Origin of the sequence: Epilithonimonas sp., from assembly GCF_032055105.1 — a bacterium.
Classification (GTDB): domain Bacteria; phylum Bacteroidota; class Bacteroidia; order Flavobacteriales; family Weeksellaceae; genus Epilithonimonas.
The window spans coordinates 1-115,343 of the sequence record NZ_DAMBRK010000008.1 but is presented as its reverse complement, the minus strand read 5'-3'; the positions used below and the strand labels follow the sequence as shown (position 1 = coordinate 115,343).

The 115,343-nt window shown below is 35.2% G+C and carries 95 protein-coding genes and 1 pseudogene (1 of these 96 running past the window's edge); 46 read left to right on the top strand and 50 right to left on the bottom strand.

Annotation, left to right across the window (positions count from 1 at the left end):
* On the top strand, nt 1–860 hold the 3' portion of the coding sequence (locus RTY06_RS08835) for a hypothetical protein (protein WP_312824312.1). 196 nt of this gene lie to the left of the window's left edge; only the last 860 of its 1,056 coding nucleotides appear in the window; its start codon lies beyond the left edge, outside the window; its stop codon occupies nt 858–860.
* Between the two features lie 19 nt (nt 861–879).
* Here the strand turns inward: RTY06_RS08835 and RTY06_RS08830 are convergent, their stop codons facing one another.
* Both RTY06_RS08830 and RTY06_RS08825 read right to left on the bottom strand, forming a co-directional pair.
* The gene (locus RTY06_RS08830) at nt 880–1,572 is read right to left on the bottom strand and encodes a CoA transferase subunit A (protein WP_312824310.1); all 693 of its coding nucleotides are present in this window, start codon (nt 1,570–1,572) and stop codon (nt 880–882) included.
* Between the two features lie 188 nt (nt 1,573–1,760).
* Nucleotides 1,761–2,156 carry a hypothetical protein gene (locus RTY06_RS08825; RefSeq protein WP_312824308.1) on the bottom strand — a complete coding sequence of 132 codons (396 nt, stop codon included), beginning with the start codon at nt 2,154–2,156 and terminating at the stop codon, nt 1,761–1,763.
* Nucleotides 2,157–2,702: 546 nt separating this feature from the next.
* Between RTY06_RS08825 and RTY06_RS08820 the strand changes: the two genes are divergently transcribed.
* Genes RTY06_RS08820 through RTY06_RS08810 form a run of 3 tightly spaced genes read left to right on the top strand, consistent with a single transcriptional unit; the run spans nt 2,703 to nt 4,995 of the window.
* Entirely contained in the window at nt 2,703–3,263 is a 561-nt protein-coding gene (locus RTY06_RS08820; protein WP_312824307.1) for a sigma-70 family RNA polymerase sigma factor, read from the top strand.
* Nucleotides 3,244–3,906 carry a hypothetical protein gene (locus RTY06_RS08815; protein WP_312824306.1) on the top strand — a complete coding sequence of 221 codons (663 nt, stop codon included), beginning with the start codon at nt 3,244–3,246 and terminating at the stop codon, nt 3,904–3,906. The genes RTY06_RS08820 and RTY06_RS08815 overlap by 20 nt, the downstream gene beginning before the upstream one ends.
* A 6-nt stretch (nt 3,907–3,912) precedes the next feature.
* Nucleotides 3,913–4,995, top strand: coding sequence for a hypothetical protein (locus tag RTY06_RS08810; protein WP_312824305.1), 1,083 nt, complete (start codon nt 3,913–3,915; stop codon nt 4,993–4,995).
* Nucleotides 4,996–5,071: 76 nt separating this feature from the next.
* On the opposite strand, the gene RTY06_RS08805 is transcribed toward RTY06_RS08810, so the two are convergent.
* The gene (locus tag RTY06_RS08805) at nt 5,072–5,368 is read right to left on the bottom strand and encodes a type II toxin-antitoxin system RelE/ParE family toxin (protein WP_312824304.1); all 297 of its coding nucleotides are present in this window, start codon (nt 5,366–5,368) and stop codon (nt 5,072–5,074) included.
* Nucleotides 5,353–5,586, bottom strand: coding sequence for a hypothetical protein (locus RTY06_RS08800; protein ID WP_312824303.1), 234 nt, complete (start codon nt 5,584–5,586; stop codon nt 5,353–5,355). Before RTY06_RS08800 ends, RTY06_RS08805 begins: the two co-directional genes overlap by 16 nt.
* 127 nt (nt 5,587–5,713) lie before the next feature.
* Between RTY06_RS08800 and RTY06_RS08795 the strand changes: the two genes are divergently transcribed.
* The 5 genes from RTY06_RS08795 to RTY06_RS08775 all read left to right on the top strand — a co-directional run bounded on the left by RTY06_RS08795 (nt 5,714) and on the right by RTY06_RS08775 (nt 11,073).
* On the top strand, nt 5,714–6,127 hold the full coding sequence (locus RTY06_RS08795) for a hypothetical protein (protein ID WP_312824302.1): 414 nt from the start codon (nt 5,714–5,716) through the stop codon (nt 6,125–6,127).
* A gap of 95 nt (nt 6,128–6,222) precedes the next feature.
* Nucleotides 6,223–7,404 (top strand): acetyl-CoA C-acyltransferase, encoded by a 1,182-nt coding sequence (locus RTY06_RS08790; RefSeq protein ID WP_312824301.1) that lies wholly within the window; start codon nt 6,223–6,225, stop codon nt 7,402–7,404.
* Nucleotides 7,405–7,500: 96 nt separating this feature from the next.
* Complete coding sequence (locus RTY06_RS08785) at nt 7,501–8,982, top strand: MFS transporter (protein ID WP_312824300.1); 1,482 nt, start codon at nt 7,501–7,503, stop codon at nt 8,980–8,982.
* A gap of 85 nt (nt 8,983–9,067) precedes the next feature.
* On the top strand, nt 9,068–9,994 hold the full coding sequence (locus RTY06_RS08780; protein ID WP_312824299.1) for a mevalonate kinase: 927 nt from the start codon (nt 9,068–9,070) through the stop codon (nt 9,992–9,994).
* A gap of 161 nt (nt 9,995–10,155) precedes the next feature.
* On the top strand, nt 10,156–11,073 hold the full coding sequence (locus tag RTY06_RS08775) for a UbiA family prenyltransferase (RefSeq protein ID WP_312824298.1): 918 nt from the start codon (nt 10,156–10,158) through the stop codon (nt 11,071–11,073).
* A gap of 314 nt (nt 11,074–11,387) precedes the next feature.
* Here the strand turns inward: RTY06_RS08775 and RTY06_RS08770 are convergent, their stop codons facing one another.
* Complete coding sequence (locus tag RTY06_RS08770; protein WP_312824297.1) at nt 11,388–12,182, bottom strand: S1/P1 nuclease; 795 nt, start codon at nt 12,180–12,182, stop codon at nt 11,388–11,390.
* Nucleotides 12,183–12,433: 251 nt separating this feature from the next.
* Here RTY06_RS08770 and uvrA point away from each other — a divergent pair, with 251 nt between their 5' ends.
* The 6 genes from uvrA to RTY06_RS08740 all read left to right on the top strand — a co-directional run bounded on the left by uvrA (nt 12,434) and on the right by RTY06_RS08740 (nt 18,049).
* The gene (gene uvrA / locus RTY06_RS08765; protein WP_312824296.1) at nt 12,434–15,262 is read left to right on the top strand and encodes an excinuclease ABC subunit UvrA; all 2,829 of its coding nucleotides are present in this window, start codon (nt 12,434–12,436) and stop codon (nt 15,260–15,262) included.
* 37 nt (nt 15,263–15,299) lie between these two features.
* Nucleotides 15,300–15,479 (top strand): hypothetical protein, encoded by a 180-nt coding sequence (locus tag RTY06_RS08760; protein WP_312824295.1) that lies wholly within the window; start codon nt 15,300–15,302, stop codon nt 15,477–15,479.
* Nucleotides 15,480–15,774: 295 nt separating this feature from the next.
* Complete coding sequence (locus RTY06_RS08755; protein WP_312824293.1) at nt 15,775–16,026, top strand: hypothetical protein; 252 nt, start codon at nt 15,775–15,777, stop codon at nt 16,024–16,026.
* A gap of 336 nt (nt 16,027–16,362) precedes the next feature.
* Nucleotides 16,363–17,475, top strand: a complete 1,113-nt coding sequence (gene prfB, locus RTY06_RS08750; protein ID WP_312824291.1) for a peptide chain release factor 2 — start codon at nt 16,363–16,365, stop codon at nt 17,473–17,475.
* Between the two features lie 57 nt (nt 17,476–17,532).
* Entirely contained in the window at nt 17,533–17,766 is a 234-nt protein-coding gene (locus tag RTY06_RS08745) for a hypothetical protein (RefSeq protein ID WP_312824289.1), read from the top strand.
* The gene (locus RTY06_RS08740; protein WP_312824288.1) at nt 17,750–18,049 is read left to right on the top strand and encodes a type II toxin-antitoxin system RelE/ParE family toxin; all 300 of its coding nucleotides are present in this window, start codon (nt 17,750–17,752) and stop codon (nt 18,047–18,049) included. The genes RTY06_RS08745 and RTY06_RS08740 overlap by 17 nt, the downstream gene beginning before the upstream one ends.
* Before the next feature lie 31 nt (nt 18,050–18,080).
* Here RTY06_RS08740 and RTY06_RS08735 read toward each other — a convergent pair whose 3' ends face one another.
* Complete coding sequence (locus tag RTY06_RS08735) at nt 18,081–19,412, bottom strand: dihydrolipoamide acetyltransferase family protein (RefSeq protein ID WP_312824287.1); 1,332 nt, start codon at nt 19,410–19,412, stop codon at nt 18,081–18,083.
* Between the two features lie 124 nt (nt 19,413–19,536).
* On the opposite strand from RTY06_RS08735, the gene RTY06_RS08730 reads away from it, so the two are divergent.
* The 3 genes from RTY06_RS08730 (at nt 19,537) to RTY06_RS08720 (ending at nt 23,349) form a co-directional block, all read left to right on the top strand.
* Nucleotides 19,537–19,827, top strand: a complete 291-nt coding sequence (locus RTY06_RS08730) for a putative quinol monooxygenase (RefSeq protein ID WP_116032067.1) — start codon at nt 19,537–19,539, stop codon at nt 19,825–19,827.
* A 144-nt stretch (nt 19,828–19,971) separates the two neighbouring features.
* Nucleotides 19,972–22,563 (top strand): T9SS-dependent M36 family metallopeptidase, encoded by a 2,592-nt coding sequence (locus RTY06_RS08725; RefSeq protein WP_312824285.1) that lies wholly within the window; start codon nt 19,972–19,974, stop codon nt 22,561–22,563.
* A 153-nt stretch (nt 22,564–22,716) separates the two neighbouring features.
* On the top strand, nt 22,717–23,349 hold the full coding sequence (locus RTY06_RS08720; RefSeq protein ID WP_312824284.1) for an outer membrane lipoprotein carrier protein LolA: 633 nt from the start codon (nt 22,717–22,719) through the stop codon (nt 23,347–23,349).
* Nucleotides 23,350–23,402: 53 nt separating this feature from the next.
* On the opposite strand, the gene RTY06_RS08715 is transcribed toward RTY06_RS08720, so the two are convergent.
* Nucleotides 23,403–24,122 carry a DUF4294 domain-containing protein gene (locus RTY06_RS08715; RefSeq protein WP_409450836.1) on the bottom strand — a complete coding sequence of 240 codons (720 nt, stop codon included), beginning with the start codon at nt 24,120–24,122 and terminating at the stop codon, nt 23,403–23,405.
* A 43-nt stretch (nt 24,123–24,165) separates the two neighbouring features.
* Between RTY06_RS08715 and RTY06_RS08710 the strand changes: the two genes are divergently transcribed.
* Complete coding sequence (locus RTY06_RS08710) at nt 24,166–25,242, top strand: M42 family metallopeptidase (protein WP_312824283.1); 1,077 nt, start codon at nt 24,166–24,168, stop codon at nt 25,240–25,242.
* A 27-nt stretch (nt 25,243–25,269) separates the two neighbouring features.
* Nucleotides 25,270–25,920 carry a ribulose-phosphate 3-epimerase gene (rpe, locus tag RTY06_RS08705; RefSeq protein ID WP_312824282.1) on the top strand — a complete coding sequence of 217 codons (651 nt, stop codon included), beginning with the start codon at nt 25,270–25,272 and terminating at the stop codon, nt 25,918–25,920.
* Nucleotides 25,921–26,097: 177 nt separating this feature from the next.
* Here rpe and RTY06_RS08700 read toward each other — a convergent pair whose 3' ends face one another.
* The 5 genes from RTY06_RS08700 to RTY06_RS08680 form a co-directional block, all read right to left on the bottom strand.
* Nucleotides 26,098–26,517, bottom strand: a complete 420-nt coding sequence (locus tag RTY06_RS08700) for a nucleoside-diphosphate kinase (RefSeq protein ID WP_034965572.1) — start codon at nt 26,515–26,517, stop codon at nt 26,098–26,100.
* A 303-nt stretch (nt 26,518–26,820) separates the two neighbouring features.
* Nucleotides 26,821–28,332, bottom strand: coding sequence for an amidophosphoribosyltransferase (purF, locus tag RTY06_RS08695; RefSeq protein ID WP_312824280.1), 1,512 nt, complete (start codon nt 28,330–28,332; stop codon nt 26,821–26,823).
* Nucleotides 28,333–28,351: 19 nt separating this feature from the next.
* The gene (purC, locus tag RTY06_RS08690; protein WP_312824279.1) at nt 28,352–29,074 is read right to left on the bottom strand and encodes a phosphoribosylaminoimidazolesuccinocarboxamide synthase; all 723 of its coding nucleotides are present in this window, start codon (nt 29,072–29,074) and stop codon (nt 28,352–28,354) included.
* Nucleotides 29,075–29,374: 300 nt separating this feature from the next.
* Entirely contained in the window at nt 29,375–31,228 is a 1,854-nt protein-coding gene (locus tag RTY06_RS08685; protein ID WP_312824277.1) for an endonuclease, read from the bottom strand.
* Nucleotides 31,229–31,394: 166 nt separating this feature from the next.
* A complete protein-coding gene (locus RTY06_RS08680) occupies nt 31,395–33,257 on the bottom strand; it encodes a DUF349 domain-containing protein (RefSeq protein ID WP_312824275.1) in 1,863 nt (620 codons plus the stop codon).
* A gap of 220 nt (nt 33,258–33,477) precedes the next feature.
* On the opposite strand from RTY06_RS08680, the gene queA reads away from it, so the two are divergent.
* The 3 genes from queA (at nt 33,478) to RTY06_RS08665 (ending at nt 35,968) form a co-directional block, all read left to right on the top strand.
* Complete coding sequence (queA, locus tag RTY06_RS08675) at nt 33,478–34,527, top strand: tRNA preQ1(34) S-adenosylmethionine ribosyltransferase-isomerase QueA (RefSeq protein ID WP_312824273.1); 1,050 nt, start codon at nt 33,478–33,480, stop codon at nt 34,525–34,527.
* A gap of 83 nt (nt 34,528–34,610) precedes the next feature.
* On the top strand, nt 34,611–35,471 hold the full coding sequence (locus tag RTY06_RS08670) for a hypothetical protein (RefSeq protein WP_312824271.1): 861 nt from the start codon (nt 34,611–34,613) through the stop codon (nt 35,469–35,471).
* 14 nt (nt 35,472–35,485) lie between these two features.
* On the top strand, nt 35,486–35,968 hold the full coding sequence (locus tag RTY06_RS08665) for a hypothetical protein (RefSeq protein ID WP_312824269.1): 483 nt from the start codon (nt 35,486–35,488) through the stop codon (nt 35,966–35,968).
* Here the strand turns inward: RTY06_RS08665 and RTY06_RS08660 are convergent.
* Together RTY06_RS08660 and RTY06_RS08655 are read right to left on the bottom strand one after the other, a co-directional pair.
* Nucleotides 35,958–36,488 carry a GNAT family N-acetyltransferase gene (locus tag RTY06_RS08660; RefSeq protein ID WP_312824267.1) on the bottom strand — a complete coding sequence of 177 codons (531 nt, stop codon included), beginning with the start codon at nt 36,486–36,488 and terminating at the stop codon, nt 35,958–35,960. The genes RTY06_RS08665 and RTY06_RS08660 overlap by 11 nt on opposite strands.
* A gap of 9 nt (nt 36,489–36,497) precedes the next feature.
* Complete coding sequence (locus RTY06_RS08655) at nt 36,498–40,166, bottom strand: metallophosphoesterase (RefSeq protein WP_312824265.1); 3,669 nt, start codon at nt 40,164–40,166, stop codon at nt 36,498–36,500.
* Between the two features lie 368 nt (nt 40,167–40,534).
* On the opposite strand from RTY06_RS08655, the gene RTY06_RS08650 reads away from it, so the two are divergent.
* Together RTY06_RS08650 and RTY06_RS08645 are read left to right on the top strand one after the other, a co-directional pair.
* The gene (locus RTY06_RS08650) at nt 40,535–41,737 is read left to right on the top strand and encodes a Pycsar system effector family protein (RefSeq protein WP_312824263.1); all 1,203 of its coding nucleotides are present in this window, start codon (nt 40,535–40,537) and stop codon (nt 41,735–41,737) included.
* Nucleotides 41,738–41,751: 14 nt separating this feature from the next.
* Complete coding sequence (locus RTY06_RS08645; protein ID WP_312824261.1) at nt 41,752–42,135, top strand: hypothetical protein; 384 nt, start codon at nt 41,752–41,754, stop codon at nt 42,133–42,135.
* Nucleotides 42,136–42,143: 8 nt separating this feature from the next.
* Here the strand turns inward: RTY06_RS08645 and RTY06_RS08640 are convergent, their stop codons facing one another.
* Complete coding sequence (locus RTY06_RS08640; RefSeq protein WP_312824259.1) at nt 42,144–44,477, bottom strand: GAF domain-containing protein; 2,334 nt, start codon at nt 44,475–44,477, stop codon at nt 42,144–42,146.
* 251 nt (nt 44,478–44,728) lie between these two features.
* Between RTY06_RS08640 and rlmN the strand changes: the two genes are divergently transcribed.
* The 7 genes from rlmN to RTY06_RS08605 all read left to right on the top strand — a co-directional run bounded on the left by rlmN (nt 44,729) and on the right by RTY06_RS08605 (nt 51,573).
* A complete protein-coding gene (gene rlmN, locus RTY06_RS08635; protein WP_312824257.1) occupies nt 44,729–45,763 on the top strand; it encodes a 23S rRNA (adenine(2503)-C(2))-methyltransferase RlmN in 1,035 nt (344 codons plus the stop codon).
* 66 nt (nt 45,764–45,829) lie between these two features.
* Nucleotides 45,830–46,708, top strand: coding sequence for a hypothetical protein (locus RTY06_RS08630; protein WP_312824256.1), 879 nt, complete (start codon nt 45,830–45,832; stop codon nt 46,706–46,708).
* A 47-nt stretch (nt 46,709–46,755) separates the two neighbouring features.
* Nucleotides 46,756–47,733 (top strand): polyprenyl synthetase family protein, encoded by a 978-nt coding sequence (locus tag RTY06_RS08625; protein ID WP_312824255.1) that lies wholly within the window; start codon nt 46,756–46,758, stop codon nt 47,731–47,733.
* 128 nt (nt 47,734–47,861) lie between these two features.
* Nucleotides 47,862–49,139 carry a replication-associated recombination protein A gene (locus tag RTY06_RS08620; RefSeq protein WP_312824254.1) on the top strand — a complete coding sequence of 426 codons (1,278 nt, stop codon included), beginning with the start codon at nt 47,862–47,864 and terminating at the stop codon, nt 49,137–49,139.
* An 87-nt stretch (nt 49,140–49,226) separates the two neighbouring features.
* Complete coding sequence (locus RTY06_RS08615; RefSeq protein WP_312824253.1) at nt 49,227–49,907, top strand: VTT domain-containing protein; 681 nt, start codon at nt 49,227–49,229, stop codon at nt 49,905–49,907.
* Between the two features lie 331 nt (nt 49,908–50,238).
* Entirely contained in the window at nt 50,239–51,210 is a 972-nt protein-coding gene (locus RTY06_RS08610) for a D-glycerate dehydrogenase (protein WP_312824252.1), read from the top strand.
* 63 nt (nt 51,211–51,273) lie between these two features.
* Entirely contained in the window at nt 51,274–51,573 is a 300-nt protein-coding gene (locus RTY06_RS08605; RefSeq protein WP_312824251.1) for a hypothetical protein, read from the top strand.
* Nucleotides 51,574–51,612: 39 nt separating this feature from the next.
* On the opposite strand, the gene RTY06_RS08600 is transcribed toward RTY06_RS08605, so the two are convergent.
* On the bottom strand, nt 51,613–52,002 hold the full coding sequence (locus tag RTY06_RS08600) for an acyl-CoA thioesterase (protein WP_312824250.1): 390 nt from the start codon (nt 52,000–52,002) through the stop codon (nt 51,613–51,615).
* Nucleotides 52,003–52,177: 175 nt separating this feature from the next.
* On the opposite strand from RTY06_RS08600, the gene RTY06_RS08595 reads away from it, so the two are divergent.
* The 7 genes from RTY06_RS08595 (at nt 52,178) to RTY06_RS08565 (ending at nt 59,969) form a co-directional block, all read left to right on the top strand.
* The gene (locus RTY06_RS08595) at nt 52,178–54,163 is read left to right on the top strand and encodes a urocanate hydratase (protein ID WP_312824249.1); all 1,986 of its coding nucleotides are present in this window, start codon (nt 52,178–52,180) and stop codon (nt 54,161–54,163) included.
* Nucleotides 54,164–54,622, top strand: coding sequence for a hypothetical protein (locus RTY06_RS08590; RefSeq protein ID WP_312824248.1), 459 nt, complete (start codon nt 54,164–54,166; stop codon nt 54,620–54,622).
* Between the two features lie 144 nt (nt 54,623–54,766).
* Complete coding sequence (locus RTY06_RS08585; protein ID WP_312824247.1) at nt 54,767–55,522, top strand: hypothetical protein; 756 nt, start codon at nt 54,767–54,769, stop codon at nt 55,520–55,522.
* A 52-nt stretch (nt 55,523–55,574) separates the two neighbouring features.
* The gene (locus RTY06_RS08580; protein WP_312824245.1) at nt 55,575–55,958 is read left to right on the top strand and encodes a hypothetical protein; all 384 of its coding nucleotides are present in this window, start codon (nt 55,575–55,577) and stop codon (nt 55,956–55,958) included.
* A 145-nt stretch (nt 55,959–56,103) separates the two neighbouring features.
* The gene (locus RTY06_RS08575; protein WP_312824244.1) at nt 56,104–57,720 is read left to right on the top strand and encodes an NADP-dependent glyceraldehyde-3-phosphate dehydrogenase; all 1,617 of its coding nucleotides are present in this window, start codon (nt 56,104–56,106) and stop codon (nt 57,718–57,720) included.
* A 188-nt stretch (nt 57,721–57,908) separates the two neighbouring features.
* The gene (locus RTY06_RS08570; protein WP_312824242.1) at nt 57,909–59,363 is read left to right on the top strand and encodes an LptF/LptG family permease; all 1,455 of its coding nucleotides are present in this window, start codon (nt 57,909–57,911) and stop codon (nt 59,361–59,363) included.
* A 60-nt stretch (nt 59,364–59,423) separates the two neighbouring features.
* Nucleotides 59,424–59,969, top strand: coding sequence for a hypothetical protein (locus tag RTY06_RS08565; RefSeq protein ID WP_312824240.1), 546 nt, complete (start codon nt 59,424–59,426; stop codon nt 59,967–59,969).
* 158 nt (nt 59,970–60,127) lie between these two features.
* On the opposite strand, the gene RTY06_RS08560 is transcribed toward RTY06_RS08565, so the two are convergent.
* Nucleotides 60,128–60,712, bottom strand: coding sequence for a DUF6261 family protein (locus tag RTY06_RS08560; RefSeq protein WP_312824238.1), 585 nt, complete (start codon nt 60,710–60,712; stop codon nt 60,128–60,130).
* A gap of 335 nt (nt 60,713–61,047) precedes the next feature.
* On the opposite strand from RTY06_RS08560, the gene RTY06_RS08555 reads away from it, so the two are divergent.
* The 3 genes from RTY06_RS08555 to RTY06_RS08545 are packed head-to-tail and all read left to right on the top strand — an operon-like array spanning nt 61,048 to nt 63,053.
* Entirely contained in the window at nt 61,048–61,890 is an 843-nt protein-coding gene (locus tag RTY06_RS08555; RefSeq protein WP_312824236.1) for a ParA family protein, read from the top strand.
* Nucleotides 61,883–62,362: a hypothetical protein gene (locus RTY06_RS08550; RefSeq protein ID WP_312824234.1), complete on the top strand. Its 480-nt coding sequence runs from the start codon at nt 61,883–61,885 to the stop codon at nt 62,360–62,362. The genes RTY06_RS08555 and RTY06_RS08550 overlap by 8 nt, the downstream gene beginning before the upstream one ends.
* 1 nt (nt 62,363) lies before the next feature.
* On the top strand, nt 62,364–63,053 hold the full coding sequence (locus RTY06_RS08545) for a hypothetical protein (RefSeq protein ID WP_312824233.1): 690 nt from the start codon (nt 62,364–62,366) through the stop codon (nt 63,051–63,053).
* Nucleotides 63,054–63,103: 50 nt separating this feature from the next.
* Here the strand turns inward: RTY06_RS08545 and RTY06_RS08540 are convergent, their stop codons facing one another.
* The 9 genes from RTY06_RS08540 to RTY06_RS08500 all read right to left on the bottom strand — a co-directional run bounded on the left by RTY06_RS08540 (nt 63,104) and on the right by RTY06_RS08500 (nt 77,153).
* The gene (locus RTY06_RS08540) at nt 63,104–64,525 is read right to left on the bottom strand and encodes a sugar MFS transporter (protein WP_312824232.1); all 1,422 of its coding nucleotides are present in this window, start codon (nt 64,523–64,525) and stop codon (nt 63,104–63,106) included.
* A 194-nt stretch (nt 64,526–64,719) separates the two neighbouring features.
* Nucleotides 64,720–67,176 carry a glycoside hydrolase family 3 N-terminal domain-containing protein gene (locus RTY06_RS08535; protein WP_312824231.1) on the bottom strand — a complete coding sequence of 819 codons (2,457 nt, stop codon included), beginning with the start codon at nt 67,174–67,176 and terminating at the stop codon, nt 64,720–64,722.
* A gap of 12 nt (nt 67,177–67,188) precedes the next feature.
* The gene (locus RTY06_RS08530) at nt 67,189–67,740 is read right to left on the bottom strand and encodes a hypothetical protein (RefSeq protein ID WP_312824229.1); all 552 of its coding nucleotides are present in this window, start codon (nt 67,738–67,740) and stop codon (nt 67,189–67,191) included.
* A gap of 23 nt (nt 67,741–67,763) precedes the next feature.
* The gene (locus RTY06_RS08525; RefSeq protein WP_312824228.1) at nt 67,764–68,213 is read right to left on the bottom strand and encodes a hypothetical protein; all 450 of its coding nucleotides are present in this window, start codon (nt 68,211–68,213) and stop codon (nt 67,764–67,766) included.
* Nucleotides 68,214–68,227: 14 nt separating this feature from the next.
* Nucleotides 68,228–69,106, bottom strand: coding sequence for an alpha/beta hydrolase (locus RTY06_RS08520; RefSeq protein ID WP_312824226.1), 879 nt, complete (start codon nt 69,104–69,106; stop codon nt 68,228–68,230).
* Nucleotides 69,107–69,473: 367 nt separating this feature from the next.
* Complete coding sequence (locus tag RTY06_RS08515) at nt 69,474–70,640, bottom strand: esterase (RefSeq protein ID WP_312824224.1); 1,167 nt, start codon at nt 70,638–70,640, stop codon at nt 69,474–69,476.
* A 285-nt stretch (nt 70,641–70,925) separates the two neighbouring features.
* Nucleotides 70,926–72,524 (bottom strand): DUF1593 domain-containing protein, encoded by a 1,599-nt coding sequence (locus tag RTY06_RS08510; RefSeq protein WP_312824223.1) that lies wholly within the window; start codon nt 72,522–72,524, stop codon nt 70,926–70,928.
* Between the two features lie 65 nt (nt 72,525–72,589).
* Entirely contained in the window at nt 72,590–74,881 is a 2,292-nt protein-coding gene (locus RTY06_RS08505; protein ID WP_312824221.1) for a glycoside hydrolase family 3 N-terminal domain-containing protein, read from the bottom strand.
* Nucleotides 74,882–74,891: 10 nt separating this feature from the next.
* On the bottom strand, nt 74,892–77,153 hold the full coding sequence (locus tag RTY06_RS08500) for a TonB-dependent receptor (protein WP_312824220.1): 2,262 nt from the start codon (nt 77,151–77,153) through the stop codon (nt 74,892–74,894).
* A gap of 454 nt (nt 77,154–77,607) precedes the next feature.
* Between RTY06_RS08500 and RTY06_RS08495 the strand changes: the two genes are divergently transcribed.
* Nucleotides 77,608–78,357, top strand: a complete 750-nt coding sequence (locus RTY06_RS08495; RefSeq protein WP_312824219.1) for an NrtR DNA-binding winged helix domain-containing protein — start codon at nt 77,608–77,610, stop codon at nt 78,355–78,357.
* Between the two features lie 89 nt (nt 78,358–78,446).
* Here RTY06_RS08495 and RTY06_RS08490 read toward each other — a convergent pair whose 3' ends face one another.
* The 4 genes from RTY06_RS08490 to RTY06_RS08475 form a co-directional block, all read right to left on the bottom strand.
* Nucleotides 78,447–79,400, bottom strand: a complete 954-nt coding sequence (locus RTY06_RS08490; RefSeq protein WP_312824218.1) for a transketolase C-terminal domain-containing protein — start codon at nt 79,398–79,400, stop codon at nt 78,447–78,449.
* Nucleotides 79,401–79,411: 11 nt separating this feature from the next.
* Complete coding sequence (locus RTY06_RS08485; RefSeq protein ID WP_312824217.1) at nt 79,412–80,260, bottom strand: transketolase; 849 nt, start codon at nt 80,258–80,260, stop codon at nt 79,412–79,414.
* Nucleotides 80,261–80,266: 6 nt separating this feature from the next.
* Complete coding sequence (gene fsa / locus RTY06_RS08480; RefSeq protein WP_312824216.1) at nt 80,267–80,920, bottom strand: fructose-6-phosphate aldolase; 654 nt, start codon at nt 80,918–80,920, stop codon at nt 80,267–80,269.
* Nucleotides 80,921–81,020: 100 nt separating this feature from the next.
* Nucleotides 81,021–83,402 (bottom strand): glycoside hydrolase family 127 protein, encoded by a 2,382-nt coding sequence (locus tag RTY06_RS08475; protein ID WP_312824215.1) that lies wholly within the window; start codon nt 83,400–83,402, stop codon nt 81,021–81,023.
* 159 nt (nt 83,403–83,561) lie between these two features.
* Between RTY06_RS08475 and RTY06_RS08470 the strand changes: the two genes are divergently transcribed.
* Nucleotides 83,562–84,248 carry an NrtR DNA-binding winged helix domain-containing protein gene (locus RTY06_RS08470; RefSeq protein WP_312824214.1) on the top strand — a complete coding sequence of 229 codons (687 nt, stop codon included), beginning with the start codon at nt 83,562–83,564 and terminating at the stop codon, nt 84,246–84,248.
* A 166-nt stretch (nt 84,249–84,414) separates the two neighbouring features.
* On the opposite strand, the gene RTY06_RS08465 is transcribed toward RTY06_RS08470, so the two are convergent.
* The 13 genes from RTY06_RS08465 to RTY06_RS08405 form a co-directional block, all read right to left on the bottom strand.
* Nucleotides 84,415–86,160, bottom strand: a complete 1,746-nt coding sequence (locus tag RTY06_RS08465; protein WP_312824213.1) for a sodium:solute symporter — start codon at nt 86,158–86,160, stop codon at nt 84,415–84,417.
* Between the two features lie 2 nt (nt 86,161–86,162).
* Nucleotides 86,163–87,314 (bottom strand): aldose epimerase family protein, encoded by a 1,152-nt coding sequence (locus RTY06_RS08460; protein WP_312824212.1) that lies wholly within the window; start codon nt 87,312–87,314, stop codon nt 86,163–86,165.
* A gap of 25 nt (nt 87,315–87,339) precedes the next feature.
* A complete protein-coding gene (gene araA / locus RTY06_RS08455) occupies nt 87,340–88,836 on the bottom strand; it encodes an L-arabinose isomerase (RefSeq protein ID WP_312824211.1) in 1,497 nt (498 codons plus the stop codon).
* Between the two features lie 31 nt (nt 88,837–88,867).
* Complete coding sequence (locus RTY06_RS08450; RefSeq protein WP_312824210.1) at nt 88,868–89,569, bottom strand: L-ribulose-5-phosphate 4-epimerase; 702 nt, start codon at nt 89,567–89,569, stop codon at nt 88,868–88,870.
* Complete coding sequence (locus RTY06_RS08445; protein ID WP_312824209.1) at nt 89,553–91,244, bottom strand: ribulokinase; 1,692 nt, start codon at nt 91,242–91,244, stop codon at nt 89,553–89,555. The genes RTY06_RS08450 and RTY06_RS08445 overlap by 17 nt, the downstream gene beginning before the upstream one ends.
* Before the next feature lie 51 nt (nt 91,245–91,295).
* A complete protein-coding gene (locus tag RTY06_RS08440; protein ID WP_312824208.1) occupies nt 91,296–93,242 on the bottom strand; it encodes a glycoside hydrolase family 97 catalytic domain-containing protein in 1,947 nt (648 codons plus the stop codon).
* Nucleotides 93,243–93,376: 134 nt separating this feature from the next.
* Nucleotides 93,377–95,356, bottom strand: a complete 1,980-nt coding sequence (locus RTY06_RS08435) for an alpha-L-arabinofuranosidase C-terminal domain-containing protein (RefSeq protein ID WP_312824207.1) — start codon at nt 95,354–95,356, stop codon at nt 93,377–93,379.
* Nucleotides 95,357–95,440: 84 nt separating this feature from the next.
* Entirely contained in the window at nt 95,441–96,433 is a 993-nt protein-coding gene (locus RTY06_RS08430; protein WP_312824206.1) for an arabinan endo-1,5-alpha-L-arabinosidase, read from the bottom strand.
* Between the two features lie 9 nt (nt 96,434–96,442).
* Nucleotides 96,443–97,399, bottom strand: a complete 957-nt coding sequence (locus tag RTY06_RS08425; protein ID WP_312824205.1) for a glycoside hydrolase family 43 protein — start codon at nt 97,397–97,399, stop codon at nt 96,443–96,445.
* Nucleotides 97,399–98,892: an arabinan endo-1,5-alpha-L-arabinosidase gene (locus RTY06_RS08420; RefSeq protein WP_312824204.1), complete on the bottom strand. Its 1,494-nt coding sequence runs from the start codon at nt 98,890–98,892 to the stop codon at nt 97,399–97,401. Before RTY06_RS08420 ends, RTY06_RS08425 begins: the two co-directional genes overlap by 1 nt.
* 5 nt (nt 98,893–98,897) lie before the next feature.
* A complete protein-coding gene (locus RTY06_RS08415) occupies nt 98,898–100,442 on the bottom strand; it encodes an alpha-N-arabinofuranosidase (RefSeq protein ID WP_409450834.1) in 1,545 nt (514 codons plus the stop codon).
* 77 nt (nt 100,443–100,519) lie between these two features.
* A complete protein-coding gene (locus RTY06_RS08410; protein WP_312824203.1) occupies nt 100,520–102,070 on the bottom strand; it encodes a RagB/SusD family nutrient uptake outer membrane protein in 1,551 nt (516 codons plus the stop codon).
* An 18-nt stretch (nt 102,071–102,088) separates the two neighbouring features.
* A complete protein-coding gene (locus RTY06_RS08405) occupies nt 102,089–105,127 on the bottom strand; it encodes a TonB-dependent receptor (protein ID WP_312824202.1) in 3,039 nt (1,012 codons plus the stop codon).
* 575 nt (nt 105,128–105,702) lie between these two features.
* Between RTY06_RS08405 and RTY06_RS08400 the strand changes: the two genes are divergently transcribed.
* Together RTY06_RS08400 and RTY06_RS08395 are read left to right on the top strand one after the other, a co-directional pair.
* Nucleotides 105,703–105,954, top strand: coding sequence for a helix-turn-helix domain-containing protein (locus RTY06_RS08400; protein ID WP_312824201.1), 252 nt, complete (start codon nt 105,703–105,705; stop codon nt 105,952–105,954).
* A gap of 540 nt (nt 105,955–106,494) precedes the next feature.
* Nucleotides 106,495–107,226 (top strand): metallophosphoesterase, encoded by a 732-nt coding sequence (locus RTY06_RS08395; RefSeq protein WP_312824200.1) that lies wholly within the window; start codon nt 106,495–106,497, stop codon nt 107,224–107,226.
* Nucleotides 107,227–107,312: 86 nt separating this feature from the next.
* Here RTY06_RS08395 and RTY06_RS16190 read toward each other — a convergent pair whose 3' ends face one another.
* The 7 genes and pseudogenes from RTY06_RS16190 to RTY06_RS08365 all read right to left on the bottom strand — a co-directional run.
* A complete protein-coding gene (locus tag RTY06_RS16190; RefSeq protein ID WP_409450833.1) occupies nt 107,313–107,465 on the bottom strand; it encodes a helix-turn-helix domain-containing protein in 153 nt (50 codons plus the stop codon).
* 14 nt (nt 107,466–107,479) lie between these two features.
* Nucleotides 107,480–107,854, bottom strand: coding sequence for a helix-turn-helix domain-containing protein (locus RTY06_RS08390; RefSeq protein ID WP_312824199.1), 375 nt, complete (start codon nt 107,852–107,854; stop codon nt 107,480–107,482).
* A gap of 130 nt (nt 107,855–107,984) precedes the next feature.
* Nucleotides 107,985–108,419, bottom strand: a complete 435-nt coding sequence (locus RTY06_RS08385; protein WP_312824198.1) for a hypothetical protein — start codon at nt 108,417–108,419, stop codon at nt 107,985–107,987.
* Nucleotides 108,420–108,424: 5 nt separating this feature from the next.
* The gene (locus RTY06_RS08380; RefSeq protein ID WP_312824197.1) at nt 108,425–109,558 is read right to left on the bottom strand and encodes an efflux RND transporter periplasmic adaptor subunit; all 1,134 of its coding nucleotides are present in this window, start codon (nt 109,556–109,558) and stop codon (nt 108,425–108,427) included.
* 4 nt (nt 109,559–109,562) lie between these two features.
* Nucleotides 109,563–112,718 (bottom strand): annotated as a pseudogene (locus RTY06_RS08375) (efflux RND transporter permease subunit).
* A 16-nt stretch (nt 112,719–112,734) separates the two neighbouring features.
* Nucleotides 112,735–114,123: a TolC family protein gene (locus tag RTY06_RS08370; RefSeq protein ID WP_312824196.1), complete on the bottom strand. Its 1,389-nt coding sequence runs from the start codon at nt 114,121–114,123 to the stop codon at nt 112,735–112,737.
* 824 nt (nt 114,124–114,947) lie between these two features.
* Nucleotides 114,948–115,343, bottom strand: a 396-nt coding sequence (locus tag RTY06_RS08365; protein WP_312824195.1) for an AraC family transcriptional regulator, incomplete at its 5' end; no start/stop codon positions are given.

Sequence of the window (115,343 nt, the reverse complement as noted above, 5' to 3'; positions counted from 1 at the left end):
AAACACAGATTAAAGTATTTGATGATAATATAACATTATGTTCGAAAAAAACAGAAGTGACACTTTGTATTATTGGACCGGAATTTATATTCAACACTTATAATAATGAGGATATAGATATAAAACTATCCAATGAACATTCTTATTTTTTTGACAAATCCCTTGAGCATTTAAATGCTATTATAATTGCTTATTCAATTCATTTTCAAGATGAATATGTTTATCAAATCACAAAATTCGACCTACAACCTTTCTGTAGCTACGAACTTATTGATATTAAGAAATGGTCTGTTGAAAAAATTTTATTTTTATTACACAGCAAAATTGATATTGAAATGGAAGAAATAACGAGTAATCAATGTATTGCTCTCCAAAATTTCAGCAACCATATAATCAAAAATGATTATATGTTTTTGCTTCCCGAAAATTATTTTTTGTTAGCAAAATATAGACTAAATAGAGGGTTGTTTTCAGAAGCCGTTACTTTTTGCCAAACTGCGGTGGAAGTTAAAGTAAAGAGATTATTTTATTATTTTCTTGAGATAGAAGGCCTAAAAGAAAGTGAAATTATTGAAAAAATGGAAAACACACCATTTATGTCTATGATTAAAAAAGAAATGTCTAAAAGAATAGGTGGAATATGGGATATTAAAAATGAAAACTCTGACATAAAAAATTGGTATGACAGCTGTTATTCATTAAGAAATCGTGTTGTACATATTGGTTATAAACCTAATTTATTTGAAACTGAACGAGCTCTAAATGATGCTAAAAAATTCGTATTTTACATAGTTGAACTAATTAAAAAAAAGAAAAAAAATTATCCAGAACTTTATAAAAATATTATAATTGAACTTTGAAAATTACTAACTAGCTCTTTTATTTCACAGTCCTCTGCTCTATCCTTTTCTCATAATTCTCACCTTGGAAAATCCTTTGAACCATAATTCCGGGAATATGGATTTCATTTGGGTCAAGCTGTCCGGGTTCAACCAATTCTTCTACTTCAGCAATGGTTATTTTTCCGGCACCGGCCATTGGAAAATTAAAATTACGAGCCGAACCTTTGAAAATCAAATTTCCTGCGTGGTCACCTTTCCAAGCTTTTACGATTGAGAATTCAGCGTTGTAAGCATATTCTAATATGTGAGGTTTTCCGTTGAAATCTTTCACTTCTTTACCTTCCGCAACTTCGGTTCCGAATCCAGCTGGTGTGTAAAATGCAGGAATTCCTGCTTGCGCCGCTCTGCATTTTTCAGCCAAAGTTCCTTGAGGCGTTAATTCTACTTCCAATTCTCCGGATAACATTTGACGTTCGAATTCTGCGTTTTCTCCAACATAAGAAGAAATCATTTTTTTGATTTGTTTTTTCTGCAAAAGCAATCCCAAACCGAAATCATCAACACCTGCATTATTGGAAATACAAGTCAGATTATCTACGTTTTTCTTTACCAATTCTGAAATACAATTCTCAGGAATCCCACAAAGCCCGAATCCGCCAAGCATTATCGTCATTCCGTTTTGGATATCTTTTACCGCTTCTTCAGCGTTTTTCACTCTTTTATCAATCATAAAATTGAGATTTCTTTGGTTCAATTTGTTTGTTTATAAATATAGAAAAATCCCTGTATTGGAAGAAAGAAAATAGAGAAAAGATGAAAGACTGATATTCTTTGAAGTAAAAACCACAAAAAGTCACAAAAAAAGCCATACACCAAAAATGTACGACTTTTCCCTAACAATTTTAAACATTTAAACCTTTATCGGTTGTCTATTGTAACGCTCACTGGCATTACATAAGATGATGCGACCATTTTTTGGCTTAGTTTGTCCATATTCACTTTATAAAGCAAATGCGTCAAAACGTTTTCTAATTCTTTGCTCACATTTTTGCAGTCGCCATTGGCGCTTACATTGGTGATTTTTCCATTTTCAGAAAGACTGAATCTCACGTTGGAATTCACAACTCCTTCTTTATAATCTTGGTTGGTGAAATCGAAATTATCTTTCAACAATTTCCTTAATTCCCCGAAACCATCACCTGAATTAATAATGACTTCTTGTATTTTGTTGTCTGTAGTTTGAGCTTTTGCTAAGTTGAGCGTTCCTAAAATTCCAAATAAAAATATTGATAACGCTAACATTTTCTTGTTCATAATCAATTGATTTTAAGTTATTACTTATCTAATATTACGTCAAAGTTAATAAATATTCGCATTAAGTTAATATTAAATTAATATTAAAATTGAAAATTTAACATTGAGAAAAAAAAAAGGATTCTGAAATTTCAAAATCCTATAAATAAAAACATTTGTTATTCCGCATGATTTCAATCGTTTAATAATACTATGATTTAATGTGTGATCTTATTGAAAATTTCAATTATGACCAATCCCGCATAAGAGACAGTAATGGAAATCCTATTTTTGTAGTTTGGAAATCTTCTATTCAAAAGGGAAAACATCTTCCACAAAAAAGGTTGTAGTGGATAGCGCTACCTAAGCTGTGGCCCTCCAAGACTCTCAGGTTGACAAGCGCTGGCGACGGAATTGCCCAAATATTGTAAAATGTATGATGCGAAATGTAAAAAGTTTTTAAATTTATTTTACTGATAATCAATATTTTAAAGTTTTATTTTAATTAATTTTGAATATTGAGGCAACCATTTCGGATTTTTGTCGTCTTATAGTCAGAAAGAAAAAATGAACAGAGATTTGCAACATATCTTTTCCAAAGCGAAGAAAAATGACCGATTGGCTCAGAAGAGTTTGTTCGAGATATTTTCGGGGAAAATGTTGTCGGTCGCCAATTCTTACATTAATAATCGGGACGATGCTGAAGATGTGCTGATGAATGCTTTCTATAAAGCTTTTACAAAGCTTGAAGATTGTAAGAATTATGAATCATTTCCTTTCTGGCTGAGAAAAATCGTAGTGAATGATGCCATCAGTTTTATCAGAAAAAACAAACATATTCTGTATGCGGAAACCGAGTTTACAGATTCGATGGCAGAAAAAGTAGAAGATATTTCGGAGTTTTCTCAGGAAATTGATTTAGAAGTGATTTTCAAAGAAATGCCGATTGGTTACAAACTTGTTTTTAATCTCGCTGTTTTTGAGGAAAAGAAACATCAGGAAATTGCAGAAATCCTTAATATATCTGAAGGAACAAGCAAAAGTCAGCTTAGCAAAGCTAAAAAATGGTTACAAGATTATTTTAATCAACAGCAAAACATTAAACAAAATGCAGAATCTGAAATCTAAATACGAACAAAAGGAAATGAAAGTTTCCGACAGTCTTTGGGACAGATTGGAAGAAAAACTCGACCAAGCTCCTGCGAAAACTAAGAAACCGAAAGTGATTTGGTGGAGATTTGTTGCTGTGATTATTCTAATCGTAAGTTTCAATGGAGTTTCTTGGATGATGGATATTGAAAATAAAGTAAAGGAAACTCCTGAGTTTAAATTTCAAAAAGAGAATCAAATTGCAACCGTAAATCCGCAATCTGAAAGTATTAATGAAAATAAAAAATCGCTTCCAATTATCACTTCTGAAACGGATAATCAAAAATTAGCGATTAAAAATGCAAAGCCTTCGGCTTCAGAACCAACCAAAGAAATAATTCCTGAAAAAGAAAATTTTATAAAAAAAGAAGAGCCACAAACTATTTCTCAATCAGAAGAAAGATTGGCTCAAAATGAAATACAGAAACCAAAGGTAAAATACGTGTCTTCATCGGATTTACTTTTCGGAGTAGAAATTGATAAAGCCAAAACAGAAACTCCAAAATCTGCAATGGGAATCAATACCATAAAACCTAAAAATGATTCTGATTTTCCCAATCCAAAACGTATCAAACTCTTCGGAATTACGCTCTACGACAAAGATTCTATAACAACTAAATAAACTAAAATGAAATTCAAAATTCTACTTTTAGCAATGCTTTCCGGCTTTGCTACAGCTCAAACTACGCTTGATAATCAGATGAAATCTTACACTGAAAAAGTTAATTCAATCGTATCCACAGAAAAAGCAAATATGAAAGCTGAAACCGACAAAATCGATGAAGCTTTTACTTCAGGAAAAATCACAAAAGCAGAGCAAATTTCTCAAAAAGAAAGAGTTTCTAAAAAATACGAAACGATTATTAATTATAAAATTGAGAGCGAGCGTCAGCAACTGGAAGATATTACAAAAACTGCAGTTACAAATTCGGTTTACAATACAAAACCAGACACATTGAAAAATAAAAATGTAATGGTTTTTGGAACTTCAGGATTGTTAATTAAAATTAAAAAGAAAGACAAGTCACCAAAAGAATATATCAATACGAGCGCTGTTAGTGTAGGTTATGCGTTCGCAAATTTGACTAAAGACAAAGGTAGTTTCAATCCATTTGAAAATGATTCTGAAATGAGAATCGGAAATTCTCACAGCGTTGAGGTTCAGTTCAGAAAAGATAAACAATTGGGAAGTTTCACGAGTCCTTGGGTTTTGAGATACGGATTGGCTTACAGAACCGATACTTATATGCCAAAACGTCCGCAGGTTTTTGTTCAGGATAATTCACAGTTATTTCTTGAAGATTTTCAACAAGGAAGTTTGAAACGTTCAAAATTGAGAAATGTTTATTTGACTTCACCAATTGAATTTCAGCTCTATCTTAATCCAAAATATACCGAATATGACGGAAAACAATATCTGGATGTGAGAAAAAAAATGTGGAAAGTTGGATTGGGAGCTTATGCAGGAATCAATACAAGAAGCATCGTAAAAGTGAAATATCATAATGAAAATGATAAATTCAAAAAGTACGATTATACTTTAGATGACGGCGTGAATGCTTTCTTATTTGGAGGAAAATTCAGTCTGGGATATGGAGGTGTTAATTTATTCATCAAAAAAGATTTCACACCTATTTTCAATAACAAAGCCAACTTACCAAACAAAAACGGAATCCAAATCGGAATCGAAATTGCCAACATTGATTTTTAATTGATAACATTTTCATAGAACATTCTTATACACTATTTTCTTATTAAAACTCATATCTGAAAAAGATGTGAGTTTTTTATTTTAATTCTACATTTTCGAGATTTTGACTTCCGTGTCTGATGGTTAAGATGTAAAGAGTGCCATTTACAAATTCATAATAGAGAAGATATTTATGAATAATTTTGATGTAAACATTGGGGATGTCGGTTTTTCTACCAATTTTTGGTTGCTCCAGAATTAGATTTAACTGAGCTTCAATAAGTGAATTTAATTTTAGACTAAAAACATTAGACTTGTTTCTATTAATCCAATATTGCAAAATTTCCACAAGCTCATTTTTAGCTTTGAGAGTCCAGACTATTTTTTCAGCCATTCTTTGATTTCTTCTTGAACACTATTGTTAGAAAGAACGTCTCCATTGTCAATCTGATATCTTGCTTCGGAAATTGCTTTCTTTTCTTCTTCGGAAGTTATATAAATAGATTCGTCAGCTTGAAATTTCAATTGCTGTAATATTTCTTTTAGCCTTGCTTTGTCAGTAATGCTTGTAATATGGTTGATTAAGTCTAGCTTTAATTCCGCAGTATTCATAATTCACAAATCTTGATATAAAATTATAAAATTAATTTGACTTTTTTTCTGAATAAATTAAAAACATCATCATACAATTGTTGTGCTTATCTGATTTTTTATTTACATTGCCAAACAGGATTTAGAAATGAAAAATTTACAGTTAATCGGATTATTTTTGGTTGTTGCAGGCAGTTTTCTGCCATTGGTTCATATTCCCATCATTGGAAACTGGAACTATCGGAAAGTTGATAATACACTTGCTGTTGCAGTTTGGGGATTTTCCTTATTAATGCTTGTTTTCATCTTAATTGACAAAACTAAATTCGTGAGAATAATAGCGTTTTTAATGATATTGCTTTTTGTTTTCACAATCGTTGCTATTAAGTTAAAATCTTTAGATTATTTCAGTTTTTTACCATTCAAATCTTGGCAATCGACATTCGCGGGAATCGTAAAATTATCTTGGGGATGGTTCATAGAATTTTTAGGGATTGCTCTAATTTTAATCTCATCAATCAAAAATATTGAATCACGAAGACACAAGGATTTACACAATTAATTTCAGAATATTTACAATAAATCTTGTGAGCCTAGTGAAAAGACTTTGTGACCTTTGTGTTTAAAAAATAATTAAAATCAAAAATTAAAAATATTATGAAAGAAGTATTCATTGTATCAGCAGTCAGAACCCCAATGGGAAGTTTTATGGGAAGCCTGTCTGGCGTTCCTGCAACACAATTGGGAACTGCAGCGGTAAAAGGAGCTTTAGACAAAATTAATCTTGACCCAGCTTTGGTTCAGGAAATTTATATGGGAAATGTTTTGCAGGCTGGTGAAGGTCAGGCTCCAGCTAGACAAGTCGCTTTGGGCGCAGGTTTATCTAACCATACACCTTCCACAACAATTAATAAAGTTTGTGCTTCAGGAATGAAAGCCGTAACAATGGCAGCTCAGGCAATCAAGGCTGGTGATGTTGACATTATCGTTGCCGGCGGAATGGAAAATATGTCAAGCGTTCCTCATTATCTAGAAGGAAGAAATGGTGTGAAGTTAGGCGATATCAAAATACAAGATGGCTTAGTAAAAGACGGTTTGACTGATGTTTACAACAAACAGCATATGGGTGTTTGTGCCGAATTATGTGCTAAAGAAAATAATATCACAAGAGAAGAACAAGATGCTTTCGCAATCCAATCTTACCAAAGGTCAGCAGCAGCTTGGGAAGCGGGAAAATTCAAAGAAGAGGTTGTTCCAGTTTCGATTCCTCAAAGAAAAGGAGAACCTGTTATTTTCTCAGAAGATGAAGAATATAAAGCGGTTAAATTTGATAAAATCCCAACTTTAGCAACTGTTTTTCAGAAAGAAAATGGAACTGTAACTGCAGCCAACGCATCAACTCTTAATGACGGAGCTTCTGCTTTAATATTGATGTCAAAAGAAAAAGTAGAAGAGTTAGGTTTAAAACCTTTAGCTAAGATTATTTCGTATGCTGATGCCGCTATTGAACCGGAAAGATTTACAATGGCACCTTCCAAAACTTTGCCAATCGCTCTTGAAAAAGCAGGACTTACAAAAGACGACATCGACTTTTTTGAACTGAATGAAGCATTTTCAGTAGTTGGTTTAGCAAACTGTAAAGTTTTAGGATTAGATGCTTCTAAAGTTAATGTGAATGGTGGCGCAGTTTCCATCGGTCATCCACTAGGAAGTTCCGGTTCTAGAATCATTGTAACCTTGATTAATGTTCTGAAACAAAACAACGGAAAATACGGTGCAGCTGCAATCTGCAACGGTGGCGGTGGTGCAACGGCTATTGTGATAGAGAATCTACAGTAAGATTTTTCCTTAATAATAACAAACCATTAAGAATAATTGATTTTTTAATCAACTTCTTGATGGTTTGTTTATTTTTGTCTAAATAATATATTTCCAATGTCTGAAATAGAAAAAACAAACACTGAAAACTCCATAAAAAATAATCCGAAAATCATGCGCGCTTGGGCGTTGTATGATTGGGCAAATTCGGTTTATTCATTAGTTATTACTTCAACGATTTTTCCAATATATTATGCTATTCTGACAACGGCTTATGAAAAGAAGGAGTATGTTGCAGAATCTAAACAATGGATTGATGTTGCTATACCTCATATGATTAAAATCTTTGGGAAAGAGTTTCATCCGGATACCGTTTACGGATATTCTCTCACACTTTCTTTTATCATTGTGGTTTTACTTTCTCCAATTTTATCTTCTTTAGCGGATACAATTGGTAATAAAAAATCTTTCCTTCAGTTTTTCTGTTATCTTGGTGCTACATCTTGTATGGGATTAGCGATGTTTACCGGGATGGGAACTGTTTGGCTGGGATTATTATTCAGTGTAACAGCCAGTGTGGGTTTCTGGGGAAGTTTGGTTTTCTATAATTCCTTTTTGCCAGATATTGCAACGCCAGATAAGCAAGATGCGCTTTCAGCAAAAGGCTATGTTTACGGCTATATTGGTTCTGTGATTTTGGTTGTGATTTGTTTGGTTTTAATTCAGGTTTGTGCAGAAACACCTAAGCAGGCTGCAATCTATACAAGAGTTAGTTTCTTGTTGACAGGAGCTTGGTGGTTTGGATTTTCACAATATACATTCAAACATTTGCCTCAATTTGGACAGGTTAAAGAACAATTGCCGAAAGATTTGGTTTTGCTTAATTATAAAAATATCTTCAAAAGTCACGCTGAACAAGGTGGTTTCTTTGAAGTTTTAAAAGATAATATCAGTTTCTATATTGATATTATAAAACAAAGTTTCAAAGAATTATTCAAAGTTGGAAATCATCTTTTCGGAGACAGAAATTTAAAATATTTTCTTTCGAGTTTTTTCTTTTACAGTGTTGGGATGCAGACGATTTTCCTTATGGCAACATTGTTTGGGAAAAGAGAAATCAATATGGCTCAAGAGAAATTAATAATGACATTATTATTAATTCAAATAGAAGCGATTATCGGTGCATTATTTTTCTCTTGGTTATCGAAAAAAATCGGAAACAAAAATGTCATCAGTATCACAGTTGCAATGTGGATTGGAGCTTGTCTTGCTGCTTATTATCTTAATAAAGAAAATCCGAATGTGGAATATCAATTCTATGGAATTGCAGGTGTAATTGGTCTGGTAATGGGCGGTTTGCAAGCGATGTCTAGATCAACTTATTCCAAATTACTTCCGACGGATTCTATGGATAATACGACTTATTTCAGTTTTTATGATGTTTTGGAGAAATTAGCGATTATTCTTGGGACATTAATATTTTCTACTTTGATTGAATATTTTAATAATATGCGTTTTTCAGCATTGTCAATGACGATTTTCTTTGCAATTGGATTGATTCTGATTCGTTTTCTAAAAGTGAAAAATAATACCCGATAAACATTTAATCTTCAAAAAATTGGTTTATTATTTGATATTAATGGAATAGTTTATTTTTTGTAAATTTGCAACACTAAAACGCAATATGAATAACCCTTTATTTTACGCAAAAATAATTTTGTTCGGAGAATACGGAATGATAGAGAACTCGCAAGGGTTGGTTGTACCGTATAGTTTTTATAAAGGAACACTCAAGTTTTCTGATTTGGACAACGATTTTGAAAAAAAATCGAACCAATCTTTAGAAAAATATTCCAATTATTTAGCTGATTTAGAATTGCCTTCAGATTTCAAACTGAATGTGGATGCTTTCAAAAATGATATAGAAAAGGGGTTATTTTTCGATTCCAATATTCCGCAAGGATATGGTGTTGGAAGTTCTGGCGCTTTGGTCGCAGCAATTTTCGAAAAATATTCTTTCACAAAAAGAGACCCAGAAACCATTTCTAAAGACGAGTTGAAGGATCTGAAAAAAGTTTTCGGTCAGTTGGAAAGTTATTTCCACGGTACAAGTTCCGGAATGGACCCTTTGATTTGTTATATGAATCTTCCGATTCTTATTGAAAATAAAGAAAATGTCGGGAAAGTTTCACTTCCAAAAGAAGAAGTTGGGAAAGGTGCGATTTTCTTGATAGATTCTGGAATAACCGGTGAAACTGGACCAATGATTCAGATTTTCTTTGAGAAATTGAAAAACGAAGGTTTCCGTAAAACGCTTAAAGAAGAATTTATCCGATACAATAATGCTTGTATTGATGCGTTCTTGAAAAAAGATATGAATCCGTTTTTCCGTAATATGAAAAAATTATCGGTTTGGGCTTATGAACATTTCCGTCCGATGATTCCTGAAAACGTTTTCAATGCTTGGAAAAAAGGTCTTGATTCTAACGCTTATTACCTTAAACTTTGCGGAAGTGGAGGCGGAGGTTATATTCTTGGTTTCACAAAAGATTATGCGAAAGCCGAGAAAATGTTAGATGGCTTCCAAAAAGAAGTGATTTACAGATTTTAGTCTGAACCACAAAAGTCACAAAAGAAAAAAAACTTAAAAAATCATATTTAAAGTTTAAAAAGTTTGACTTTTTTGTTCTTTTGATCCTACTTTTCAAATTCTAAATTCATTAAAAATCTTTTGTGACTTTTGTGGTTTAAAAGATTTATTTAAACTAAAAAATGACAGAAAAACCAACGTCCCGAAATGCTTTTTACCGTATTTCTCAGTTGATGGGTTTTCTTTTAGGTGCTCGTTTTTTTGTTGCTGTTCTTCTCACTTTTGCGCTTTATGTTTCTACATTTTTCCTGTTCAATAGAGAAGAAAGCTTCAGAGATTTTGTTTTCGATTACAAAGTTCATACAATTATTATTTGTTCCGTACTCAGCATATTGGCGGGTGGAATTATCAATCGGTTTTATGATAAGGAAAAAGACCAATTGACGCAGCCTTTTCGATCAAGAATACAAAGTTTTTTCAAAGAAAAATACTTTCTCACAGCCTACGTTATTCTGAATGTATTATCACTAGGCTTAGCAATTTTTGTGTCTCACCGAGTTTTTATTTTCTTCTTGATTTATCAGTTTCTGATGTGGTTTTACAGCCATAAACTCAGCAAAATAATTGTTCTTAACAATTTCACTTTTGTGGCGCTGACACTTTATCCATTCTTCGGAATGTTGATTTATTATCAGACATTTTCGCTTAAGATTTTGTTCTTGGCAATTTTCCTTTTTCTGATGTTATTTATCATTGATATTACAAAAGATACATTGACAAAGAATGCCGACAAAATGTTCGGTTATGATACGATTGCTAACAGATTAGGGTTTCAAAATACAAGGTCGATTTTATTAGTTTTATTAATAATTACTTTAGCAACTTCGGTAATTCTAAGTGTTGGAATTGGATTCAAAAATATTATCGCGTGGTATTTCCTAGCAACCACGATTGTAATTATCGGAACCGTTTTTATGCTTTTCCGAAACAAAAAAAATGATAAATTCAAATCTTTGAATCTTTTGAGGCTTTGGATTTTTTTCGGAATTTTAGCAATGCTTTTCGATGGGATTTTTCACAAATATCCTTGGTTGATTTAAAGGATATTAATTATATGGGCAGCTTAATCCGCCTTCCGCTCCCAATCTTTTCACTTCACTTCGTTGCGTAAAAAGGATTTCCGCTCAAGTCGGGCTGCAGATTCAGTATAAAAACACAATTTTGTCATTCCATAGGAATCTCAAATAAGGCTTATTAAATGAATAAAGTCAAAGAAAAACCCTTTCAGAAATCGAAGATTCGGCGTTGCCAATTTCAAACTCTGAAAGGGTTGATTTGTAAAATTCGAAAGTTTTTGCGACTTTAAAATATTTTCAATAATTGAAAAAAATCTTTGCGCTTTTGCGTTAAGAAATTATCCAAAAATATCATTCAAAACCTTTGCTAATCGTAATCCACCGTAAAGCAATTGTCTTTCTAATGTTGATTCGAAACGGTAATTGTATGCATAACTCAATTTAGAATCTTTCGGAGTTTGATAATAGATTGAATTAGCGATTTTATGACTGTCAAACAACCATTCTTCCAAAGTTCCGCTTTGGATTTGCTTCACTTCATCTTTTGATTTTACGTCTAAAAGATTCGCAAATTCTGTATAAGTATATTTTTGATCATCAACCAATTTGGAATCCCAAAGCGAATGCAAATTGGTATTTTGTCCAAAGTAAGTCACATTAACTTTGTTTCCTCCCAAATCCTCAGCTCTACCTACGTGCAAAGGCTGATGAAGGTCACCAACTAAGTGAATCAGGAACATTAAAGCTTCTTTTTTATCTTTATCAGAAACATTTTTGTCTTTGATTTTATCAGATAAGATTCTGATTTGTGTGTAAAGATTCGGAGATTTTTGAACCGATAACGAATCTTTGAACTGCTGCAAATTCTTTTGTGGATTGATGTTCACATAATGCCAAGACGAAGTTTCTTTCCAAACACCTGTCGTATCAGATTTGATGAAATCCGGCCAGTTGGCGTAGTAAGCCATTTTCTGTTCTCCAAAGAGTTTTTTGATATTTCTTTGAGCTTTGGAACTCAAATGATGTTGTGCAATTTCCGCTACAATTCTGTGTCCTGTCAATCCCCAAGCGAAAGAGTAAAGCGATGACAAAATACAAATAGATAACACGAATCTTGATAAAATACTTTTCATTTTTTTAATTTATTTCAGACCGCAAAGATAGTTTTAGCTCAGGTTTTATCCGGTAAAAAACAATGTTAATTATTATTAAACTTGTGTTTCATTTTTATCGTAAAGACGCAAAAAATTCTGATTTTTATCATTGTTAAAAGTCGCGAAGGTAAACTTTGCGTCTTTTTAAGTATTGTTAATTTTCAAAAATTGGCACCTTTGCGATGATTAAAAAACGAGTTAATTTCCGTAATTTTGCGTTTTCCCATTTAATGAAAGATAATCAAGAATTTATCGAAGTTTACGGTGCTAGAGAACACAACCTCAAGAATATATCCGTAAAAATTCCAAGAAACGAATTGGTAGTAATCACAGGGCTTTCCGGAAGTGGAAAATCCTCTTTGGCTTTTGATACAATTTTTGCCGAAGGACAACGCCGTTACATCGAAACTTTTTCGGCTTATGCAAGGCAGTTTTTAGGCGGATTGGAACGTCCGGATGTTGATAAAATTGAAGGTTTGTCGCCGGTTATTGCAATCGAACAAAAAACAACCAACAAAAATCCACGTTCGACTGTTGGAACAATCACGGAATTATATGATTTTCTGAGACTTTTGTTTGCAAGAGTTTCCGATGCTTATTCGATGAGTTCTGGAAAAAGATTGGTAAGTTATACGGAAGACCAGATTTTGGAAACCATCAAAGAAAACTTCAAAGGGAAAAAAGTTTATCTGTTGGCTCCGGTTGTGCGTTCCAGAAAAGGACATTACCACGAACTGTTCATTCATCTTTCCAAAAAAGGTTATTCACAAGCCAGAATAGATGGTGTTTTACAAGATATTGAATACGATTTAAAACTTGATAGATATAAAACTCACGACATTGAGGTTGTGATTGACCGCTGGATTATCGGAGAAAATGCTTCAGAACTGAGATTGGAAAAATCTCTGAAAACCGCTTCTGATATGGGAGAAGGTTTGATTGCCATCCAAGAAATGGGGCAAGACGAGATTCACTTTTTCAGTAAGAATCTAATGGATGATGTTACGGGAGATTCGATGGCTTTGCCAGAACCCAACACGTTTTCCTTCAACTCGCCAAAAGGAAGTTGCGAAACCTGCAAAGGACTTGGAACTGTAAAAAAAGTCAACACAGATTATTTCGTAGAAAATACGAGTTTATCAATCAATCAAGGTGCATTGTTGCCTTTGGAACAAATAAAATCCAACAAATGGATTCTGTCTCAAATCAAATCTATTCTTGAAGTTTTTGATTTAAGTTTGACAACGCCGTTCAAAGATATTCCGAAAGAAGCTTTGAATTACATCTATTACGGCTACAGCAGTGACATTACCAAAGAACTGAAACACGCTGGAATTTCTAAAAAAATCAAAATCAATTTCGAAGGTTTAGTCAAAATCCTTGAAGATATTGTTGAGGAAAGAGAAAATTACGATGCAGTTTTAGTGGAACGAAACTTCACAACCGAAGAAACTTGCCCAACTTGTAAAGGCGCGCGTCTTCGTCAGGAAAGTTTGAGTTTTAAAATCGATGGAAAAAATATTGCAGAAGTTAACGCTTTGTCTTTGTTAGATTTCAAAGATTGGTTGGCGGATGTAAAAGATAAATTCAGTGATAAAAATAAATTGATTGCTCACGAAATTCTGAAAGAAATCGAAACCAGATTGCAATTCCTTTTAGATGTTGGTTTGGATTATTTGAGTTTGAGCAGAAGTTCTAAAACGCTTTCTGGAGGAGAATCTCAAAGAATTCGTTTGGCAACTCAAATTGGTTCTCAATTGGTGAATGTACTTTACATTTTGGATGAACCTTCAATCGGTTTGCATCAACGTGATAACGAAAGATTGATTAAATCTCTGAAAGAATTACGTGACATTGGAAACTCGGTTTTAGTTGTGGAGCACGACAAAGATATGATTATGGAAGCCGACCACGTTTTGGATATTGGTCCAAAAGCAGGGAAATTCGGTGGAGAAATTCTTTGGCAGGGAAATCCAAAAGATATTACTAAAGCTAATACAATCACAGCCGATTATATCACAGGAAAACGTAAAATCGAAATTCCTGCCGAACGTAGAAAAGGAAACGGAAAATCAATTGTACTTAAAGGTGCAACTGGAAATAATTTGAAAAATGTAACTCTTGAGATTCCGCTTGGGAAATTGGTAGTTGTTTCAGGAATTTCGGGAAGTGGAAAATCTTCTTTGATTAACGGAACTTTATACCCGATTCTGAATCGTCATTTTTACAAAGCTATCCAAGAACCATTGCCATACAAAAGTATCGAAGGAATTGACAATATCGACAAAATTGTAGATGTTGACCAAAGTCCAATTGGGAGAACGCCACGTTCCAATCCTGCGACTTACACAGGAATGTTCACAGATATTAGAAATCTTTTCGCTGAGTTACCGGAAAGTAAAATCCGTGGTTACAAAGCCGGACGTTTTTCTTTCAATGTGAAAGGTGGAAGATGCGAAACCTGTCAAGGAGGCGGTTTAAAAGTGATTGAAATGAATTTCTTGCCAGATGTTTACGTTCATTGCGAAACCTGCCACGGAAAACGTTTTAACCGCGAAACTTTGGAAGTTCGTTACAAAGGAAAATCGATTTCTGATGTTCTCGATATGACAATTAACGAAGCTGTAGAATTTTTCCAGCCGATTCCGAAAATATTTAATAAAGTAAAGACTTTGAAAGATGTTGGTTTGGGTTATATCACGATTGGACAGCAATCCACAACTTTGAGTGGTGGCGAAGCGCAACGTGTAAAACTAGCAAGCGAACTTTCCAAAAAACAAACCGGAAATACACTTTATATCTTGGATGAGCCAACAACGGGACTTCATTTTGAAGATGTGAAAATCCTGATGGAGGCTATTGAACAATTGGTTGAACTAGGAAATTCATTCATCATTATCGAACATAATATGGATGTGATTAAACTCGCTGATCATATCATAGATGTTGGTCCAGAAGGTGGAAAACACGGCGGACAAATCATTGCAGAAGGAACACCAGAAGAAGTAATTAAATCCAAAAAAAGTTTGACGGCGAAGTTTTTGAAGAAAGAAATGTGATTGGTATCAGATTTGTCATTCTCTCAGAAAAACAGTTATGAAATCAATTAGAATTTATCTTTTGGCAGCGATTTTTTCATTAGGAATGATATCCTGCGAGGTCAGAACAACCAATAGTGCAAGAGGTGTGGGTTCCAAATCCATTCCACCTGGACAAGCCAAAAAAATCTATGGAACCAAGTCTGCAAAGCCTTTTGCTCCTGGACAAAACAAATAAATTTATATTAAGGATTTTGAAATTTCAGAATCCTTTTTTCTTTTTTCAATATTAAATTTTCACTCTCAATGTTAATTTAATATTAACTTATTGTAAATTTTATGTAACTTTGTCGTAACATTAGATAAGTAATAACTTAAAATCAATTGATTATGAACAAGAAAATGCTAGCGTTATCAATATTTTTATTTGGTTTTTTGGAACGCTCAACTTAGTAAAAGCTCAAACTACAGACAATAAAATACAAGAAGTTATCCTAAGTTCTGAAGACGGTTTCGGGGAGTTAAGAAACTTATTGAGAGATAATTTCGACTTCACCAATCAAGATTATAAAGAAAGAGTTGTAAACTCCAACGTAAGATTCAGTCTTTCTGAAAACGGAAAAATTACCAAAATTCACGCCAACGGAGATTGCAAAAACGTGAGCAAAGAAATAGAACATGTGTTGTCTGGCCTGCTTTATAAAGTAGATATTACTCAAATTAAAGATAATATGATAGTAAGCTCTTATGTAATGCCGGTAAGTATTACAATTGCTAACCGATAGAAATTTAAATTATTAGTGAAAGTCATATATCTTTGATGTGTGGCTTTTTTTTGTAGAAAAATTTAAGGAAAATTGAAGCGAGTTTGTCATTCCGTAGGAATATAAACTGTTGAGATCGACTGCGTCGAATCACTTTGTTAGGTTTCCTACGGAATGACAAAATCCTGAAAACGATTCTTGTCCGAGCGAAGAGCCTTTGTATACCTTAAAAATATTTTCAATAAGATTAAGAAATCTTAGTGTCTTTGTATTTAAAAACATTATTAAATCAAGAGAACAAAATCATTTCCCAACATTCATCATTTTCTTCTTATTTTTGCAAAAATTAAAACAAACGTGGTAAACACAGACCAAATAAAAGATATACAATCCAGAATAGAAGACCTGCACAAATTTCTCGGAATCGAAAAAAAGAAAATTGAAATTTCTAACGACGATGAGAAAACCGCTGCGCCCGAATTCTGGGAAAAACCAAAAGAAGCTGAAGTTTTTCTAAAACAACTCCGTTCCAAGAAAAAATGGGTGGAAAGTTATGAGGAAATCGCTTCTCAGTTTGAAGATTTACAAGTTCTTTTAGAATTCGCCAAAGAAGATCCTGATTCTGAAAAAGAACTGGACGAAACTTTCCCTCAATTGGTTGAAAAAATCGAAAATCTGGAATTCAAAAATATGCTTTCCAACGAAGGCGATGAATTGTCTGCGGTTCTGCAAATCACAGCCGGAGCCGGCGGAACAGAATCTTGCGACTGGGCAAGTATGCTGATGCGTATGTACACAATGTGGGCAGACAAACAAGGCTACAAAATCCGTGAACTGAATTTCCAAGAAGGCGACGTTGCGGGCGTAAAAACTGTAACCCTTGAAATCGAAGGTGAATTTGCTTTTGGTTATCTGAAAGGAGAAAATGGTGTTCACAGATTGGTGAGAATCTCGCCTTTTGATAGTAATGCCAAACGTCATACGAGTTTCGTTTCCGTTTATGTTTATCCTTTGGTGGATGACACGATTGAAATTAATATTAATCCTGCCGATATTAGTTTCGAAACAATGCGATCATCAGGAGCTGGAGGACAAAACGTAAACAAAGTTGAAACTGCGGTTCGTCTTCGTCACGCGCCGACAGGAATTATCATTGAAAACTCAGAATCTCGTTCTCAGCTGCAGAATAAGGAAAAAGCAATGCAACTATTGCGTTCACGACTTTATGAAATTGAACTCGAGGAACGAATGAAAGCTAGAAACGAAATCGAAGCCGGAAAAATGAAAATAGAATGGGGTTCTCAAATCCGAAATTATGTGATGCATCCTTACAAATTAGTAAAAGACGTCCGTTCTGGATACGAAACTTCTGACGTTGACGGCGTAATGAATGGAAACCTGACACCTTTCCTTAAAGCTTACCTTATGAATGAAGGACAAGGTTCTGCTGATGAGTTGGATGAATTATAGAAAAGTTCAAACAAGTTTGAATTATTATTTTTAAATTTGATTCAAAGTATTGAAATAATGAATACACAAATCCTCAATAAAAAACTTGAATTAATCCAGTGGTTATCAACTTTGGAGGATAAATCTATTATCGAAAAACTATTAAAATTCCGACAAGAGGAAACAAAAGATTGGTGGGAATCTATTTCTGACGAAGAAAGAAAGTCTATAGAGAAAGGAATTTCCCAAGCTGACGATAAGAATCTAAAATCACATTCTGAAGCAAGAAAGATTTATGAAAAATATCTATGATATTTTATGGACTCCAAATGCATTAAACGAATTGGAGCAAACAATCGATTATCTTGAAAAGAATTTTTCTGAAAAAGAAGTCAAAAAGTTAGCTGAGAAAATTGAAAGTACAATCCAACTGATTTCTAAAAACCCAATTCTTTTTCCAAAATCAGAAAATAAAAATATACATAAAGCAGTTTTGCTCAAATACAATTCGATGTATTATTGGATTAAAGATGACAATATTGAAATTTTGTCTTTCTTTTCCAACAGACAAAATCCAAATAAAAGAAAAGCATAAAAAAGCCTCAGAAAATTCTGAGGCTTTGATTTTATATTTCTGTATTGAGGTCCCAATTTTCGAGGTAGTCATTAACGTGTTTCAGGAACATTCCGCCAAGACTTCCGTCCACTACTCTATGGTCGTAAGAATGCGACATAAACATCTTTTGACGAATCGCAATCACATCTCCAAATTCAGTTTCGATAACTGCCGGTTTTTTGACAATTGCACCAACTGCCAAAATAGCCACTTGAGGCTGAGGAATAATCGGAGTTCCCATAAGGTTTCCGAAAGTTCCAACATTCGAAATCGTGTAAGTTGCACCTTGTGTATCTGCAGGAGTCAGTTTTTTATTACGTGCTCTGTAAGCCAAATCGTTGATTGCTTTTGCCAAACCTGACAAACTTAATTGGTCTGCATTTTTGATAACAGGAACAATTAAGTTTCCATCTGGAAGAGCTGTTGCCATTCCTATATTGATATTTTTTTTCTTGATGATTTTATCCCCATCCACAGACACATTAATCATTGGAAAATCCTGAATAGCTTTCACAACCGCTCTGATGAAAATTGGCATAAAAGTCAATTTTTCGCCATCTCTTTTTTGGTAAGAATTTTTGTTGGCATTTCTCCAAGTCACAACATTTGTAACATCGGCTTCTATAAATGATGTTACGTGCGGCGAAGTATGTTTGCTATTAACCATCGCATCCGCAATGATTTTACGAACTCTGTCCATTTGGATAATTTCGTCACCATCACTAATACTGATTGGCTGAGCTGGAGCTGATTGAGCTTTAACCTGAGAAATTGGTTGTGAAACAGTTTGCTGAACAGGAGCTGACTGAACCACTCCTCTATTCTTTACAAAACCAAGAATATCTTCTTTTGTAATTCTGCCTTCTAATCCACTTCCTTTGATTGATTTCAGTTCAGATTCAGAGATTTTTTCTTCTTGAACAATTGATCTCACCAACGGAGAAAGATACAAATCTGAATTTTGATTGTTAAATGAATTATCAGAATAATTAGACAAAGGCTGTTCCAGAGTTTTTACAACTTCAGGCTCCGGCTGAACAATCTGTTCTTTTACTTCTTCATAAGATTTAGCCTCAGGAGTTTCTTGAGTATCAGCCTCGCATCCAATTTCCAAAATTGCAATGGCTTCACCTATTTTAGCAACTTCATCTTTATGTTTAAGAATTTTGACAATTTTCCCCGAAACCGGCGTAGGAACATCAGAATCTACTTTATCTGTAGCAATTTCTACAATAGAATCGTCTTCGTTAATAATATCGCCTTCATTAAACAACCAAGTGATAATTGTTGCTTCCATAACTCCTTCGCCCATACTCGGGAGCAATAGTTTATATTCTGCCATTTTTTGGTTTTTTGAATTTTCCCAAAAGTACACTTTTTTTTATTAAATATATAATTATCATATTTAAAATTTGCAAGCCCTATTTTTTTATAAATTTGATAATCAAAATTTTTATAATCACACAATGAACATCTACCTCAGTGCAATCATCCAAATCAAAGAAAACTCAATAATGGATGCTATTGAATTATTAAAAAAACTTGTTATAGAAACTCGTAAAGAAAAAGGCTGTATACAGTACGATCTCTTCGAAGATCACAGAAACAAAGGTGTGTTTTTCATCCACGAAAATTGGGAAACTAGCGAAGATCTTCATAATCATCAGGTTTCAGACCACATGCTGAAGTTCCGTGAGAATATCGTTTCATTATTAGAAAATCCAAACGTAGTATATGTAGGGAACAAACTTTTCTAATTATAAAATTAACAACAAAAAAGTTATTTTTATACCAAAAACACAACATAAGTAAATTTCATTACACTTATTACATAGAAAAGGTTTTTTTTTAATATTTTTGCTAATCTTTTTTCTTAAAATTTAGAATAATAAATCTTAAATATGAAAATAAATCAACTATCTAAATGTGCAGGAATTGGCGTTTTCTTTTTATTTGCTAATCTTAATGCACAATCTAGTGAGAAAGTTATCAAGAATTTCATCCAAAACGATGTCAGTTTTCGCAACAACTTCACAGCAGAATTTAAAATCTTAAATGAAGATAATTCTGTAAGTCTTAAATCTAACATCGTCAATGTTCAGCAATATTTAGGAAATACACCAATATATAAGTCATTAGCAAAAGCCGTGATCCGAGATGGTAAAGTAATTTCTTTTAATAATAATTTTCAGAAAGCTAACAACAACATTATTTCTGATAAAATTGATAAAACCGAAGCTTTATCTTCTGCTTTAAGATATCTAGACATCAAGGATAGTAGCTTTGAACTTGCTAATGATATAGACGGAGATCTTGTAAATCTTCCGGATAACAAAGTTGCAAATGTTCGTTTTTATTTTGAAAAAAATAATAGTTTGATCCCTGCTCAATTATTTTTCATCAACCAAAGTAAAGAGAATAAGTTTTTTGGGATTCTTGTAAGTCTCACAACTGGTGAAATTTTGGAAAATAATAAAATGATTGATGAATGTTCTTTTGACTCTGATCATTTTTCTTCATCAGAATCATTTGATACTACAGAACATTTAATTAGTCATTTTAACCATAATACTACAGCCAAAAACGAATCAAAAGCAGTTACAAATGCTTCTTACAATGTTTTCCCATTCCCATTAGAAGCACCTACGTTTGGATCTAGAACCCTTGTTACAAATCCTTGGGATCTTGCTGCTTCTCCAGAAGGTTGGCATTCTAACGGCAACACTACTTACTCAAACACTTATGGAAACAATGTTTTAGCTTACGTAGATAATAATGGTAGTAATAGTTATGGCTTTTCTCCAACTAGCACAACAACAGGAGATTTCACTTTTGATTTTCCTTTTGCAGAAAGCACTACACTAAGCGCATATGACAATAGAAGCTCTGCCGTAACCAATCTTTTCTATGCTAACAACATGGTTCATGATATCTTCTATAAATTTGGATTTACTGAGGCTACAAGAAACTTTCAATCTAATAATTTTGGAAAAGGAGGCGGACAAGGAGATGCCGTAAGAGCAGAAGCTTACGATGGCAGTGGATACAACAATGCCAACTTTGCATCTGGCTATGAAATACTAAATACGGTTACCGGAAATTACACAGTACAAGCTCCAAGAATGCAAATGTATCTTTGGAATTACAGTGTTTCTCTTAAGCAAAGATTATTCTACACAGATCCCGCTTTAGCAACAAGACCCCCTGTAAATACTGGTTCTGCAAACTTCGGAAAACCATTGATGGAGGCAGGGATTACAGGAGATGTAATTATCCCTAGTGTTGCTACAGGATGTACCGCTTTACCCTCAGGAAGTCTTACTGGTAAAATAGCAATGGTTAATACTACTGGATGCGCCTATAATATAAAAGCAAAAACAGTACAAGATGCTGGAGCAATTGGTATGATTGTTCACAGAACAAACTCCAATACAGTAACAAATATCAGCGTTTCCAATGTTACCAACGTGTCTATCCCATCTATAATGATACCACGCGATGAAGGCAACTTCATAACCGACGAACTTACTGCGGGTAGAACAGTCAATGTTAACTTAAAAGACTTAGCTGTTGGATACAAAAATTCAAGTTTTGATAACGGAGTAATCATTCATGAATATGGACATGGAATTTCTAATAGATTAACAGGTCAGGGTTATAGCTGCTTACAAAACTTAGAACAAATGGGTGAAGGATGGTCAGATTTCTTCGCTCTCATGTTAACTAACTCACCAAACGCATCCGCAACAACAGGAAGAGGAATTGGAACTTACTCTACAAACACTATAACAACAGGCCCTGGTATCAGACAATACAGATATACTACGGACATGACTATCAACCCTCACACATATGCAGACACCAATTCTACTGGAGGACAACCACACGCTGTTGGTGAGATTTGGGCAACAATGTTATGGGATTTGCATTGGAAATTAGCAGAAAAATATGGTTACAATTCTGACGTAACCGCTGACCCTAATTCCGGAAGCGCGAAGGCATTACAATTGGTAATGGATGGTTTGAAACTACAACCTTGTAGCCCAAACTTCGTTTCTGGTAGAGATGCTATTCTTCAAGCTGACCAATTAGCCGGAGGAGCCGACAACTGTCTTATCTGGGAGGTATTTGCAAGAAGAGGATTAGGAGTTAATGCATCCTCTGGTACTGCAGCAAACATCTCTGATCAAGTCGAAGACTTCACTACGCCAGAAGCATGCATTCTTGCGACTGCAGATATTACAAAAAATAAAAACTTTGGAATCTATCCTAACCCTGCAAAAGGAGAATTCTTCATCAAAACCCAACCAACTGTAGGAAATGAAACTATTAAAGTTCAAATTCTTGATTTGAGTGGAAAAGTTGTTAAATCCCTTGAAAGAAAGAAAAATAGCGCTGACTCCATCTCAACACAAGATCTTATCAAGGGAACTTATCTTGTTGTAATCACTGAGAATGGAAAATCTAATGCTGAGAAACTTATTATAGAATAACTAAAGAGATAGATTACATCTTAAAAACCAAAACCTTTTCAGACTTTTCTGGAAAGGTTTTTTTATTCAAATCTTAACAAACTTTATTATTCATAATATTTGGCATCAATCTTGAAAACTTAACTTTGCATAACAATAAATTGCAAAAACTAAATGAAAAATCTCATTACAAAATCTTTTTCAGCAATAGCTTTTTTAGGAATCAACCTAGTGATATTTGGTCAAACTATTGACACAAAATCAAAGACTATTCTTGATGATATAACCAAAAATTATAAAAGTAAAAAAAATTCTTATTTCAAATTCTTGTACACATCTGGAAAAGCTAGCCAAACAGGAATTTTCTATTCTGACAATAAAAGATATAAACTGAAAATAATGGGAACTGAGCAGATTTTTGACGGAAACAAGGTTTATAGCATTAGCGAAGAAGACAAAGAAGTAACTATTGCAAAGCCCAATGATAACCAAGTTGCTTTCTCACCTTTGAGTTATTTGGATTCATACAAGAAAGATTATAACGTCACTTATTCTGGCAAGAAAACCATAAGCGGAATCCCTGTAGATATTATCAAAATGACTCCAGTAAAATCTAATGGTTTGAAAAGTGTAACACTATATGTTAACACTCCTCAGAAAAAACTAATCAAATTAGAACAAGTTTCCACAAGCAATGATTTAGCTGTAATTACAATTAGCAACTACAAAGAAAATCAAACTCTTTCTCCATCAACATTTACTTTTGACAAATCGAAATATCAGAATTACCTGATTACAGAATTATAAACTAGTCTAAACAAAATAAAAAAAAATGCATCACAAAAAGTAATGCATTTTTTTTATTTCTTAATTTCATATTGATCTGCCCCAGGATATGGCTTCAAATACCCTAAATTCCAATTAGACTTTAATAGAGATTCTATAAAAAGATCATCTCTGAATCTGTGTGGATCATATGGTGTTTTCAAACTTATATCCGCAATATTCCCTTTTACATTCCACCAAAAAGCACTCCAACCTCCTCGCAATTCTTTAATAATTTCATAAACAGTTTTACCTGTTGCTCTGTTCATTAATTTTGCAAAAACCTGACCTTCTGTAGTTGTCAATCCCCGGAGTTGCTTCTCATAACTAGCGGCTAACTCAGTCTGTCTTTGTTTCATGTAGCGACTCCTGTCAGAACCTTTCATATTAGCACTTTCCTTTTGAATATCTCTATATTGCTCCAGCGCATCAAGAAACAAAGGATACACACGATTAAGTTTTTTATTAAGGAAAAAATAGAAATTTTTATCCAGTTGGTTATTAAAATGCGGATTAGCTCTCAAAGTCAACTCATCCATCACAATTACCTGTTCTCCGTTTATTTTATAGATTTTAGCCTTTTGGGCTTCATCGTAGTAATATTCATTTCCAAATTCATCTTTTTTCAATTTGCTCTTTGGGATATCATCAAAAGATTTAACATCCAAAGTATCTTGCTGCGAATAACAAAATACACCGATAAACAAAAAAAGAATTGGAATCAATTTATCAAAAATCATTACTTTTACCTTCATAAAAATCAACAAATCTTAATATCAAAAATCATTCCCTTTAGATATGAAATTCGAAAAGAAATCAATTAAATTTTTAGAAGAATACTTAAATACAGCTTCGCCAACAGGTTATGAACATAATGGTCAAAAAATATGGATGAACTACATCAAACCTTATGTTGATAAAATTGAAGTTGATCATTACGGAACAGCCTACGGAATCATTAATCCAGAAGCCGATTTCAAAGTGGTAATAGAAGCTCACGCAGACGAAATCTCTTGGTATGTCAATTATATTACAGATGATGGATTAATCTACGTTATCAGAAACGGAGGTTCCGACCAAACTATCGCCCCATCAAAAGTGGTAAATATCCACGGAGAAAAAGGAGTTATAAAAGGCGTCTTTGGATGGCCAGCAATTCACACAAGAAGTGCTAATCAAAACGAACCTACACCAAAAATTGATAACATCTTCATCGATTGTGGAGCAACTTCCAAAAAAGAAGTTGAAGAACTAGGAATTTTCGTAGGATGTATGATTACTTACCCCGATGAATTTTTCGAACTGAATGACAGATATTTCGTTTGTCGTGCTTTGGACAACAGAATCGGAGGTTTTATGATTGCAGAAGTTGCCAGACTTTTAAAAGAAAACAAAAATAAATTACCTTTTGGATTATACATTACAAATTCCGTTCAAGAAGAAGTCGGACTTTATGGCGCAGATATGATTGCTGATACCATCAAGCCCAATATTGCCATTGTGACAGATGTGACACACGACACCACAACACCAATGATTGAAAAGAAAAAAGAAGGCGACCAAAAATGCGGCGACGGACCGGTAGTTTTCTTCGCCCCGAGCGTACATCACACCATCAGAGAATTAATCATCAATACAGCCAAAGAAAAAGAAATCCCTTTCCAAAGGGCCGCAGCAAGCAGAGCTACAGGAACCGACACAGATGCATTTGCACATTCCAACGGCGGTGTTCCAAGCGCTTTGATTTCCCTACCATTACGATACATGCATACAACGGTAGAGATGGTTTCAAAAGAAGACGTTTCAAATGTTATAAAATTAATCTACGAAAGTCTTCTAAAAATCGAACCAACAATGAAGTTGAAATATCATTAATAATTCAAGTAAAAAGTAACTATAAAAATGAAAAACAAACTTATAGCGCCTTCTCTTCTCTCTGCCGACTTTGGAAATCTACAGAAAGACATCGAGATGCTAAATAATTCTCAGGCAGACTGGCTCCACGTAGATGTGATGGACGGGCGTTTTGTCCCAAACATTTCTTTTGGATTTCCTGTGATGAAAACCGTTCAGCAACACGCCAAAAAATTCATGGATGTTCACCTGATGATTATTGAACCAGAAAAATATGTGGAAGAATTTATAGAATACGGTGCTGACTTAGTTTCTGTCCATTTCGAAGCTTGCACACATCTCCATAGAACCATTCATCAGATTCAGGACAAAGGGGCGAAAGCAGGCGTAGTTCTTAATCCGGCAACTCCCGTTTTGATGTTGGAAGACATTATTGCAGATGTAGATTTAGTTTTATTGATGAGTGTCAATCCAGGATTTGGAGGGCAAAAATTCATTCAGAATACTTACAAAAAAATCAGCGAGACCAAAGATTTGATTCTAAGCAACAATTCCACCGCACTAATCCAAATTGACGGCGGCGTAAACTTAGACAACGCCTCTAAGCTTTTCGAGGCAGGAGCAGACGTTCTGGTAGCAGGGAATGCAGTTTTCTCTTCCCAAGATCCCGAGAGAACTATTGAGTTACTTAAATTTTAGGAGCTTAATCCCGCTATCCGCTATATCTTTTTTGTCTTAGAAATTTTGACACCGAGCCGAAGTTCTCTGTTAAGACAAAAAAAGGATGCCGCTACTATCGGGGCTAGTGACAAGCTAATAAAAAAAATAGGCTATCAGTTTTGACAGCCTATTTTTATATTTTATTTTCAGAAGAAATTAAAAAATCTCTCTCCCCGAAAAATGAAATTGAGCTTCGATAAGCGCATTCTCATCAGAGTCAGAACCGTGAACAGCATTCTCTCCGATACTTCTTGCAAAAAGCTTTCTGATAGTTCCTTCAGCAGCTTCTGCTGGATTAGTAGCTCCAATTGTAGTTCTGAAATCTTCTACAGCGTTATCCTTCTCAAGAACCGCTGCTACGATTGGTCCAGAAGACATAAAGTCAACCAATTCTCCGTAGAAAGGTCTTTCAGAATGTACTTCATAGAACTTTTTTGCATCAGCTACAGTTAACTGAGTTAATTTCAAAGCTTTAATTTTAAAACCAGCCTCGCTGATTTTTCCAAGAATCGCTCCAATGTGTCCATCCGCTACTGCATCTGGCTTAATCATGGTAAAAGTGATTTTTCCTGACATTTTTTTATTTATTTTTTTAAAGAGTTACAAATTTACAATATTTTTTTGTTATATTTGTCCTCGGAAATTCTTTTCTGGGAAACGACATTCTTTGGCACACTATTTGTTCTAAATAATTCGATTCTCATGTTTAATTTGAGTTTTCATGGTTATTAGTTTTTACCCCAACTTCGGTTGGGGTTTTTTGTTTTTAAAATAAGATTAGTCAAATAAAAAAAACCGTCAAACAAATATTGCCGACGGTTTTTAACTATTAAACAATTGATTTAAATCAATTTGATAAATATCATATAATACTTTATTTTAAAAGAGCGCTACAGCTTCCGGATTAGCTACGGGATATTTTTCTGTAAAACAACCAAAACAATGATTTGGAGAACCTAAAATATTAATCAGGTTATCAACGCTCAAAAACTCCAAGCTGTCAACATCCAGATATTTCCTCAATTCTTCTTTGTTCATATTGGCAGAAATCAAATCGTCTTTGGTCGGTGTATCGATTCCCAAAAAGCAAGGTGCAATAATTGGCGGAGAAACACTTCTAAAATGAATTTCCTTCACGCCTGCTTTTTTCAAAATCTTAACCAATCGCTTTGATGTAGTTCCTCTTACAATAGAATCATCAATAATAACAACTCTTTTACCTTTGATTTCAGAAACGATGGGATTCAATTTAAGATTAACCAAATGTTCTCTCATCTCTTGAGACGGGATAATAAATGATCTTCCAATATACCTATTTTTAATCAAAACCGGACGAAAAGGAATGCCTGAAGCCTTAGAAAAACCAATTGCTGCTGGAACACCAGAATCTGGAACACCAATCACAATATCCGCTTCAACAGGGGCTTGTTCCCAAATCTTCTTTCCTGATTGCTCTCTAACTTCGTGAACATTAATTCCTTCTAAAGTAGAATCTGGTCTTGCAAAATAGATATATTCGAAAGCACAAATCTTGTTGACGCAGTCATCTTTTACAAGATAGGACTGTAATCCTTCTTCGTTATCACTGGTATAGATAATCTCGCCAGGTAAAACATCGCGTACATATTGCGCTCCTACTCCATCCAAAGCACAACTTTCGGAAGCTACAACAAATGTATTTTCGTCAATTGCTCCAAGAACCAACGGTCTGATTCCATTGAAATCGCGGAAAGCAAAAAACTTATTTCTTGTAATCCCAACTACAGAATATGCACCTTCGATTTTTTCCATGGTTGCTTTGATTGCCCCACGAAGTCCAAGATCAAGATTTTTTTGAATTAATCTTAAGATAACCTCGGTATCAGAAGTTGCACGAAAAACAACACCTTCGTCTTCCAACTCTTTTCTAAGTTGCTTTGCATTGGTAAGATTCCCGTTATGAGCTATAGAAAGTATGATTTGGTCGTATTCATTCTTTGCAAAAAACGGCTGAAAATTATATTTCTTTTTGTCTCCTGCAGTTGTATATCTCGTGTGCCCGATAACGGTACTTCCCATATATTGCTGAGGCTCTTCTATCGTTTTGAAAACGTCTAAAACCAACCCTTCATCCTTTACGGAAAGTATTTTACCATTATTACCAACCGCAATTCCGCAAGCTTCTTGACCGCGATGTTGCAAGGCAAAAAGACCGAACTGCGACAGAGAAAACGTGTCCAAATTCTCTGTAGAATGCAATCCGAAAATCCCACATTCTTCTTCCATCTTATCAAAAGGATAGTGAGCTTCCTTTTCTTCTTTGGAGAGATGCTTGGTTTCTTCGAATTCCTGATAGCGGTTTTGAAAAGCGTATTTTGGTAATGTGCTGTAATTTTGAAATTCTAAATCCATTCTAAATTTTTCTCGGATTTTATTTTTCTAGAGCGGTTTGTAATCTATCAAAAATCTCAACATAAGCTTCCGTGATTTCGCCTAAATCTCTTCGGAATCTGTCTTTGTCAAGCTTTTTCATTGTATCCTTGTCCCAAAGTCTGCAAGTATCTGGAGAAATCTCGTCCGCTAAAACAATTTTACCATCGGAAGTTTTTCCTAACTCAATTTTGAAATCTACAAGAATCACATTAGCTTTATCAAATAAATCAATTAAAAGTTTGTTGATTTTATCTGTCAAAGCATACATTTCGTTAAGTTCATCGTAAGTTGCAGCTCCAAGGAAAACAGCGTGATGATCATTAATCAACGGATCTCCTAATTCATCTTTTTTGTAGCAAAGATCAAAAATAGTTACTGGAGATTTAAGACCTTCTTCTACGCCTAATCTCTGAGCCATACTTCCCGCAACATAGTTCCGAACAACCATTTCTAATGGAATGATATCCACTTTTTTTACCAATTGTTCTCTGTCATCCAATTTTTCGATGAAGTGTGTTGGGATTCCGTTTTCGATAAGATATCCGAAAATAATTGTAGAAATAGCATTGTTCAATTCGCCTTTTCTATCGAACTGTCCACGCTTCTGTGCATTGAAAGCTGTAGCATCGTCTTTGTAACGAACAACGACTTCGTCAGGGTTTTCGGTAGCGAAAACCTGTTTAGCTTTACCTTCGTAAAGCATTTCTTTCTTTTGACTCATAATGTTTCATTTTTTTAAAAGGAAGTCGCGAATCACTTCGATTTCCAATTAAACTTTTTACTGTTAGATTTATGCGCAAATTTACGAAATTTTTACATTAAATCCGGTTTTGTAAATATTGAGTTCATGAAGCATTTTTGAAACAGAGAATCTTAACAGCCCGACTTGAACGGAGCTCTTTTTCTTTTTTGAATAAAAAAGAAAAAAGCGGGAGTGGAAGGCGGATTAAGCTGCCCAAATTATAAAAAAAAAAAAAGTCTCTTACGAAAAAGAGACTTTTGAAATATATTTTAACCAATCTTATTTTTTGATGAATTTGATTGATTTTCCATCAACATTCAAGATGTAAGTATTTGGAAGTAATGAGTGAACGTCAATTGATTTTTCATTTGTAAATGGATTACCGATATTTTTCATCAATTTCCCAGAAAGATCATAAATCTTCGCAGATTTCGCTTTGCTAACATCGCCGGCAATATTGATTCTATCAACCACTGGATTTGGATAAATTTTGAAATCCAGATTAGGATTCACAACATCATTAACCGCCAAAATGCCTAAACCTTGGCAATAATCTGATGCGTAAGAAGTCCATTCATTTGCATCGAAAGTTGCTGTAGGATTGATAACATTCGAGTTTCTGTAAAGTGACTTATTGGCATTTGTATTATCCTGACCTTTGATTCCAACCGCATCTACAGTTCCGGATTTGTAAGAAAGGTCAACATAATTACTTCCTGTAAATGTAAGAGATGGTGCCGCAGTAACGAATTTTGCATCAGAAACATTAAAACAACTGAAATTAGCATTTGGGTTGATGGCCACGAAACTTTGATTGTTCTCTACCTCACCTTCCAGTTCAAATGGTTCTCCAAAATAATAAGCAGTTCCTTTGTACTGAATATACAGTTTATAACCTTGAAGATTGACTTTATGACCGGTTCTGTTAGCAATTTCAAAAGCTTTGTTATTTCCAGTTCCTTCAAGATATTTGATTATTTGTAAATCTTTTGCAAAAACGTCAGTTTCCAGAGTTGTAACATTCAAAGTATTACTTTGCGGGCTTTCAAGATAAGCATTATCATAAGCTTTAACTATAAAATTGTAAGTCGTATTTGGAGTCAAATGGTCAGCAGAGAAAGAATTGGTTTTTGAACTTCCAATCAAAACCCCGTCTTGATAAATTTTGTAACCTAAAACATCTAGTTCCGAATTTGCCTGCCAAGTCAAGTTAACAAAATAGGCAGAATTTCTTCCCAAAGAAAGAGAAGAAGGTGCCGATGGAGCAATATTATCAGGTGTCTGATTCCAAATCAAGTCTACCCATTCTGGATGGTCAATAAAAGGATTTCTATTTTTCTGAATATTATAAACCGAATTATTCCTATCAATCTCCCTTTGTGAAACAGGATCTAACTGATGCCAAGAAAGCAACATATCAATGTACCAACTTTCAAATGCTCTTTCTTCTGTTCCATCCATTGGATTTCTATCTTTCGCAGGATCCGCATTTGAACTATAATTAAAACTTCCTAACTTTCCCTCATATCTAACTACATAATAAAGCAAAGATCTTGCAATATCACCTTTAAACTCGTCTATCGGTTCATAAGTCCTTTCTTTATAACTAGAACCAAGAATCCCATTAGTTCCTTGTTTTGAACCATTGGTAAATGTGTAGCTCGCATTTGCAACTTTTCCATAAGGATAATTGCTTCTTAGCTGATTGATTCTTCCATCGGTCGGAATTACAAAAAACAAATCCGAATACATGGGATAAGCACTATTAAAAGAGCTTTGCGGCACCATATGTTCCCGATTCCAACCTAACCCTTCCGAAGCTGCGGAACTAACAATATCATTCAAAGTATAATGATAAGCCGTCTCACCAGTTGGATTATTAGAATAAATATCTAGTAAATAAGTTGAATTACTAGCATCGTAATCATAATACTTATCAATATCCGTCTGTCCGTACAAAGTTTTCAAATCGTCGTAATGATAATTATAAACTTTTGTAGAAATGATATCGTGAAGTTTAGTTTTCAATTGATAACCTGTCAAATTCTCCGCTCCAGAGTAGTATCCTTCCGGTGCAGCTTGTGCAATAACTAAAACCGGCAAAACAGACAATACGAATAAGTATTTTTTCAAAATAAAATATTTTTTAATAATCGGGCTATAAAAATATCATTTTTTTATAAGACTTATTTTATTTTTTAAAAATTGATTATTAATAATAATTTACATTAGATATCTAGACAAAAAAATCCCCTATAAGAGAGGATTAATATATTATACATTCTGAGATTCAAAAATTTCACTCTCCTGCGATAATGTTATGAAGCGTTACTTTCAAGCTTTCAAGTTGTTCTTTTTTAGCATCTAACTTACTATAAGTATCTTTCAAAAGAGGATTTTCTCTACTTGGATTATTGAAGAATGCCAAATTATTTTCCAATTGTACAACTTCAGCTTCCAAATCAGCAATTTGATTTTTGATTTTCCTTGCCTTATCTGTCAATTGACTTTCAGAAAGGTTTTCTTCTTTCAAATCGAATTCATTAATCTTATTAAGTTTTAATTTCTCTCTAAGTGTCTTGTTGAATTCTGTATTAATAGACAACTTATCTTTAGGAACTTTACCAATTGCATTCCAAGCATTTTTGATGTTCTCAATTTTTTCTACAGAACCCTCTTCGTCCGTCAAAGCTTTCAACTCTTCCAGAAGTGCTTTTTTGTTTTTATAATTTTCTTTCCAGTTATCTCCTGTTGCATTATTCTTATCTCTGTAATTTTTGAAAAAAGTATTACAAGCATCACGGAAATCATCCCAAACTTTGTTTGCCTGACTTCTAGGAACGTGACCAATTTTTTTCCAATCTTCCTGCAATTTTTTGAACAGTGGAACTACAATATCCCAATCTTCAGAATTCATATTATCCTGAGCCGTTTTTATCAAGCTTAATTTTTCCTCAAGATTATGAATCTGAGAACCTTTCAGATTTTTGTAGAAATCATTTTTAGTGGTATTGAAATCTCTCAAAGTTTGTTTGAAATCTGTCCAATTCTGATTCGACAATTTCTTAGGAACAGGTCCTAATTTCAAGAATTCTGTACGCAAATCCTCTACTCTTTTTATAGCTTGTTGCCAAAAAGAATGATTAACATTTTGAGTTGCAGACAAAGTTTTCAACTCTTCGATGATTTTATTCTTTTTATCAAGATTCTCTTGTTGCTCAGATTCTTGAACTGCAATCAGTTCAGATTTTCTTTCGTGGATTTTATTAGAAATTTCTTTGAACTCATCCCAAGTTTTCTCACGGAATTCCTCTGCAACTGGCTCTGCTTCTTCTTTCCAAAGTTTGTGTAGATATTGCAACTCATTCAAAGCTTTTTGAACTACTTTTTCGTCCAACAATTCTTTTGCTCTTTGGATGATATGCTCTCTTTTTTCAAGGTTATGAGCAAACTCCTGCTCAAGATATTCCTTATTAAGATCCAACATTTCGTTGAACATTTTCAAATGATGGAAATAATTGTTATTAAGATTTTTGAATTCGGATTTCGCCACTTGACCAGCATTACCCCAAGCTTCTTTAATTTCTCTAATAGACTTAAATAGATTGACACCTGGCTCAGAATTGGTGTAAAGGTTTTTCAATCTTTCGATGATTGACAATCTTTCCTCTAAGTTTTTCTGATAATCAGCTTCCTGAGCTTTGTGGAAAACATCAAGTTTTTCCTTGAATATATTGACTAACGCTGACAGTTTGGATGCTTGTGGATGATGAAATTCGAAGTGTTCTTCCGGATTACCTTGCTCAAGATATTCGTGTTTTTTGTCTTCCACCTCATCTGCCAATTTATGATTAGCATGATCTCTAAGCGCGTTGAATTTTTTCGAAAAGGCAAAAGCATCGTCTTTGTTCACGATAGTTTCCATTTCATTCAAAGTTTCATTCAGAGAAAGATTAGAATAATTTTCTTCTGCAAGTTCGATTTCCTGATGTTGAGTTTCGGTTTCAGAATTTTCTTCTGCAACAACTTCTTCAGATGCAGAATTAGGCGTTTCGGTTTCCGAAACCTGTTCTGTTGTCACTTCTTCTACTGATTGATTTTCAGAAGGATTGACTTCAGAATTAAGTTTTTCGTTTTCAGGATTTTCGTTTTCAATACTCATAACAAGGCAAATTAATTGACAAAAACAACTTTTAAATGCACTAAATTAACTGTTTTTTCTAGAAAACACCAAATATTAATACTAATTTTCAAAAAAAAGCACTTAATATTTACCAAGATTATGACAGAAGATTTAAAAATCAATAATTACTTGACAAAGGCTTTTTGATGTCGTATCTTTGCACCTCGAAAATTTAAAACAAATAAAATCCGTAAATTTTATGAAAACATCTGATTTTAATTTTGACCTTCCTGCGGAATTATTAGCTGAACACCCTTCAGAAAACCGTGACGAAGCAAGATTGATGGTTCTTAACAGAAAAACTGAAACTATCGAACACCGTCTTTTCAAAGACGTTATTGATTATTTTGACGAAAAAGACCTTTTCATCTTCAACAATACAAAAGTTTTCCCTGCAAGATTGTTTGGAAACAAAGAAAAAACAGGCGCAAAAATCGAAGTTTTCTTATTGAGAGAACTAGATGCAGAAACTCGTGTTTGGGACGTTTTGGTTGATCCTGCAAGAAAAATCAGAATCGGTAACAAATTATTCTTCACAGAAGACGAATCCCTAGTTGCAGAAGTTATCGACAACACAACTTCAAGAGGAAGAACATTGAGATTCTTATTCGACGGTTCTTACGAAGAATTTAGAGCAAAATTGACTGAACTTGGAGAAACTCCACTTCCTAAATACATCAAAAGAGATGTTGAGCCAGAAGATGCTGAAAGATATCAAACTATCTATGCAAAAGTAGAAGGTGCTGTTGCTGCTCCAACTGCTGGTCTGCACTTCTCAAAACACTTGATGAAGAGATTGGAAATCAAAGGAATTGATTTTGCTGAGATTACACTTCACGTTGGTTTAGGAACATTCAACCCAATCGAAGTTGAAGACCTTTCTAAGCACAAAATGGAATCTGAAGAAGCTATTATTGATGAGAAAAACGCAGAGATCATCAACAGAGCTGTTCAAGAAGGCCGTAGAGTTGTTGCCGTGGGTACAACCACAATGAGAGCGCTTGAAACATCTGTTTCTTCTAATAAAAAGATTTCAGCTTACAGAGGATGGACAAACAAATTCATCTATCCGCCTCACGAATTTGGTGTTGCTAACGCCATGATTACCAACTTCCACACGCCTAAATCTACTTTGATTATGATGATTGCTGCTTTTGCAAACAAAGATTTCATAATGAGAGCTTACGAGGAAGCTGTAAAAGAAAAATACAAATTCTACTCTTACGGAGACGCAATGTTGATTCTTTAAGATTTGAATTTTTCAAAGATAGAATGCACAACTTTTATGGTTGTGCATTTTTTTATGTCTTGTAATTTCATTAATTTCATCGTATGAAAGCACTTTCTTTTTTAGCATTATTATCTATTACGTTTTCCTGTTCACAAACTCAGGACAATTTCTCCACTATTTCATCCTTACCAAAAAAAATAAAAGAAGCATCAGCTTGCGAAATTTCGAAAGCTTCACCATTGATTTGGACAATTGAGGATAATCATAATCATAATGTTCTTTTCGGATTCAATGAAAAAGGAGAATTAATAAAGCAAATCCCCATTTCTAATGTTGAAAATAACGATTGGGAAGATTTGACTTCTGATGATGAAGGCAATATTTATATCGGAGATTTTGGAAATAATGATAACGAAAGGCAGAATCTCGCCATTTATAAAATCAAGGCTTCGGATTTAAATAAAGATGAAGCACAAGCAGAATCGATTGTTCAATTCTATTATCCTGAACAAACCGAATTTCCTCCAAAGAAAAAAGACCGAATTTTTGACGTAGAATCGTTTTTTATTCATAACAATAAGTTTTATCTTTTTACTAAAAATAGAAGTTCGAAATTTGATGGAACAACAGTTTTGTATGAAGTTGAGAATAATTCATCTCAAAAATTACCTGCGAAGAAAATCGGGAGTTTTGTGACTTGTGAACAATTCAATCATTGTGCTGTTACAAGCGCTGATATCAGTCCAAATAAAGATAAAGTTGCTATCCTAAGCTCCGATAAAGTCTGGATTTTCAACAATTGGAAAGGGAATAATTTCTTATCTGGAAATGTAGAAAAAATTGAACTAAATCATTTTACACAAAAAGAAGGATTGTGTTTCAAAGATGAAAATACCATTTTAATGACTGACGAAGGTGGAAAAAAACAAACGGGAAATCTTTATCAATTGAAGTTGAAATAAAATCTTACTCATAAATGAAAAAGATTTTTATAATATTTACTTTTCTAGTATTAAATCTAAGTTTGTTTTCTGCTCAGACTAAAGAAGAGTTTGACAAATTGATTAATGAAATCTCTGTTGAAAATTCAATTGGCATTATTACAACTAAAGAGTCAAAACAAATTATTTCTTATGGTGAAAAATCATTAACATTGCTTGCTGAATTTTTCCCTGATGGAACTTTGACAAATATCAAATCTGATTGCTTAGAAAGAAATTTAACTAAAGGAGAAATTGCGATTATCCTAGCTGATGGAATGCAAAGAATGCCTTATGCCAAACTAACAGGTATGCAAAATTGCCTTTTAGAATTTTGTAAAAACAACCCCAATTTAATTGAATATTATTTTCCTTTTATTCAAAAAGACAATGCAAAATTATTTACAAAAAAATATCGTGATTGGCTGAAAAGCACTGAGCGTAAATCTAAAAGGAAAAAGCAGAAACTTACCTCGTAAACGAATAAAGCAACATATCCGTAAGAACTTTTTGCCTTTTTCTGTAATCGTTTTTCAACAAACCTTCAAACTCGAAATTGCAGAATTCTGCTACTTTTTTGCTGGCGATATTGTCTGGTGCAATTTTCATAAAGATTCGAAGCACTTCCTTTTCATTCATACAAAAATCCCGAAATGCTTCCAAAGCTTCATAAGAATATTTGTTTCCAACAAAATCATTGAAAATAAAATAAGCCAACTCTCCTTTCGGAATCGTCCAATCTATTTCTCTTATTGAAATATGTCCAATCAATTCATCTGATTCTTTGAGAAAAATCCCGAAATAAAAACCTTCATTCTTTTGGCAACTTTCAATCTTCTTTTGGAAATATAATTTTGCTTCTTCCAAAGTTTTAGTTACGCTCAAAGTTCTAGAAAAGTAATCTTCAAGAAAGGTTTTATCGTTTTGAAATTTAGTATAAAATTCTTCCGCAAAATCCGACGAATAAGGTTTCAGAATAAGACGTTTGGTTTCTATCATCGTCTTGTTTTAAAAAGTTCCGCCAATTCCAATAACCAATCTTCCACCATCGGAAGAATTGAAATAAGAAGCGTTCAAAGAAATTGCATCAACTGCATTCAGCCAAAATCCACCACCGTAAGAGTTGTGCCATTTGTTAGAAATTTCATTCGGATTCCAAACTCTTCCTAAATCAAATCCACCGAAAAATCCATAACTCAAAGGTAAAATAGAATTCTTTATTTTACCTACTTCATATTTCAAATCCGTTGTTTGAAAGAAAGAATTCTTCGCATAAAAACGATTAAATCGGAAACCTCTCAAATCATTATTTCCGCCCAAAGTCGCCATCTGATAAAACTCGTAACCGTCTCCCAAAAGCCATTTTGCTTTTGCATAAGAAGACCAAACCAATCTTTTATTTGTTGTTAAATAATGTAAAAATCCAAGTCCAGTTTCCAGCGAAGTATAGTTTCTGTCGGTATTTTCAAGATTCATATTGTAAACCGCTCTTACATCGAATTTCATTCCCAATTTTGGATTGGCTTTGTTGTCATAATTTTCATAATTGAAAGAAACATCCGCTCCACCAAACTGTTTAGAATTGAAAACATCCTCGTTCACAACATTTGGCAACGAAATATATCGGTCTGCAGTTTTATCGATTTTCAGAACTTCGTATTTCAGCTTTGCTGAAAAAGTTGACGCATTTTTGTTCCAATTAATAGACGGAGAAAATGCAAATTCTTTTGCTCTTACATTGGTAAATCGGTTTCCAAATTCTTCGTTCAAGTTGACGGTTTCATTCCCTATTCCGTAGAAATTCCTGATGTAATGCGAACTCGTAATTCTTGTATCCAAACCATAAAACCAACCGCCAGTCAACTGTGGAAAAACGCCTTGGTAAGCCAACTCATAGCCTTTGGTTCCTGTAAAATAATTGGCTTTTAACTGATGTTTTTGAGAAAACGGATTTTGAACAAAATTGTTCACAATATAAGTTCCGACAACACCAAAAGAAAGCGCATCATCAGGATTGAAACCAAGATTTGGCATCACTAAAGTGCTGTTATATTTTGGTTTTTTGTAATTATATTGATTGATGTCGTAATCGTCGGTTAAGGTTACATTGGCATTTCCTTTATTTTCAAAGTTATTTTTCTTACTTTTGTAATCGTAGATTCTCAAATTTTTGGCATTAGAAATGGTGTATTTATCTTCGTCCAAACCACCTAATAATCTAACTTTGATACTTGATTTTGGTTTTCCTTCCACAACAAATTCGTCATCATCAGAAAGCGCATAAATCCAGATTTCTTTGGTTTCTTTTCCTGAATAAATCTTGGAAGATTCCAATTCTTCACCTGATTTTTTCAAACGATAGATTTTGACTTCGGTTTCGTTGTTTGGCAATCTTGTGACAATAATTTTATCCTTTTTGTCCGTTCCTGTAAGCATCACTTTTCTTTCCAAGAATCTAAAATAATCCGAAGCATATTTCTTCAAATCAACTTTACGAATCAACAATTTCTGAATCAAATCTTCGGAAACTTTATCCTGAGTTTCTTTCGGCAGATTTTCAAATGCTTTTCTGATGTCATTTTCAGTTAAATTGTTTTGAATAAAATCTGCGACTTCCAACCAATCTTTCTCACTAGAGTTCTTTGTGAAAGCCAAATCCAAAGGATAAGGTTCGCGATTGAACCATTTTACATCTCTGATTTTTTCATCAAATCCCTGCATATGTCTCAAATCAGGAATTCTCATTACCAAAGACAAAATCAGTCCGTCATATTTCGAAAATGCTTGGTCTCTGTCTTTCGGAATCGGGCTGTAAATCACATTACCACTTTCTTTTTTCGCTTCAAATTTCCATTGGTCGTGATGTCTGTCCCAATCGCCAATCAACATATCGAACAAACGAGCTCTAATCCAAGCTTTTTCATCAATTTTATACTTTTCATCTTTGGCAAGATTCAGGATGACTTCGTCTGTTCCAATAACTTTGTTTGGATTTTCTTCGGTTTCCATTGGTCGGTCTTCGAGATAATACAATTCGTCACCAAAAGTCTCATTGAAGCTTTTCAAAGTCTTCTGTTTCGGAATGTAAAAAAGTTCAGGCGTTGTATGACGAATTCCCAATTTATCGGACATTTCACCGATTACCAAAGGTGTGTAAGGATGAGAAGTTGTATAAAAATCAAGCAAAAATTTGTCTGCATAACTTCCATCAAAATCATCTACAACATATTGATTTTTGAACGCAACAGCCTGCAAAAATCTCACACCACTTTTTTTGAGTGCTCGGATGACATATTCGTTTCCTGTTTTGGTTTCCAGACGGAGTGATTTGGTCTGATGTCCACCTCCTGCTCTATCGGTTTTCACACCGCCGAAAAGTGTGTCCAAAGCCAGATTTTTCACATTGATTTTCTTAAAATAATAATCTCTGTAATGTTTTCCCCAAAGAAATTCATAGGGTTTACTTTTCTTGGTCATTGTTGAATCATAGATTGAAGCCTTTGTATATTCCGAGAAGTTTTTCGGGTAATCTTTGGAAGTTTTTTCTTCAGTTCCAAGAACCTTTTTTCTGAATAACAATTCCGATTTTTCAGGATTAAGGTTATAAAAACTCACTTCAGCATTTCCCGATTTTGAAATTTTCAGTTCGGCATAACCATTTTTTCCGAATGAGAAATCATTTTCTTTAACCGCTTTTGCAGATTCGGTTTTGGAACCTGCTCCGCTGATAATTTGCCTGATATCACCTTGCTCAATGTATTGCAGATTGTGGTCGTGGCCAGAAACTACAACTACATTTTTTCGTCCGCCAATCAAAGTTTTAAGTCTATCAGACAAATTTTTATAATTCTGATTACTGATATCCTGATGCGTGATTCCGCCTGTTGCTCTTGTTAAATTGATGATGGAACCTAAAATTGGAAGCGGAACTTTATTTTCCAATGGAAAAATCTGCTTTTCCCAAGAGTAATATCCGCCGTGAGAACCTTGCGTAATCAACGGATGATGTGTTGCAACGACAATTGTCTTGTTCTGATTTTTATTCAATTGGTCTTCGAATTCTGTGTAGAAATCTTCTCGGGTTTTGATGTCGCATTTTTCATTGATATTCGGATTCTTATTCCAATCTGCTAAAACCCATTCTGTATCGACCAAAATCAATGTCAGTTTTTTGTTGATTTTTCTGGTTTCGATGGGACAGCCATTTCTTGGTGCAAATGTATTTTTGTCTCCGAATTTTTCTTTCACATAATCTTCTTCGCGTTTCAGACCTTTGATGCCGTTATTGTACCAATCGTGGTTACCGGGAATAAAGATTGTTTTACCTGCAAAGTTGGTTGCCAAGGAAATTTGATTATCCATTTTTTTCTCAGCAAGCGGTCTGTTTTTATCATCTTTTTTCGGCATTCCGACTGGGTAAATATTGTCACCTAGAAAAAGTAAAGTGCTACTTTCAGAAGCTTTGGATAATGAATCTTTCAGAGTATTCATATTATGGAAAGCTTCATCTTTGTCAAGATTTCCTGCATCACCAACCAGATAAAATGTATGAATGATGCTGTCTTTTATGGTTGAATTCTTTTCAAAATTTTTGACATTCTTTCCATAATCAGCTTGTTGAACTGCGCAGGAAATTGTAGTTAAAGAAATTAGAAAGAAATAATAGATGTTCTTCATTTTTATATGTCGGTGCTTCGCACCTTTATTAGATTCTTTATAGGCTTTACACCAATATTTCGGTACTTTGTACCTTAAATTTACATTTACATTGTAATGTTTATTAACCACATAGGCACATAGTTTTTTTGTGAATTTTAAAGATAAAATAGATGGACATTTATCACTATTTTATCTTTTTAAAAACAAATAATTTATTTTTTCTATGTGTCTATGTGGTTTTTAATTTTTAAAACAAGCTCTTAATCAAAGTGAGTTTAATGTTTTTGAATAAATATTGATAAAATTACTGAAACTCTAACAATATTTAACAAAATTAAAAATTTAAAAGCCATTATACTTTCTTAAATTTGTTGTAAATTGACTTTATGGATATTTTGAAAATCTCGGAAGATTACGCGAAAAATTTGCTCAAAGATAAATTATCTTCTGTCTATACTTATCATAATCTTGATCACACAATTCAGGTGGTTGATAAAATAAAAATTCTTGCAAAAGAAGAAAACATCAGTCCTGAAGACACTGAAAATTTGCTTTTGGCAGGTTGGTTTCACGATTTGGGTTATGTGGATGATGCTGATTATCACGAGGAAGAAAGCCAAAAAATTGCTTCTGATTTTTTAAAACAACATCAGTTTCCTGAAGAAAGAATTGCGAAAATCGGAGAATTGATTTTGGCAACTGACAAATTCTACAAACCAAAAAATCATCTAGAAGAAGTAATAAAAGATGCCGATTTGTATCATTTGGCTTCGGATGATTATTTCAGAATTTGTGAAAATCTGAGACAGGAAATCAAGGAAGTTCATCATCAGAAACTAAGCAAACAACAGTGGGCTGAGCTTAATATTACTTTCTTTTCGAAACATCAGTTTTATACCAAATATGCCAAAGAAAACTGGCAACCCATAAAGGAAAAAAATGTGGATAAGATTCTCTCCAATATTCAAAATCTGAAAGAAGAAAAAAAGAAAAAAGCTTCCGAAAACAGTGACAAAGCGCTACTGAATAAGAAGAAATTGGAAAAGCTGGAATCTCCAGAACGCGGAATAGAAACGATGTTCCGTGTGACGCTAAACAATCACACAAAACTGAGTCAAATCGCCGACAGCAAAGCGAACATTTTACTTTCTGTAAACGCAATTATCATTTCAGTAGCTTTATCGACATTGATTCCAAAACTGGATGCACCGAGTAATTCGCACTTGATTGTTCCGACTTTCATAATGATCATTTCGAGTGTTGCTTGTATCATTTTAGCGATAATGTCAACTAGACCAAAAGTTTCCAGCGGAACGTTTACCAGAAAGGAAATTGAAGAAAAAAAAGTGAATCTCCTTTTCTTCGGAAATTTCTACAAAATGCCAATGGAAGAATATATCTGGGCAATGAAAGAAATGATGAAAGACCGACAATATCTGTACGACACAATGATAAAAGACCTGTATTATCTTGGTGTGGTTCTGAACAGAAAATATACTTTATTAAGACTAACTTACACAGTTTTCACAATCGGAATTATTGTTTCTGTAGTGGCTTTTGTGGTGGCTTTTAGGAATGTGACGGTTTAGACAATTATTAGTTTATGAAAAATATTACAATATTAATTATTCTATTTTCTTCAAATCTATTCTATTCACAATTCAATAAAAAAGTTGATGATAAAATTGAAGGCAAGTGGAATTTTAATGTTTTTAGCGATTCAATTGGTTTTCCAATGATTGATGGAATAAAGACAGAAAATAAAATCTCACTAGAATCTATTGAATTTAAGAAGAATAATATTTTCAAAGCGAATAATAAAAAAGAAAAATTCAACGGAAAGTGGTACGCCATTGGAAATAATCTCATTTTAAATTTCAATAGCACAACTTCAATTCTATATGAAATAATGAGATTGAATAATTCAAGATTAGAGTTAAAAGAAGAAGGAATGTTAACTTCAAACCTTGGATTTGATAAACAATAATGTAAATATCAAATCCCTTCCACAAAGTCATACTCCACTTTCCCAGCTTGATAATTTACAGCAACACGCAACGCTCTGAGGCCATTGATTCCTTGTAAATCTTCAACATCCAATTCTTCAATATCAGCTTCCAGAATTTTTTGGTTTTGAAGGATTTTTATCAATTTAAGATATTCTTCACGTTCTCTTTCCTGAGAATAGATAATGCTGATTTTTCCCGATTGTGTGATACGTTCATCCGAGTTTTTAACCAAAGATTTATCGATACGTTTTTTAATCATTTCGTAGCGTGCATTGTAGCTTCCGTCAACATCAAAACGCTTTTCATCCATTCTGAAACGGATACTGATTGGTGTACTATAAACCAAAATTAGAGACGCAACATCCAACGGATAAGCCAATCGATCTTTGTGTTTTGCATATTCAATTTCTGTTTCACAAAGCACGCGCAATTGCCACAAACGGAGGTTTTTTAGAAAAATCGGGTCATAAGTCAAATCAGGCTCAATCGAAGAACCAATATACATATTATGTTCAACACCGTCTGTCTTGAAACGCTCATAATAAAACGGAAATCTGTGCTGCTGCTCTTCCTGTCTTTTGTCCAGAATACCAGCCAAACTCTTATTAATTGAAGACAAACTATCGTCAAATTTCTTACGGAAATTGTAAACCAATTCGGTTTTAGAATCCAGTTGTTTGTGATAATCTGTAATGATTTGATTATAATTCGTATTCTGAAGTTTTATCGATTCCAGCAAAGGATGAACTTCGAACAAAATAAAATTCTGAACCTGACTTTCCGTATCGGCTTTCAAGTCATTATTCAGAAGTTTTTGATACTGAATCAATTTTTGATTGATTGCTTCCAAATCATTATCAGAACTCAGTTTTTTGAACACATCAGAAATCATCATCAGATTGATTTCCATATCTTTTTTAATCGCCAAATTTCTGGAAACTGAAGAATTTCTGATATCGGTCTGACCGAAAAGTGGTGTAAGATTTTGGAAACTGATATTTCTATAAGGCAAGTCAAAATCCTCTCTGTAAAAACCAATATGACGTTCCGCTTCCTGACGGAATTTCCAATAAACACTAGGATGTATCGATGTATATTCTCTTTGAATTATTGCTTGAATTCTTGTTTCGATACCGTCATAAAGCCTGTCCATCGTATCTTCCAAATGTGGCATTACGATCTCCATTTTATTAGCAACAATGCTGTTCAGCATTTTTTTTCTGGAGACAAGCTCGATAATTCCCAGAAGTTTTTTATTCTTGATGATGGGCGCAAAAATCGCACTTTTGATTCCAGATTGGTAAAATTGTTTTGCAAATGTACTATCCGGAAATTCTTGATAAGTTCGTTCAACATCAGAAATGCTGAAGAATTTTCTCGTCTCAACAAGTGTATTGAAGTTCTTTTCGCAAAGCAATTCATTCTTACAATCCTGCGGAATTCCACCTGACAGAATAAAACTGTCAATCACGCCATTGATTGGATTTCTGACAAATTTATTTTCTTCAAAATCAATCGCTGTAAAGCCTAATTCCAAATCAGGAACCTGAAAAATAGAACGGAAAATCTTGTTCATTTCCGATTTCAGATTCTTATCATCTTCAAGATTGATGAGTTTACTTTTAAGATTGGAAACTGCGATTTCTGTGGTTGCATCAAAGAAATTAATCACTGCAAAACCTTTCAGTTCCCAGCTTTTCGGTGGGAATTTCTCTTTCCAAAGTTCATAATCATCAAAATTGTCCAGCAACTCTCCTATTTCTTCTTCAGTCAGTTTTTTATAATCTTCCAAAGGATTAACATCGATGAAATCGACATTATTCAGAAAACGATAATGGTTGACAATCCCTTCTTCATTAGGAATATCAAAAATAAAAGGCATCGACATATTAAGCGGAACCTTATAAAAATCCCTCAGAATAAGGCAACAACTCATCACATAGAAACGATGCGGATCTAGACCTTTAATAAACAAATCAAAATTTTCTCCTGCATTTTTCAGAATGCTTTGAAAACGTTTCGACGGATTGAAAAAGAAATTATAAAAAGGAAAACCAATTGCTTTGATTTCGTTTCCAGTCAGCATTGGCGGAAAAAGGTCACGCAAAAGTTCCTTCATCAACGTTTCGTTGTCTTTGAAGAAATCAAGATTGCTGATACCGTTTAAAAGCTCGGGAAATTCTTTAGTTTTATCCAAAATCCTTTGATGCGAAAGTGCATACTCCGAGCTCTCAGAAGCTTCTGCTTCCATTTTTCGGATGAGTTTTTCAAAAGAAAATTTAAGAACAAACGGGCTTTCGTAAAAGGCTTGGAATTTCATAAGGGTAAAAATCAATGCAAATGTAAGTAATATCGAATTATTAAAAAAGACGAATCAAAATTCATAATACCTTAACACAATAATAGAAATTAAGACTATTAAATTGTAACAAATTATCAATGTTAAACTTACAAAATCAACCATTTTAATATTTTTTAAGATTTAGCAATTATAACTTTAATCTATTATTATATTCGAAGATTTTAAATTTGCTCTATTAAGCGTATCTTTGCAAAAATTTTCAGAATACATTGAAAGATATCCGCACACTTTCCCTCGACCAGCTCAAAGATTACTTCAGCACAATTGGTGACAAACCATTTCGTGCCAAGCAGGTTTATGATTGGCTTTGGAGCAAGAATCTGCATTCTTTTGATGAGATGACAAATCTTTCTAAAAATCTTCGTGATAATCTTTCGCGTGATTTTTTCATCAATCCGATTGCTGTTGACCTATTACAAAAATCTTCTGACGGAACGATAAAGAACGGTGTAAAACTTCACGATGGACTGATGGTAGAATCTGTTCTGATTCCTACTGAATCCAGAAGTACAGCCTGCGTTTCTTCGCAAGTTGGATGTTCTCTGAACTGTGAATTCTGTGCAACAGCCAAACTCAAAAGAATGAGAAATCTGGAAGTTGCAGAAATCGTGGACCAAGTTGCGCTGATTGACCGTCAAAGCAAATTATATTTTGACAGACCGCTCACAAACATCGTGTTTATGGGAATGGGCGAACCGATGATGAATTACAAAAATGTTGTCGAAGCGATTCACAAAATCACAAAACCAGACGGTCTTGGAATGTCACCAAGAAGAATCACTGTTTCAACATCGGGAATTCCGAAGATGATAAAAATGCTCGCTGATGAAGAACTGAAAGTAAAATTGGCGCTTTCTCTTCACTCCGCCATCGAGCATAAACGAAACGAAATAATGCCTTTTTCTGAGAAATTTCCATTGACCGACATTATGGATTCACTTCAATATTGGTATCAAAAAACTGGTTCTCCAATTACTTTTGAATATTGTGTTTGGAAAGGAATCAATGATGGAGACGAAGATATCAAAGCTTTAATCAAATATTGCCGACAAGTTCCAAGCAAAGTGAATCTAATCCAATACAATCCGATTGGTGAAGGAAAATTTGACCACAGAAGCATTGAAGCTGAACAAAAATACGTTCGCGAATTGGAAAAAGCAGGAATCACAATCGTCGTAAGAAAAAGCCGCGGTGGTGATATCGACGCGGCGTGTGGACAATTGGCGAATAAAACAGCGGAGTAATTCTTTAACAATACTTTAATTCATTAAATTTCACTTTCAAAAAATCAATTCTTATTTTTACGAAATATGAAAAGGATTTTTTACATCTTATTTGTTTTATTAAGTTTTCAAGTTTCTGCTCAGAAAACTCAATCATTAAATCTCAAAAAATATAAAATTGCTGTCTTAAGTGATTCTTTGCGAGAATCTTCTGGATTAACGGATATTGACGGAAGATTATTTTCTTTCAACGACAGTGGAAATACAAGTGAAATTTTTGAAATAAAAGCAGGAAGTTCTTACATTGAAAAGACTTTTCAAACAGGATTAAGAAATATTGATTGGGAAGCTATTACAAACGATGGAGAAAATTTCTATGTTGGCGAATTCGGGAATAATTTGGGAACGAGAAAAGATTTGAAGGTTTATCAAATTCCGTTCAAAAATGATTCTTTGATTGTTGATTCGATTAAAACCATTCCGTTTTTTTATCCTGAACAAACTGATTTTACTTCGAAAAACATCAATAATAATTTCGATGCAGAAGCAATGATTTTCTTGGACAGAAATATTCATCTATTCACAAAAGAATGGATTACGAATACAGTTTCACATTATGTCATTGATAAAAATCTGACAGATAATCAACCTGCTCAAAAACTAGAAAGTTTTGACACAGGTTTTGTTGTGACTGACGCTTCCTTCTTTGAAAACAAATTATACGTTGTTGGTTACACCAAAAATGCGTCGGTTTATATGATGATTTTCGAGAAAGACGAAACCGGAAATCTTTTCTTTGATAAGCCTTTAAAAAAGTATTCTTTAGGCAGAGCTTACAATGTTGGACAAATCGAAGGAATTACAGCGATTGATAAAGGAATCTATATTTCGGGAGAACGATTCAGTATTAAAATCAAAAAAGTACCTCAAAGTCTTTATTTTATTCCTTTTAAAGATTTAGAATAATTATATTTGTAGTTCATTTATCAATTATCATCTATCAATTATAATTTGTGGCCAATACAGTAGAACTAATCAAAGCTCCGATTTCTGACGAAATGAAACTTTTTGAACAGAAGTTTTATGAATCAATGAAAAGTAATGTGGCGCTGTTGGATAAAGTGACGCGTTTTATTGTGACAACAAAAGGGAAACAAATGCGTCCGATGTTTGTTTTTCTCTGCGCAAAACTGGTCGGAAATGTGAACGAAAAAACGTTTCGTGGTGCTAGTATGATTGAGCTGATTCACACAGCAACTTTGGTTCACGATGATGTTGTGGATGAGAGTTTTAAGCGAAGAAATTTCTTTTCTATCAATGCACTTTGGAAGAATAAAATCGCTGTTTTGGTTGGCGATTATCTGCTTTCGAAATCGGTTTTACTTTCTACGGATAACAAAGATTTTGATTTGTTAGCTGTAATTTCCAGAACCATAAGAGAAATGTCTGAAGGCGAATTGCTTCAATTGGAAAAAGCCAGAAAATTGGATATTACTGAGGATGTTTATTACGAAATCATCCGTCAAAAAACAGCAACTTTGATTGCAGCGTGTTGTGAAGTTGGTGTTTTATCCAACGGCGTAGATGAAGCGACTGCGAAAAAAATGCAGGAATTCGGGACTTACACAGGAATGGCTTTCCAAATCAAAGATGACCTTTTTGATTATCAAACGAGCAATATCATCGGAAAACCTGTCGGAATCGATATCAAGGAACAGAAGATGACTTTGCCTTTGATTTATACTTTGAAGAATGCAAGTCCCGAGAATTACAAAAAATATTTCGCAACGATAAAGCGTTATAATAACGATTCCAAAAAAGTGCGTGAGTTGGTAGAATTCGTGAAATCTTCTGGTGGAATGGATTACGCCATCCAAAGAATGAAAGATTATCAGCAAAAAGCACTTGATATTTTGACTGAATTTCCTGATAACGAAGCTAAAGAATCGCTGAAACTGATGCTGGATTACGTGATTAGCAGAAAACTGTAAAATTTACATTAAAATAAAAATCAACCCTTTCAGAAATCGAAGATTCGACGTAAGTCAATTTAGAACTTTGAAAGGGTTTTTACTATAATTTAATTCCTCCGAAAATTTTAATTCCGTAATTTTGGGATATGAACAATTCTCCACTTGCCGAAATTCTACGTCCAAAAACTCTGGATGATGTTTTAGGTCAAGAACATCTCACAGGAAAAAACGGAACTATTAAAAGAATGCTGGATAATGACACCATTAATTCTCTTATTTTTTGGGGTCCGCCAGGAACTGGAAAAACGACTTTGGCTGAAATTATTTCTGAAAAATCAGGAAGAAAATTCTATAAATTATCAGCCGTTTCCGCTGGTGTAAAAGATGTACGAGATATTATTGATGAAGCTAAAAAACAGAATCTTTTCTCTGGAAAAAGTCCAATTTTATTCATTGATGAAATCCACAGATTCAACAAGTCGCAGCAGGATTCTTTGCTTCACGCGGTTGAAAAAGGTTGGATTGTTTTGATTGGCGCAACTACGGAAAATCCAAGTTTTGAAGTTGTTTCGGCTTTGCTTTCACGTTCGCAGGTTTATATCCTAAAAGCTTTGACTTTTGAAAAATTGGAGGAGTTGGCAGACATAAGCGTTTCCAAATACAACGAAATCAATAATACTAAGTTTTACCTCGAAGAAAAAGAAGCATTTATCCAATATTCGGGAGGTGATGCGAGGAAGTTGATTAATTCCATAGAATTGGTTCTGAATCAATTCAAATCTGCTAAGAAAAACAAAATCTCTAACAAAGATGTTCTTTCTGTTTTACAGGAAAATATGGCTTTGTATGATAAAAATGGTGAACAGCATTATGATACCATTTCTGCTTTCATCAAATCGATGCGAGGTTCTGACCCAAATGGTGCAGTTTATTGGCTAGCAAGAATGTTAGTTGGAGGCGAAGACATCAAATTCATTGCCCGAAGAATGATGATTCTTGCTGCAGAAGATATTGGTCTCGCCAATCCCAACGCTCTTGTAATGGCAAATAATTGTTTTCAAGCCATCAATGTTATTGGAAATCCGGAAGCTAGAATTATCCTCAGTGAAACCGCGGTTTATCTTGCTGTATCTCCGAAAAGTAATTCGACTTATAACGCCATTAATGAAGCAATGGCTTTTGTGAAGAAAACCGGAAATCTTCCTGTTCCACTCCATCTTAGAAATGCACCAACCAAATTGATGAAAGATCTGGATTACGGAAAAGAGTATCAATATGCTCATTCTTACGAAGGTAATTTTGTGGATTTGGAATTTCTCCCGGACGAAATAAAAGGTACAGCATTTTACCAACCTGCAAACAATTCTACCGAGAAAAAAATCAAGGAACAGCTCAAAGAAAAATGGGGCAACAAATACGATTAATAAAGCATTCGTTAAATAATCATAAAATCATTTTTTAAGCCAATTAATTCAATTTGCTTTTAATATATTTGCGCAAGAGAGATAACTATGGAACATTTTGAAAGTTGGAAAGACTTACTGAACCCCGAGTTCTACATCAAACTAGGTGGTTTTTGGTTGATTTTGTTTATTATTTTTGCTGAAACAGGACTATTCGTTGGTTTCTTTTTACCCGGAGATAGTTTACTTTTCATTTCTGGGATTTATGCTGTTAAAATCATAGACACTACTTTTGGTTCTACAGGTTCAGATTTCCTAGACACAACTATTCTCGCAACTGCAGTTTCTATTGCAGCAATCATCGGAAACGAGATTGGCTATTGGTTTGGTTACAAAAGTGGGCCATTATTGTATGAGAGAAAAGACACATTTCTTTTCAAGAAAAAATACCTTTTCAAAGCACACGATTTCTTCGAAGACCACGGAACTGTAGCCGTAATTTTGGCAAGATTCCTTCCAATTGTAAGAACATTTGCCCCAATTGTTGCCGGAATCGTAAAAATGGATAAAAAGAAATTCTTCTTATATAATATTGTAGGTGCTGTTTCTTGGTCATTCTCAATGATTTTTGCAGGTCATTACTTGGACAAATTATTTATGGACCAATTCGGTATAGACCTCAAAAAGAAACTTGAATTAATTGTTCTCGTGATTGTTTTGGTAACTACACTTCCAATCATCATCAAGTTTTTCTTTACCAAAGACAAAGAAAGACCAACAGAGGAATAATTTTTGATAAGAAACATTCAAACAACATACAAAACCGGAGCTAGTTTCCGGTTTTTGCGTTTAATAATAGATATACTTTGGGCAGCTTAATCTGCCTTCCGCTCCCAATCTTTTTTGCAGAACGTTTCAGTCTAAATAGAACTTAAATGTTGGCAAAAAATGATTTCCGCTCAAGTCGGGCTGCGAGTGATTCGGTATTTAAAAATCTTTTATAAGCGAAGCGTCCTTGTGAACCTAAAAACATATAAATAGTTATAAAAACCTTTGTGTGCTTTGTGTTAAATTTTAGTATCAATTAGAAAGCAAACAATTATTATTAATAAATTTAAAAATGAAAGTATTCCTAAACAAAAGAATTCCACAAATCGGAATCGACTTACTCAAAGAAAATAATCTCGAAATCATAACTCCTCAAACAGACAATCCGTCTCACGAAGAATGGTTGGAAAACTGTAAAAAAGCAGACGTCATTCTCAACGTTGGTAAAAATAAATATGATAAAGCGTTCTTCGATAATTGTCCTAATATCAAAGCAATTTCATTATTTTCAGTAGGATTTGACCAAGTTGATATTATCGAAGCTACAAAACGAAAAATCCCTGTTGGAAATACACCTGATGTTCTTAGCAGAGCCACTTCTGATGTTGCATTTTTATTAATGCAAATGGTTTCCAGAAAAGTCAATTATAACATCGAAAAAGTAAAATCAGGAAATTGGAAAGACTTTGATGCTTTGGAAGAACTCGGACAAGAATTGTACGGAAAGACTTTAGGAATATTAGGTTTGGGAAGAATCGGTTTTGAAATGGCTGAGAAATGTAAAGGTGCTTTTGGAATGAATATCATTTATCATAACAGAAGTCACAATGAAACTGCTGAAAAAGAATTGGATGCTAAATATGTTTCTTTTGATGAATTAATTCAGAATTCTGACATCATTAGTATTCACGCCAATTATACACCGGAACAAGCTAATCTTTTCAACCAATCAGTTTTTGAAAAAATGAAATCTAATTTGATTTTTATCAACACCGCAAGAGGTGGATTTCACAACGAAACAGATTTGTATGAAGCTTTGATATCCGGAAAAATTTGGGGTGCAGGTCTGGATGTAACAAATCCGGAACCGATGAGTAATGAAAATCCCCTACTCCAACTCCCGAATGTCTGCATCTTGCCGCACATTGGTTCTGCAACCATTGAAGCCCGAAACGGAATGGCGAGATTGGCTGCGGAAAATGTTATCGCTTTTGCAAAAGGTGAAAAAATGCCAACCTGTGTTAACCCCGAAGTTTATAATTAATTCTTAAAATATTCAGCTTGGAATTATATTTGTCTTAGTTGTCTTAAATAAAATCAAAATATTATGATACCAGAAGATAATACCAACGAGCAAAACAGAAAGTTGAGAGAAATGGATTACAATCCGGGCGAAGATATCTTTAACCGAGAAGAACACGTCCCATTGGATGGTGATGGAAACCCTATCAACGACCCAAGCCAAGTGAATGATGAAATGCCTTTGGGGCTAGATGTACCGGGTGCAGAAGATGATGATAACTTTGAACAAATCAATAATCAACTTCCCGATGAAGAAAATAATTACTACAGCCAAAGTGACAATTTAGATGATCACGAAGAGCAAAATGACGATATCATAGAATAAAACTGAAGCTTACCTCAACACAGGTAAGCTTTTTTGTTGTTATTTTTCGAAGATACGTGTCGGTTTTTTATTCTCATCAATGGCCACGAATGTAAAATCACCAGAAATAGCTTTTTCTCTCACATCTTCATACATCTCTTCAATATAAACTTCTACGTTTACTTTCACACTAGTATTGCCAACGTACCTTACTTTCCCAATTAGTTCTACTAAAGTATTGGCAGGAATTGGTTTCTTGAAATCAATTCTATCACAACTTACTGTTACAAAAGCTTTCCTAGCAAAACGAGTAGCTGTCATAAAAGCCACTTCATCCATCATTTCCATCACCTTCCCTCCAAACATCGTGTTATGGTGATTGGTCGTATTCGGGAAAACAACTTTAAAAACGTGCGTTTCTGAACTTTTAATTTTATCCTCGTAATTCATCTTTCTAATTTTGAAGTGGCAAATATAAGCCTTATTAAAGGATTTCTAATAAATTAGTATTGATTATACATCTTGAAAATTCCTTTCTAATTATAACAATCCTATTTGCAATTTTGAATATCTTTAAAACCACAAAAAACCCAACAACAGTCAACAAACAACCATCAACCATACAATGACTTTCCAAGAACAAATAAAACAAGGTATTCCCAACAAATTACCTCAACCCAAACCATACGAACAAAACATCAACCACGCACCAAAGCGTAAAGAAATCCTGACAGAAGAAGAAAAAAAACTCGCTCTGAAAAATGCTTTACGTTATTTCGATCCCAAATTCCACGCTGAGTTATTGCCTGAATTTAAGGAAGAATTAGAGAAATATGGTAGAATCTATATGTACCGTTTTCGTCCGGATTATGAGATGAAAGCGAGAGATATTACGGAATATCCCGGAAAATCGGAGCAGGCAAAAGCGATTATGCTGATGATTCAGAACAATCTGGATTATGCCGTGGCTCAACATCCTCACGAATTGATAACTTATGGTGGAAACGGCGCTGTTTTCAGCAACTGGGCGCAGTATCTTTTAACGATGAAATATCTGTCTGAAATGACAGACGAACAGACTTTAACCATGTATTCCGGGCATCCGATGGGATTGTTTCCTTCGCATAAAGATGCACCGAGAGTTGTAGTGACCAATGGAATGATGATTCCGAATTATTCTAAACCGGATGATTGGGAGAAATTCAATGCGTTGGGCGTTTCGCAGTATGGACAAATGACTGCAGGAAGTTATATGTACATCGGTCCGCAGGGAATTGTGCACGGAACAACGATTACAGTTTTGAATGCTTTCAGAAAAATCAATAAAGAACCAAAAGGTGGATTGTTCGTGACCTCCGGTTTGGGTGGAATGTCCGGAGCTCAGCCAAAAGCAGGAAATATTGCTGGTTGCGTAACGGTGATTGCAGAAGTGAATCCGAAGATTACCAAAATCCGTCACGACCAGAAATGGGTAAACGAAATCCACGAAAATCTGGATGAATTGGTGGCAAGAGTGAGAAAAGCTCAGGAAAATAAAGAAACGGTTTCTCTGGCTTATTTGGGAAATATCGTAGAAGTTTGGGAAAAATTTGATGAAGAAAATTTAAGAATCGACATAGGTTCAGACCAGACTTCGCTTCACAATCCTTGGGCGGGCGGTTATTATCCGGTTGAACAAACCTTTGAGGAATCGAATACGATGATGGCAGAAAATCCTGAATTGTTCAAAGAAAAAGTACAAGAAACCTTAAGAAGACACGCTTCCGCCATCAACAAACATACAGCAAAAGGAACTTATTTCTTCGATTACGGAAATGCTTTTTTATTGGAAGCTTCCAGAGCCGGAGCTGATGTAATGTCAGAAAATCCTACGTTGGGAAGAGAATTCAGATACCCTTCTTATGTTCAGGATATTATGGGCCCAATGTGTTTTGATTATGGTTTCGGGCCGTTCCGTTGGGTTTGTACGAGCGGAAAACCAGAAGATTTACAGAAAACAGACGAAATTGCCTGCCAGATTTTAGAGGAAATGATTAAAAATTCTCCTGAAGAAATCCAACAACAGATGAAAGACAATATTCAGTGGATTAAAGGTGCACAAGAAAACAATCTGGTTGTGGGTTCACAGGCGAGAATTCTCTACGCCGATGCCGAAGGAAGAATGAAAATCGCTGAAACCTTTAATAAAGCCATTAAAAACGGTGAAATTGGGCCGGTTGTTCTGGGTCGCGACCATCACGATGTTTCGGGGACAGATTCGCCGTACAGAGAGACTTCCAATATTTATGACGGTTCGAGATTTACTGCAGATATGGCGATTCAAAATGTGATTGGCGACAGTTTCCGTGGGGCGACCTGGGTTTCGATTCATAACGGAGGTGGCGTTGGCTGGGGCGAAGTGATCAACGGTGGTTTCGGGATGTTGCTCGATGGAAGCGATGATGCCGACAGAAGATTAAAGTCTATGCTCTTCTGGGACGTCAACAATGGAATCTCCCGCCGAAGCTGGGCAAGAAATGAAGGTGCTGTTTTCGCCATCAAAAGAGCCATGGAAGCTGAACCGAATTTGAAGGTGACGTTGCCGAATTTTGTGGATGAAAGTTTGTTTTAAATGAAAAAATTTACAACAAAGAACACTTTCAACGCAGTAAAATTATTTAACAATAATGATAAGCTGGTTGGTGAGATCATAAGTCCTTATTTCATTAATGGATTGTCCGAAAAAATAAAACTTAAGGATAAAGTTTTCAAAATAAAAGGAACCGGCTTTTTATGGAGAGATATTAAAATCTATGACCAAGATAATTACTTGATATGCAAGTCAGATATTTCTAAAAGTAGAATTATTTATTTCGGGGATACAATAGAAATTTTTACTTTCAAACATAAAAATTGGCTTAGTAATAAGTTCTTTTTGTATAAAAATGATCAGATTATTTTGGCTTTAGATTATAAAGGATTTTTTCGCTGGAAATTTATCATAGAAGTTGATGAAAATTTTGATAATGATTTAATCATCTTAATTTTTTTTAACTTTTATATGAGAGGGTTTTCGTCATCTGCAGATTAAATCCCATCCAAGCTGGGCCAGAAATGAAGGTGCTGTTTTCGCTATCAAAAGAGCAATGAAAGCAGAACCGAATTTGAAAGTGACGTTACCAAATTTTGTGGATGAGAGTTTGTTTGAGTCCAAATACTAATCATAATTAATCCAATGAAAAAACTAGGCATCATCGGCTGCGGCTGGCTCGGAAACCACATCGCAGAAAGACTATCAAACCGATACAAAATCTTCGCAACAACAACCACAGAATCAAAAATAGAAGACTTAAAGTCTAAAGGTTTCAACGTTACTTTGGCAAGTTTTCCAGATGAACCCAATCCTGAAATGAAGAAATGGGAAGTCGCATCACAGTTGGATTCTATCATCATTGGCATTCCGTTTTCGGGAATCAGAGGAATGCAAGTTTCTATGAGAGATAGACAACACAATCTTCGGAAGTTTTTGGGAGATTATAAAGGTCAATTATTTCTGATGAGTTCAACGGGAGTTTATCCTGAGATTGATACAGATTTCAAGGAAGAAGACAAATCCCCTAATGAAGTGGAAAGCGAGAATTTTATTTTAGAAAAATTTCCTCAGACCAATATTATGAGATTAGCAGGATTGATGGGCGACAACAGATTACTTAAGAATTACAATATCTCCAATCTGGATATGCTGGTTAATCATATTCATTACGCCGATATCTGTTCAGTTTTTGAAAAGATGCTGAAAAATAATTCGCAGTCAAAAGTTTATAACATAGTTGCGCCAATACATCCTAACAAAGAAGAAGTCATCAATGCACAGAAAGGACTTCCCTACTCCGGCGAACGAACTACGAAAGGCAGAACAATCTCTGCAGAGAAATTGATCAAAGAACTGGACTTCGAATTTCAATATCCGGATCCGAGGTATTTTCATTAATTAAAATCCAATTTGGAATCATTCTTGACTTCATATGAGGAAATCCTTTAATATGAAATCAAACACCATCAAAAAAATCGCAAAATACGGATTGGGCGCCATGCTTATCTCAGCTGGAATAGGACATCTTACTTTCGCAAGGAAAGAATTTCAGGCTCAAGTTCCGGACTGGGTTCCGTTAGAAAAAGACGATACCGTCGTCTATTCGGGAATTGTAGAAATAGCTGTGGGAACTGCCATCATCGCCTCACCTAAAAAATATGAACCTATAATTGGAGAAATAGCTGCAGGTTTATTCACAGCCGTTTTCCCCGGAAACATTGCCCAATACAAAAACAGACGAGACAGCTTTGGCCTCAATACAGACAATAAAAGATTGGCAAGATTATTTATGCAACCTTTGCTATTATTTTGGGCTATTAAGTCAACAAAATAGGCCAGTTTTTAATTCATTATAAAACTCAACAATGATGTTAATTTTTAATTATTAAGATTTTATAAATCCTATTTATTTAATATTAAAAATCGATTATAAGTTCTAACTTTATTGTAACTAAAAATGATATTTAAAATAAAAAACTATGAGTTCAGCACAAACATTTGACAATCTATTCAAAAAAGAAATCCCAGAAGAATACCAAGTTCCAGTAATCCATCAAAGAGAATATCTTCTGAACGGAGAATTGGTACAATGGGACGGTGATGTTACCGAAATCTATTCACCGGTTTGCATCCCTTCAGAAAATGGGTTGGAAAGAAAACTCTTGGGAACTATTCCTAACATTGGCCCAAAAGAAGCGCTTGACGTTTTGGAAGCCAGCGTAAAAGCGTACGACAATGGACTCGGCGAATGGCCAACAATGTCAGTCGAAGGTAGAATCAAATGTATGCAGAAGTTTGTTTATCTAATGATCCAGCAACGAGATTTGGTTATTAAATTATTGATGTGGGAAATTGGGAAAACCCTACCCGATTCTACAAAGGAATTTGATAGAACTGTAGACTATATCAATCAGACCATTGACGCTCTGAAAGACCTAGACAGAGAATCTTCTCGTTTCCAACAAGCCGAAGGAACCATTGCTCAAATCAGAAGAGCACCTCTTGGCGTTGTTCTAAGTATGGGACCTTTCAATTACCCTTTGAATGAGATTTTCACAACATTGATTCCAGCTTTGATAATGGGAAATACAATCTTATTCAAATTACCAAAACATGGTGTTCTAGCTCATTATCCTTTACTGAATGCCTTCAAAGAAGCGTTTCCAAAGGGAACTGTAAACACACTTTACGGAAAAGGTTCGGAAATCATCACACCAATTATGGAAAGTGGAAAAGTGAATGTTCTGGCTTTCATCGGTTCGAGTAAAGTCGCTAATGGTTTGAAAAAACTGCACCCAAAAGTGAACAGATTAAGAGCAATCCTAAGTCTTGATGCCAAAAACGCTGCGATTGTCACCAAAAATGCCAATCTGGATATTGCAGTCAGCGAAATTATTTTAGGTTCATTGTCTTTTAACGGACAGCGTTGCACCGCTCTTAAATTGATTTTCGTTCAGAAAGAAGTTGCTGAAGAATTTACGAAAAAATTGTCTGAAGCTGTTTCTGCTCTGAAAGGTGGATTGCCTTGGGAAAAAGACGTGAAAATAACGCCTCTTCCAGAAGTTAACAAACCATCATACTTGAAAGAATGTCTTGATGATGCCTTATCAAAAGGTGCTATAGTTTTGAATGAAAATGGTGGTTATAACGACGCTTCATTCTTCTTCCCTGCTGTAGTTTATCCTGTGAATGACCAAATGAAATTGTATCACGAAGAGCAATTCGGACCTGTAATTCCTGTTGTCCCATTTGAAACAATTGACGAACCGATTGATTATCAAGTGAACGCAGACCACGGGATGCAAGTGAGTATATTCAGCGAAGATGCTTTGGAGGTTTCTAAACTGATTGATCCGTTTGTAAATTTGGTAAGCCGTGTCAACATCAATTGTCAGGCGCAAAGAGGTCCAGATGTTTTCCCATTCACAGGAAGAAAAGATAGTGCAGAAGGAACACTTTCTGTTTTCGATGCTTTGAGATCTTTCTCAGTTCGCTCTTTAGTTGCAGCAAAAGTGACAGATTCGAATAAAGAGTTACTGAACACGATTGTAAGAGATCACGATTCTAATTTTCTGAGTACAGATTATATTTTTTAAATCAAACTAAAAGATGATAGACGGATAGATAATAGACTTTCTATCATAAATAAATTAAATCCGCAATCGATATGATTGCGGATTTTTTATGCTTATTGCATCAACTTAATTCTAAAAATTTCCTAAAATCACACAATCAATTTCAGTATTGCTTTTTTTACAGTATTTTTGAAGTCTAAATTTCTGAATTGAAAAAATTAGACAAATATATAATCAAGACTTTTTTCGGCCCATTTCTATTTATTTTCAGTGTACTGTTCTTCATTTTCATTGTTAATATTATTTGGACACAGATGTCTCAATTGACTGGAAAAGGATTGACCTACGGCGAAATTACAAAACTGCTTTTCTATCTTGGGATGAGCGTTGTAAGTATGGTTTTACCACTTACAATTCTACTTTCCTCCATTATGACATTTGGAGATTTCGGAGAACGGTACGAGCTTGCTGCAATGAAAGCTGCGGGAATTTCTCTGCTTCGGGTAATGATGCCATTATTGATTACGGTTTCTTTTCTTGCGGGAATTTTGTTTTTATTTTCCAATAACATTATTCCTGATTTTCAGAGAAAAGCCAAGAATATGCTGTTCAATATTGTATCTTCTAAGCCTGCCATCAATTTTACTCCTGGAGTTTTCATAGATCAAATTTCTGGGTACTCTGTAAAATTTGATAAAATCTATGGTAAAGAAGGTGAAAAACTAGAAGGTGTTTTCTTACACAAAAATGCAAGCCCATACGACAATCAGCAAACCATTATTGCAAAAAAAGGAAAATTCGCTAATGCAGAAGATAGAAATTATCTGAAACTGATTCTTTATGATGGATACGTTTACGAAGATAACATCTCCAACAAACCTTACGAAGAAAGAAAAAAACAACCCAATCAGTCGGTAAAATATGACAGTTTGGTTTACCACTTCGATATCAGTGAGCTGATTAATAATGCCATTGAAAAAGAAAAAATCACAGATGATTATCGTTTCCAGACTTATGGCGAGGTCAACCAAACTCTTATTAAAAACAGAAAAAGCAACATTGTCTCGGTAAGTGCGATGGCTTCTCCTGTGATCTCGCAAACCAATAACTTTGTCCAATATATCGACAAAACCAAACCTGTGGATAAGGTTATAAAAGAACCTTACAAAATCGATACGCTGAAAAAAGATAAAAAACTGGAGGTTCTTTGGGGCGCTTATAACAAAATTGAATCTTTGAAGTCCAGCATAGAGTCTAACCAAAATAGCATCTCAGATATTGTAAAAAATCATAACAAAATCGTGATGTATCAGCAAAGAATAGTATCCTACTCTTTCACTTGTATTATTTTCTTTTTGATTGGTGCCAGCCTTGGATCTATCATTAGAAAAGGAGGAATGGGACTTCCTGTGATCATTGCCATTGTGATTTTCATTATTTTTTATGTCCTTAATCTTACTGTAGAAAACATCTCTTGGAAAGGCGGTATCAACCCTTATATTGCTGCTTGGATCCCGAACATGGTCTTATTCCCTTTCAGTGTGTGGATTACCTACAAAGCGTTGACAGATTCTCAGTTATTTGATATAGAGAAGTACAAAGCGCTTTTCAAACCAATTATCGAGAAGTTTTCTAAACCAAAAGAACACGAGCGTTATCAATAAATATTTTTTTCGGAGAAAACCTAATTAAAACATTATATTCGTATCAGAAAAACGAATGTTATGAAAAAAATAATAGTTTCTATTTGTGTAATAGGTCTTTTGCAATCTTGCATTGTTTCTACTGCAACCAAGGTCGTAACAGGCGTTGCAAAACTAGGTTACAAAACCGTGAAAGGTACTGTAAAAGGAGTAAGCTGGGCTGTGAGCAAAGCCAAAGGCAAAATAGATGAAGACCGAATAGACGGTACTTGGAAAATAGTAGGCGTATACAAAGGAGATTTTGAAGCTTTCACCAATGATCCTAATCCAGAAAGCTCCTTCGAAAGTGAGTGCGTAGAGGGATTTGATCAGATTATTTTCAATTCCAAAAAATCCAAATACAAACCTGTGCATTGCAATACGGAAAAGGTGAGCTGGGAAAAGTACGACTTCGAATTCGGAAAAAATCCTTTGACCAAAGAGAAAGAAAACTATCTGAAAATCAACTCCAGCAATTACATCTCTATTATCGATATCAATAACAAAACCATGATACTGGAAGGCGCTCTGATGCCGAAGCAAGCTTTCTCTGGTGGTAAACTTTACCTATTGGAAAAGATTAAATAAAACAAAAGCAACCAAATATAGGTTGCTTTTTTGATTTTATTGAAGATTACCCTCTCCATTATTATGAGGCAAATTGTTCGAATTCTTTGCCGCTTTTACCAGCTCATTGACATCGGCATAGAACAATTTCCAATCGGAAACATCTTTCATTGCGGTGATTAGGTGAGGAAAGATTTCAAAGACTTTTCCAGATCTTTGCGGATTCCCGATGCACTCTTCTGATTCCTAAGGTCGGCATTGGCAGAAGCTTGTTCTGCAAAGAGTGTTTCAAAATCTGTCTGCTTGGTTTTCATATCATCAAAAGCCGCCATTATTTTCAAGTCATTCAGTTTTTGGCTGTTCTCTGGTTTTTCCAACTCCTCGATGAGCTTTTTCATTTGAGCTGTTTGGGAGGAATAGCTTAACTTATATAGCTCCAGACCAAACAATTTAAAAATCTGATACAGGTCTTCTGCAGATTGTTGGTTGGCAACTGACGACAGTTTTCTATAACCATTTAAGAATCCTTTCAGGTTAGAAAAAGCATCGTCTCTTTCTTTGTCAGCTTGAGCAACCGAATCTCCTTTTCCACTGTAAATTTGTTTTGCATAAACGGCATCATAATCTGTATATTTCAGTTTGAGATCTGCTAATAATGGATGAGCTGTGATGACAGCATAAGTTCCGGATTCTGAAACATTGATGGTTCTTTGAGCAAGTGTAGCCAAATCTTTGGTGCTCAACCTGGATAATGTAATTTTCATGTAATGATTAATTTTTTTGTGAATAATTTAGTTTTTAAACGTTTTAAATGTATAAAAAATATTCTTTAGTCACAAAACTATAGTTGAGAAACAAAAGTAAAAGTCATTTTGTTACAAAACGAAGGTTTTCCGACTTCCGCCAAAGTTGTTTGGTTACAAAACCCACGTTTGGAAACCAAAGTAAAAGTTGTTTTGTTACAAAACTAGGGTTTTGTGACTTCCGGCGGAGTTGGGTTAGTTTCAAGCGGAGGGTTTGGAGGGGAAAGTAAATTTTAAAATTTAATCTTGAAATAAATGTTCATATATTTGAAAAAATTTAAAACTTGTAACATAATATGAAAACCATTAGTTTAATTAATATGAAGGGAGGAGTAGGAAAAACTACTTTAACCATAAATTTAGCCCATTTTTTAAGTACTCGAGAGGACTTGAAAGTATTAATAATTGATATTGATCCTCAATTTAATTCTACGCAATGTCTATTTAGTGGAGAAGAATATGTTGAATATTTAAAAGAAAATAGAGACACGATAATAAATATTTTCGATGATTCTGTGAAATCTAAATTAAGTACTGTTAGTGGTGCTACTAAGGAAAATGCAAAAGAATTAAAAGATATTGAACCATTTCATTTTTCTGATAATCTACATATATTACCAGGTAATTTGGAATTATATAAATTAGATATGGCATCAGGTACTGGTAGAGAGAATAGATTAAAACAGTATTTGAGAGAATTAAATAAAAAAAATAAATATGATTTTGTTCTAATTGACACTCCACCTACACCTTCTGTTTGGATGACTAGTGCATTAATAGCAAGCGATTATTATCTAATTCCTGTAAAACCCGACCCAATCTCATTTGTTGGTATTGATTTGTTGGAAAATATTATTGAACAGAAAAGAGATTCATATGATTTACAAATAAAATGTATAGGTTTAGTAATCACGATGGTCGACCGTCAGGACTCAACTATTTTTAGGGATGCTATATCTTTTGTAAGAGAAAATGCGAGATGGAAGTCATTGCTATATAAAAAACATTTACCTAAAAGAACGGAAATCGCTAAATTGCAACTTCAAAAGCAATTCATATTAGACAGTAAGGATACAACTATAAAGACCTCATTAGCAGGAATAGTAAGTGAATTAAAAATTAGATTGCAGAATGAATAAGAATAAAATTAATCAAATCGCTAATTACTTAGAGGAACTATCTTGGTTAGTTGAAAGTAATAAAAATTTTTCGTTTAGAGAAATCTCAAATATTTTGAGAGATTTGTCGTATGAAAGAAATAATGCATTTCATTTAAATGCTTCAAAATTTAATGATCAAACTGGAAAAACATTTTTAGTTGGAATTTTACCTAATGTATTACAAGATACTGAATTATTCAAAAGTAATAATGACATGCTTGAATTTGCAGAACAGATATTGCAATTAAAACCTAGCAGAGCAGCTAAAAGATCTAGAACAGAATATATTGGATGGATTGTTTGTGAAGTATCAAATACAGAAAGTGAAAGATTAGACGATTTATATAAGCATCTGAGATTTTTGTTTAGCGATACCAATAATGTCAAAAAAATTAAAGAAGCTAAAAAAAGTACTGATTTTTCATGGAATGATATAATAAGTAATTTATAATATGTCTAGATTTTTAAAGAATGATCTTGAGCATCTTAAAGATTACATAGATAACTTTTCACTTAAAAATCTTTTAACTAATAAAGATTATATAGCTTTTATTTCAACTTGTCATAAAAAATACTATTCTTTTTTTGTTGCAACAATTGAGTTTGAAAATAGTTTTACTGAAAATCAATTTGTTTTTTTAAAAGAAGCTAATTCTGATATAGCAACTGCACTATTTCACATCATGAGTGGATCTTATAAATCGGCTCGCTTTTCATTACGAAGCTCGATAGAGTGTTTTCTTAAAGCTTTTACAATGAATGAGCTTACGGATATTGAAAGAGAAAAAAGTGTTTATGAGATTTTTAACAAAATAAAAGCTTTGCCTTATTTTTCAAGTAATCCACAAAAGTTACAATTTGATTTAATACATAGTATCTATAAAGATTTGTGCAAAGATGTTCATGCGGCTGAAAAAATTAACATGGCCCAGATTGATGCTTTAGATTTATTGCCCAAATATCAAAAAAAAGAGGCGGAAAAAATTAAAACTATTTATCTAAGTTTAATTCCTGCTTATCTATTTTTATTATCAGACAAGTTTAATGGTAGATTTCATCAGATTCACCACAGTAATCGCGATATTATTTTGATGGGTATATTAAAAGAGCTTAGACCTACTATTATGAAAATAGAAGAATAAAACAAAAAAACCTGCTCAACAGCAGGTTTTCATATTTATAAAGTAAAATCTTAATGTCCAGACTTAGCATCTGCATCTTGTTTTACGTGGCTAAGATATTTAGTACAATACCCACCAAAAATCAAAATCACAAGATAACAGAACACAGGAATAATAAAGGAATGCTGTACTCCAAAAGTATCTGCCAAATAACCTTGGAAAATCGGAACAATTGCTCCTCCTAAGATGGCCATTACTACTAATGATGAACCTTGGCTCGTATATTTTCCTAAACCGGAAATCGCTAATGTATAGATATTAGAGAACATAATAGAGTTGAAAATCCCAATTCCTAAGATGCTGTACATTGCTAATGGTCCTTCGGTCAACATTGCAGAAATTAATAATACAACATTTATTGCAGCAAAAATAGATAAGGTTCTTGCCGGAGCAGATTTCCCGATAAAGAATGCCACGAAGTTCAAAGCAATAAATACCAAGAAGAAACTAATCTGTGCAAACGTCAAATCCACAATACTGAAAATCACCAAGAAAACAGCCGCAGCCGCACCTAACATATACAAAGCTTTCTTACTTTGGCTGATAGAATGATTCAATGAAATGGCGCCTAAGAAACGTCCAATCATCGCTCCACCCCAGTATAGAGAAAGGTAGTTTTTACTTACAGACTCGGTAAGATTCATCACTTGTGGTTGTTCCAAAAAGCTGATGATGAAACTTCCAACGGCAACTTCTCCACCAACATAACAGAACATTGCCAAAACACCGAACTTCAAATGGTTGTGTTGCAAAGCTCCAAAACCTTTCACGACTTCTTCCCCAGCTACTTTGAAATCTGGTAATTTAACTCTAGAGATAATCAAAGCTACCAACAATAGAATCCCCGCAAAAATCAAATAAGGAATCTTAGTTGCTGCAGCAGAGAAAGAACCATCTGCCTCAGAAAACAATTCGAAAATCAAATGTCCTCCCAAAACCGGCGCAATCGTAGTTCCAAAAGCGTTAAAAGCTTGAGTCATATTCAGTCGGCTGGATGCAGAATCTTCCGGTCCCAAAAGTGAAACGTAAGCATTTGCTGTAATCTGCAATACTGTGAAGCCAAGTCCTAAAATGAATAAAGCTCCTAAAAATAATGGATAAGAAGCTAAACTCGCTGCAGGAAAAAACAATACGCAACCAAATGCCGCCAAGAAAATCCCGAAAAGGATTCCTTTTTTGTAACCGACTTTATCAATCGGGTCGCCTTTGGTGGTTGAAATTAAAAAGTAAATTAATGAGCCAATAAAATAAGCTCCAAAGAAACAAAACTGCACCAACATCGATTCGAAGAACGACAGTTTGAAAAGCTGTTTCAGATAAGGAATGAGGATATCATTCATACACGTGATGAACCCCCACATAAAAAATAAAAGTGTAATCGTAACCAAAGGAACCGTATAATTCCTTTTTGTTCCAACTTCATTATTCGCCATATATTTTTATTTTAAAAGAGGCTAAAGATAGCCCCTTTTGTTGATAATATATTATTTTGAAACATTAAATTTGTCATTAAAAGTCAAGTTTAATATTGATTATTTAATTTGATTGAAATCTCCCGCAGATTTTACAGATAGCGCAGATTAAAAAAAGAATCTGCAAAATTTGCTCAATCTGCGAGAACTTGTTTTTACGGCTTCAAATCCTCAAACTTCTCATCCGCAGGCAAAATATGCTGAACTTTCTCCACAACCAATTCTTTTGGAACAGAGAATTCTGCAGTCTGTTTGATGTCTAAAGAAGATGCTCCAACAGATACTTTGTAACTTCCTGCCTCTGCAATCCACGCAGATTTTGCTGTTTCAAATGATGCTAAATCTTTTGGATTCAAAGTCAAAGTAATCGTTTGAGATTCTCCCGGTTTCAAATCTTTGGTTTTAGCGTAAGCTTTCAACTCAGATTTTGGTTTGTCGATATTTTTTCCCGGAGCTGAAATGTACAATTCCACCACTTCTTTTCCTGCAACTTTTCCTGTATTTTTTACATCAACCGTAACTTCTAATTTGTTGTTAAAAGTTGTTGAATTGGTTTTAATATTCGAATAAGCAAAATCTGTATAAGATTTCCCATAACCGAATTCATAAGAAGGTTTTACGCCAAATGTATTGAAATAACGGTATCCAACATAAACACCTTCCTGATACGTCACATCTTTCGGATTGTCCGCAGGAATTCCCGGGAAATTCTTCGCTGAAGCGTGGTCTGCGTAATTCACAGGGAAAGTCATCGTCAATTTTCCGGAAGGATTTACTTTTCCAGAAATCACGTCTGCAACAGAATGTCCACCTTCCTGACCCGGTTGCCAAGCCAAAAGAATTCCATCGACTTTATCTTTCCAAGAAGCCGTTTCGATAACACCTCCGATATTTAAAATTACAACAACTTTTTTCCCTTTTGTGTGGAACGCTTTGGAGATTTTATCCAGCATTTCGATTTCTTCTGTTGCCAAGTTGAAATCTTCGTTCACAACTCTATCACCACCTTCACCAGAGTTTCTTCCCAAAGTCACAAAAGCAATCTCAGAAGTTTCTGCTTTTTTAGCATAGAAAGCATCGTCAAATTTCATTTCGCCCAATCTTCCAGGAAGTCCAAGAATTCCTTTTTTCTTTCTTTCAACTAATTCTGCTGCGGCTTCTTTTTCTGCGTGAGGTTTGTACAAATCAACCAATTCTTTGTCTAATTTGTAACCTGCAGAATTCAGACCTTCCAAAAGAGAAACCGTGTGTTTGTTGTTCACACTTCCACTTCCCGTTCCACCCGTAATCCAAGCGTAAGAAGTTACTCCGAATAAAGAAACTTCTTTCTGTTTATTAGCGAAAGGCAAAGCATTCTGTTCGTTTTTAAGCAAAACCATTCCTTCTGCAGCAGCATTTCTTGTCGTTTCTGCGTTTTGAGTGGAATTCGGATTGTTGCTGTATTTGTATTGAGCGAAAGTTGGCGTTTTGAAAACATATTCCAGGATTCTTTTCACATTGAGGTTGGCGACTTCCTGAGATAATTTCCCTGAGTTTAAAGCTTCCAACAACACTTTTTTCTGTGCCGGAATTCCAGGCATCAAAAGGTCGTTTCCTGCATTCATCTGTTTAACAACATCTGAAATTCCTCCGCTTCTAATGGATTCAAAACCTGGAAAACCACCGAACCAGTCGGTCATTACAATTCCTTTGAAGCCCCATTCGTTTCTCAAAACCTGAGTTAGTAAATCTTTTGAATCTGAAGTATAAACGCCATTCACTTTGTTATAAGAAGACATTACCGTCCAAGGTTGAGATTCTTTAACCGTGATTTCGAAATTTCTCAGATACAATTCTCTCATTGCTCTTTCAGAAACGTGAGCATTGATGGTTAAACGGTTGGTTTCTTCGTTATTCGCTGCGAAATGTTTAATTGAAGTTCCCACACCTTGAGACTGAATTCCGTTCACGACTGCTGCTGCAGTTTTCCCTGAAACTAAAGGGTCTTCAGAATAATATTCGAAGTTTCTTCCGTTCAATGGATTTCTGTTGATATTTAAAGCCGGAGCTAAAAGTACATCCACACCATATTCTTTCACTTCATTTCCCATTGCTTTTCCAACCTGTTCCAAAAGAGTTTTATTCCAAGTCGAAGCTAAAGCAGTTCCCACAGGAAATGCCGTTGCATAATAGGTTTTTGAATCATTTTCTCTAGTCGGCGCAATTCTCAAACCTGCAGGACCATCAGCAACAATCGTAGCAGGAATTCCGAATCTGTGAAAAGAATCCGTTCCACCAGCAGCTCCGGGAACCAAACCTTGTTTTGAATCTCCAACGGGACCTGTCAGAACTTCAATTCCGGGCATTCCTGTTCCGATGAGAAGATTTACTTTTTCCTCGTTGGTCATTTGTTTGATGATGGCATCAATTCTTTTGTCCACCGAAAGTCTTGTATCTTCCCAAACATCCAATTTTCCATTTTTATTGAGGTCTTTGAAGGTTTTTCCACCAACGGTAACGCTCGGGTTATTTTGAGCTTTTGCAAAAGGCGAAACTGCTAATAAAGCTAGAAACAATCCTGCAAATTTTGCTTTTTTTGAGAGTAATAGTAAAGAAGTTTCGTTCTTGTTCATAATACTATATTTTTAATTTTTTTTGTTGAATAATTTTAGTTTTGTGTAGAAATCCTCGAACATCAGTCGAGTGTCCAATTGTGTATAAACTCTGATGTTTCTTCCTTTCGGATTGTATTGATACAAACCATTATCATCGATTTTCGGAGCATTTTTCAGGACGTAAGAACTTGATGAAGAATCTGCTTCAAACGAAGACTGTAAAGCCGTCACCAAAACCAAAGGCGAATCTCCCATAATGTAAGTTTCTCCAATATGGAAATTGAGTTTCTGAACTCTTTCCATTAAATCTTCGATTTTCTTGGTGAGATAAGCACCTGTTTTTCCTTCAGGTTTGACTTTGGTGATGAGTTCTCCGTAAGACATCAAAGTCTGTCTGTAAGCATTTCTCGGGATTTGCCAGATGTTTAAATTGGATTCATTGAAAACAACTTGTCCTGCCTTGATATCAATTCCGAGATTGTATTCTAAAGGCGTAAATCCGGGAGGCGGCGTTGATAAATCTAGATATTCGGGACCGCCAATCCAAACGACCACGATTTTGTCAGCAATTTTTGGTTCCATCAGATAAGCACTTGCCACTTCCGTTAAACCTGCACCACAAACAAAGGATTTTTTTCATCGGCTTTGATTGCTTCTGCAACAATCGCTTTTGCACCTTCGGAAATGTTTGGCGTTTTGGTATCTTTTAATTGGTCATTTGAACCTTGAAAAACATTGAATTTGTTTTTAAGATTCATTACTTCCAATGTTTCGTTGACTCTTTTTACTGCATTTTCAGCTGTGATATTCGATTTATCAAAAGGGTCATTCGGTTTTAAATGTGAACCAATAATTCCTTTTATTTCAGCAGAAGGCGAAAGTATCTGATGAACGAGCTGGAAAAGTCCGTCTGGGTCGCCACCGAAATCATTATCAACGATAACGCGATAACGGGGTTTTACAAATTGATTCATTTCTGCAAGCACGGAAGTTGTCTGTGCAAACATTGAAACTCCTGCAAACACTGATAAAATGCTTGTAAATATTGTTTTCATAAATGAAATTTCAACTATAAAAATTTGTGGAATCGTAACCAATCTAAATAAACATCAGACCATTGGTCAACAGGGAGATTTTGTTTTCCCATACCGAAACCGTGACCACCTTTTTCGTAGATATGAAGTTCGGTTGGTTGTCCTGCTTCAAGCCATTTGCTGTAAAGTAAAACTGACTTCGGAGCGAGTTTCAACTGGTCATCACTTGCCGCACAAATAAATAACGGAAGTGGAAATTTCGGAATTTCAGTATTTAAAATTTCCTGGCTTGGTCCTCCATAAATTGAAGCTGCGAAATTTGGTAATGTTGAAGCATCTTTGCTGTGAAGAACGCTTTCTAAAATTACACTTGCTCCCGCAGAAAATCCGATTACGCCAAGTTTTTCAGGATTAATGTTCAATTCTTTTGCGTGAGTTCTTACATAAGAAATTGCTGTTTTGATGTCATCTCCTGCCATTACTTTAATCGGCGCAGTTCTCTTGTCAAACGCTGGTCTGTCTTTGATGTTTTCCATCATTTCTTTGGCAGGGTCATTGGATTTTGTTTCCAATAATCTGTATTTTAAAACAACTGCCGTAATTCCGTTTTCAGCAAGTTTCTTTGCCATATCAATTCCTTCTCGGTTGATTGACAAACTCTGGAAACCACCACCCGGAGCAACAACGACAACAGTTCCGTTTGCTTTTGCTTTATCAGCTTCGAAAACTAAAATTGAAGGTTGTGTAACATTGAAAACAACTTCTGTTTTAAACAGTTCGTTGAATTGCTGTGCTTCTTTCTGCGTCCAGTTTTCTGTTCCAGGAGCTTTTCCTTTGTATAATGGAATTGATTTTTGAGCGTTGATGCTCGTTAAACCTGCAAGAAATAAACTTGCTATGATGAATTTTTTCATTTTTAATTTGTTTTGATTGTAAAAAATTTTAACGCAAAGAGCGCAAAGGTTTTTTTTTAATTACTCTGTATATTTTCGTTCGCAAAGGCGTTTCACTCAGCGAAGACCGCAATAAATTGACAGTTAGTTTGTCATTCCGTAGGAATCTCAGTTTAGATTCCACGCTTCACTTCGTTTCGCTCTGAATGACAAACATTCTGCTAATTTTTTAACAGCGAATCTCTCGCAGCCCGACTTGAGCGGAAATCCTTTTTTGCTTGTACTTTAGTTATATTTAAAAAGAAATCGTCTGCAAAAAAGATTGGGAGCCCTTCGACAAGCTCAGGATAAACTACAGGCGGATTAAGCTGCCCAAATATTTGATATTTTACTTGAACAATTGTGGAACAAACTCATTCAAATATGTTCTCCAATTGCTCCAAGTGTGACCGCCTTCGGATTCTACATATTGATATTTGAAGTTCATTTTGTCAAGTTTCTGACGGTATTCTGTGACGTTTTTATAGAGAAAATCTGTTTTTCCAATGGCTATCCAGTACAATTTATAATCGTTGGTTTGCTGGGTTTTCAGTTTTGAATCTAAATTCTGGTAAACCGGACTTTTCTTTTCGTCAGGCGGAAGAATTGCAGGAGAAAACAGACCTACATAATCGAAGGTTTTCGGCTGATTGGCAGAGATGTACAACGAATGTAAACCACCCATCGAAAGTCCTGCAACCGCACGGTTTTTGGCATTGGCTTTTACCCGGTAATTCGATTCTGTGAAATCCATAATTTCTTTGAAATACGTTTCCATATCGCCTGAGAAAATATCCGGCGTTCTCATATCGATTTTGTACAAACCTTTTGAAGATTCGCCAGGCGCTGCGGAATTGCTAGTGTGTCCGTTTGGCATTACAACAATCATTGGTTTTGCTTTTCCTTGAGCAATCAAATTATCTAAAATCTGTGATGCTCTTCCCAAAGTCATCCACGCTTCTTCGTCACCGCCCATTCCGTGCAATAAGTATAAAACAGGGAATTTTTCTTTAGAATTTTCGTAATTCGGAGGTGTGTAAACGGTTAATCTTCTGTCTTCTTTCAGTCCGTTTGATTTGTACCATCTTTTGGAAACTGTTCCATGAGGAACGTTTTGAACTTTGTAATTTTCGGATTGTTTTCCGTCAATTAAAATCATACTCATCACCGACGAAACATCACGAACCTGATAAGAATTGTTTGGGTCGTTTGCTTTTACGCCATCAACAATGAATGAATAAGTATAAATATCCGGATTGAAATCATTTTTTGAAAAACTCCAAACTCCGTCTTTGTCTTTTTGTAAATCAACAGAACCCGGCTCCATTCCTTTTGAAGGAAACCAGTTTCCCTGTAATTTTACGCTGTTCGCATTGGGAGCGAGCAAACGAAAAGTAACATTCTGACCATTAATTTCGGGAGAAATTAAGTTTTTCTTTCCACTGAAATCGAGGCTTTCCTGAGCAAACATTAATGAACCAAGCATTAATGAATAGATTGTGTATTTGATTTTCATATTTTAATTGTGTGTATTTTAATTTTAAACATTAAGTAATTAAGTTTTAAAGAGCATTTACTTAATGTATCTTAATAAAAATCAATCTATTGATTTCTTAATTTTTAATAATTATGGTATTTCTTAAATCCTTAATGTTGAAATATTTTAAGAATAAACTTTGTTTATTTTCATTAAGAAAAATAAGTTTTGCTTAAAAAACCGGACGAAAAATGTCCGGTTTTAAGACATTCATTAGTATCAATTATGAATCATTTTTCTTTAATTCTGATCAGATTTGAAACACTATCTTATCGTAATTATAACTCGCTGATATCTCGTTAATGCTGGAGTTCCGTTGTCTGTTGCTTCTAAAATCAAGTGAATGGTTTGTCCGCTTTTTGCTGTTTTTGGAACAATGATTTCGGGATTTAAACTGTCTGATTTTGAAATTTCAACATCGCCGTTATACGTTCCCGCTTGCTTGAATTGCCACCATTTTACAGTCACTTTATTTCCGTCAGGGTCAGTTACAGAACCATATAAAGGAACTTTTTCGCCTGCTGAAGAACGGATATTTGTCGGACCTGAAATTTTTACAATCGGTTCGTGATTCGCTTTGGAAAAAGTCGGCGTAATTGACCAAGTTAATCTCGCTGCAAAATCATTCATAGCTTGTGGTAAAAAGTTGGGAAAAGCCAATTCTTTCTCCGATTTTTCTTTTGAAGCCATCGAATTTGCCATTGCTTCTGCGCTGTTATTTCCGTCAGCTGCGTTGTCAAAAAACATATTGGAGCTGGCTTTTGAAGCAGGTTCAATTCCGCCCCAACCGCCATAAGAACCAGATTCGTAAGCACGTAATCCGTTTCCGAGCATATTCATAAAGGTAAAATTGTCGCCTTCACTTAAGAAAGAACCTTTTGGTTGCAACGGCATCCAGACTTTGTATCCCTGTTTTTTCAGTTCTTCGGCAGTTATGCCTGAAAATCCGAAGAAATCGACGATGTCATTTTTTACCATCTGCTTTCCGTCACCCCAAACTCTGTACAATTCACCAAAAGCTCCTTTGTTGGAGATATTTTTTTTCATCCAGTCGGCGGAGAAATATTTTGCATTTTCAGGACTTGCTTTCAAAGGAGCTGTGTAACCGTAGTTTGGTCCATCCACAAATTCTCTGTAATCCAGTTTTGGCCAGTTTGGTTTGATGTAAGAAGCGTAAGTATCATCTTGGTCGCCCGAAGGTAAAATAACCAATTTTCTCGCGACTTTAGTCTGAATTTTCTCCCAATCTGTTGTATTTTCAAATTCTTCCTGAATGGATTTTAAAGCTCTCGCAATCGTACTCAATCCGCCCCAAGCTGTGACATATAATTTGCCTGGTTTGTCATCGAGAATAGCAGCTTTAATTAAATTTGAACCTTCGGAATCTTTAGAAATATCGCCATCAAATTCAATATTTCCGTATTTGATTTTTGATTTTAAAACTTCAGGAGAAGGATAATTCGGGTTGTGGATTTTTAAATTGGAATACGATTTTGCATAAGCATCCACCGCATCGTGAATGAATTTTTCATCTTCACCCCATCTCCAGGATTCGCAAGGGCAAATTCCCGTTCCGAATCTTGAATATTCTCTGCTCGGAACAAACCATTTGGTACCTTTTCCGTCACCTTTCCAGTGAAATGCGCTGCTTGCATAAACCAATCCGTCAATATCCAAATCTGAACTGTACAGCAAAAAACGAATCATCGAATTGCTGTCATCCAATTCGGGGTCGGCAGTGATAATAATTCTCGGTCTTTCTTGATTGGAAACTGTTTGAGCCTGTCCAAAAATGGAACTCATCATCAGGAAACCAAAAGTAAGATTCTGAACTTTTTTATAGGTTTTGAAATTAATTTTCATTGATTTTCTTTTAGATAAAAAATAAAATTCTGAGTCCGTAGAATACAGACTCAGAATCTTTTCAATTACTTTTTATATTTCTCTGTTCTTGCGTCTTTAATTACACCAGACCAGTTCATTCCGTATCCGAAATCGTAGTTATGACCTTCGGAATCTTTGTGTGTTTCCATATCGTAAGGCACGTCTTCTTTCTGCTTTTCAACAGTCGCCATATTTGCAGGCATCTGAAGCGGAAGCAATCCTGAAGGTTCGTATTTTCCGGTTACGATATCCACAACAGCCTGATTTGACACATTGAAATTCATCAAAATCGCATCAACGTGACCTTCAAATTCATTAAAAACCATCGGTTTTGAAGCCGTTACAGAAACAATCACAGGTTTTCCTTTCATTGCTTTGTACGTATTTTCAATCGTCAACAAATCTGTGAAATTGGTAACCGTTGAAGTTTTATTTTTGAATGTTCTGTCGTGTACATTGGGTGCAACAACAGGATCTCCCGCTGCAATACTTTTCTCACGAGCTTCAGTTGCTGTATAAGTCTGATATTGAAGAGAAATTGGCAAATAACCGTTTCCACCTTCTGCAGCATCGATGTCGCTGTAACCACCTTCTTCACTGTGAGGACTTTTCACAAAAACCAATGCAAAATCAGCTTTTGCAGGGTCTTCAGTTACATCGAAATGTTTTTTGATTTTCTCAATGTCAACAGGGAAATCCAAAGACGGAGCCGTGTAAATTCCCCACCAGTTGAACGTTGCTGGAGAATATCTTTTTGGAATATAAACCGTTTTTCTTTCTTTGATAGGAAGAACATTCGCTTTGTTTTTCAACATTACGATAGATTTTACCTGAGCCTCGTAACCTGCTTTCATAAATTCAGGGTTACCAACGATTTTCTTGGTTTCTTCGACGTTGACGTAAGGATTTTCAAATAATCCTGTTCTGAAGAAGTTTCTCAACAAACGAATTGCAGACTGCTCAAATTTTGCACGATAAGCTTTTTCGCCGTGTTCTTTTACGCCCATTTGATAAGCTTCCAAAACTGGTCCTTTATCATTATTTCCTCCAAACTGGTCAACACCTGCTTCCAAAACTTTATAGTGACGTTCAGCAATAGATAATTTTTCAGCTCCCCAAGGTTTTCCTGCAAATCCGCCCGGTGTTTTTGGTTCGTCTGCTGTAATGAGCCAGTCTGTACAAACTACACCATCATATTTATATTTTCCACGAAGTAAATCTGTGATTAAGTATTTGCTGTAACCATTTCCAACGTTTTCGCCGTTTTTAGTATCCTGATTAAAACTAATCGTGTAATAAGGCATCACCGCAGAAGCTTCTTTAGTCCCTCCATTTAATTTGAAAGCACCTTCAGTAAAAGGTTTTACGTGGTTTTGGAAATTATTTCCCGGATAAACCGCAAATTTTCCCATCGCCCAGTGACCATCGCGACCACCTTCTTCAGGTCCGCCTCCAGGCCAGTGTTTTACCATTGCATTCACACTTTTGTTTCCCCAACCGTTTTTATTTCCGATTGTTGTCTGAAAACCATCAATATAACCTCTTCCTAAATCAGCCGTTAATTCCGGACTTTCAGAAAATACATAAGCGATTCTGTACCAACGCGGTTCTGTTCCTAAATCGATTTGTGGAGATAAAGCCGTTGAAATTCCTAAAGCTCTGTATTCCTGAGCAGCGATATTTCCGAATTTTCTAACTAATTCAGGGTCGAAAGTTGCTCCCATTGCCAAACCATCAGGCCAAAGAGAAATCTGTCCGCCTGCTCCTTCATTAAATTCAGCGGTTACAGTTGCAGAATGTCTTGGGTCGGTACTGTTATTCGCAGGAATTCCCAATCCTAAACCTTCAATATAAGCCTGGATATTGTTACTCCATTGTGCAGCAATTGCAGGAGATTCAACCGTTGTTACCAAAACGTGACGAAGATTGTCTTCCTTTAAAAATTTCTTTTGCTGGTCTGTTAAATCAGAAGCTTTAGCACCGCTTTCTTTGTACAACATTCCGTTATATTTTCCTGCTCTGAAACCGTCTGCAGGAGCAGGAACGGATTGGTGACCGCTGTATAACATCAAACCTGCAATCTGTTCGATAGACATTTTTGAAGCCAAATCTTTCGCTCTTTCGTCAACAGGAAGTCTCCAGTCTTCGTATTTATCGAGTTTTCCGTTTCTGTTTAAATCTTTAAATTTATTTCCGCCAACCGTCAGAATTTTAACACCAGAATCTGAAGAATATCCTAAGACAGGACCTTTAGAATTCGTAACTGTCTGAATGTTTTGTGCGAATGCTGTTACTCCTAAAAATAATGTAGCAACATTTAAAACCGTTCTTTTCATTGTTTAAATTTTAGAAATTAAAGCTTACTGAGATTTGCCCTGTTAATGGCATAATGTACGTTCCCGTCAACAATCTTCCGTAATATTGACTTGCATCTGTAATCAATTCGGCACCGTTAATCGTTCCACTTGCACCTCTTTGGTTCAGGAAGTTGATAACTGTTGCACCAAGGTTGATATTTTTGTTAACTGTATAATTCACACCCCCGAAAGTTTCCCATCTTGGAGCAAAATACAATGCGTTGGTAATACTTGCATATTGCTTAGAGAAATACCTGAAACTTGCCCAGAATCTGAATTTCCCTGTTGTGTAACTCGGGTCGATTTCCATTAATGTTTTTGCCACTCCAACTACGTTTTTGTCTCCATAATTGTAATTCTGTCCAAAAGCATCAAATGCAAAATCTTTATAAACTGGATTTTGGAATGTAATCAAATAGTGTAAATTGAATCCTTTGAAAGGCTTCAAAACAAAATCAGTCGTCCAACCCAAAGTCTGAATGCTGTAATCTACCTGAGCAACGCTTACCTGAGTTGTGTTGCTAGGATTTACAAGGTTGTATCTTCCTAAATATCCGTTTTTCGTTAACCAGGTTGCCTGAGAAATCAACTGAATGAAATTGGTATTCCAGAAAACTCCAAACGCTCCCAATGGACTTTTGATTTTCCCTGTATCTGGCGTGAATGGCTGAGAATAACTCTCTAATCTTCTGTTTTCTTCGGTATATAGAAAGTTGGCTAAAAGCCCGAAGTTTTTGTTAATATTATAAGTTGCATTCAAACTTCCTGCAACGTGGAACCAGTTTTCTTTGATATTCTGGAAATCATTAGCTCCAAAAACAAAATTTTGTATTCTTGGTGTCGTAGAATATTGTCCGTCAATGATTTGATTTCTTAAATGTAACCCGTAGCTTAAATTAAAGTTATCAGAAATTTTCCATTCATCGTTTGCATAAACTGAAAGTTTATTTTCTGTTCCGCTGTGAAATTCTCCTCCAGAGTTATAATTGTAGAATCCGTAGCTATCGGTGTTCGGGCCAATCAATCTTTGAGGTTGCGCTCCAACAGTCTGGAAGAAGAACGAACGGTTTGAAGTGAATTTATCGATGTTATAATATTGTTCCAACAAACCAACCGTCACATTGTGATTTCCGATTTGCTTGTTTAATGAAAAACGACCTGCGATATTGGTAATCGGAGTTTCCGGCGTGTGCATCGCCAACTGAGTTCCAACGGGACCTGCGTAAGCCTGACCGTTTGAAGCCAAAGTATAACCTGCAGAAGCATCAGCATTGAAAATACTCAAAGGAATAATGGTTGACATTCTCGCTGTTGCAAAATGCGCTCTTGTTGAGAATTTGAAATTCCAGCCGTTATTTAACAAATAATTTCCGAAAATATCGATGTTGTGAGAAGAAGTTCTGTTGTCTTTCCCGCTCATTCCAGCCCAGTAATCCTGTCCTGAAAGAATGTCTTTCATTCTGATTTGTCCGTCGTTCACAACATAAGAATCTCTACCGATTCTGAAATTGTCAAGCTCAGTTACTTTTCCTTCCGCTCCATATTGGAAAACTGCGTAGTTTCCTACATTGAAAGAATCTGCGTATTTATATAAAATTGAGATTTTACCTTTATCATCATTGAAATATTTGGTAACTCCTGCTCTGAAAATCTTGGTTTCATCTGCATTTCTGTTGAATCCTAACTTGAAAGTACTCGGGTCATAATTCGCAAAAGCACCAACTGTGTACGTCCAACCGTTTTTAGAAATCGGTCCGGAAACATTCACATCACCTTGCAACCATCCAAAATTACTCGTGGTGAATTTTCCTTTTAATTTAAAATCTTTAGTTCCCGTTTGAGAATAAGAATTAACCGCAAAACCAAGGTCACCCATTGTGTTCGCTAATTGGTCCATTTTCAAAAGTCCGGTTCTTTCAAGACCTACACTTTGTCTCCAGGTTTTATTGGGAAGTTCAGGCCAGAAAAAGTAAACGGATGGCAAGTCGTTTTCAAGGATTGTAATACCTCCAACGGTTGCCGGCAAACCGATATTCACGTCTCTTGGACTCGTGTTGTTGGCTGCATTTAACATTACGTTTCTGTTGTTGTCTTCTTTGGATGAAGTAACGGTTTTTACACCTTCCTGAGTTTTTGAAGCTTCTTTCAAAGCGTTTTTTACAGCCAGACTATCTGTCTTCTCTTGACCAAAAGCTGTGGCAAATGAAAGTATCAGTCCTAAAGCTGAAATTTTCAAAGTTGATTTTCTCATTTTCTATTATATATTTTTAATTTTCTTTTGAAAAAACAACAAGAGATATAGCAACATCAAAATATAAAGTTGTAAATAACACAATGATATTTAAGGAGTTTACTTCTGAATTATATCAGCCTGAAATCGAATTTGTGGTACTAAAAATTTCTCTATTATATTCTATTATTTTCTCTACTTCAATGATGGCAAATCAATGTTTCATAATGAAGCATTACAATTGTACATTAAATTTTTATAACTAACAAATAAATATTAAGAAAAATTAACATTCACAATAAATAATTAATAATCAATAGTTTATAATGGTTTTAAAATTAAAAATCTCATTGATTCAATAAGAATCAATGAGATAATCAAATAAAATATTTACCATTTTTACAGCTTAGAACGCATTATTCTTATATTAACTGAAATTAATGCTAAATTTGCCTATATAGACTTAAAAAAACAAATGGATTCTAAACAGCAGATTTTGCTTCGTTCCGATGAAGCAAAAGAAATTTATTTACCTCATCTATCCGTAGACCCTGTCATTTTCGGTTTTGAAAACAATGGTCTTAAAGTTCTTATGCTACAAATGAATTACCGCGAAAAATGGCTATTACCAGGCGGTTATGTTAGAAAGGATGAAGATTTGGATGATGCTGTAATAAGAATTTTAAAAGAAAGAGCAGGTATTACTGATGCCTACTTGGAAGAATTTGGAATTTTTGGTAAAAAAGACAGAAGCGAATTCTTCTTCGAAGATTTTGACGAAACGCTTTTCCACAAACAACGTTTTATTTCTATTGGTTATTTAGCTTTATACAATCCGTCTAATACTACCCTTGTAAAAGATGACTTGAGTAATGCTTGTGAATGGATCTATCTTGATCAATTGGGCAAGATAGATATTGCTATGGATCACCGAGAAATTATAGAAAAAGCATTGTTGACTTTGAGAGAAAAAATCTCTATCAAACCAATTGGGTATAATCTTCTTCCCGAAAAGTTTACGCTTTCTGAACTCCAAAAACTATATGAAGTAATTTTAGGAAAAGAATTGAATCGTGGTAATTTCTACCGAAAAATAAAGAATCTAGGAATACTTAGAAAACTGGATGAACAAAGACGCGGAGGCGCACACAAAGCTCCAGATCTCTATTCTTTTGATGAAGAAAATTATAACAAAGCCCTGGAAAGTGGTTTGGTTAACTGGTAAACAGATTTTCCTTTAAAATATTTCTATTTTTCTAAAAATCAAAAAAATTCCAAACAAAGTTCGGAATTTTTTTTTGTTAAATTTCACTATTATTTTCTAGAAATAGCTTTCTTCACAGCTTTTACAATTGCTTCCGCATTCAAGCCGTATTTGTCCATCAATTCTGCTGGAGAACCACTTTCTCCAAAGCTGTCATTTACCGCAACATATTCTTGAGGAACATAATATTCTGTTGTCAAAACTTGTGCAACGCTGTCACCAAGTCCGCCCAATCTGTTGTGCTCTTCTGCTGTTACAGTGCAACCTGTTTTTTTGATTGATTTTAAAATCGCTTCAGAATCCAAAGGTTTGATGGTGTGAATATTAATAATTTCCGCATCAATTCCTTCTGCCTCCAATATTTCTCCAGCTTTAATCGCTTCCCAAACCAAGTGCCCAGTTGCAACGATTGTTACATCTTTCCCTTCGTTTACCATCCAAGCTTTTCCAATTTCGAATGTTTGATTTTCATCCGTAAAAACAGGAATTACAGGTCTTCCGAATCTCAAATAAACCGGACCGTGGTGTTCTGCAATTGCAATAGTTGCAGCTTTGGTTTGATTATAATCACAAGTATTGATTACTGTCATTCCAGGAAGCATTTTCATTAATCCAATATCTTCTAAAATCTGATGTGTTGCGCCATCTTCACCCAAAGTTAATCCTGCGTGAGACGCACAAATTTTCACATTTTTATCAGAATAAGCAACCGACTGACGAATCTGGTCATAAACTCTACCTGTAGAAAAGTTCGCAAAAGTACCAGTGAATGGGATTTTACCTTCGATTGCCAAACCTGCAGCAATTCCGATCATATTCGCTTCTGCAATTCCGATTTGGAAAAATCTTTCCGGTGCTTTTTCTATAAATTTTTCCATTTTTAAAGAACCAATAAGGTCGGCACAAAGTGCAACAACATCAGGATTTTTGTCCGCCAATTCTGCCAATCCAGCTCCAAATCCGCTTCTGGTATCTTTACTTTCTGTGTATGTATATTTTTTCATTGTTATTAGTTTTAGTAATCAACCAAAGTTTCTTCTAATTGGTCTAATGCTTTTTGCAATTGCTCATCGTTAGGCGCTTTTCCGTGCCAAGCGTGCGTTCCCATCATATAATCTACACCGTAGCCCATTTCTGTTTTCAAAAGAATACAGATTGGTTGTCCTTTTCCAGTTAGAGATTTTGCTTCGTCCAGAACTTTAACTATTTCTTCAAAATCGTTTCCGTTTTCTACTGCAAGAACTTTCCAATCAAACGCTTCGAATTTTGTTTTAAGATTGCCTAAAGAAAGAACTTTAGAAGTTGGTCCATCAATTTGCTGTCCATTGTAATCTACAGTTGCAATTAAATTATCAACTTTGTTGTGAGAAGCATACATAATTGCTTCCCAGTTTTGACCTTCCTGTAATTCTCCATCACCGTGAAGGCTAAAAACCAAGTTCTCATCTTTATCTAATTTTTTACCAATAGCGTGACCAATTGCCACAGACAAACCTTGTCCCAAAGAACCAGAAGCGATTCTGACACCTGGTAAACCTTCGTGCGTTGTTGGATGACCTTGCAATCTGGAATTCAGTTTTCTGAAAGTGGCTAATTCTGATTTGTCAAAATAACCAGCGTGCGCCAAAACACTATAAAAAACAGGTGAAATATGGCCATTAGAAAGATAAAAAGCATCTTCTCCTTTAGCTTTCATATCGAAGTCTTCTTTACGTTTCATCGCATCAAAATACAATGCAACCAAAAAGTCTGTACAACCAAGCGATCCACCAGGATGTCCGGATTGACAAGCGTGAACCATTCTTACAATATCTCTCCTCACCTGAGAAGCGATACTTTGAAGTTTTGAAATATCGTGAGCCATAATCAATTATTGCATTTTTTGTGAATCCTTGATAAACTGCTCCAATCCGCTATCTGTCAAAGGATGTTTAAGTAAAGATAAAATCGGTTGGATAGGACAAGTCACAACATCTGCTCCAATTTTTGCACAATTGATAATATGCATTGCGTGACGAACAGACGCAGCCAAAATCTCAGTTTCGAAACCATAATTATCAAAGATTACTCTGATTTCTTCAATTAAATTCAAGCTATCTGTTGAGATATCGTCTAATCTTCCAAGGAAAGGAGAAACGTAAGTTGCTCCAGCTTTCGCTGCCAAAAGTGCTTGTCCAGCAGAGAAAATCAAAGTACAGTTGGTTTTGATTCCTTTGTTAGAAAAATATTTTAAGGCTTTTACACCATCTTTTATCATTGGGATTTTCACCACAATATTTGGATGAATGGCAGCAAGAACTTCGCCTTCCGCAATCATTTCTTCGTAAGTTGTAGAAAGAACTTCTGCAGAGATGTCTCCATCTACAATGTCACAAATATCTTTGTAATGCTTAAGGATCGCTTCGTTTCCGCTGATTCCTTCTTTTGCCATCAAGGATGGATTGGTTGTTACACCGTCTAGAATTCCTAAGTCATTGGCTTCTTTGATCTGCTCAAGATTCGCAGTGTCTATAAAAAATTTCATAAATATTTAGTTTAAATTTTATAAGTGTTAAAATTACATTTATTTTTCAATTGTTAGAATTTTATTTAATAATATTTGAATTAAAATCAAATGACATTTATTAGTTCATGTTTTGATTGAGTAATCTTAGTCCAACAATTTTCGCTGTGTATTGTTCTTCTTTTCCAATTATTTTCACAACAAGAGTTTCTTTGTCGTATTCAGAAGTTGGGATTGGAATTACCAAATGTTGCAAAATAGCTCCTTTTGATCCGTCCAAAGTTTTAGAAATGATATTTTTACCATTAATTTCAATATTCAAACTACGATTTTTATCTAAATCAAAATAAGAAATGTAAAGAAACTTAGCTTTTTTATTCTTATTTCTCATCTCATAGCTAAACCAAGCTTTGGAATCTCTAAAGTGATATTCATCAAAATAGCCCGCAGAAGAATCAGGACTTTTGAAGAAATGATCCGACTCTGGTTGTTGTTCTCCCAAAGAAATTTTATCTTCGGTAATGCTTTCCAGCTTTCTCAGTTCTTGCTCTTCTTTAGCTTTCTGAGTCATCAATTCTTCAATTTTATCTTCATTTGCCTGAGGCCAATAAATGATATATCGCTCTGCCTGAATCGTGTTAAAAGGAACTAATTCCAAACCATCTTTGAATTTATCTTTTGGATAAAGTCCATCCAATTTGAACTTTAAACCTTGATTATTTTCCTTTTTGATGTGTTCTAAAACTGATGAAGATTTCCCAACAATCACAGGAATATCGTTCAGTGGAATTGGCGTTCCGTGCGCAATATGTCCACCTCTACTGTCATCTGCAAATAATCCCAATTGGTTTTCTGTTCCATATTTTGCTGCTAAAACAATCGGTCCATATTTGAATGCATAATAATCTGAACCATCAGGAAGTTGTTCCGCGGAAAGATGCATCGGCAATTTCATCAAAACAACATCGCCGTTCTTCCAAGTTCTATTAATATTAGAATAGCCATCTTGGTCTTTATTAATTGGATATTCTTTATTATTAATTAAAATTTTGACTTCGGAACTGTTTGTCCAATCCGGAATTCTTAGTTTTAAATTGAATGTTGATTTGTTTTTTAAATTGAAAATCAGTTTAGTTTCAGAAGATTCAGGAAAATGATTGATTTGAGTAACGGTTACATTCTTTTCTTTCCAATTTAGCTTCGAAGGAATAAAAAGATTGACCAAAAGATCTTGTTCTGTATGAGCGTAGATCATCTCGCCATATTTCCCGTGATTCTCCAAACCAGAACCTACACAACACCAAAAACTGGTTTCCGACTGAGAATAAACTCTGTAATGTCCCGGACGCATTGGCGTGAAATACACAAAACCTCCTTTCTCATCGTGCTGAGTGGACAAAATATGATTATAAAGCGCTTTTTCGTAATAATCCATATAAGACGAAGAACCAGAAGTGGCGAAAAGATCTTTGGAAAGTTTCAGCATATTGTACGTATTACAGGTTTCCGGACCTTCTACACTTTTTATCATACTGCTAAAATCTGTGATGGGGTTGAAATGTTCACTCACACTATTTCCTCCAATTGCCACGGATCTTTTATTAACCACATTTTGCCAAAACAAATCTGTAGCCTTATTCCAATTTTGATTATTTTCTATGTCTGCAATCCTTTTAAAACCTATAACTTTAGGAATTTGAGTGTTAGCGTGCATTCCTGTTAAAACATCTTTCTTTTCTAAAAGTGGATTAAGAACTGTGTCTTGCGAAAAATCTTTGGCTAATTTAAGATACTTCTTGTCTCCAGTTATATTGTAAACATCTGCAAAAACTTCGTTCAAACCGCCATATTCGCTTACGAGCATATTCTGGATTTGATCTCTGGATAATTTAGATGTTGTATTAATCATCCAATCCGTCAATTTGATAAGCATTTTTTTGGCTTTCTGATTATCTGTGTACCAATAAGCATCTCGCAATCCAGAGTATGTTTTATGAATATTATACAAAGGAACCCAACGATCATTGAGACTAAAAAGAGAAGAATTGATTTTACCCTCGGAGATTTCTTTCCATATTACCTTTCCATTTGGGATTCCGGAGATATAACCATTTCCGGAGGCATTTTGGCAAATTTCCAATTGATTGATCATATAGTCTAATCTTTCTTTGATTTTTGAATCTCCCGTAGAAGCGTACATCAAAGAAAGCGCAGATAAATAATGTCCACCAATATGTCCATCCAAGCCTGTATTTTCCCAGTTGGGGTAATTATTTGCATTTGTTTTTAGTCCAGCTTCTTTAAAATATGGCGCTAGTAAACGATCTGGATTAAGCGAAAGAATGTACTGTTTATCGACATTCATTGCATTTTTGAAGTTGCTATCCAGCAGTTGAACATCCTGAAGTTGGAAATATGAGATTTTTTGATATTTTTGGTTTTTTTGAGCTCCAATCCATTGGAAAGCAAACAATAAAATTATAATGACTTTTTGATTCATCATATTATTGAGATTTAAAATTAATTTAAGAGATGATTTTTATATTAAAATCAGTTCTTAATTTTTAATAAATGTAAATTAAACATTTATTTTATTATTTATAAGGTTTTCAATAATTAAAAATTATAGATTTGTAAATTATTAAAAAATTAATACCATTTAATGAAAAAAGATTATTCACAATATATTAAACATCTTATCGCGGTAGATTGTATCATTTTTGGATTTGATGGTGAAAATCTCAATCTTTTGTTGGTCAAGAGAAACTTTGAACCTAAGAAAGGAGAATGGTCTCTTGTTGGTGGTTTTGTAAATGCAGAAGAGACTCTGGATGACTCCGCTAATCGTGTTCTTACCTCTCTGACAGGTTTGGAAAACATCTATCTGGAACAACTCAAATGCTATAGCGAACTAGAAAGAGAACCTACGGCACGTATTATTTCGGTTTCTTATTATGCGCTCATTAGCACGGATGAAAATATTCAAATTAATGAAAAATACAGTGCGAAATGGTTTGATCTTAAACAATTCCCTAATCTAATCTTTGACCATAACAAAATGGTTCAGAATGCTGTTACAAGATTAAGATACCGCGCTTCTACACAGCCCATCGGATTTGAACTTTTACCCGAGAAATTCACGATGAAAGATTTGCAATCTTTGTACGAAGCTATTTTTGATGAGAAATATGACAAGAGAAACTTCATCAGCAAAATCAACAGTATGGATATCCTTGTGAAAACCGATGAAAAAGATATGACTTCTTCCAGAAAAGGATCTTTCTTATACAGATTTGATAAGGAAAAATATCACAAAAAATTGTCTCAAGGTTACTTATTCAAAATATAAATTCTTTAATAGAATAAAGATAATAGAGAAAAGACAAAAGACTTTTGATTTCTAAACTATATTCGTTATTAAAGTTCCAACAGCAAAAAAATACTTTATTAAAATACTGATCACCGCAAAAGTGATCAGTATTTTTTTAATAAATTTAAAGAGAACAAAATTTCCTTTACCAGAAATACCAGTAGAATAATCCGCAGAGTACTACAACACCAAGCGATGCCACTACATCCCAAACGTTCCAGCTTTTTCTAATCAATTCTTTATAATCACTAGTAAATGTAATCGCATCAATTTGTTGAGCGGTAGGTTTTGGTGTAAACATAGAAACGACAATCATTAATACAATAATGAAAACCAATAACCATATTTCGAAGATCAACCAGTTCGTTTGCCAGAACCAAGTTGTACTTTCCCAAAATGTGCCCGTCATTACATTTTTTCCAGAGTTGGTAAAAATATTGGTCAATAGACGAATCATTCCAAGAATGAAACCTACAATCATCCCAACTTCTCCAGATTTTGGCGAGATTTTCTTAGAAAAAATTCCTAAGGCAAAAACCGCTACCATCGCCGGCGCCAACAAAGACTGAATCCCTTGAAGATAATCGTACAAACTACCTAGACTTTTCATCACAGGAATCCAAACAATTCCAAGTACAACAACAACCATTGTTGCAATTCGCCCTACATTAACATAAGTTGCTTCAGATTTATCTTTATACATTGGTTTGTAAAAATCCTCTGTAAACAATGTTGCACAAGAATTGAAAAACGCAGCTAATGAAGCTACCAAAGCGGAAATAAATCCAATCGTTACAATTCCTTTAACACCCGCAGGCAAAACAAACTTCACCATAGAACCAAAAGCTGTATCTGGATCGCTCAAAACAAATCCACTATCCGGACGAGCTGCCAAAGCTGCCGCAATCATCCCAGGAATCAAGAACATAAAAACCGGTAACAATTTGAAATAACCTGCCGCAATAGTTCCTCTTCTTGCACGCATCATTACTACATCATTAGCCTCGCCTTTTTGCTGTCCAAGAACTCTCTGAACAATGTGCTGATCTGTACACCAATACCAGAATCCAATGATGGACGCTCCTAGGAAAACCCAGAAACCTGGATAGTCGTCATACATAGGATCACCTGTTTGTAAATGGAACATATGATTGGTACCATAAGCAACGCCGTCTGCTCCAACATTTTGAGTTTTTGCAAATTCTATCATTGCAGTCCAACCTTCTCCGATACTTCCATTTCCAAGAGCAGATAGTCCTAGGAAAAGAACCATAAAAGAACCGATAATCAAAATAGGCGTTTGGATGGCAGACAAAGTCATCACTCCTTTCATTCCACCAAGAACGGTGAAAACTCCGGTTAACAAAATCAACCCGATTGCACCATACCAGAAAGGGATTCCTAATAGACTTTCCATAAAGATTCCGCCAGTAAAAGCAGTTACACTTACTTTGGTCAAGACATAAGCAATCAATGTAATAATAGAAAGCCAAGAACCTGTTTTAGGTGTATATCTATATTTAAGAAAATCTGGCATTGTAATAATTTTCCCCATTTTGTTGTTCATCAATTGATAAAATGGAACGAAAAGCCATCCTAACAAAAGAATCATCCAACCTTGCATTTCCCAGTGCGCCATTCCAACTCCGGATTTCGCACCTGTTCCTGCTAATCCTACAAGGTGTTCAGAACCGATGTTTGCAGCGAAGATTGCTGCTCCAATGATGTACCAAGGTTCTCCTTTTCCAAATAGATAATCTTCACTATTAGCCCCGTCTTGAGATTTTTTATCTTTTTGTACAGAACGCCAAACAGCCCAACCGACTGCTACGATTCCTACCACTATGATTACCCAGTCTAACCAGATAAATTCGTGTGAATTCCAATTCATAGTTATTGTTTTACAGAGAATTTATAAATCGTTTTTGTCTCATATTTCTGTCCTGGTTCTAGAACTACAGAAGGGAAAGATGGCTGATTTGGAGAATCTGGATAATGTTGAGTTTCTAAACATAATCCAGTTCTGAATTCGTTTTTACCGCCCGTTTTTGTATCATATTTTCCATCAAGGAAATTCCCAGAATAGAATTGTACGCCAGGTTCAGTTGTAATTACTTCCATTACTCTTCCAGTAGCCGGATGGTAAAGTGAACCAATTGTTCTCAAACCTTTTCCATCCAAAACCCAGCAATGATCGTAACCTTTTCCTAATTTCAGTTGCTCATCTGCCACTTCGATGTCTTTACCAATTAATTTGGATTGATTAAAATCGAAAGGTGTTCCAGCAACAGGCTTCAATTCTCCAGTTGGAATCAAAGTATTATTAACAGGAATAAAGCTTGCAGCTCTCAACTGAAGTTCGTGATCTGTAATCGGTTGAGTAAAGTTACCAGACAAATTGAAATATGAATGCTGAGTCAAATTCACAATCGTTTTCTTATCTGTTGTTGCAGAATAAGCGATTTCTAATGCATTTTCATCATTCAAAGTATAAATTACAGAAACATCCAGCTTTCCAGGGAAACCTTCTTCGCCGTCAGCACTTGTGTAATCTAGCTTCAAAGTGTGATCGTTAGACGCTTTTTCATCTACTTTCCATAACTTAGTATAGAAACCATTTTTACCACCGTGAAGATGATTTGGTCCGTCATTCTTATCTAAATCGTAAGTTTTACCGTCTAATTCAAACCTAGCATTAGCAATTCTGTTTCCGTATCTTCCAATCAAAGCACCAAAGAAATAAGGATTTCCGTTGAAATAATCTTCAGGTTTTGTATATCCTAAAACGATATCCTGAAATTTCCCTTCCTTGTCAGGAGCAGTAAAAGATGTGATAATCGCACCATAATTGATGATCTTAGCCTCCATCCCATTTTTATTCTTCAGAGTATATTGCTTGATAGAATCTCCAGCCGGAGACACTGCATAGTCAGAAACAGTTAGTTTTTCCATAGTATCAGTTGATGATTGTTCTTTTTTACTGCAGCTCCAGATAGATAGAGCTGCTAGTAAAAGTACTGTTATTTTGAATAATCTTTTTTTCATAATTTAAAAAAATTAATTCGTGAAATTACCTATAATAGATTTCATTCCAATTGATCGTATTCTTGAAATCACGGATTTTTGTATCCTCATCAATCACTAAAGATTCGATGCCTGCAATGCCTGCAAAATCTTCCAATTGTTGAACACTCAAGTTTTCGGAATAACAAGTGTGATGCGCTCCACCACCAAGAATCCAAGCTTCTGCTGCCGTGTAAAGATCCGGAAGTGGCTTCCAAAGAACTCTAGCAACAGGTAATTTTGGTAATTCTTCTGTAATATCCAAAGCTCTGGTTTTATTAATTAATAGTCTGAAATGGTTTCCAAAATCCATCAAAGCCGCTACCAAAGAATCGATATTTCCTCTTGAATTGAAAACCAAACGAACCGGATCTGCTTTCCCACCAATTCCTAATGGGTGTATCTCACAAGATGGTTTGTTAACTGCCAAAACTGGATCAACTTCCAACATATGAGAACCTAAAATAGATGGATTGGATGGATTCAAATGGTAAGTGTAATCTTCCATAAAAGCATTTCCACCTTCAAGACCTTGTCCCATAGTTTTCATTGCACGAACTAAAGCTGCTGTTTTCCAGTCGCCTTCGCCAGCAAATCCATAACCTTTTGCCATCAATCTTTGAACTGCAATTCCTGGCAATTGATCCAAACCGTGAAGATCTTCGAAAGTATCAGAGAAACCTTTGAAATTACCATCAACCAAGAATTTTTCTAATCCAAGTTCAATTCTTGCTGCGGTTTCCAATGATTTTCTGTTCGCTCCACCTGCTAATAAAGATGCAGCCATATTGTAAGAAGCTTCGTACTCTTCAATCAAAGTTTTAACTTCGCCTTCGCCAATTGAATTAACAACGCTTACAAGATCTCCGATTCCCCAAGTGTTTACAGAGAATCCAAACTTAGTTTCAGCTTCAACTTTGTCACCATCGGTTACGGCAACATATCTCATATTATCTCCGAAACGAGCAAATTTTGCACCTTGCCAATCATCCCAACCAGCTGCAACTCTTGTCCACTCCCCGATTTGTTTCTGTACTCTTTCTTCTGCCCAGTGTCCAACAACCACTTTTCTGTTTTTGCGAAGACGACTTACCATAAATCCGAACTCTCTATCTCCGTGAGCCGCTTGATTCAGGTTCATAAAGTCCATATCCATTGTTGACCAAGGAATATCCTGATTGAACTGCGTATGAAGATGCAACATTGGTTTTTGTAAAGCGCTTAGACCTCTGATCCACATTTTAGCAGGAGAGAAAGTATGCATCCAAGTGATGATCCCGATACAATCTGGAGCGTGATTAGCAGCCATTAATGTTTCGTAGATTTCGTCTGTTGTTTTTACTGTTGGTTTCCAAACGATTTTTACAGGAATCAAAGAAGATTGTCCAAATGCTTCTACAATTTTTTGAGAATGTTCTGCAACCTGAGCTAGTGTTTCAGGTCCGTATAAATGTTGACTTCCGGTGATAAACCAGATTTCTTTTGTGCTTAAATCTGTTAACATTGATTATATATATTATATTATTATTTTTTAATTATTGTCCGTAGTAAGCGTCTTTGCCGTGCTTTCTTTCGTAATGTTTCTTGATTAAAGAATCTTTCAAGCGCGGTGCTAATGGATTGATTTGTCTTGTGAGATAAGCCATTTCTGCAACGGTTTCCAAAACTTTACTATTATAAACTGCTTTGTCTGCGTTTTTGCCCCAAGTGAAAGGTCCGTGATTCCCAATCAGGATCATTTCTGTTTCTAGATGCGATAGATTTTTTTCTTTGAAACAATCTAGAATTTGAATTCCAGTATTATATTCGTAATTTCCTTGGATTAATTCATCACTCATTGGTTGAGCACAAGGAATATCAGAAGTCAAATGATCCGCGTGCGTCGTTCCAAAAATCGGAATATCCATCTGAGCCTGCGCCCAAGCCACAGAATACATTGCGTGTGTGTGTGCAACTCCACCGATATCGTTCCAATGTTTGTAAAGATAAGCGTGGGTTTTGGTGTCAGATGATGGTCTTAATTTCCCTTCGATAACATTAGCATCGTAGTCCATTATGACCATATCTTCTGGCTTCAAATCTTTGTAAGGAACACCACTCGGTTTGATGGCAAAAATACCTTCTGCTCTATCTACCGCACTCACGTTTCCGAAAGTGTAAACTACCAATTTCAGTTCTTCCAACTGCATATTAGCTTCGTAGCATTCTCTTTGTAATTCTTTATACTTTGAGCTCATATCTTTTTTTTGCTTTAATATTAGACTCTGTGAAATCTGCTAATTGTTGGTATTGCTCCATAAAACTTTCATACTTAATCACCTGATCTACTTGCGGGAAATATTCTGCTTCAAACTCAGATCCCATTTTGTTACTTGCTTCGATTACGGTTGGATGAACGCCTGCTGCAACAGCTGCATAAATCGCTGCACCCAAAGCCGGCGCTTGATCAGATTCTGCAACAATGATTGGTCTGTTAAGTACATTCGCTAAAGTCTGCATAATGAAAGGCGACTTTCTAGCAACGCCTCCAATTCCTATTACTTTTTCGATTTTAACACCCTCATCCTCAAAACGATCCACGATTTTCTTTGATCCAAAACAAATAGCATTAACCAAAGCTTTGAAAATATGAGGTGCTTTTGTTCCTAAAGAAAGATTGCTGATAGAAGCTTTCAATGTTTGATCTGCGTCTGGCGTTCTTCTTCCGTTGATCCAATCCAAAGCAATCGGAACTGCATCAGATAATGGAATATTTTCGGCTTCCTGAGTCAGACTTCTGATTAATTTATCAGAAACTTCTTCTCTAAGTGCTTCTTTTTGTGAAGAACTCAATAATTCGGAATTCATTAAAATTGAATTAACCGGCCAAAGCAAAATATCCTTGTACCAAGCTAACAAATCTCCAAATGCAGATTGTCCAGCTTCCAAACCAACACAACCTGGAATTACAGAACCATCAACCTGACCGCAGATTCCTTTTACAGTTCTGTCACCAATTTGTTCATAAGAACTAATCATAATATCACAAGTAGAAGTTCCCATAATTCTTACAAGAATATTCTCATCTACTTTTGCACCTACAGCACCTGCGTGCGCATCAAAAGTTCCAACAGCAATAACTGTATTAGTTGTTAATCCTAATTTAGTCGCCCATTCTTCATTAAGATGACCTGCAACTTCATCGGAAGTATAAGTTTCAGTAAACAAACGACCTCTAAGCTCTCCCAAATAAGGATCTAGCTCATTCAAAAATTCTTCTGGAGGAAGTCCGCCCCAGCTCTCGTGCCACATTGCTTTGTGACCAGCTGCACAACGGCTTCTCTTGAAAGATGCCAAATCTTTATGATCTGCCAAAATGAAAGTCATCAGATCGCAATGTTCCATCCAGCTATAAGCCGCATCTTTGACTTGCTTATCTTCTCTTGCTATATGTAAAATCTTTGCCCAAAACCATTCGGATGAATAGATTCCGCCAACATATTTGGTATAATCTTCTAATGATCTTTGCGCCAATTCATTGATTTCCTCAGCTTCTTTGATAGACGTATGATCTTTCCAAAGAACCATCATTGCGTTTGGGTTTTCCTCAAAACCAGGAACCAAAGCCAATGGTGTTCCTTCCTGAGTTACTGGAATTGGAGAAGAACCTGTTGTATCAATACAAATACTGACTACTTGCTCAGGATTAATTTGACTGGTTTGAAGTACATTTTTGATAGTAAATTCAAGACCTTCGATATGATCTAATGGATGTTGTCTGAACCTGTTCTCGCTAGAGTTACAGTATTTTCCCTCACTCCATCTCTTATAATTATGAACGCTGGAAGCCAGTTCTGCTCCGTTATCCGTATCAATAAGAACTGCTCTTACGGAATCGGAACCATAATCCAGACCTATAACATATTTTTTCATTGTAAAAGCTTTATAAATTTTGTTTAATTAATTTTTATTGTCTAAATATTTTTAATAAATCACGAAACCTCCATTAGAAGGCATTTCTACTTCAAAATCACCTTTGTCAGAAATTTTGATTGATTTGGTTTGAGTTTCATTATTTTTTGAATCAAATATCAAATCCATTTTTTTGGACTTCACAACGCTGAGATTAAGTTTTAATTTGATTGATTTCTTTTCTGCATTCACTCCAGCAATAAACCATTGATCTTTATGTCGTCTTGCCAAAACCACATATCTCCCTGGGTAACCATCTAGCAAAATAGTTTCGTCCCAAGTTGTCGGTACTTTTTTAAGGAAATCCAGTTCGAAAGTTGGAACATCAGTCAAGTTATTTGGTGTAATCGCAAAAGCCTGAATTGGATTTTGAAATAGAACAGACGTTGCCAATTGGAAAGCATCAGTTGTCAATCTTTTGTTTTCTCCAGAATTGGATTTGGTCAAATATTTATTAAGAACAACACCACCAAATTCCATACTTCCGACAGAGTTTCTCATAAACGGATGAAGACTTGCAAAGAACGCTTCGGAATCTCTCACATTTTGATCGAAAACCAACATCTCAGAAGCTAAAACTGCTTCGCTTCCCACAAAATTCGGATACATCACTTCCCAACCTCTTGGCAAAGTGGCACCGTGGAAAATGATACTTAAACCATAATCATTAGCATCAGAAAGAATATCTTCGTAAAGACGCATTGTTTCCTGTTTGTCACCACCAAAGAAATCGACTTTAAGACCTTTTACGCCAACTTCTTTCAGCCACTTCATTTCTTTTTTTCGAGCAACGGAAGTATTCATCATATTTCTTGGTCCCATCGGAGTGTCGTTTGCAGCACCGTTGGAATTGTACCAAAGAAGAATATCTACAGATTTGGTTTTAGCATAAGCAATCAAATCCTTGAATCTTTCTTTTCCAATATTAACATCCCATAATGCATCAACAAGGATATATTCAAAATTCATTTTTGCAGCTAAGTCTATGAATGTGATTTGATCTTCGTAATTCATACTTGGATCTTGCCAGATAATCCAGCTCCAAGAAGATTTCCCGAATTGATAATTCTGAGAAGCCTCAAACAAAGGATTTACAACATCAAAAGGAATCGTAGTTTCTACAATTGGTTTCAGAGAATTTCCAACTGTAATCGTTCGCCAAGGTGTAATCCCTGGAAGTGAAATAGCAGCACCAGAACTTCCAAATCCATTATTTTGTTTTGGATCTGGATAATCAATGCTGTACGTATTTCCGTTAGCTTCGGAAAGATGTGATGCACAATACAAGCTGGAAACACCAGTTTCAGAAATCATTGCCCAATCTTTACCCACGTGAAATAACGCTGGAAAAACGTAACCTTCTTTATTTTTAGAAATCTTACCTAAAGCTGCATCCGCTTCATAACCACTTTCGTAACTTGGAGCAGAGTTTCCAAATCCTGTCATTGCAGGCATCATTGGAGAAAGAAAAGTAGTCGTCTCTTTTGGAAAAGTATAACCTGTTTTTTCCGACAAAACAACCAAACTCAATTTGTCTTTCCAAGAAGGAATCTCGTAGCGAAACGCCACATCATTATTACTAACTTGGAATCGAAGTTTCAAAATCTTGTTTTCATTATTCTGAGTTTCTACTTCCAGAACATTGGCAGAATAATTAATTTCTGATTTTTTGATTTTCTGATTCTTGTAAGATTTGTTTTCAGAAGAAGTTTTAGAATCTTTCCAACTCATCTTATTGGTAAAATCTCCAGCATTAGTTGTTAAACCAAGTGGCGAATTTTCCAGAACTACTCTATTTTCATAAAAAACAGAATATTTCAACTCCTGATTTTCCAAAGAAACTTTAACTTTTAAAAGTTGATCCGGGCTAGAAATCTCTGCTTGTTGAGCAAAAGAATTGAAGCTTACAGAAAAAAATAATAGAACTGCAAAATCCTTAGAAAGTTTAGTGATATTCATTATTTAATTTTAAAAATTACTATTACAAGAGTTGAAATATTAAATTCCTGTTAACACAAATATAATATTCTTATTGAAATAAATGTAAAAAAAACACTTATTTTTTAATTACACTGATTTACAATAATTTAAACCTATTTAATCTTCAAAACAACCAAAGAATTAGCCGGAATTGTGGTAGAAAGATTCCCACTTTTCACGCTTATATTCTCCGATTTTGGTTTTATATTCTCCAAGCTGAAATTATTCTCATCAGAAAGACTAGAAGAAGACAATGTAGTTTTAGTTAAGTTTTTACCCCATTTTAGATTTTTAGCATTGATGCTTATCTCTTTGGATTGAGAATCTGTATTGACAATCTTGATAATCGTTTCTTTGGAATTTTTGTCAACCACCGCAGAAGCGTATAATTTCTCATCTCCAGTCACCGCTTTTCCATTTTCAGAAATCTTGATAACATCTGTTCCTTTGTTATTAGAAAACAACTTTTGAACGTAGTAATTTGGCGTTACATAAGACGATAAATTATTGAACCAAATCAAATCCGGAGTCCATTGCCAACCTTCTGCGTGAGCCAAAAGCGGTGCATAAGACGTCATATAAACTACATCAGCATTTCTCTCCAAACCTGTCATAAAAGCTGCTTCGGAAAGTGCAGTTTCCCAACTATTTTTGTTATCTGGACTTGCGATTGCTACAGTTTGTGCCGCATATTCTCCAGCGAAAACTTTTGGTCCTTTACGATCGTAGCTGTCATATCTTTTAGCATTTTCCTGAAACCATTGAGGCGTTTTGTAGTAATGTTCATCGATGATTTCAGCGTTCAGTTTTTTCAATTCGTCCCAACCGTAATCGAAATATTCACCAGCTTCAAAAGGTCCACTTCCAGAGATAATAATCATATTCGGATATTTGCTTTTAATCGCTTTTTCAAAAATCTTATATCTCTCAATATAATCTGGTCCCCATTGCTCGTTTCCAACACCAATGTATTTTAAATTGAAAGGTTTCGGATGTCCCATATCTGCTCTCACTTTTCCCCAAGCTGTGGATTGATCACCACTTGCAAACTCAATCAAATCCAAAGCATCCTGAACATAAGTATCAATATCACCAATCGGAACCAATTCTCCAGTGTTGAACTGACAAGCGATTCCACAACTCAAGATTGGAAGCGGTTCTGCACCAAGATCTTCTGACAATTGGAAATATTCAAAGAAACCTAATCCAAAAGATTGGAAATAATCTGGCGCTGGTCTGTGAGAAAACTCGGTGTTCCATCTATTAATCAAATATTCTCTGTCAGCGATATTACCAACAGTTTTTTTCCATTGATAACGTTCTCCCAAAGTTCTTCCTTCAACGATACAACCTCCAGGAAAACGTACAAATCCGGGTTTCAAATCATACAATTTCTGAACAAGATCTTTTCGTAAACCATTTGGTCTGTTGTTCCAAGTTTCTTGTGGGAACAATGAAACCATATCAAGATTCAAAACACCGTTGCCTTCAAATGTTAATTTTAATTTTCCCTTTTCTACTGTTTTATTAGGTATAATTACAGCATCATATTTTTGGAATCCGTTTTTGTCTAACGCTATATTAGCCGAACCAACTACATTTCCTTGTTCATCCAACAAATCAGCCTTGATATGATGAATATTTCCAGAAGCCTTTTCTGATAGAAAACTGAAGTTATATTTGGAACCTTTGTGAAGTCCCATTCCTTTGAAACCTTCGTTAATCAGTTCATAGTTTTTATCATTATTAATGGTAATTCTGGCGTAGTTATGATTGCTTTTATTTTTATCAGTCACAATATTAGCGTAACCAGAATTCTTGTTTTCGGAATGAAGATCACCTTTTGGCTGTGTCCATCCCATCAAAGGATTATAAAATTCAAAAGAACGGTTTTTTACTAATTCCGCATAAAGTCCACCATCTGCACCTTGATTGATATCTTCGAAGAAAACACCATACATTGTTGGCTGAACTTTGATATTAGTAGAACTTCCGTCCAGTTCTAAAGTATGTTTTGAAGTTTGTGCCCAGACAGTCGCTGAACTTAATAAAGCAATGCTCGCTACAAGCATTTTATGTCTTACTCGGATCATAATAATTGGATTAAAATAGGAGTGATAATTATTAAAAAAAGAAAATTTGGCATCGGTTGACAATGCCAAATTTATATTGAAAAATTAGTCTAATGGAGTTACAGTTGGCCAATCATTTTGCCAATTGATTTCTTTGATTTTACCTACAGGAAAACCATTCTTTTTAGCATCATAAGCGTGGAAAATGAGATAATCTTTCCCGTCGAAAGTATAAGTACTGTTGTGTCCCGCACCGAACCAATTCTTGTTACCTTCGATGACCAGTTTTCCGCCGCCTTCATTCATTGGAATTCCTTTGTCATCTACATAAGGTCCTGTGAGTTTTTCGGAACGACCAACAACCACTTTGTAAGTACTTTTTTCTGCTCTGCAACACAAATCCCAAGAAGCAAACAAGTAGTAATACTTTCCTTTTTTAAAAATGAAAGGCGCTTCTATCGCTGCATCGCCCGGATCTGTATCATCCAGTTTGAAAGAACGTTCTCTTTTTGCAATCGTGTGCCATTCCTGAGGTTGTGCAATGCTGATTAAATCTGGATTCAGTTTTACCATTTTCAATCCGTCCCAGAAAGAACCGAAAGCCATATAAGGCACTTTGTTCTCATCAAAAATGATTTGAGGATCAATGGCATTCCACATATCTCGGTTGGGATGACTTTGGATAACGATGCCTTTATCAATCCATTTAAAATCTTTGCTTTTCGGGTCAAGAGTTTTGTTAACTGTAACGCCGATTGCAGAAGTATTTTTAGCAAAAGCCGAAACACTATAGTATAAATAATAAAGTCCGTTGTGAAAAACAACATCTGGCGCCCAAATGTGATTATCATAATTTGGAACCACTTTGTCTGCCCAAGTTGGTTTTACATCAAAAACACTTTTCTCTGGTTTCCAGTTTTTGAAATCTGTAGAAGAATAAACACCAATTCCTTTCCCAGTCGTAAACATATAATAGATATTGCCTTGTTTGATAGCAACTGGATCGTGCGAAAATTGTTCATCAATGGGTTTCGCTTCCTGTCCGAAAGCGAAGCCATTGACTAAGAAAATAATAGAGAAATATTTTAGAAAATTCATTTTGAAAATTTAATTAATGCCTTTTGTAGTCATAATGATTGGTTTGATTGTTCCATCCTTGTTATAATAAAGATACTCAATAGAAACCGATCGTCTGAAACTTCCGCCATTTGGTTCAATAGCACCGTTGTGATAGATGAAATAATCTTTGCCTTTGAACTCTATAATAGATTGATGATTGGTATTGGAATTTCCAGCTAATTCGTTTAAAATCCCTTTGTATTCCCAAGGTCCATCAAGAGATTTGCTCATTGCATAAGCGATTTTTTCTGGGAAACCTGTTGCATAAGACAGATAATACCATCCATTTTTTTTGTGGATATAAGGCGCTTCTGTATATTTTGGTAGATCTATAGTTTTAATTTCGCCATCCAATTCTGTCATATTTGGTTTCAACTTGGCGTAATAGCAAGCTGTGTTTCCCCAAAATAACCAGCCTTGACCTTTATCATCAATATAAACTGTTGGATCAATATCATCCCAATCGATATGTGTTTTTTTGGTCATATCATTCGTTACTAAAGCTTTTCCCAGTGCATCTTTGAAAGGACCGAGTGGAGAATCACTTACTGCAACGCCAATTGCTTTTCCTGAAACAGTTTTATGACTAACCGTAACGTACCAATAAAATTTACCATCTCTTTCAATAACCTGAGAAGCCCAAGCATCGCCGGAAGCCCAAGCAAAATCTGAAGCTTTCAAAGGAACTGGATGTTTTTCCCAAGTTTTAAGATCAGATGAAGAATAGACTTTCCATTCATTCATTTTATAGAAATGGAAATCATCCGGCGCTTCATCGTGACCAGCGTAGAGATACACTTTTCCTTTGTGAACCATTGCTGCTGGATCTCCTAGAAATTCATTGTTAATGACAGGATTTCCTCCAGTTGATTGTGCTTTACTAACATTGTAAAAAGAAAACAATGCTAGTACTGCTATTTTTTTTGATAATAGATTCAATTTCATTATTTAATTTTTTTAGCCCAAATCGCAGTTCCGAATTGATTAAGACCTGTAAACAAAATTGTAGAAGACACTTTGTTTTCCCAATCTCTACCATATTTTACATAAAGAATATCTTTGAAAGTACCATTTGCCCAAGAAAGAGTCAAGTAAGGTGCGCTGTAAGACCAAGTGTTATTTGGATCATTATTAATAGTTCCGTTTGGACTTAGAATGGTTTCAGAAGACAATTGGAAATCTGGACTCGTTTGCTCATTACCATAACCCGGAACTACATTATAACCAAGAACAATTTGTTCATAAGTTCCTGCTAAATCTGCAGATTTTATTTCCTTCTGAGTTACCGCAGCATATCTCTCCGGAGAAGCAACCGGCCAGCCATCTTGCATCCAATACAATTCACGAACGTGAAGATCCATATAGAAACTGTTCACACCCGGACGACCTTGATGCGCAATATAATATTGGTTATTCTCTCCTTTGAAAACTCCCGGATGCGAAACACCTTGCCAACCAGAATGGCCTTTGAACTGATAAGGCGCAATAATCATTGGTGCAGAATCTATGTTATTATTAACATTAGCGCCATTGTAATCCAAGAAAGGACCATCAGGACTGTCGGATCTTGCGACTCTCACGTTGTATTTGGTTTGTAACCAGTCGTAAGCTAAGAATAGATAATATTTCTTTTGTTCTGCATTATAGATAATTTCAGGGCCTTCAAGATTTCCATTTCTCATTCCGCCTGTCATTCCACGCTGAACGATTCTTGTTCCTCTGTCTCCAGAGTTTTTCGCTAGTCCAGTTGTTGGGTCTAATTCTAATTTATAAATCCCATCCCAAGAAGAACCATAATACATAATATGTCTTCCGTCGGCTACCAAAACAGTAGGATCTATCGCATTGGTTCCAATACTGTTGTCATCTTTGGAAGTCACTACGATGTCTTTTTCTACCCAAGGTCCCATTGGAGAAGATGAAGTTGCCAAACCGGTAACACTTAATCTACCTTTGTTAGATGCCAAAGAATAATACAATCTGTATTCACCATTAACTTCCATAATGTAAGGTGCCCAAAGAGAATTGTCTGGTGTTCCACCGTTTTGCGTGATATATTCTACACCTTTCTTTGGCAGACCATCAAAAACCCAACCTTCAAAAGTCCAATTGATGAGATCTTTTGATTTTCTAACCTGGATTCCTGGCTTTACACTTACACCAAAAGCCACGTCTGTACTGTAGCAGTAGTAAGTATCTCCCACTTTTATAATGGATGGATCGTGAACGTTTCTGTAGCCCCACATATTGATATAAGGCAATGCAAACACATCTGCATAAGTATCAGTAATTGCATCGAAGTTAGTGTTCTCACCCGTTCCTTTTTCAGCGTCGTAATTGTTTACAGGTTCCCAATTTTCATCTTTACAAGAGTAAATCACCGCTGAAGAAAGCGCTACGAAAAGAAGTTTTTTTAAAGTATTAATTTGAGTTTTCATAGATATTAATTTGATGTTAGAACAACCACTGAGAACGGAGGCAAAGTCAATTTCAAAACATCTTTCTCTTTTTTGATAGTTTTGAAGTCTTTTGGTACAATCAATTCTGGTTTATCAAAACTATTGTGGTCATTGATTTTGTTTGATGAAATAATCTTAGCCGTGAAGTTTTTAGATTTAAAATCCTTCAAATCGATGCTCGCTTCCACCGAGTTTTTGCTATCGATATTAACCAAACAAATTGTAGTCACTCCATTTTTCTCTGAAGCTGATCCTGAAACTGCTTTCAAAGTTTCAGTTTTATTGCTGTAATTTGGGCTATCGATATTCAAAGGAATCAATTGAGCGTCTTGATGTGCTTTATAAAGATTCATTACGTGATAAGTTGGTGTCAATAACATTTTTTCACCTTTAGTAAGGATTACAGCTTGTAAAACATTAACTGTTTGCGCAAGATTTGCCATCCTAACTCTATCACTATGCTGATTAAAAATATTAAGCGTAACGCCTGCAATCATCGCGTCACGCATTGTATTTTGTTGATAGAGGAAACCTGGATTGGTTCCTTTCTCCACTTCGTACCATCCGCCCCACTCGTCAACAATCAATGCTGTTTTTTTCTCTGGATCGTATTTGTCCATAATGGCACTGTGTTTTTGGATTAATTCATCCATACGAAGCGCAGATTTCATTGTTGCAAAATATTCGTCTTCAGAAAAATCTACTGCATCTCCTTTTTTCTCCCAATTGGAAAACGAGTAAGAATGTAAAGCCACACCTTCTATCAAGCCTCTTGGGATATCTCGCATCATTACTTCTGTCCAATGATAATCATCAATATTAGCTCCCGAAGCAATTCTGAATAATTTGTCTGAGTTATTCCAATCTGTCATAAAAGTGGAATACTGACGGTAAAGATTGGCGTAAAATTCTGGTGTCATATTACCACCACAACCCCACATTTCGTTTCCAACACCCCAATATTTTACTTTCCAAGGTTTGTCCTGACCGTTCTTTTTTCTAAGATCGCTCATCGGATTTTTGGTATCGCCGTTGACATAAGCTACCCAATCCGACAGTTCTTTCACTTCGCCACTTCCAAGATTTCCTGCTAAGTAGGGCTCTGCGCCTAATTCTTTCGCTAAATCAAGAAAATCGTGTGTTCCAAAACTGTTATCTTCTGTGTTTCCTCCCCACCATCTGTTAACAATCGTTGGTCTTTCTTTTTTTGGACCAATGCCATCTTTCCAATGGTAAGTATCTGCAAAACAACCGCCCGGCCATCTCAAATTTGGAATACTAAGGTCTTTCAAAGCTTTGATAATATCATTCCTCACACCTTTAGTATTAGGAATGGTACTATTTTCGCCTACAAAAATCCCATCATAAATTCCTCTTCCGAGATGTTCTGCGAAGTGTCCGTAGATATTTTTATTAATGATTTGTGTTTTAGCTTCTTTGTTAGCACTTATTGTAGATTTCAGCTGTGCTTGCATTGAAACGGTGAATGCTAGAGCCGCCGCTGTAAAAAATTTGTTTGCGTATTTCATAGGATATTAAATCTTAGAAAAACTGCCTACAGCCTCAACACTGCAGACAGTTAAATTAAATATGAACTTTTAGTTTTTTACCAACCTGGATTTTGGGTAAGACCATTTGGGTTGTTATCGATTTCCGTTAAAGGAATTGGGTAGAATTCTCTACCTGGAGAGTATGTATTGAACTCATTGTCTCTTGATTTTAACCAGTTCAATTTAGATTGATCTTGTAGCCAACCCCAACGTCTGATATCATCGAAACGATGACCTTCCAAAGAAAACTCTAGGAATCTCTCGTGTCCGATTTGTTCTCTCATTTGAGCTTGAGTCATTCCTGGTTTTGTAGTTCTAAGATCAGGTAATTGTACTCTGCTTCTTACCATTTGGATATAGTCGTATGCTTGAGCAGTATTACCTAATTCGTTTAGACATTCTGCATACATCATTAAAACGTCTGCGTATCTCATCAATCTTTCGTTGATACCAGATCTCCAATCATATTCGCTTACAGATCCATTGTTATAATTCTGATATTTCTTTGTAAATACATCATTAAGATAGGCTGGATTGTTTGCATAATTTGTTGCGAAGTCTTTCCCATAAAGTGTTTCTCCCGGATGGTTGTAGAACATGGTTACGCCTAATCTTGGATCTAGCTCACCATTGATTGTTCTTTCTACTTGATATTCATTAAACAAAGCTTTTGTAGGTTGGATATCATTAAATCCAAATCCCGGAGGGCCATAAGTAATAGCTCTAGCAGATGTTTTACCCCATGATGATCCTGGCGCTCCGCCCCATCCTAGGTCTATACCGCCGGCATTTCTATCAAATTGAAGCTCAAAGATTGATTCGGCGTTATTTTCATTGGCATCCGTAAAATTATCTGCATAGTTACCTACCAAAGAGTATGTTCCTAGATTAATAACTTTCTCAAATTGTTCTTTTGCTTTTGCAAAATCTTTCGTAAATAAGTAAGCTTTCCCAAGATAAGCCATAGCTGCTCCTTTGGTTGCTCTACCTGTATGGCCTTTATCTAAACCATTAAGATTAGTATAAGAAACAGGAAGCAAGTCTGAAGCTTTTTGCAAATCAGAAATCACTTGTTGCCATCCTTCCTCATGAGTTTTTTGTCCGTGGTACAACTCCATATCCAAAGGAAGAGGAACTCTATTATATAAATTAACCAAATGGAAGAATAGCAAACCTCTTAAAAAATAGGCTTGTCCCATTACTCTATCTTTAAGAGCTGGATCCGAGAATGCTATGTTAGGAACATTTAAAATTACTTGATTGGCACGGTAAATCCCTTGATAGTAATCTTTGAATGCCCAACCGTAGATATCATCTAAAGAAATAACTGTTGTAAACTTCCCTGCAGTGAACATAGCTCCCCAAGGACTCACACTATGGGTATCATCTGCTCTTGCATCTAGTAACAATGGTGTACTTCTCATATAAGTACCATCTGTAATCAATGATTGATAAACCGCTGTCACACCTTTTAGGCCATCTTCATCTGTTTTCCAGAAATTAGCTTCTGTATTTACGTTTGGATCGTGCTGATCTAGATCATCTTCTTTCACGCAGCTCATTAATGAAAATGCTGCCAGTGCGATATAAAAATATTTTTTTGTCATTTTGTAGTAGATTTAAAATTAGAAGTTAGCTTCGATACCAAATGAAACAGTTACAGGATTTGGGAAAGATCCGTATTCAAATCCTCTTGATAATAATCCATCACTAATGAAATCTGGGTCATAGCCTTTGTACTTGGTTATTGTCAGAAGATTCTGTCCAGAAGTATAGATTCTCAGTTTATTGAAAATTGTTTTATCAGTAGTAAAAGTATAACCTAGTTCTAATGCTTGTAATTTGATATAATCTCCTTTTTCCACAAATCTGTTAGAAGGTCTGTTGTTATCATTAGGATTATTTTTTACTGGTCTTGGGACATTGGTATTCGTATTTTCTGGTGTCCAATAATTTAACATATCCGTAGAATGGTTTGTTAAGTCACCAATCATTAGAGAAGAATAAGTACCATTATAAATGTAATGTCCTGCCATACCTTGCCAAAACATAGACAAATCAAAGTTCTTATAGTTCGCACTTAAATTAAGCCCAAAGGTATATTTAGGAATTGATCTACCTAAGAATGTTCTGTCATTATCATTAATAATACCATCACCATTTAGATCTTTGAATTTGATATCTCCAGGTGCTGCATTAACTTGCGTCGCATGGTTTTGAATATCTCCAGTATTTTGGAAAATACCTTCTGCAATCCATCCGTAAAGCTCACCTGCAGATCTACCAACTTCTGTTTTAGAATTAACTCCAAAAATCGGACTGTTATTATCCCCTAATTTTAATACCTCATTATCCAGCAATCCTAAGTTCGCATTAAAGTTAAGTTGAAGATCTCCAATATTTTGACGATAACCTAAACTAAATTCCCATCCCATATTTTTCATATCACCAGCGTTAGTCGTGATATTATTAGGTGTTCCCCCAGAGCTAAATGGTAGTGGAACTGAAAGCAACATATCGTAGGACTTTTTAGAATAATACTCCGCAGAGAAATCTAATTTATTGAACAAACTAAGCTCAAGAGCCACACTAGAAGACTCTACGGTTTCCCATTTGATATTAGGATCTTTGATAGAAATAACTGTAGAACCAGGTTGCAAAACACCACCAAAAATATAATTTGCAAAAGGATTAATTGTATTTTCCCAAGAATAAACACCAATGGTATTGTTCCCGAGTCTACCCCAGCTTCCTCTTATTTTTAATAAATTAATATAATCTGGAAGGTTAATAAATTCTTCTTTGTCCAATCTCCATCCTCCAGAGAACGAGAAGTTTTCTGCGTGGTTATTACGCGGTGCAAATAATGACGATTTATCTTGGCGGAAGTTAGCTGTAAATAGATACTTTTCTTGGAAGTTATAGTTCAATCTTCCAATTACAGAGGATGTTGTAACCCTATTATTATATTCTCCTGTATCTCTTGCTGTTGCATACTCCAACTGAGCAATAGTTCCTGCCGCATAACCTACACCTCTAGACCAGTGGTTATAATAATCATCTCTTTGTTGAATCCAACCCGCCAATAAGTTGAAACTATGATCTCCTAGTTTGAAATCATAAGTCAATAGATTGTTAATAAAGGTAGTCTGCAAAGTATTATCCGAGATATCTAATTGTGCTTCGTTTGCTTCTGTAACATAATACCATCCAAGATCAGATTGCGGAACAAATAAACGATTGTGGACTGTGGTTCTATCGGCAGAAACATCTAATTTATATTTCAGACCTTTTAGAATCTCATATTCTCCCCAAAAATCTCCAAGAAAACGATTTCTTTTCGTATTATTTTGAACCAATCTGTTAAATCCTAAAATATTAAGCGAAATAGCTGCTTGTGTATTTGCATCGGTTCCTCCAAAACCTCCTAGACGGTTAGGGTCATACATTGGCATTGTTGGAATAGCTTGAAGAAGAGAAATCAAAATAGAACCATTATTATAGCCTGTAAAATTCTCTTTATCTGATTGTGTGTATGAAAATTTACCACCATACTTGAACTTACTACCTTTTTTACCACTGAAGTTAGCATTCAAGGCATATCTTTCAAAATCTTGAGGTGTATTGAGATAAGCTGTATTTTTGAAATAATCTAAATTAATACTATAACTGATATTCTCGGATCCTCCGTTAAAATTAACCGAATGATTTTGAACATTTCCAGTGGTAAAGCCTTCTTTTTGCCAATCTGTATCTACATTATTAATATAATATGGACTATTGGGATTATTTCCAGAAAGAATTTCCAATCCAGCATTAAGATAGGATTGGTTGGTAATTTGTTGATACTGCTCACGGTTGGTAACACTTATTTTTTTAGGTGCAAACTGAAAACCATTAAGACCTTTGTAGCTAAGATTTACTTTACCTCTAGCACCTTGTTTTGTTGTGATAATTACAACACCAGCTGCACCACGAACACCATAGATTGCAGCAGCAGAAGCATCTTTTAGAACCTGGATAGACTCTACATCACCCGGCGCAAAATCATTGGGGCTATTAACCATTACTCCATCTACTACAAACAAAGGATTATTATTCGTAAAAGAAGTGATTCCTCTAATCTTCATATTAACAGTTCCACCAGGTTCGCCAGAAGACTGCATTGTAACACCTGCAACTTGACCTTGCAATTGTTTCGCAATATCATAAGTCACCGTTTTTTTAGCATCATCCATTTTCACCACAGAAACCGCTCCTGTAATATCAGACTTCTTTTGCTTGCCGTAACCAATTACCACAACTTCGTCTATATTATTAACATTCTTTCTTAGTTTAATGTTAAACACTGTTTTATTTCCAACCTTTAATTCTTGAGGATCATAATCCACAGAAGTAAAAATAAGGATGTCTTCAGGCTTAGCCGTGATTTCAAAATTTCCATCTGCATCACTCTCAACCAAGACATCAGAATTAGCAATCTTAACTGTTGCGTTGGACACAGGTTTACCGTCAGTAGTATTCACCACCGACCCTTTTATGATCTGTTGTGAATAAATAGAACTTGAGATTGTTGCAAAAAGAACAACAACTAGTTTTCGAGAGCCAGAAAATGATAAGAATCTTCCTACTATCTTTGAAATGGAATCAATTTTTTTATTCATAAAAGGCTTACTTTATAAATGTATTTTTTACACTTCTAAATGTAATAAAAGAATTGATATAGAAAAGAGGTTAAGGGTAATTTGTTAATATTTAAGGGTAATATTGTTGATGTTTTGTCTGATAAAACTAAGAATAAAAAACAAAAAAACAACTACACCAAATAAATCAACGGCATTAAAAAAAAATATTAAACAATTAATATCCAATCAATTAACCTTTTTGAAAATAAAATCAAATTTGAAAATTAACCAAATATTAAGTAAACTTTAATAATAACTTAATAGATAAATTAATTCTATAATTTTAACAAATATTTAACATTAAATTAGTAAAAATTAAGACTTGCAACTATCTTAATATTTTGTTTTGACTCAAAAAAAATTAACCAAAAAATGTAGTAAAAAGACATAAAATTGAAATTCAATATTACTATTGTAAAATTATTGATATCAAAAGGGCTTAAGGTTTTATATGATAAGCTGGATATGCAAATAATTTAAATCGTCAGCAAAAAGTAGACATTATATAGTATAATAGTTAAGGAGTGTTTTCCAAAAAATAATTACATTCAATTATGGAAACACCTAAAAAGAAAAGTTCCGAAAAATTCTTAAAAGACATCCGTAAAAATACAAGGAGGATCTTTACAGCCGAGCAGAAAATTTTAATCGTAATGCAAGCCATTGCCACAAGTAAAATTGGTGTTAAACAAACCCTAGAAAGCCTTGGGATTGCAAGAAGTACTTTCTACAAATGGTATCAGAAATACTTTGAAAATGGCTACGCTGGCTTGAAAACATCCAAAAGAACATCTAAAAGACAGTGAAACAGCATTCCGGAAGAACAAAAAGATCTGGTAGTAGAAATCGCTTTGGAACACACCGAACTTTCCTCAAGAGAACTGGCGCACAAAACTGACAAGCAATGTTTCTTTTTTACCTTATAATCAAGTGTTTACAGGATTTTAAATCAACGAGATTTAATCCCTGCACTAAATCATTTTTTACTTTCAGCAGTAAATGAGTTTTGTAAATCATCGGTAAAAATTTTGCTACTGAGATAAGCGCAATATTTTTGTGCATTAAATATTTGTTACTCATTTTATGTAAACGTTATTATTAACATAAAAAGACAAGTTATACCTAATAAATAAGCTCTAGTAAAAGCTTATGTAAAGTATAACTTGTCTTAATACTGACAATCAAAATCTAACTTATATTTATAATGAACAAACTTACTGTATAATAAAATTCAATAAAAGTTAAGATTACTTTCAATACAAATTATCAGGATAAAAAAAGTACTACTCTGAAGAACGATTAATAATGAAATGAATAGAAAACAAAGGAGAATTCAATTGACAACTATGATTAAAATTGCTGTAATAAGTGATATTCATGCTAACTTATTAGCCCTGGAAAAAGTAATGGAAGATATTCGTAAAAGAGAAATATCTCAGATTTATTGCTTGGGAGACTTGGTTGACTTTGCACCTTGGGGAAATGAAGTTATTTCATTGATGAAAAATGAAAATATATCATGTATTCTAGGTAATCATGATGAACGTATAGCTTTTAACCTACCGGTCACTCCTTTGCAGCATCACGATGATATAGAAACTGAGAGTCGATTATCAGCGATAAATTACAGCAAACAAACAATTACGAAGGAGAATAAAAATTGGTTATCTAAACTTCCTTTCCATATTGAACTCCAATATAAAATAGGTAAATCATTCAAAAAAATTATGCTGGTACATGCTTGTATTGATAGTAATGAAGAATATATTTATGAATCAGACCCAAAAGGAAAAATCATTTCAATTCTCAAAGAAAGATCCATTGATATTCTCGTAATGGGCCATACCCATCAATCCTATGTTCAATGTCACTCTAATATATTACTTCTTAATTGTGGTTCTGTTGGCAGAAGTAAAGAAAGTGACCGAAAAGCGGTTTATTCAATCATCACACTGAGCGAAGAGAATATCGATGCAGAAATCATAAAAATAGACTATCCTGTTATGGAAGTAGCCTCAGCGATATATGCTAGTACAATTCCCAACTTCTATGGTGATTTTTTATTAGAGGCAAAATAAACAAAAACACAATGAGTTTTATTTTGTTAAAAATATAATTACCATCATTTTTCAAAACTTGTCATAATACAATAGAGTTTACAAAGTTATTTTTTCAAGTCCCTTAGCATTGAGGGATTAATACCTCTGTATTTTATAAATGATTTATTCATGTGGGTTGCATCAGAAAAACCTGTTTTTTCTGCTATCTCTGAAATACTTAAAGAACTCTGCAGCAGAAATACGGTCGCTCGTTCCAACCTGGTTTCTACGATTATCCTTTTAAATTGCGTAGTATCATTTCATTTTCACATCCCCAGTTTCCCAAAGATTTAATAATCGGAATTAATGATTCACCTAACTCAGTAAGTTGATATTCAACTTTTGCAGGAAAGATTGGATACACTTTTTTCCAAATCAACTGATGTCTTTCCAACTCTTTTAGTTGAACATTCAGTACCCGCTTTGATGCTTCGGTAATTTTATTATGTAACTCACTGGGTCTTCTGCATCCATCATTTATAAAAAAAAGTAAACGAATTTTCCACTTTCCATAAAGTACCTCAGCAACCAGATCCAAACTACATTCAAAATTAATAGGTATTTTTTTCACATACATATAACAAAATAAAGCATTGATAAAGAGCATACAATAAGGAATAATTTTGTCTCTATTGAATTCCTTGTAACAGTAATTAAAATCCTGATACTCTTTCTATGAAAACTTTAATGCTTCGGCTCATTTAGTGAACCAAAGCATTAAAAAGACAGTAAGACAATTACTTGTTATTGCTTTTAAATATTTCGTAATTTTCTTGACTTTCAAAATAGGCTACCTCTCCCCCATCTCCGATCATGACAATATATGCCATCGCTTTATCAATCTTCTTCATGGTTTGCGGATCAATAGCATACCTTACACTCTCATCCTTTGGAATACGCTTCTTGCACATTTCACAACATCCATAATAGGTTTTCCCATCAAAAGGAACTTCCAATTGTTGCTTGCCCATGTATTCATCATTTACCATACAGACAAGGTTGCTTGGTACATGGTCGCCTTTTTTTGGCTCATAACTTTTTACAGTGCTTGTTTGTGTAGCTGTTGAAACTTCATTAGTTGAAACCGCTTCATTATTTTTATTCTGGCTGCATCCGATGAAAAGTACCGTGGCAATCGCCACGATACTTAAGAATTTGAACTGTACTTTCATTTTGATTATTTTTTATTAGGATTATTTGGTTTGTTCGGAACTTCAGTACCTTCCTGAACTTCTTCCGATCCCATTTTTAATATTTTGTCTCCCTGATTAAGTTCTCCAAAAACTTCTACCTGCTCCGGCATTACAAGTCCCTTGCTGACCGGAATATTTTTGGTTTTTCCGTTCTCAACCCGTATCACGTACACGCCCATTCCGCTTTCAACAACGGCTGTTTTGGGAACAAAAAATGTAGGTTCTGTATTTTGTAAGGGGATGGTTGTTTCAGCAACCATATACGGTTTTAGGATATTATTCTTATTGATAAAATCCGCTTCGATCTTTTCAGAACGGAGTTTCAGGTCAAGGCTTCCGGATTTTCTGCTGACCAATGCAAAATGTTTTTGTTGCGGTTGCGAACGTACATAAAAGCGTATGGTATCTCCTGTATGAATATAGGGTGTATTGGCTTCCGGTATTGATAAATTCAATCGTAATTTTTGGTTATTTTCAATCACCAATAATGGTTCTTTGTTCATTGGTCCTACATAAGCACCTAAATCAACATTCCTATCCGTAATTGTACCACTAAATGGAGCTCTGATTACTAAATAATTATTAATATCCTTAATCTCATTATAAACAGATTTTGCTGCATTTAACTGGGCTTCGTCTGAAAGCATTCTGGACTTAATTTGATTCAATGCATCTTTTGCAATAGCTCCTTGAGTTTCATTAGCTTTCATTGTCCTATCATAAGTAGCTTTTGTCGAAAAATAAATGGCCTTTTGTGCTTCTATCTTTGCTTTGGCATTAGCAATCTGAGACTGTATCTCAGGTGCTTCCAAGACTGCCAGAACCTGACCTGCCGATACTTTATCACCGATATCTACACGGATACTTTTTACATAACTGTTAACTTTAGCAAACAGGGCTGTCTGTTGGTCTGGCTTTAGCTCACCGGCTAATTTCAGCATAACTTTTGGGTTGGACTTGGATATTTCGACAGTTTCCCAAGGATTCATCATCATTCCCATCCCCATACCAGGCATGCCGCCTTTTTGAGGTTCTTCCTTTGCTGCTTCTTTTGTTTCATTATTGCAGGCGGTTAGCAGCATTATTAATGAAGCTGCCAATATTGTTATATATTTCATTTCTTTATTTTTTTAGGTTTACAAAGTGAATACTTTCCTCATCTTCTGGATGCAGCGAATTGGATACGATGGATGCTTTTTTCTGAACCCAACCGAATACAAGCGGGAGAACGATCAATACCGAAAAAGTAGAGAAAATCAACCCACCGATCACGGCACGTCCCAATGGAGATACCTGATCACCGCCTTCTCCAAATCCAATCGCCATCGGTAACATACCAGCTACCATTGCCAATGTGGTCATGACAATCGGGCGGATACGTAATTTGGCAGCTTCTATGGCGGCTCCAAGTGCATCATTTGAAGATTTGCGTATGGTTTCGGCATTTGAAATCAATAACACCGCATTTGCAATTGACACCCCAACGGACATGATCATTCCCATATAGGATTGAAGGTTCAGTGTAGAACCTGTCAGGTTCAAGGCTACCAACGCACCTACTATTACAAAAGGAACAGTTGATAGAATTACCCAGGAAACCCTAAAGGACTGAAATGTGGCAGAAAGCATCAGAAATATCACTACGACAGCGATCAACAGTCCTGAAGCAAGGCTTCCTAATGTCTCGTCCAGAACCGGAGCAAGTCCTGCAACCTCGATATTAACCCCTTTTGGCAATTCGCCGAGAGAAGCTATTGCTGCTTTTACGTCTTTGGATGCCTGTTCAAGGTCTTTTTTATGCAGGTTGGCTGTTACCGTTGTATAGCCCATTGTTCCAAGGTTATAACTTTCTCCCATTTCCTTGGTAGGCATTACAGTAGCAACATCGCTTAATACAGGTCTATCCTGATTTTTGGTCAGGGGAAGATTTTCCAGTTCCTCTTTGCTGTTCAGTATATTCTGAGGTGTCTGAACCTGTACATCGTAAGCAATACCCATCATACCTCCAACCCAAAAGTTCTTATTGGTATAACGTGTCGAAGCTGTAGCGGCAACCAGTGATTTAGCGATATCCTGTGCGTCCAGTCCCAACTGGGCAGCCCTTGTTCGGTCAATATTGATCTGCATCGCCGGATAGTTCATGGATTGTGGTATCTGCTGATCACGCATATAGTCAAGTTCCTTCAGTTTTGCAAGAAGCTTATTTGCCGTCATCATGTTCATTTTCTTCATCATTCCCGATACCCGGATCTCAACAGGATTATTGGCTCCCTGGCTAAGGATTTTTTCTGTCAGTTCAATTGGTTCAAATGACAGTTGCAGATCGGGCATTTTTTCCTTGTAATATTGACGGAGTTCATCTTTCAGCTCGTCGGAATTACCATTGAACTCTTTAGGCAACCTGCATCAGGGCTTCATGCGGTCCTGCATTGTACAGATAGATCGGGCTCACGGCAAATGTTGAAGGGTGCTGTCCGATAAAAACGGATGATATGGCCACATTATCCTTACCGACCTTAGCTTTTAGCAGTTCAAGAAAATTTTTCACCTTTTTCTCAGTTACTTCTATGCGGGTTCCTTCGGCAGCTTTAAGTCTTACCTGAAATTGTTTGGAATTAGAGGCAGGAAGTACGTCTTTTCCGGTAATCAGGTATAGACCAGCTCCAGCAAGGATGACAGCAATCAGGCTAATTCCCACGATAGTTTCCTGAATTTCATCAGACCCGAAAGGAAGTTTGAAAATTTCTGCCTGAACTTTGTAAACCTATCTTCTTTATGTGCAGGGTTTTCGCAGTTTACAACATTGTGTTTCATCATCCAGTTTGCCATCACAGGAACGAAAGTCTGTGATAAAAGGAAGGAAATAATCATTGAAAAACCAATGGCCATTGCCAATGGCATAAACAGCGATCCCGGAATACCTGTCATCATAAATGCCGGTGCAAATACGGTAAGGATACATAGCATGATGAGAAGTTTTGGAAATGCAATTTCCTTACACGCATCCCATATGGCCTGTGCTTTTGTCTTGCCCATAGCAAAGTGCTGGTGGATATTTTCGATGGTCACTGTACTCTCGTCCACCAATATACCGATTGCCAGTGCAAGACCTGAAAGCGACATGATATTGATGGTCTGTCCGAAGAGCTTAAGGAAAAGCACAGCAGAGATAATAGAGATCGGAATGGTCATGATCACAATCAGTGCCGCCCTGCGGTCATTCAGGAACAGGAGCACCATCAATCCGGTCAATAAAGCTCCCAATACTCCCTCGACAACAAGGCTTTTCAAAGCGTTGGAAATATACACCGATTGGTCAAATTCGTAGGATATCTTCACGTCATCTGGCATATTACGCTGAATGTCCGGCAACTGTTTCTTTAGCGTGTTGACAACATCGAGTGTAGAGGCATTACCTGCTTTTGCAATATTGATATATACGGAACGTTTTCCGTCAATAAGGGCATATCCTGTGGCAATATCCGCACCGTCCTTAACGGTTGCTACGTCACGGATATACACATTATCCACAGTGCCCTTGAAAATCGGCACATCGCCCAGTTCTTCTATATTCTTTACCGTATTATTGGTCGGAGTCAGATAATTTTTATCCCCAATATAGATATTCCCTGAAGGGGATGTAATATTGTTTCTGCTGATGGCTTCAACGACCTGTTCCGGAGATAGATTATGTGAACGCAACTTGTAGGGATCAATATTGATCTCAATGGTACTGGGGCTACCTCCGAAAGGCGGGGCTGTTGTCAAGCCGGGTATCTTAATCAGGAACGGACGGGCGTTAAAGTTTGCAATATCCTGTAACTGGTTATTTGTCTTTGTATTGCTACGGAACACCAACTGCCCAACCGGTTGTGATGAGGCATCAAAACGGATAATGAACGGTGGCGGAGCACCCGGTGGCAGGAATACCTGCGAACGGTTGGACAGGGCATTGATACTGGCTATGGCTTCACCCATTTCGGTACCTTCATAGAAAGTAATCTTCATCAGGGTAAGTCCCTGCGTATTCTTACTTTCGATGGATTTGATACCGTTGGCAAACAGCATCATGTTCACGTACATTTTTGTAAAATACCCTTCCATCTGTTGCGGCGTGTAACCGTTAAAGGAATGGGCTATATAAACTACCGGCAGATTCATCTCTGGCAAGATGTCCACTTTCACATCTCTGGTCGCTTTGATCCCAAAGAACAGTAAGCCAAGTACAATGACTAATATGGAAAGTGGCTTTTTTAAAGCAAAACTTATCAAATTCATTGATCCAATTATTTAGTTAATGTTTTTGGGTCAATATTTCAACATCGCCCTGTGATGATGCCAATAGCAGGAGTGCCTGCCATACATTGTTCTGGGCTATCTCGTAGTCAATCTCGGCACGGTTCAGCGCATATAAAGCCTGCGTATAATCCACTAAAGTGGTCAGCCCGTTTTCGTACAATGCCGTGTGCTGTTTGTAGGCCAATTGTGCAGCGGATAACTGCACTTTGGTTTCCCCAAAGTTTTCGTAGGCATTGGTCAGCTGTGACTGGGCAAGCTTGGACTGGGCGTTGATCTCCTTGTGCAGGAGATCATAATCCTGCTTCAATGACTGGGTAAAATACTGCTGTTCCTTTACCTTGCTGTTGAAACGGTACAGGTTGGTAATGTTCCAGCTCAACGTAAAGCCGAGCAGGTAATTTCCCCTGTCAATACCGACCCCTTTCAGGTACGAGCCTGAATAGGCACTGTTATCCTGCATGTAGTTGGATTCAAAACCTGATCCACGTCCCTGAAGTACACCAAAGGCGGATAAATTGGGAAGTCTTTGGGTCTTGACCAAAGATTCGGATTGAAGGCTCTGGTCTACCTTGCTTTGCTGTAAAAGAAGCAGGGGATGTTTGCTGACATCGCTATTTTCAGGGCTAAGTATATTTTTGGGTATGCTTGTACTGTAGAGGCTATCCAGTTGATAGGTCTTAAAGTCTTCACCCAAGAATACGGCAAGCTGCTTTGAGTATTCCAATACCTTATCATAGGATTTAATCTGCAAGGATTTTGCGTTGGAAACCTCCGCCTTAGCCAATGAAGCATCTACTTCCGGGATCAAGCCACTTTTTGCACGGGAGTCGGTCATTTCAAAAAATACCTGTGCCCGTTCCAGGTTTTTTTCCTGTACATACTGTATGCGCTGGCTGGCCAATAAGTTCAAATAGGCAGCACTCGTTCTCACCTGAAGCTGGAAAATCTCCTGTTCAAGATCTGCAATGGCAGTCTTTTCTTTGGACTGCCCCAGTTTTACCTCATTCTTTATCCTGCCGAAAGTGAACAGGTTCCAGTTGACATTGGCAAAGTAGAGTGAACCAAAAGCGGCATTCCAGTTCTGTTCCGCCAGTGGCAACGAAGTGGATGCAGAAGCCAGACCTCCGTAGGCGTACATAGAACCGTGTACCATATTGATGGTTCCGAAACTCTGCTGCGCTGCAAGGGTTACATCCGGCAGGTATTGTTGTTTTTGAAAAGCGGTATTTTGTTCAAACGCAGAAACTATCGATTTTTTGGATTTTATCCTGTCATAGTTTTCAGCGGAACGTTGGAGTGCATTATCCAGATGCAGTACCTGTGCATAGCCATTAAGACTACACAGGAGCACTACACCAAGAGATGCAATGGTTTTGATATACATTGTTATAAAAATTAGAAATTAGACATAACGAATTAAGGCATTACCCTAAGTAGGGCATGCAGTTTTTAGTTTCGGAATATCAGATTCTAAATTCTATAAACGCAGTGAAGGATGTAGAGAGGGTTACCCCTTATCGGGATCTTGGTAAAAAGGTAAGTTGGTTTAGAAAGTTCAGGGTATATTCCTGAAAACTCAAACAAAGCCCCCAATGTTTCATTAGGGATCGCTTCGCCCCAGAAATTAACCGACAGATCAAATCCTGAATACTTATGTGCTGCATTATTTACCTTAACGATTTGAGTTTCATACTTACAGCAACCCTTCTTTTTTTCTTTAATTTTTTATTCTTGAAGCATATTGGACAGGGTTTTCCCGACCCGACATGAGAATTACTATTCGTCAGACTGTAAAGTTTTACAGCCATTCCCTTGCACATGTGGGCGTACTGGATAAAGCCCGTAGACAATATCCAATAAAAGATCGAAAAGAAAATAATGAATATCTTTTTCATTCGCCAAAATAATAAATTTGATTCGCACTAAACCTTTTCAGGCCTTAGTACGTTTTCATTTATATTTTTTTCATAAAACAATAGCTATATGATGCTACAAAACTATTTATTGAAGGTTAACAATCGGATATTTCATTTAAAAAAAATATCTTAGAAAATAGTTTTTACTCAATCACTGTAGTCTCAAATTTTCCCATTGTAAAAAAATTTATAAACCAAATGATTACCTTATATTATTTATCAGCAAATTTGTGGATAAAAGAGGATATCCTTGTTATAAAATTCTGGAATTTAATTATAAAATTAAATGAATTTACAATTTATCTAAAGACAATCTTTTAATCACCTTCGTTTGTTTGAAATTACTTGGTGTCAATCCAGTTACTTTTTTCAACTGATTACTAAGATAGGCTACGCTTGAATAATTAAGTTTGAACGCAATTTCACTCAAAGATAATTCATTGTAAACCAATAATTCCTTTACCCTTTCTATTTTTTGAGCAATAAAATACGTTTCTATAGTCTTTCCTTCTATTTCAGAGAATAACTTAGAGAGGTAATTGTAATCCTGATGTAATTTAGTACTCACTATTTTCGATAGATTAATTTTCGATTCTGATTCTTGGTAATGAACTAAATTGATAATTATATTCTTAACCCGTAGTGCATTATAAAAAAGGTTACTCATAATACGAAAATTTCGTATATT

What these genes read in the sequence shown, in the direction of transcription:
- RTY06_RS08830 (WP_312824310.1), bottom strand. Translation starts at nt 1,572, where the DNA reads ATGATTGATAAAAGAGTGAAAAACGCTGAAGAAGCGGTAAAAGATATC.
- RTY06_RS08825 (WP_312824308.1), bottom strand. Translation starts at nt 2,156, where the DNA reads ATGAACAAGAAAATGTTAGCGTTATCAATATTTTTATTTGGAATTTTA.
- RTY06_RS08820 (WP_312824307.1), top strand. Translation starts at nt 2,703, where the DNA reads ATGAACAGAGATTTGCAACATATCTTTTCCAAAGCGAAGAAAAATGAC.
- RTY06_RS08815 (WP_312824306.1), top strand. Translation starts at nt 3,244, where the DNA reads ATGCAGAATCTGAAATCTAAATACGAACAAAAGGAAATGAAAGTTTCC.
- RTY06_RS08810 (WP_312824305.1), top strand. Translation starts at nt 3,913, where the DNA reads ATGAAATTCAAAATTCTACTTTTAGCAATGCTTTCCGGCTTTGCTACA.
- RTY06_RS08805 (WP_312824304.1), bottom strand. Translation starts at nt 5,368, where the DNA reads ATGGCTGAAAAAATAGTCTGGACTCTCAAAGCTAAAAATGAGCTTGTG.
- RTY06_RS08800 (WP_312824303.1), bottom strand. Translation starts at nt 5,586, where the DNA reads ATGAATACTGCGGAATTAAAGCTAGACTTAATCAACCATATTACAAGC.
- RTY06_RS08795 (WP_312824302.1), top strand. Translation starts at nt 5,714, where the DNA reads ATGAAAAATTTACAGTTAATCGGATTATTTTTGGTTGTTGCAGGCAGT.
- RTY06_RS08790 (WP_312824301.1), top strand. Translation starts at nt 6,223, where the DNA reads ATGAAAGAAGTATTCATTGTATCAGCAGTCAGAACCCCAATGGGAAGT.
- RTY06_RS08785 (WP_312824300.1), top strand. Translation starts at nt 7,501, where the DNA reads ATGTCTGAAATAGAAAAAACAAACACTGAAAACTCCATAAAAAATAAT.
- RTY06_RS08780 (WP_312824299.1), top strand. Translation starts at nt 9,068, where the DNA reads ATGAATAACCCTTTATTTTACGCAAAAATAATTTTGTTCGGAGAATAC.
- RTY06_RS08775 (WP_312824298.1), top strand. Translation starts at nt 10,156, where the DNA reads ATGACAGAAAAACCAACGTCCCGAAATGCTTTTTACCGTATTTCTCAG.
- RTY06_RS08770 (WP_312824297.1), bottom strand. Translation starts at nt 12,182, where the DNA reads ATGAAAAGTATTTTATCAAGATTCGTGTTATCTATTTGTATTTTGTCA.
- uvrA (WP_312824296.1), top strand. Translation starts at nt 12,434, where the DNA reads ATGAAAGATAATCAAGAATTTATCGAAGTTTACGGTGCTAGAGAACAC.
- RTY06_RS08760 (WP_312824295.1), top strand. Translation starts at nt 15,300, where the DNA reads ATGAAATCAATTAGAATTTATCTTTTGGCAGCGATTTTTTCATTAGGA.
- RTY06_RS08745 (WP_312824289.1), top strand. Translation starts at nt 17,533, where the DNA reads ATGAATACACAAATCCTCAATAAAAAACTTGAATTAATCCAGTGGTTA.
- RTY06_RS08740 (WP_312824288.1), top strand. Translation starts at nt 17,750, where the DNA reads ATGAAAAATATCTATGATATTTTATGGACTCCAAATGCATTAAACGAA.
- RTY06_RS08735 (WP_312824287.1), bottom strand. Translation starts at nt 19,412, where the DNA reads ATGGCAGAATATAAACTATTGCTCCCGAGTATGGGCGAAGGAGTTATG.
- RTY06_RS08730 (WP_116032067.1), top strand. Translation starts at nt 19,537, where the DNA reads ATGAACATCTACCTCAGTGCAATCATCCAAATCAAAGAAAACTCAATA.
- RTY06_RS08725 (WP_312824285.1), top strand. Translation starts at nt 19,972, where the DNA reads ATGAAAATAAATCAACTATCTAAATGTGCAGGAATTGGCGTTTTCTTT.
- RTY06_RS08720 (WP_312824284.1), top strand. Translation starts at nt 22,717, where the DNA reads ATGAAAAATCTCATTACAAAATCTTTTTCAGCAATAGCTTTTTTAGGA.
- RTY06_RS08715 (WP_409450836.1), bottom strand. Translation starts at nt 24,122, where the DNA reads ATGAAGGTAAAAGTAATGATTTTTGATAAATTGATTCCAATTCTTTTT.
- RTY06_RS08710 (WP_312824283.1), top strand. Translation starts at nt 24,166, where the DNA reads ATGAAATTCGAAAAGAAATCAATTAAATTTTTAGAAGAATACTTAAAT.
- rpe (WP_312824282.1), top strand. Translation starts at nt 25,270, where the DNA reads ATGAAAAACAAACTTATAGCGCCTTCTCTTCTCTCTGCCGACTTTGGA.
- RTY06_RS08700 (WP_034965572.1), bottom strand. Translation starts at nt 26,517, where the DNA reads ATGTCAGGAAAAATCACTTTTACCATGATTAAGCCAGATGCAGTAGCG.
- purF (WP_312824280.1), bottom strand. Translation starts at nt 28,332, where the DNA reads ATGGATTTAGAATTTCAAAATTACAGCACATTACCAAAATACGCTTTT.
- purC (WP_312824279.1), bottom strand. Translation starts at nt 29,074, where the DNA reads ATGAGTCAAAAGAAAGAAATGCTTTACGAAGGTAAAGCTAAACAGGTT.
- RTY06_RS08680 (WP_312824275.1), bottom strand. Translation starts at nt 33,257, where the DNA reads ATGAGTATTGAAAACGAAAATCCTGAAAACGAAAAACTTAATTCTGAA.
- queA (WP_312824273.1), top strand. Translation starts at nt 33,478, where the DNA reads ATGAAAACATCTGATTTTAATTTTGACCTTCCTGCGGAATTATTAGCT.
- RTY06_RS08670 (WP_312824271.1), top strand. Translation starts at nt 34,611, where the DNA reads ATGAAAGCACTTTCTTTTTTAGCATTATTATCTATTACGTTTTCCTGT.
- RTY06_RS08665 (WP_312824269.1), top strand. Translation starts at nt 35,486, where the DNA reads ATGAAAAAGATTTTTATAATATTTACTTTTCTAGTATTAAATCTAAGT.
- RTY06_RS08660 (WP_312824267.1), bottom strand. Translation starts at nt 36,488, where the DNA reads ATGATAGAAACCAAACGTCTTATTCTGAAACCTTATTCGTCGGATTTT.
- RTY06_RS08655 (WP_312824265.1), bottom strand. Translation starts at nt 40,166, where the DNA reads ATGAAGAACATCTATTATTTCTTTCTAATTTCTTTAACTACAATTTCC.
- RTY06_RS08650 (WP_312824263.1), top strand. Translation starts at nt 40,535, where the DNA reads ATGGATATTTTGAAAATCTCGGAAGATTACGCGAAAAATTTGCTCAAA.
- RTY06_RS08645 (WP_312824261.1), top strand. Translation starts at nt 41,752, where the DNA reads ATGAAAAATATTACAATATTAATTATTCTATTTTCTTCAAATCTATTC.
- RTY06_RS08640 (WP_312824259.1), bottom strand. Translation starts at nt 44,477, where the DNA reads ATGAAATTCCAAGCCTTTTACGAAAGCCCGTTTGTTCTTAAATTTTCT.
- RTY06_RS08630 (WP_312824256.1), top strand. Translation starts at nt 45,830, where the DNA reads ATGAAAAGGATTTTTTACATCTTATTTGTTTTATTAAGTTTTCAAGTT.
- RTY06_RS08620 (WP_312824254.1), top strand. Translation starts at nt 47,862, where the DNA reads ATGAACAATTCTCCACTTGCCGAAATTCTACGTCCAAAAACTCTGGAT.
- RTY06_RS08615 (WP_312824253.1), top strand. Translation starts at nt 49,227, where the DNA reads ATGGAACATTTTGAAAGTTGGAAAGACTTACTGAACCCCGAGTTCTAC.
- RTY06_RS08610 (WP_312824252.1), top strand. Translation starts at nt 50,239, where the DNA reads ATGAAAGTATTCCTAAACAAAAGAATTCCACAAATCGGAATCGACTTA.
- RTY06_RS08605 (WP_312824251.1), top strand. Translation starts at nt 51,274, where the DNA reads ATGATACCAGAAGATAATACCAACGAGCAAAACAGAAAGTTGAGAGAA.
- RTY06_RS08600 (WP_312824250.1), bottom strand. Translation starts at nt 52,002, where the DNA reads ATGAATTACGAGGATAAAATTAAAAGTTCAGAAACGCACGTTTTTAAA.
- RTY06_RS08595 (WP_312824249.1), top strand. Translation starts at nt 52,178, where the DNA reads ATGACTTTCCAAGAACAAATAAAACAAGGTATTCCCAACAAATTACCT.
- RTY06_RS08590 (WP_312824248.1), top strand. Translation starts at nt 54,164, where the DNA reads ATGAAAAAATTTACAACAAAGAACACTTTCAACGCAGTAAAATTATTT.
- RTY06_RS08585 (WP_312824247.1), top strand. Translation starts at nt 54,767, where the DNA reads ATGAAAAAACTAGGCATCATCGGCTGCGGCTGGCTCGGAAACCACATC.
- RTY06_RS08580 (WP_312824245.1), top strand. Translation starts at nt 55,575, where the DNA reads ATGAAATCAAACACCATCAAAAAAATCGCAAAATACGGATTGGGCGCC.
- RTY06_RS08575 (WP_312824244.1), top strand. Translation starts at nt 56,104, where the DNA reads ATGAGTTCAGCACAAACATTTGACAATCTATTCAAAAAAGAAATCCCA.
- RTY06_RS08565 (WP_312824240.1), top strand. Translation starts at nt 59,424, where the DNA reads ATGAAAAAAATAATAGTTTCTATTTGTGTAATAGGTCTTTTGCAATCT.
- RTY06_RS08560 (WP_312824238.1), bottom strand. Translation starts at nt 60,712, where the DNA reads ATGAAAATTACATTATCCAGGTTGAGCACCAAAGATTTGGCTACACTT.
- RTY06_RS08555 (WP_312824236.1), top strand. Translation starts at nt 61,048, where the DNA reads ATGAAAACCATTAGTTTAATTAATATGAAGGGAGGAGTAGGAAAAACT.
- RTY06_RS08550 (WP_312824234.1), top strand. Translation starts at nt 61,883, where the DNA reads ATGAATAAGAATAAAATTAATCAAATCGCTAATTACTTAGAGGAACTA.
- RTY06_RS08545 (WP_312824233.1), top strand. Translation starts at nt 62,364, where the DNA reads ATGTCTAGATTTTTAAAGAATGATCTTGAGCATCTTAAAGATTACATA.
- RTY06_RS08540 (WP_312824232.1), bottom strand. Translation starts at nt 64,525, where the DNA reads ATGGCGAATAATGAAGTTGGAACAAAAAGGAATTATACGGTTCCTTTG.
- RTY06_RS08535 (WP_312824231.1), bottom strand. Translation starts at nt 67,176, where the DNA reads ATGAACAAGAACGAAACTTCTTTACTATTACTCTCAAAAAAAGCAAAA.
- RTY06_RS08530 (WP_312824229.1), bottom strand. Translation starts at nt 67,740, where the DNA reads ATGGAACCAAAAATTGCTGACAAAATCGTGGTCGTTTGGATTGGCGGT.
- RTY06_RS08525 (WP_312824228.1), bottom strand. Translation starts at nt 68,213, where the DNA reads ATGAAAACAATATTTACAAGCATTTTATCAGTGTTTGCAGGAGTTTCA.
- RTY06_RS08520 (WP_312824226.1), bottom strand. Translation starts at nt 69,106, where the DNA reads ATGAAAAAATTCATCATAGCAAGTTTATTTCTTGCAGGTTTAACGAGC.
- RTY06_RS08515 (WP_312824224.1), bottom strand. Translation starts at nt 70,640, where the DNA reads ATGAAAATCAAATACACAATCTATTCATTAATGCTTGGTTCATTAATG.
- RTY06_RS08510 (WP_312824223.1), bottom strand. Translation starts at nt 72,524, where the DNA reads ATGAAAATTAATTTCAAAACCTATAAAAAAGTTCAGAATCTTACTTTT.
- RTY06_RS08505 (WP_312824221.1), bottom strand. Translation starts at nt 74,881, where the DNA reads ATGAAAAGAACGGTTTTAAATGTTGCTACATTATTTTTAGGAGTAACA.
- RTY06_RS08500 (WP_312824220.1), bottom strand. Translation starts at nt 77,153, where the DNA reads ATGAGAAAATCAACTTTGAAAATTTCAGCTTTAGGACTGATACTTTCA.
- RTY06_RS08495 (WP_312824219.1), top strand. Translation starts at nt 77,608, where the DNA reads ATGGATTCTAAACAGCAGATTTTGCTTCGTTCCGATGAAGCAAAAGAA.
- RTY06_RS08490 (WP_312824218.1), bottom strand. Translation starts at nt 79,400, where the DNA reads ATGAAAAAATATACATACACAGAAAGTAAAGATACCAGAAGCGGATTT.
- RTY06_RS08485 (WP_312824217.1), bottom strand. Translation starts at nt 80,260, where the DNA reads ATGGCTCACGATATTTCAAAACTTCAAAGTATCGCTTCTCAGGTGAGG.
- fsa (WP_312824216.1), bottom strand. Translation starts at nt 80,920, where the DNA reads ATGAAATTTTTTATAGACACTGCGAATCTTGAGCAGATCAAAGAAGCC.
- RTY06_RS08475 (WP_312824215.1), bottom strand. Translation starts at nt 83,402, where the DNA reads ATGATGAATCAAAAAGTCATTATAATTTTATTGTTTGCTTTCCAATGG.
- RTY06_RS08470 (WP_312824214.1), top strand. Translation starts at nt 83,562, where the DNA reads ATGAAAAAAGATTATTCACAATATATTAAACATCTTATCGCGGTAGAT.
- RTY06_RS08465 (WP_312824213.1), bottom strand. Translation starts at nt 86,160, where the DNA reads ATGAATTGGAATTCACACGAATTTATCTGGTTAGACTGGGTAATCATA.
- RTY06_RS08460 (WP_312824212.1), bottom strand. Translation starts at nt 87,314, where the DNA reads ATGAAAAAAAGATTATTCAAAATAACAGTACTTTTACTAGCAGCTCTA.
- araA (WP_312824211.1), bottom strand. Translation starts at nt 88,836, where the DNA reads ATGTTAACAGATTTAAGCACAAAAGAAATCTGGTTTATCACCGGAAGT.
- RTY06_RS08450 (WP_312824210.1), bottom strand. Translation starts at nt 89,569, where the DNA reads ATGAGCTCAAAGTATAAAGAATTACAAAGAGAATGCTACGAAGCTAAT.
- RTY06_RS08445 (WP_312824209.1), bottom strand. Translation starts at nt 91,244, where the DNA reads ATGAAAAAATATGTTATAGGTCTGGATTATGGTTCCGATTCCGTAAGA.
- RTY06_RS08440 (WP_312824208.1), bottom strand. Translation starts at nt 93,242, where the DNA reads ATGAATATCACTAAACTTTCTAAGGATTTTGCAGTTCTATTATTTTTT.
- RTY06_RS08435 (WP_312824207.1), bottom strand. Translation starts at nt 95,356, where the DNA reads ATGATCCGAGTAAGACATAAAATGCTTGTAGCGAGCATTGCTTTATTA.
- RTY06_RS08430 (WP_312824206.1), bottom strand. Translation starts at nt 96,433, where the DNA reads ATGAATTTTCTAAAATATTTCTCTATTATTTTCTTAGTCAATGGCTTC.
- RTY06_RS08425 (WP_312824205.1), bottom strand. Translation starts at nt 97,399, where the DNA reads ATGAAATTGAATCTATTATCAAAAAAAATAGCAGTACTAGCATTGTTT.
- RTY06_RS08420 (WP_312824204.1), bottom strand. Translation starts at nt 98,892, where the DNA reads ATGAAAACTCAAATTAATACTTTAAAAAAACTTCTTTTCGTAGCGCTT.
- RTY06_RS08415 (WP_409450834.1), bottom strand. Translation starts at nt 100,442, where the DNA reads ATGAAATACGCAAACAAATTTTTTACAGCGGCGGCTCTAGCATTCACC.
- RTY06_RS08410 (WP_312824203.1), bottom strand. Translation starts at nt 102,070, where the DNA reads ATGACAAAAAAATATTTTTATATCGCACTGGCAGCATTTTCATTAATG.
- RTY06_RS08405 (WP_312824202.1), bottom strand. Translation starts at nt 105,127, where the DNA reads ATGAATAAAAAAATTGATTCCATTTCAAAGATAGTAGGAAGATTCTTA.
- RTY06_RS08400 (WP_312824201.1), top strand. Translation starts at nt 105,703, where the DNA reads ATGGAAACACCTAAAAAGAAAAGTTCCGAAAAATTCTTAAAAGACATC.
- RTY06_RS08395 (WP_312824200.1), top strand. Translation starts at nt 106,495, where the DNA reads ATGATTAAAATTGCTGTAATAAGTGATATTCATGCTAACTTATTAGCC.
- RTY06_RS08390 (WP_312824199.1), bottom strand. Translation starts at nt 107,854, where the DNA reads ATGCTCTTTATCAATGCTTTATTTTGTTATATGTATGTGAAAAAAATA.
- RTY06_RS08385 (WP_312824198.1), bottom strand. Translation starts at nt 108,419, where the DNA reads ATGAAAGTACAGTTCAAATTCTTAAGTATCGTGGCGATTGCCACGGTA.
- RTY06_RS08380 (WP_312824197.1), bottom strand. Translation starts at nt 109,558, where the DNA reads ATGAAATATATAACAATATTGGCAGCTTCATTAATAATGCTGCTAACC.
- RTY06_RS08370 (WP_312824196.1), bottom strand. Translation starts at nt 114,123, where the DNA reads ATGTATATCAAAACCATTGCATCTCTTGGTGTAGTGCTCCTGTGTAGT.